Source organism: Leptonema illini DSM 21528 (genome assembly GCF_000243335.1).
Lineage (GTDB): Bacteria > Spirochaetota > Leptospiria > Leptospirales > Leptonemataceae > Leptonema > Leptonema illini.
In genome coordinates, this window is sequence record NZ_JH597773.1 from 3,023,210 (window position 1) to 3,138,552 (window position 115,343).

108 protein-coding genes and 1 tRNA gene (2 of these 109 running past the window's edge) are annotated in these 115,343 nt (G+C 54.4%); 61 read left to right on the forward strand and 48 right to left on the reverse strand.

The features are described 5' to 3' along the window. Positions 1 to 540, reverse strand: partial view of an MBL fold metallo-hydrolase gene (locus LEPIL_RS13770; protein ID WP_002773270.1) — the 5' portion only. The gene continues 99 nt to the left of window position 1, outside the view; 540 of the gene's 639 nt are visible here — the first part of the coding sequence; the start codon lies at positions 538 to 540; its stop codon lies off the left edge, out of view. A 29-nt stretch (positions 541 to 569) separates the two neighbouring features. Next, on the reverse strand, positions 570 to 1,106 hold the full coding sequence (locus LEPIL_RS13775; RefSeq protein ID WP_002773273.1) for an NUDIX hydrolase: 537 nt from the start codon (positions 1,104 to 1,106) through the stop codon (positions 570 to 572). A 107-nt stretch (positions 1,107 to 1,213) separates the two neighbouring features. On the opposite strand from LEPIL_RS13775, the gene LEPIL_RS13780 reads away from it, so the two are divergent. Beyond that, entirely contained in the window at positions 1,214 to 2,635 is a 1,422-nt protein-coding gene (locus tag LEPIL_RS13780) for an MATE family efflux transporter (protein ID WP_002773274.1), read from the forward strand. Positions 2,636 to 2,684: 49 nt separating this feature from the next. Then, complete coding sequence (locus LEPIL_RS13785; RefSeq protein ID WP_143464696.1) at positions 2,685 to 3,164, forward strand: hypothetical protein; 480 nt, start codon at positions 2,685 to 2,687, stop codon at positions 3,162 to 3,164. A gap of 130 nt (positions 3,165 to 3,294) precedes the next feature. On the opposite strand, the gene LEPIL_RS13790 is transcribed toward LEPIL_RS13785, so the two are convergent. Next, positions 3,295 to 5,655 (reverse strand): TIM-barrel domain-containing protein, encoded by a 2,361-nt coding sequence (locus LEPIL_RS13790; protein ID WP_157135082.1) that lies wholly within the window; start codon positions 5,653 to 5,655, stop codon positions 3,295 to 3,297. A gap of 97 nt (positions 5,656 to 5,752) precedes the next feature. Between LEPIL_RS13790 and LEPIL_RS13795 the strand changes: the two genes are divergently transcribed. The 10 genes from LEPIL_RS13795 (at position 5,753) to LEPIL_RS13840 (ending at position 17,986) form a co-directional block, all read left to right on the forward strand. Then, entirely contained in the window at positions 5,753 to 6,772 is a 1,020-nt protein-coding gene (locus LEPIL_RS13795; RefSeq protein WP_002773277.1) for an alpha/beta hydrolase, read from the forward strand. Between the two features lie 67 nt (positions 6,773 to 6,839). After that, positions 6,840 to 7,193: a response regulator transcription factor gene (locus LEPIL_RS13800; protein WP_002773278.1), complete on the forward strand. Its 354-nt coding sequence runs from the start codon at positions 6,840 to 6,842 to the stop codon at positions 7,191 to 7,193. Positions 7,194 to 7,396: 203 nt separating this feature from the next. After that, entirely contained in the window at positions 7,397 to 7,744 is a 348-nt protein-coding gene (locus LEPIL_RS13805) for a hypothetical protein (RefSeq protein ID WP_143464693.1), read from the forward strand. A gap of 36 nt (positions 7,745 to 7,780) precedes the next feature. Continuing rightward, positions 7,781 to 9,142, forward strand: coding sequence for a TolC family protein (locus LEPIL_RS13810; protein ID WP_002773282.1), 1,362 nt, complete (start codon positions 7,781 to 7,783; stop codon positions 9,140 to 9,142). Beyond that, positions 9,139 to 10,212 (forward strand): heavy metal-binding domain-containing protein, encoded by a 1,074-nt coding sequence (locus LEPIL_RS13815; protein ID WP_002773283.1) that lies wholly within the window; start codon positions 9,139 to 9,141, stop codon positions 10,210 to 10,212. The genes LEPIL_RS13810 and LEPIL_RS13815 overlap by 4 nt, the downstream gene beginning before the upstream one ends. A gap of 2 nt (positions 10,213 to 10,214) precedes the next feature. Beyond that, entirely contained in the window at positions 10,215 to 13,646 is a 3,432-nt protein-coding gene (locus tag LEPIL_RS13820; protein WP_002773286.1) for an efflux RND transporter permease subunit, read from the forward strand. A 17-nt stretch (positions 13,647 to 13,663) separates the two neighbouring features. Continuing rightward, positions 13,664 to 13,927, forward strand: a complete 264-nt coding sequence (locus LEPIL_RS13825) for a hypothetical protein (RefSeq protein ID WP_002773288.1) — start codon at positions 13,664 to 13,666, stop codon at positions 13,925 to 13,927. 123 nt (positions 13,928 to 14,050) lie between these two features. Beyond that, positions 14,051 to 16,057, forward strand: coding sequence for a heavy metal translocating P-type ATPase (locus tag LEPIL_RS13830; RefSeq protein WP_002773290.1), 2,007 nt, complete (start codon positions 14,051 to 14,053; stop codon positions 16,055 to 16,057). A gap of 140 nt (positions 16,058 to 16,197) precedes the next feature. Beyond that, positions 16,198 to 16,887: a hypothetical protein gene (locus LEPIL_RS13835; RefSeq protein WP_002773292.1), complete on the forward strand. Its 690-nt coding sequence runs from the start codon at positions 16,198 to 16,200 to the stop codon at positions 16,885 to 16,887. After that, positions 16,877 to 17,986 carry a hypothetical protein gene (locus LEPIL_RS13840; RefSeq protein ID WP_002773294.1) on the forward strand — a complete coding sequence of 370 codons (1,110 nt, stop codon included), beginning with the start codon at positions 16,877 to 16,879 and terminating at the stop codon, positions 17,984 to 17,986. The genes LEPIL_RS13835 and LEPIL_RS13840 overlap by 11 nt, the downstream gene beginning before the upstream one ends. A 152-nt stretch (positions 17,987 to 18,138) precedes the next feature. Here LEPIL_RS13840 and LEPIL_RS13845 read toward each other — a convergent pair whose 3' ends face one another. The 8 genes from LEPIL_RS13845 to LEPIL_RS13880 all read right to left on the reverse strand — a co-directional run bounded on the left by LEPIL_RS13845 (position 18,139) and on the right by LEPIL_RS13880 (position 22,283). Continuing rightward, positions 18,139 to 18,360, reverse strand: coding sequence for a hypothetical protein (locus LEPIL_RS13845; protein WP_002773295.1), 222 nt, complete (start codon positions 18,358 to 18,360; stop codon positions 18,139 to 18,141). Positions 18,361 to 18,408: 48 nt separating this feature from the next. Continuing rightward, positions 18,409 to 18,696 (reverse strand): hypothetical protein, encoded by a 288-nt coding sequence (locus tag LEPIL_RS13850; RefSeq protein ID WP_002773304.1) that lies wholly within the window; start codon positions 18,694 to 18,696, stop codon positions 18,409 to 18,411. Positions 18,697 to 18,756: 60 nt separating this feature from the next. Next, positions 18,757 to 19,131 (reverse strand): type II toxin-antitoxin system VapC family toxin, encoded by a 375-nt coding sequence (locus LEPIL_RS13855; protein WP_002773306.1) that lies wholly within the window; start codon positions 19,129 to 19,131, stop codon positions 18,757 to 18,759. Then, complete coding sequence (locus tag LEPIL_RS13860; protein WP_002773309.1) at positions 19,128 to 19,334, reverse strand: AbrB/MazE/SpoVT family DNA-binding domain-containing protein; 207 nt, start codon at positions 19,332 to 19,334, stop codon at positions 19,128 to 19,130. Before LEPIL_RS13860 ends, LEPIL_RS13855 begins: the two co-directional genes overlap by 4 nt. Before the next feature lie 105 nt (positions 19,335 to 19,439). Beyond that, positions 19,440 to 19,844, reverse strand: a complete 405-nt coding sequence (locus tag LEPIL_RS13865) for an Hsp20/alpha crystallin family protein (RefSeq protein ID WP_002773311.1) — start codon at positions 19,842 to 19,844, stop codon at positions 19,440 to 19,442. Between the two features lie 168 nt (positions 19,845 to 20,012). Then, on the reverse strand, positions 20,013 to 20,795 hold the full coding sequence (cobA, locus tag LEPIL_RS13870) for a uroporphyrinogen-III C-methyltransferase (protein ID WP_002773312.1): 783 nt from the start codon (positions 20,793 to 20,795) through the stop codon (positions 20,013 to 20,015). Next, positions 20,773 to 21,576 (reverse strand): precorrin-2 dehydrogenase/sirohydrochlorin ferrochelatase family protein, encoded by an 804-nt coding sequence (locus LEPIL_RS13875; protein ID WP_002773313.1) that lies wholly within the window; start codon positions 21,574 to 21,576, stop codon positions 20,773 to 20,775. The genes cobA and LEPIL_RS13875 overlap by 23 nt, the downstream gene beginning before the upstream one ends. Next, positions 21,573 to 22,283: a phosphoadenylyl-sulfate reductase gene (locus LEPIL_RS13880; RefSeq protein WP_143464692.1), complete on the reverse strand. Its 711-nt coding sequence runs from the start codon at positions 22,281 to 22,283 to the stop codon at positions 21,573 to 21,575. The genes LEPIL_RS13875 and LEPIL_RS13880 overlap by 4 nt, the downstream gene beginning before the upstream one ends. Positions 22,284 to 22,461: 178 nt before the next feature. Between LEPIL_RS13880 and LEPIL_RS13885 the strand changes: the two genes are divergently transcribed. The 4 genes from LEPIL_RS13885 to cysN all read left to right on the forward strand — a co-directional run bounded on the left by LEPIL_RS13885 (position 22,462) and on the right by cysN (position 26,815). Then, positions 22,462 to 22,743, forward strand: coding sequence for a 4Fe-4S dicluster domain-containing protein (locus tag LEPIL_RS13885; protein ID WP_002773315.1), 282 nt, complete (start codon positions 22,462 to 22,464; stop codon positions 22,741 to 22,743). 112 nt (positions 22,744 to 22,855) lie between these two features. After that, the gene (locus LEPIL_RS13890; protein WP_002773316.1) at positions 22,856 to 24,592 is read left to right on the forward strand and encodes an NADPH-dependent assimilatory sulfite reductase hemoprotein subunit; all 1,737 of its coding nucleotides are present in this window, start codon (positions 22,856 to 22,858) and stop codon (positions 24,590 to 24,592) included. Beyond that, positions 24,589 to 25,548, forward strand: a complete 960-nt coding sequence (gene cysD, locus LEPIL_RS13895) for a sulfate adenylyltransferase subunit CysD (RefSeq protein ID WP_078123377.1) — start codon at positions 24,589 to 24,591, stop codon at positions 25,546 to 25,548. The genes LEPIL_RS13890 and cysD overlap by 4 nt, the downstream gene beginning before the upstream one ends. A gap of 1 nt (position 25,549) precedes the next feature. Beyond that, positions 25,550 to 26,815, forward strand: coding sequence for a sulfate adenylyltransferase subunit CysN (cysN, locus tag LEPIL_RS13900; RefSeq protein WP_002773320.1), 1,266 nt, complete (start codon positions 25,550 to 25,552; stop codon positions 26,813 to 26,815). 104 nt (positions 26,816 to 26,919) lie between these two features. On the opposite strand, the gene LEPIL_RS13905 is transcribed toward cysN, so the two are convergent. Beyond that, positions 26,920 to 27,957: a tetratricopeptide repeat protein gene (locus LEPIL_RS13905; protein WP_143464691.1), complete on the reverse strand. Its 1,038-nt coding sequence runs from the start codon at positions 27,955 to 27,957 to the stop codon at positions 26,920 to 26,922. Between the two features lie 46 nt (positions 27,958 to 28,003). On the opposite strand from LEPIL_RS13905, the gene LEPIL_RS22250 reads away from it, so the two are divergent. From LEPIL_RS22250 to LEPIL_RS13940, 7 genes are all read left to right on the forward strand, one after another. Next, a complete protein-coding gene (locus tag LEPIL_RS22250) occupies positions 28,004 to 29,404 on the forward strand; it encodes an adenylate/guanylate cyclase domain-containing protein (protein WP_002773323.1) in 1,401 nt (466 codons plus the stop codon). A gap of 52 nt (positions 29,405 to 29,456) precedes the next feature. Then, positions 29,457 to 29,843, forward strand: coding sequence for a hypothetical protein (locus LEPIL_RS13915; protein WP_002773325.1), 387 nt, complete (start codon positions 29,457 to 29,459; stop codon positions 29,841 to 29,843). Positions 29,844 to 29,912: 69 nt separating this feature from the next. Beyond that, entirely contained in the window at positions 29,913 to 30,851 is a 939-nt protein-coding gene (locus LEPIL_RS13920; protein ID WP_002773328.1) for a sensor histidine kinase, read from the forward strand. A gap of 2 nt (positions 30,852 to 30,853) precedes the next feature. Further along, on the forward strand, positions 30,854 to 33,325 hold the full coding sequence (locus tag LEPIL_RS22255; protein WP_169314821.1) for a two-component system response regulator: 2,472 nt from the start codon (positions 30,854 to 30,856) through the stop codon (positions 33,323 to 33,325). A 103-nt stretch (positions 33,326 to 33,428) separates the two neighbouring features. Beyond that, positions 33,429 to 33,902, forward strand: coding sequence for a Spy/CpxP family protein refolding chaperone (locus LEPIL_RS13930; protein WP_002773332.1), 474 nt, complete (start codon positions 33,429 to 33,431; stop codon positions 33,900 to 33,902). Positions 33,903 to 33,923: 21 nt separating this feature from the next. Then, the gene (locus LEPIL_RS13935) at positions 33,924 to 34,442 is read left to right on the forward strand and encodes an RNA polymerase sigma factor (RefSeq protein WP_002773334.1); all 519 of its coding nucleotides are present in this window, start codon (positions 33,924 to 33,926) and stop codon (positions 34,440 to 34,442) included. Beyond that, the gene (locus LEPIL_RS13940) at positions 34,439 to 34,789 is read left to right on the forward strand and encodes a hypothetical protein (RefSeq protein ID WP_002773335.1); all 351 of its coding nucleotides are present in this window, start codon (positions 34,439 to 34,441) and stop codon (positions 34,787 to 34,789) included. The genes LEPIL_RS13935 and LEPIL_RS13940 overlap by 4 nt, the downstream gene beginning before the upstream one ends. Here the strand turns inward: LEPIL_RS13940 and LEPIL_RS13945 are convergent. From LEPIL_RS13945 to LEPIL_RS13955, 3 genes are all read right to left on the reverse strand, one after another. Then, positions 34,780 to 35,490 (reverse strand): HhH-GPD family protein, encoded by a 711-nt coding sequence (locus LEPIL_RS13945; RefSeq protein WP_002773337.1) that lies wholly within the window; start codon positions 35,488 to 35,490, stop codon positions 34,780 to 34,782. The genes LEPIL_RS13940 and LEPIL_RS13945 overlap by 10 nt on opposite strands. Continuing rightward, positions 35,487 to 36,539 (reverse strand): DNA (cytosine-5-)-methyltransferase, encoded by a 1,053-nt coding sequence (dcm, locus tag LEPIL_RS13950; RefSeq protein ID WP_245826846.1) that lies wholly within the window; start codon positions 36,537 to 36,539, stop codon positions 35,487 to 35,489. Before dcm ends, LEPIL_RS13945 begins: the two co-directional genes overlap by 4 nt. 121 nt (positions 36,540 to 36,660) lie before the next feature. Continuing rightward, complete coding sequence (locus LEPIL_RS13955; RefSeq protein ID WP_169314822.1) at positions 36,661 to 38,046, reverse strand: aminotransferase-like domain-containing protein; 1,386 nt, start codon at positions 38,044 to 38,046, stop codon at positions 36,661 to 36,663. Between the two features lie 120 nt (positions 38,047 to 38,166). Between LEPIL_RS13955 and LEPIL_RS13960 the strand changes: the two genes are divergently transcribed. The 4 genes from LEPIL_RS13960 (at position 38,167) to LEPIL_RS13975 (ending at position 41,303) form a co-directional block, all read left to right on the forward strand. Beyond that, a complete protein-coding gene (locus LEPIL_RS13960) occupies positions 38,167 to 38,967 on the forward strand; it encodes a PhzF family phenazine biosynthesis protein (RefSeq protein ID WP_002773342.1) in 801 nt (266 codons plus the stop codon). Continuing rightward, positions 38,960 to 40,216 carry an aminotransferase-like domain-containing protein gene (locus LEPIL_RS13965; RefSeq protein WP_002773343.1) on the forward strand — a complete coding sequence of 419 codons (1,257 nt, stop codon included), beginning with the start codon at positions 38,960 to 38,962 and terminating at the stop codon, positions 40,214 to 40,216. Before LEPIL_RS13960 ends, LEPIL_RS13965 begins: the two co-directional genes overlap by 8 nt. Beyond that, a complete protein-coding gene (locus tag LEPIL_RS22260; protein WP_002773344.1) occupies positions 40,213 to 40,740 on the forward strand; it encodes a DinB family protein in 528 nt (175 codons plus the stop codon). The genes LEPIL_RS13965 and LEPIL_RS22260 overlap by 4 nt, the downstream gene beginning before the upstream one ends. A 62-nt stretch (positions 40,741 to 40,802) precedes the next feature. Continuing rightward, on the forward strand, positions 40,803 to 41,303 hold the full coding sequence (locus tag LEPIL_RS13975; protein WP_002773345.1) for a DinB family protein: 501 nt from the start codon (positions 40,803 to 40,805) through the stop codon (positions 41,301 to 41,303). Between the two features lie 21 nt (positions 41,304 to 41,324). On the opposite strand, the gene LEPIL_RS13980 is transcribed toward LEPIL_RS13975, so the two are convergent. Continuing rightward, complete coding sequence (locus LEPIL_RS13980) at positions 41,325 to 42,425, reverse strand: acyl-CoA desaturase (protein WP_002773346.1); 1,101 nt, start codon at positions 42,423 to 42,425, stop codon at positions 41,325 to 41,327. Positions 42,426 to 42,713: 288 nt separating this feature from the next. On the opposite strand from LEPIL_RS13980, the gene LEPIL_RS13985 reads away from it, so the two are divergent. After that, entirely contained in the window at positions 42,714 to 43,283 is a 570-nt protein-coding gene (locus LEPIL_RS13985; RefSeq protein WP_002773347.1) for a fasciclin domain-containing protein, read from the forward strand. A gap of 71 nt (positions 43,284 to 43,354) precedes the next feature. Here LEPIL_RS13985 and recR read toward each other — a convergent pair whose 3' ends face one another. Both recR and LEPIL_RS13995 read right to left on the reverse strand, forming a co-directional pair. Then, positions 43,355 to 43,951: a recombination mediator RecR gene (recR, locus tag LEPIL_RS13990; RefSeq protein ID WP_002773348.1), complete on the reverse strand. Its 597-nt coding sequence runs from the start codon at positions 43,949 to 43,951 to the stop codon at positions 43,355 to 43,357. Positions 43,952 to 43,953: 2 nt separating this feature from the next. Next, positions 43,954 to 44,259 (reverse strand): YbaB/EbfC family nucleoid-associated protein, encoded by a 306-nt coding sequence (locus LEPIL_RS13995; protein WP_002773349.1) that lies wholly within the window; start codon positions 44,257 to 44,259, stop codon positions 43,954 to 43,956. A 256-nt stretch (positions 44,260 to 44,515) separates the two neighbouring features. On the opposite strand from LEPIL_RS13995, the gene LEPIL_RS14000 reads away from it, so the two are divergent. The 6 genes from LEPIL_RS14000 to LEPIL_RS14025 all read left to right on the forward strand — a co-directional run bounded on the left by LEPIL_RS14000 (position 44,516) and on the right by LEPIL_RS14025 (position 54,863). Then, on the forward strand, positions 44,516 to 45,202 hold the full coding sequence (locus LEPIL_RS14000) for a hypothetical protein (protein WP_002773350.1): 687 nt from the start codon (positions 44,516 to 44,518) through the stop codon (positions 45,200 to 45,202). A gap of 92 nt (positions 45,203 to 45,294) precedes the next feature. Next, positions 45,295 to 45,876 carry a dihydrofolate reductase family protein gene (locus LEPIL_RS14005; protein WP_002773351.1) on the forward strand — a complete coding sequence of 194 codons (582 nt, stop codon included), beginning with the start codon at positions 45,295 to 45,297 and terminating at the stop codon, positions 45,874 to 45,876. Between the two features lie 56 nt (positions 45,877 to 45,932). Beyond that, a complete protein-coding gene (locus LEPIL_RS14010; protein WP_002773352.1) occupies positions 45,933 to 47,567 on the forward strand; it encodes an acyl-CoA carboxylase subunit beta in 1,635 nt (544 codons plus the stop codon). Positions 47,568 to 47,812: 245 nt separating this feature from the next. Then, positions 47,813 to 49,948: a 7TM diverse intracellular signaling domain-containing protein gene (locus tag LEPIL_RS14015; protein WP_002773354.1), complete on the forward strand. Its 2,136-nt coding sequence runs from the start codon at positions 47,813 to 47,815 to the stop codon at positions 49,946 to 49,948. A gap of 198 nt (positions 49,949 to 50,146) precedes the next feature. Continuing rightward, positions 50,147 to 52,900: a TonB-dependent receptor gene (locus tag LEPIL_RS14020; RefSeq protein WP_157135084.1), complete on the forward strand. Its 2,754-nt coding sequence runs from the start codon at positions 50,147 to 50,149 to the stop codon at positions 52,898 to 52,900. A gap of 88 nt (positions 52,901 to 52,988) precedes the next feature. Further along, a complete protein-coding gene (locus LEPIL_RS14025; RefSeq protein WP_002773359.1) occupies positions 52,989 to 54,863 on the forward strand; it encodes an LTA synthase family protein in 1,875 nt (624 codons plus the stop codon). A gap of 108 nt (positions 54,864 to 54,971) precedes the next feature. Here the strand turns inward: LEPIL_RS14025 and LEPIL_RS14030 are convergent, their stop codons facing one another. Both LEPIL_RS14030 and LEPIL_RS14035 read right to left on the reverse strand, forming a co-directional pair. Further along, positions 54,972 to 56,363, reverse strand: a complete 1,392-nt coding sequence (locus tag LEPIL_RS14030; protein WP_002773361.1) for an LA_0442/LA_0875 N-terminal domain-containing protein — start codon at positions 56,361 to 56,363, stop codon at positions 54,972 to 54,974. Positions 56,364 to 56,414: 51 nt separating this feature from the next. Further along, positions 56,415 to 57,806: a cell envelope integrity TolA family protein gene (locus tag LEPIL_RS14035; RefSeq protein WP_002773363.1), complete on the reverse strand. Its 1,392-nt coding sequence runs from the start codon at positions 57,804 to 57,806 to the stop codon at positions 56,415 to 56,417. 200 nt (positions 57,807 to 58,006) lie between these two features. Here LEPIL_RS14035 and LEPIL_RS14040 point away from each other — a divergent pair, with 200 nt between their 5' ends. The 3 genes from LEPIL_RS14040 to LEPIL_RS23515 all read left to right on the forward strand — a co-directional run bounded on the left by LEPIL_RS14040 (position 58,007) and on the right by LEPIL_RS23515 (position 59,656). Next, positions 58,007 to 58,924, forward strand: coding sequence for a TIGR01777 family oxidoreductase (locus LEPIL_RS14040; protein WP_002773365.1), 918 nt, complete (start codon positions 58,007 to 58,009; stop codon positions 58,922 to 58,924). A 72-nt stretch (positions 58,925 to 58,996) separates the two neighbouring features. After that, positions 58,997 to 59,353, forward strand: a complete 357-nt coding sequence (locus LEPIL_RS14045; protein WP_002773366.1) for a (2Fe-2S) ferredoxin domain-containing protein — start codon at positions 58,997 to 58,999, stop codon at positions 59,351 to 59,353. A 105-nt stretch (positions 59,354 to 59,458) separates the two neighbouring features. Further along, complete coding sequence (locus LEPIL_RS23515) at positions 59,459 to 59,656, forward strand: hypothetical protein (RefSeq protein WP_143464690.1); 198 nt, start codon at positions 59,459 to 59,461, stop codon at positions 59,654 to 59,656. Positions 59,657 to 59,659: 3 nt separating this feature from the next. On the opposite strand, the gene LEPIL_RS14050 is transcribed toward LEPIL_RS23515, so the two are convergent. The 5 genes from LEPIL_RS14050 to mnmH form a co-directional block, all read right to left on the reverse strand. After that, positions 59,660 to 60,649: a hypothetical protein gene (locus LEPIL_RS14050; protein ID WP_002773367.1), complete on the reverse strand. Its 990-nt coding sequence runs from the start codon at positions 60,647 to 60,649 to the stop codon at positions 59,660 to 59,662. Then, complete coding sequence (locus LEPIL_RS14055) at positions 60,639 to 61,409, reverse strand: hypothetical protein (protein ID WP_002773368.1); 771 nt, start codon at positions 61,407 to 61,409, stop codon at positions 60,639 to 60,641. Before LEPIL_RS14055 ends, LEPIL_RS14050 begins: the two co-directional genes overlap by 11 nt. Beyond that, the gene (locus tag LEPIL_RS14060; protein ID WP_002773369.1) at positions 61,406 to 62,773 is read right to left on the reverse strand and encodes an MbnH family di-heme enzyme; all 1,368 of its coding nucleotides are present in this window, start codon (positions 62,771 to 62,773) and stop codon (positions 61,406 to 61,408) included. Before LEPIL_RS14060 ends, LEPIL_RS14055 begins: the two co-directional genes overlap by 4 nt. 4 nt (positions 62,774 to 62,777) lie before the next feature. Next, a complete protein-coding gene (locus tag LEPIL_RS22265; protein ID WP_002773370.1) occupies positions 62,778 to 63,680 on the reverse strand; it encodes an MbnP family copper-binding protein in 903 nt (300 codons plus the stop codon). A 587-nt stretch (positions 63,681 to 64,267) separates the two neighbouring features. Continuing rightward, positions 64,268 to 65,410 carry a tRNA 2-selenouridine(34) synthase MnmH gene (mnmH, locus tag LEPIL_RS14075; protein WP_002773371.1) on the reverse strand — a complete coding sequence of 381 codons (1,143 nt, stop codon included), beginning with the start codon at positions 65,408 to 65,410 and terminating at the stop codon, positions 64,268 to 64,270. 24 nt (positions 65,411 to 65,434) lie between these two features. Between mnmH and selD the strand changes: the two genes are divergently transcribed. Together selD and LEPIL_RS14085 are read left to right on the forward strand one after the other, a co-directional pair. Continuing rightward, positions 65,435 to 66,505 (forward strand): selenide, water dikinase SelD, encoded by a 1,071-nt coding sequence (gene selD, locus LEPIL_RS14080; protein WP_002773372.1) that lies wholly within the window; start codon positions 65,435 to 65,437, stop codon positions 66,503 to 66,505. Positions 66,506 to 66,618: 113 nt separating this feature from the next. After that, positions 66,619 to 67,179: a DinB family protein gene (locus LEPIL_RS14085; RefSeq protein ID WP_002773373.1), complete on the forward strand. Its 561-nt coding sequence runs from the start codon at positions 66,619 to 66,621 to the stop codon at positions 67,177 to 67,179. Here the strand turns inward: LEPIL_RS14085 and LEPIL_RS14090 are convergent. The 8 genes from LEPIL_RS14090 to LEPIL_RS14125 all read right to left on the reverse strand — a co-directional run bounded on the left by LEPIL_RS14090 (position 67,143) and on the right by LEPIL_RS14125 (position 75,255). Further along, positions 67,143 to 68,378: an acyltransferase family protein gene (locus LEPIL_RS14090; RefSeq protein ID WP_002773376.1), complete on the reverse strand. Its 1,236-nt coding sequence runs from the start codon at positions 68,376 to 68,378 to the stop codon at positions 67,143 to 67,145. The two genes, LEPIL_RS14085 and LEPIL_RS14090, sit on opposite strands and share 37 nt — an antisense overlap. Before the next feature lie 20 nt (positions 68,379 to 68,398). Continuing rightward, positions 68,399 to 69,874 (reverse strand): LruC domain-containing protein, encoded by a 1,476-nt coding sequence (locus LEPIL_RS14095; RefSeq protein WP_002773378.1) that lies wholly within the window; start codon positions 69,872 to 69,874, stop codon positions 68,399 to 68,401. A 127-nt stretch (positions 69,875 to 70,001) separates the two neighbouring features. After that, positions 70,002 to 70,490, reverse strand: coding sequence for a phosphoribosyltransferase (locus LEPIL_RS14100; protein ID WP_002773380.1), 489 nt, complete (start codon positions 70,488 to 70,490; stop codon positions 70,002 to 70,004). After that, positions 70,487 to 71,548, reverse strand: a complete 1,062-nt coding sequence (gene pyrC, locus LEPIL_RS14105; protein ID WP_002773382.1) for a dihydroorotase — start codon at positions 71,546 to 71,548, stop codon at positions 70,487 to 70,489. The genes LEPIL_RS14100 and pyrC overlap by 4 nt, the downstream gene beginning before the upstream one ends. An 87-nt stretch (positions 71,549 to 71,635) precedes the next feature. Continuing rightward, positions 71,636 to 72,811 (reverse strand): ATP-binding protein, encoded by a 1,176-nt coding sequence (locus LEPIL_RS14110; protein WP_040920377.1) that lies wholly within the window; start codon positions 72,809 to 72,811, stop codon positions 71,636 to 71,638. Between the two features lie 172 nt (positions 72,812 to 72,983). Beyond that, on the reverse strand, positions 72,984 to 73,646 hold the full coding sequence (locus tag LEPIL_RS14115; RefSeq protein WP_002773387.1) for a ferredoxin--NADP reductase: 663 nt from the start codon (positions 73,644 to 73,646) through the stop codon (positions 72,984 to 72,986). A gap of 12 nt (positions 73,647 to 73,658) precedes the next feature. Continuing rightward, positions 73,659 to 74,558: a class I SAM-dependent methyltransferase gene (locus LEPIL_RS22270; RefSeq protein ID WP_002773388.1), complete on the reverse strand. Its 900-nt coding sequence runs from the start codon at positions 74,556 to 74,558 to the stop codon at positions 73,659 to 73,661. Continuing rightward, on the reverse strand, positions 74,539 to 75,255 hold the full coding sequence (locus tag LEPIL_RS14125) for an endonuclease III domain-containing protein (RefSeq protein WP_002773389.1): 717 nt from the start codon (positions 75,253 to 75,255) through the stop codon (positions 74,539 to 74,541). Before LEPIL_RS14125 ends, LEPIL_RS22270 begins: the two co-directional genes overlap by 20 nt. Positions 75,256 to 75,335: 80 nt before the next feature. Between LEPIL_RS14125 and LEPIL_RS14130 the strand changes: the two genes are divergently transcribed. The 4 genes from LEPIL_RS14130 to LEPIL_RS14145 all read left to right on the forward strand — a co-directional run bounded on the left by LEPIL_RS14130 (position 75,336) and on the right by LEPIL_RS14145 (position 77,333). Next, positions 75,336 to 75,518: a hypothetical protein gene (locus tag LEPIL_RS14130; protein ID WP_143464689.1), complete on the forward strand. Its 183-nt coding sequence runs from the start codon at positions 75,336 to 75,338 to the stop codon at positions 75,516 to 75,518. Then, the gene (locus LEPIL_RS14135; protein ID WP_002773391.1) at positions 75,502 to 75,867 is read left to right on the forward strand and encodes an STAS domain-containing protein; all 366 of its coding nucleotides are present in this window, start codon (positions 75,502 to 75,504) and stop codon (positions 75,865 to 75,867) included. Before LEPIL_RS14130 ends, LEPIL_RS14135 begins: the two co-directional genes overlap by 17 nt. 76 nt (positions 75,868 to 75,943) lie before the next feature. Further along, on the forward strand, positions 75,944 to 76,507 hold the full coding sequence (locus tag LEPIL_RS14140; protein WP_002773392.1) for a J domain-containing protein: 564 nt from the start codon (positions 75,944 to 75,946) through the stop codon (positions 76,505 to 76,507). Positions 76,508 to 76,511: 4 nt separating this feature from the next. Continuing rightward, positions 76,512 to 77,333, forward strand: coding sequence for a class I SAM-dependent methyltransferase (locus tag LEPIL_RS14145; RefSeq protein WP_002773393.1), 822 nt, complete (start codon positions 76,512 to 76,514; stop codon positions 77,331 to 77,333). 34 nt (positions 77,334 to 77,367) lie between these two features. Here LEPIL_RS14145 and hisD read toward each other — a convergent pair whose 3' ends face one another. From hisD to rpsT, 3 genes are all read right to left on the reverse strand, one after another. Continuing rightward, the gene (hisD, locus tag LEPIL_RS14150; protein WP_002773394.1) at positions 77,368 to 78,693 is read right to left on the reverse strand and encodes a histidinol dehydrogenase; all 1,326 of its coding nucleotides are present in this window, start codon (positions 78,691 to 78,693) and stop codon (positions 77,368 to 77,370) included. Positions 78,694 to 78,738: 45 nt separating this feature from the next. Then, positions 78,739 to 78,811: transfer RNA gene (locus LEPIL_RS14155), tRNA-Val, on the reverse strand. A 15-nt stretch (positions 78,812 to 78,826) separates the two neighbouring features. Continuing rightward, a complete protein-coding gene (gene rpsT / locus LEPIL_RS14160; protein ID WP_002773395.1) occupies positions 78,827 to 79,105 on the reverse strand; it encodes a 30S ribosomal protein S20 in 279 nt (92 codons plus the stop codon). 236 nt (positions 79,106 to 79,341) lie between these two features. On the opposite strand from rpsT, the gene LEPIL_RS14165 reads away from it, so the two are divergent. From LEPIL_RS14165 to rfaD, 7 genes are all read left to right on the forward strand, one after another. Beyond that, positions 79,342 to 80,772 carry a TolC family protein gene (locus LEPIL_RS14165; protein ID WP_002773396.1) on the forward strand — a complete coding sequence of 477 codons (1,431 nt, stop codon included), beginning with the start codon at positions 79,342 to 79,344 and terminating at the stop codon, positions 80,770 to 80,772. Between the two features lie 3 nt (positions 80,773 to 80,775). Then, positions 80,776 to 84,033: an efflux RND transporter permease subunit gene (locus LEPIL_RS14170; RefSeq protein ID WP_002773397.1), complete on the forward strand. Its 3,258-nt coding sequence runs from the start codon at positions 80,776 to 80,778 to the stop codon at positions 84,031 to 84,033. Positions 84,034 to 84,233: 200 nt separating this feature from the next. Next, positions 84,234 to 85,058, forward strand: a complete 825-nt coding sequence (locus tag LEPIL_RS14175) for an HET-C-related protein (RefSeq protein WP_002773398.1) — start codon at positions 84,234 to 84,236, stop codon at positions 85,056 to 85,058. A 63-nt stretch (positions 85,059 to 85,121) separates the two neighbouring features. Beyond that, entirely contained in the window at positions 85,122 to 86,333 is a 1,212-nt protein-coding gene (locus tag LEPIL_RS14180) for an amidohydrolase family protein (protein ID WP_002773399.1), read from the forward strand. Positions 86,334 to 86,339: 6 nt separating this feature from the next. Next, entirely contained in the window at positions 86,340 to 87,428 is a 1,089-nt protein-coding gene (locus tag LEPIL_RS14185; protein WP_002773400.1) for a cyclic nucleotide-binding domain-containing protein, read from the forward strand. Continuing rightward, positions 87,425 to 88,072 carry a Crp/Fnr family transcriptional regulator gene (locus LEPIL_RS14190; RefSeq protein WP_002773401.1) on the forward strand — a complete coding sequence of 216 codons (648 nt, stop codon included), beginning with the start codon at positions 87,425 to 87,427 and terminating at the stop codon, positions 88,070 to 88,072. Before LEPIL_RS14185 ends, LEPIL_RS14190 begins: the two co-directional genes overlap by 4 nt. 40 nt (positions 88,073 to 88,112) lie before the next feature. After that, positions 88,113 to 89,090 carry an ADP-glyceromanno-heptose 6-epimerase gene (rfaD, locus tag LEPIL_RS14195; RefSeq protein ID WP_002773404.1) on the forward strand — a complete coding sequence of 326 codons (978 nt, stop codon included), beginning with the start codon at positions 88,113 to 88,115 and terminating at the stop codon, positions 89,088 to 89,090. 15 nt (positions 89,091 to 89,105) lie between these two features. Here the strand turns inward: rfaD and LEPIL_RS14200 are convergent, their stop codons facing one another. The 4 genes from LEPIL_RS14200 to LEPIL_RS14215 form a co-directional block, all read right to left on the reverse strand. Continuing rightward, a complete protein-coding gene (locus LEPIL_RS14200) occupies positions 89,106 to 90,140 on the reverse strand; it encodes an alpha/beta fold hydrolase (protein ID WP_002773406.1) in 1,035 nt (344 codons plus the stop codon). A gap of 4 nt (positions 90,141 to 90,144) precedes the next feature. Beyond that, on the reverse strand, positions 90,145 to 90,399 hold the full coding sequence (locus LEPIL_RS14205; protein WP_002773413.1) for a hypothetical protein: 255 nt from the start codon (positions 90,397 to 90,399) through the stop codon (positions 90,145 to 90,147). Positions 90,400 to 90,419: 20 nt separating this feature from the next. Beyond that, on the reverse strand, positions 90,420 to 93,191 hold the full coding sequence (locus LEPIL_RS14210) for an ATP-binding protein (RefSeq protein ID WP_002773414.1): 2,772 nt from the start codon (positions 93,189 to 93,191) through the stop codon (positions 90,420 to 90,422). 113 nt (positions 93,192 to 93,304) lie between these two features. Next, on the reverse strand, positions 93,305 to 94,771 hold the full coding sequence (locus LEPIL_RS14215; protein ID WP_002773415.1) for a putative glycoside hydrolase: 1,467 nt from the start codon (positions 94,769 to 94,771) through the stop codon (positions 93,305 to 93,307). 110 nt (positions 94,772 to 94,881) lie between these two features. Between LEPIL_RS14215 and LEPIL_RS14220 the strand changes: the two genes are divergently transcribed. After that, a complete protein-coding gene (locus tag LEPIL_RS14220) occupies positions 94,882 to 95,466 on the forward strand; it encodes an NADPH-dependent FMN reductase (RefSeq protein ID WP_002773416.1) in 585 nt (194 codons plus the stop codon). A 77-nt stretch (positions 95,467 to 95,543) separates the two neighbouring features. Here the strand turns inward: LEPIL_RS14220 and LEPIL_RS14225 are convergent, their stop codons facing one another. From LEPIL_RS14225 to LEPIL_RS14245, 5 genes are all read right to left on the reverse strand, one after another. Beyond that, positions 95,544 to 95,882 carry a high-potential iron-sulfur protein gene (locus LEPIL_RS14225; protein ID WP_002773417.1) on the reverse strand — a complete coding sequence of 113 codons (339 nt, stop codon included), beginning with the start codon at positions 95,880 to 95,882 and terminating at the stop codon, positions 95,544 to 95,546. A gap of 154 nt (positions 95,883 to 96,036) precedes the next feature. Further along, the gene (locus LEPIL_RS14230; RefSeq protein WP_002773418.1) at positions 96,037 to 97,809 is read right to left on the reverse strand and encodes a glycoside hydrolase family 3 protein; all 1,773 of its coding nucleotides are present in this window, start codon (positions 97,807 to 97,809) and stop codon (positions 96,037 to 96,039) included. A 5-nt stretch (positions 97,810 to 97,814) separates the two neighbouring features. Beyond that, positions 97,815 to 98,531 carry a hypothetical protein gene (locus LEPIL_RS14235; RefSeq protein WP_002773419.1) on the reverse strand — a complete coding sequence of 239 codons (717 nt, stop codon included), beginning with the start codon at positions 98,529 to 98,531 and terminating at the stop codon, positions 97,815 to 97,817. 28 nt (positions 98,532 to 98,559) lie between these two features. Continuing rightward, positions 98,560 to 99,969, reverse strand: a complete 1,410-nt coding sequence (locus LEPIL_RS14240; RefSeq protein ID WP_002773421.1) for an N-acetylmuramoyl-L-alanine amidase CwlD — start codon at positions 99,967 to 99,969, stop codon at positions 98,560 to 98,562. A gap of 37 nt (positions 99,970 to 100,006) precedes the next feature. Continuing rightward, on the reverse strand, positions 100,007 to 100,447 hold the full coding sequence (locus LEPIL_RS14245) for an acyl-CoA thioesterase (protein ID WP_002773422.1): 441 nt from the start codon (positions 100,445 to 100,447) through the stop codon (positions 100,007 to 100,009). A gap of 28 nt (positions 100,448 to 100,475) precedes the next feature. Here LEPIL_RS14245 and LEPIL_RS22275 point away from each other — a divergent pair, with 28 nt between their 5' ends. The 9 genes from LEPIL_RS22275 to LEPIL_RS14290 all read left to right on the forward strand — a co-directional run bounded on the left by LEPIL_RS22275 (position 100,476) and on the right by LEPIL_RS14290 (position 110,100). Next, entirely contained in the window at positions 100,476 to 101,873 is a 1,398-nt protein-coding gene (locus LEPIL_RS22275; protein WP_002773424.1) for an HD domain-containing protein, read from the forward strand. Between the two features lie 36 nt (positions 101,874 to 101,909). Further along, a complete protein-coding gene (locus LEPIL_RS14255) occupies positions 101,910 to 103,439 on the forward strand; it encodes an MBOAT family O-acyltransferase (RefSeq protein WP_002773426.1) in 1,530 nt (509 codons plus the stop codon). Between the two features lie 8 nt (positions 103,440 to 103,447). Next, positions 103,448 to 104,554, forward strand: a complete 1,107-nt coding sequence (locus tag LEPIL_RS14260; protein ID WP_002773427.1) for a hypothetical protein — start codon at positions 103,448 to 103,450, stop codon at positions 104,552 to 104,554. Next, positions 104,551 to 105,054: a hypothetical protein gene (locus LEPIL_RS14265; RefSeq protein WP_002773428.1), complete on the forward strand. Its 504-nt coding sequence runs from the start codon at positions 104,551 to 104,553 to the stop codon at positions 105,052 to 105,054. The genes LEPIL_RS14260 and LEPIL_RS14265 overlap by 4 nt, the downstream gene beginning before the upstream one ends. Next, a complete protein-coding gene (locus LEPIL_RS14270) occupies positions 105,054 to 105,695 on the forward strand; it encodes a YqiA/YcfP family alpha/beta fold hydrolase (protein ID WP_002773429.1) in 642 nt (213 codons plus the stop codon). Before LEPIL_RS14265 ends, LEPIL_RS14270 begins: the two co-directional genes overlap by 1 nt. Positions 105,696 to 105,789: 94 nt before the next feature. Next, positions 105,790 to 106,920 (forward strand): cytochrome-c peroxidase, encoded by a 1,131-nt coding sequence (locus LEPIL_RS14275; protein WP_002773430.1) that lies wholly within the window; start codon positions 105,790 to 105,792, stop codon positions 106,918 to 106,920. 41 nt (positions 106,921 to 106,961) lie between these two features. Continuing rightward, positions 106,962 to 107,552, forward strand: a complete 591-nt coding sequence (locus LEPIL_RS14280; RefSeq protein ID WP_040918887.1) for a hypothetical protein — start codon at positions 106,962 to 106,964, stop codon at positions 107,550 to 107,552. Continuing rightward, positions 107,506 to 108,957 carry an IS4 family transposase gene (locus tag LEPIL_RS14285; protein WP_002773431.1) on the forward strand — a complete coding sequence of 484 codons (1,452 nt, stop codon included), beginning with the start codon at positions 107,506 to 107,508 and terminating at the stop codon, positions 108,955 to 108,957. Before LEPIL_RS14280 ends, LEPIL_RS14285 begins: the two co-directional genes overlap by 47 nt. Positions 108,958 to 108,975: 18 nt before the next feature. Continuing rightward, complete coding sequence (locus LEPIL_RS14290; RefSeq protein ID WP_040918889.1) at positions 108,976 to 110,100, forward strand: hypothetical protein; 1,125 nt, start codon at positions 108,976 to 108,978, stop codon at positions 110,098 to 110,100. A gap of 36 nt (positions 110,101 to 110,136) precedes the next feature. Here LEPIL_RS14290 and LEPIL_RS22280 read toward each other — a convergent pair whose 3' ends face one another. Both LEPIL_RS22280 and LEPIL_RS14300 read right to left on the reverse strand, forming a co-directional pair. Beyond that, on the reverse strand, positions 110,137 to 112,989 hold the full coding sequence (locus LEPIL_RS22280) for a sensor domain-containing protein (protein WP_002773432.1): 2,853 nt from the start codon (positions 112,987 to 112,989) through the stop codon (positions 110,137 to 110,139). Beyond that, positions 112,986 to 113,573: a hypothetical protein gene (locus LEPIL_RS14300; protein ID WP_002773433.1), complete on the reverse strand. Its 588-nt coding sequence runs from the start codon at positions 113,571 to 113,573 to the stop codon at positions 112,986 to 112,988. Before LEPIL_RS14300 ends, LEPIL_RS22280 begins: the two co-directional genes overlap by 4 nt. Before the next feature lie 53 nt (positions 113,574 to 113,626). Here LEPIL_RS14300 and truD point away from each other — a divergent pair, with 53 nt between their 5' ends. Continuing rightward, entirely contained in the window at positions 113,627 to 114,856 is a 1,230-nt protein-coding gene (truD, locus tag LEPIL_RS14305; protein WP_002773434.1) for a tRNA pseudouridine(13) synthase TruD, read from the forward strand. 56 nt (positions 114,857 to 114,912) lie between these two features. Here the strand turns inward: truD and LEPIL_RS14310 are convergent, their stop codons facing one another. After that, on the reverse strand, positions 114,913 to 115,343 hold the 3' portion of the coding sequence (locus tag LEPIL_RS14310) for an LA_3696 family protein (RefSeq protein ID WP_002773435.1). 268 nt of this gene lie beyond the right edge of the window; 431 of the gene's 699 nt are visible here — the last part of the coding sequence; its start codon lies off the right edge, out of view; it ends in the stop codon at positions 114,913 to 114,915.

Consider the following 115,343-nt stretch of genomic DNA (forward strand, 5'->3'; position numbering starts at 1 on the left):
AAACAAACGCCCGCGAATCGATTCGATGAGCGCTTCGTAGCTGCCTCCTGGAAAATCCGTTCGCCCGATCGAGCCCGAGAAGAGAACGTCGCCGACCTGAGCCCAGCGCGCTTTTTCATCATAAAAAACGACATGGCCGGGCGTATGCCCCGGACAATGGATAACGTGCAGGGTCTCTTCACCGAGCGTGACCGTTTCGCCATGAGACAGCCAGCGATCGGGTTGAAAATCGCCCGATTGTGGAAAGCCAAACATACGCGCCTGACCTGAAAGATTCTCCACCCAGTAACGATCCGCTTCATGCGGCCCTTCGATGATCGCCTTCGTTTTCTTCTGTAGCTCGGCCACTCCGCCTACATGATCAAGATGTCCGTGCGTCACCCATATCTTCGTTATCTTTAATCCATCGGCCTGAGCCGCTTCGAGAATGCGATCGACCTCGCCGCCTGGATCGATGACGGCAGCCTCTTTCGTCTTCTCACACCAGAAGAGGGTACAGTTCTGTGCAAACGCAGTAACAGGAAGAACACGGAAGGCCATGATTCAGTAAACAAAAAAGCGGCCCACAATCAAGCGGAAAGCGATCCGACCATCAGCTTTTCATGAAGCTTTTGTAGAGATGGAAAGGCCAGATCTTCGGAACGGATTTCGGCGATATGGAGCAGATGCAACGAGAGCACTTCGGATCGATCGATCTTTAACCGCAACAGATCGTCGTTATCAATCGGACGATCCAGCTCAGCAAAGAAGAAGGCATCGGCCGTCGTGTATTCGACTCCGGCATAGAGGTAGGTATTCGAGAGCGAACAGAAATATGTCAGATGTACGGGCTCTTCACCGATCTCTTCAAGGCATTCGCGCCTCAATGCCTCTTCGAGCGTTTCTCCCGGATCGACGAATCCGCCGGGAACATCGAGCAAACCGTATCCGGGTTCGCGCGCACGTCTGAGAAAGAGAATGCGTTCGCCGCTGCGAATCAGCGCTCCGACGGCGGCGGCCGTATTCTGGAAGAATTCAAATCCGCATTGCTCGCAATGCAGGCGCTTTCCGTGTGTGAAGGTCGGCGATGGCGTACGGCAGGACGGACAATGCGCAAAGGGAGACACACAGAAAGTATTCTCTGCGCGGCGAACAGGTCAATCAGAACACAGACAGCCTGATCGTTCAGTGGTTTCTGAATTTACTAATTCCGTGGTATTCCAGAATCGGTCCAATGAATACCGTGCTGTCAGCTCTCAGGCAGATCGTCAGAAGAGGCCACTGGAAAGGAGAAGGCGGCTACCGCGAGGTGCTTGCCATCTCGGTTCCGCTTATTCTCAGTACGTCGGCATGGTCGCTACAGATGTTCGTCGACCGCACATTTCTCAGCTGGTATTCGCCTGAAGCCCTTGCCGCCTCGCTGCCGGCCGGCATTCTCAATATTACGACGACAAGCATCTTCGCCGGCACAGCCGGATACGTCAGCGTTTTCGTCTCTCAGTATTACGGAGCAGGCCGTTTTTCACGTATGGGATCGGCGATGTGGCAGGGCATCTATATTGCTCTGATCGGCGGCTTTATTCATCTGCTTCTGATTCCCTTTGCTCCGCAGATCTTCGCCCTGTTCGGCCATGAACCTGCCGTGCAGCGATTCGAGTCCGAGTATTTTCAGATGCTCTGTCTGGGTGCCGCTCCGCATATCGCATCCGCTGCTTTCTCGGGTTACTTCACCGGCATCGGTCGCACCTGGCCCGTTATGTGGATCAACTTCGTAGCGACGGGCTTCAACCTAACGCTTGATTACGTTTTGATCTTCGGCAAATTCGGATTCCCCGAGATGGGCATGAAAGGCGCCGGCATCGCCACCTCGGCAGCAGCCGTCGTCTATTGCATTCTCTATGTCGGCCTGTTTTATATTCCGGGCTTCGCCGAAAACGACAACGCTCTCAGGCAGTGGCGCCTCGATCTCGAACTGTTCAAGCGTCTGATTCGCTTCGGACTTCCAAGCGGAATGCAGTTCTTCATCGATCTGGCGGGCTTCACGGGTTTCATTCTCATCGTCGGCCATCTCGGAACCGAAGACCTGGCCGCGACAAACGTCGCCTTCAACGTGAACACGATCGCCTTCATGCCGATGATGGGGCTTGGCTTCGCCATCTCGATCCTTGTCGGCAAGTACCTCGGCGCCGAGAAGCCGCCGCTGGCCGAGTCGAGCTCTATTGCGGGCTTTCATCTTTCGTTCGCCTACATGAGCTTCATGGGGCTGTGCTATATCGCCCTGCCCTCGCTTTTTCTACTGCCGTTCGAGTTAGGCGCAGACCCTGAACGATTCGCCCCGGTCGCCGAGAAAGCGAAGATCCTTCTTCGCTTTCTCGCTCTGTTCGCCCTCTTTGACGGAATGAACATCATCTTTTCGTCGGCGTTAAAGGGCGCCGGCGATACGCGTTTCGTTATGTTCATGTTAACGACGATGGCCATCTTCGGTCTGGTTCTACCCGTCGGCCTGGCCGTGTATTACTTTCAGGCGAATATCTACACGGTCTGGACGATCGCGACGGTGTACGGCCTGGTCCTTGCCCTTGGCTTCTTCGTGCGCTTCTCTCTCGGCCACTGGAAAGAGATGCGCGTCATCGAAGAGGCACCGCCTCTCGACTAAACGCAGGCGGCAACATAGCGAAAAGGAGGCGGATAGGCAGATGAGGAACATGACGATACTGCTTTTCATTTCATTGATATTGTGTCACACCCAGGGAATTATTGCCAGGCAAGAAACACTCCCTCAGAATCGTGCACAGGACTGTATTGAATTCAACGAAAGCATTCTAACTCTGTTTTCTGGAGCTGAAGGAATGATGTTTCTCTGGGAGGCATCTTATAGCGAAAGAACTGCTTCTGGCGACTGGCCAGATTACGGCCCGGGCCTGGTTTGCATTACGTTCATAAACGCAGGCGGGGAACAGATCCCTGGCGAATTCATTCATTACAAAGGAAACGTGCTTTATCGGTTAGTCGTGTATGAGAAGCCAGAATATGCGGTACAGGCTGCGGCTACGGCGTTCAAACGAGAAAGGACGATGGTTCGTGGGAACAGGCTGTTTACATATGCCGTTGATCAGGGGAACAGAAAAAATGTCTCTCCGATGATCCTGAAGGCTGCCGAAGATTTCTTGAATCGTCAGGATTGACTTCTTTCCCGCCACCGACCCGATTCCAGCACAGAAGAAACAGGCGATCGGTTAACAAATATCTGTCTCTTCCTCCGTGTCCTCGGAGCCCTCTGTGGTCAACTGGCTTCTTCCTGGCAGAATAGGATAGTCAAATCTCTCCCTGAAAGATATTGCGATACACAAACGTCGCCGTCCAGTCCTGCGTAAGAGGCAGCTCGTATTCCATAACCTGAACGGAGCGATCTTCGCTGCCGAGCGTCCTCACAGAGCCCTGTATCTTCTTATTCTTCTGGTTCATCTGTCGGTAAGGAAGAGGCAGGCGCAGCGTTAGCTTAGACTGCGTCGGCTGATATTCTCGAGTCGTCACCGTCCATTCCAGAGAGACATCGCCGTTGCGGTCTCGTTTGCCTTTCAGTCGGGCCTCAAAGGTTTTGCCGTGCGCATAATCGAGGCTCAGGCCGTCGTCAAGAATCAGCGTACCCTGGACCTCCTGATCGGGATACACCTGTATAAAGATATCGTTAGCCAGAGTCTCCTCTGCATTGCGTCCGGGGCGGGCGAACGGAATCATCGAACCCGAACGAATAAAAAGAGGATAATAACCCGGCGAAACAGGAATCTGAACGCGGCCTCCTCTATAAAGATCGCCCGTTTCGAACTCGTACCAATCGCCGGGAGGAAGCTCGACGACGCGCTCCCTGAGCGAGGGCTGCATGACGGGTGCGGCAAGAAGTGCCGGACCGAGCATAAACTGCGATGACGTTCTCGCATACTCCACCGAAGGGAATTCAAGAAAAAGAGGCCGGACGATAGGCATGCCCGTGCGATGGGCCTCCCAGAAGAGCGAATAGATGTACGGCAGAAGGCTGTAGCGCCGATTGATATGCTTGCGTGCGTTCTGTAATACTTCGGGCCCGTAGCTCCACGGATCCTGACTGTACGAATAGAGCGTCGTGTGGATGCGAAAAAACGGCATCAACGATCCAAGCTCCACCCAGCGCTGAAAAAGCTCGGGCTGCCGGCGCAGCTTCAAAGCGCCGAGTTTGCCCGATCTCGAACCGAAACCGCCGACATCCGCTCCGCTGAACGGCACGCCGCACAATCCAAGGTTAACGATCTGATAGAGGTTATCGCGAAGATGCGCCCAGCTTGAATGATTATCGCCGGTCCAGAGCGCGGCATACTTCTGGATGCCCGAGAAGGCCGAGCGCGTCAGCACAAACGGACGCTGGCCGGGCTTCCATACGTTGAAGGCCTCGTTGGTGGCCTTCGCTTCGAGGTTGCCATAAAGATTGCGATAGCGCAGATGCGAGCCGTCGACGTGTGTGATATCTTCGTCAAGCGGCTCCGTCGTCTTGCCCATCTTCAAAGCGGGCTCGTTCATATCGTTCCAGATGCCGCTCACGCCGGCATTAAAGATAGGCTTATGCTGACGGGCCCACCAGTAGCGCGTATCCTCCCGCACGAAATCCGGGAAGGCGCACAGACCGGGCCAGACCTTGCCGATGTAAAGCGAGCCGTCGCTTTTGCGGCAGAAATGATCGCCTTCCAATCCGCCTCTGTAGACATCATAGTCGTCTTTCGCAGCGACGCCGGGATCGATGATAGCGACGGTACGCACGCCCTGCTCGGCAAGCTCCGCATGCAATCGTTCGGGCTCGGCGAATTTTTCGGGATTCCAGGTGAACACCCTGTAGCGATCCATATAGTGAATGTCAAGATGGATTACGTCAAGAGGAAGCCGGTGCTGTCTTGCCGTCTTCGCTATCTCAAGCACCTTCTTCTGACTGCGATACGACCATCGGGACTGATGATAGCCGAGCGCCCAGACAGGCGGCAAAAACGGCTGCCCTGTTAACTGTGCATAGGAACGCAGGATGTCGGCTGGCGAGCCGGTGAATAATACAAGATCGATCGGAGCCGGCTCTTTTTCAACGGAGGTAGGAAGATGGCGGCTGACGTGAATCTCGAGGCCTTCTTCAATCCTCGTATCTCTTTGAATATCGAACTGCTGCGGGTACGAGCTGTTCAGCAACAATCCAAACGACTGGCCTTCGGACCGGAAAAACAGAAAGGGAAAGGCGGAGTAAGACTGGTCCTTCACTTCATAAAATAGAGTATCGATCGTGCGCAGCAAATAACGGCCTTCGTTTCGATCTCTCTTGCCCTCGAAGGCGCCGAGCCCGTAGACCTCCATGGTCGACATCAGACGCAGCAGAAGGAATCTCTGCTCGTCCATCTGCATGCGCCCTTTCAGCAGGGTCTGCCCCTCAAGGTCGATACGAAAGCTTCCGGTCGGAGGATCGAGCACAAAGCGAAAGCTCTTGCGCCGGGCGATGATCTTGCTTTCGCTATCCTTAACGATCTGAAGGGATTCCTTGCGTCCGGATAGCGGGATGCCTGGCAGGTCGTCCACCGAATCGGCGGGATCGATCAATCTGCAAATGCGGAATACCTGGGCCGAATACGCAAAGACCCGGAAGCTGCCTTCTTTCTGATGTTTCTGCATGGGTTTGTATAAAAAGACCTTTGTTTCTGATTCAATATCGGCCTGCCTCTCTTTTTTTTCCTGTCCTTTTCCGGGCCGCTTCCGGTTTCTGATCATCATGAGTCGTGAACTGCGAAATAGAATCCTGCTTCTCTCCCTTGTCGTCGGCGCTGGCGCCCTGGCGCTCGCCGTACTTCTGCCTCCGGGGTATCGTTCCAAAAAGCGAACGCTACCGGCCACCTTCGATGAATACCTGAAAGAAAAACTGCGCATCTCGCACGAAAAGGGCGCACGCCCTGGAAACGAAGAGCGCCTGATCCGCTACGCCGATAAGACCGAGTTTGCCATTCTCTATATTCACGGATACGGTGCCTCCCGCGCCGAGGGGGAGCTTGTCGTCGACCAGCTTGCCGAGAAATTCAAGGCCAACACCTACTACGTGCGCCTTCCGGGCCACGGCACGAATCCAGAGGATCATGCTCAGGCCACCTTCTCGGATTATATCAACGAGGTCGAAGATGCCTATCAGATGACGCGTCTGCTCGGCGATCGCGTCATCATCGTCGGCACAAGTATGGGAGGCCTTCTGGCAACGTATCTGGGTTCCAGACACCCTGAAATCGACGGCCTGATCCTCACCTCGCCGTTTTATGATTTCGAGGACTGGCTGGGACGTCTTGCCAACGAACCCGGCGCCATGTATCTGCTCGAAACCGTCAACGGCAGCGCCTTTCGCAAAACCGAGAAGCGTCCGGATGATCCGAACGACAAACGAATTGAGGGATACCAGGATTTCTGGTACACAAAACAATATCTGAAGGCCATAAAATCCCTTGAGAATCTGCGGGAATACGCAGCCAACAGCGGTACCTACGAACGCCTGACCATGCCCGTGCTTCTACTCTACTATTATAAAGATGAGCAGCATAAGGATCAGACGGCATCGGTTCCTGCCATGCTCGACGCCTTTCACCAGTTCGGAATGCTCGACAAACCCAATCCGCTCAACCGCGCCGTCGCCATCGAACGGGGCAATCATGTGCTGCTCAGCCGCTGGGTGGATGCCGATTATGACCGGTCGCTTCAGGAGATGGTACTCTTCGTCAACGCCGTAAAATCCCGGAATGTAAAAAAATAATACACAGACGGGTTTCAATCTCTATCTTGGCAGGGTGCAGAAGCTGCACCCTTTCAGGAACAGATTCATGCCAGGCCATTGCGTATCACCGACCGTGCTCGTTCTCACCGATGATCCCGCATTGCGAGATATTCTGAGCACCTCTCTGCTGGAGCGCGGTCTTCGCTATCAGGCCTCTGACAGCTACGACGACGTCGACATCAACTTCTGCCTGATCATCGCCGGCCCCGATAAAAGCGCCACCGAGATCGGTTTTCGACTGCGCGAGATTGGCGGAATTCCGCCCTGCATCCTGCTTCTGCGAAACGAAACGACCGATGCCAATCCCATCCGTTGCTGCCGCTGCAAAACGCTTTTTCTGCCGATGGACATCTTCCATCTTCCCCAGGCTCTCGACCAGCTGCTGGCCTTCCACGACTGACCCTTACCCTGAAGGCCTGCTCGAACCTCAGAGCCGCTTCATTTTTACTGAAATTCTGCCTTTCTGATCCACAAATCCGAAAAAAAGAGCTATACATGTAACCCGAAACATGCCAGAGTCGAACCGGTACAGGCATGGACGGGCTGCACTCTAAAAAAGCCGGCACATCGCAACGCAGGATCTTCACTGCGGCGGCTATTTTTATGGCCCTTTCCTTTACCGGTAACCTCTACTGTGCCGCCTCCTGTGAAGTTGGGGCCGCGCCCGTTACGCCGGCAGCTGATTGCCCCATGCATTCCGGGCAGCCGGTGAACGATCCCTATAACGACCGGGGCGATCATGGCAATAGCTGTCCGGGCTGCTCCGATAGTAAGGTTGCTCCTGAAAAGGCCTCGCAGCTTCAGCCGACTGAGGTTGCCCTGCCTTTCTACGAGGCCTCTCTGCCGCTTATTAAAGAGCCTGCAGCTCCCGATATCTTCCGTCATTCACTCGATCCTGCCACGTCTCCTCCTCTTCGCCTTTTCTTGAGGTTAAGAGTTCTTCGCATATAGCCTCCAGAGATTCTCTTCTGAGTCTCTGGAGGTTTTATGTTTCATGGAATAACGCGCCCTGCATTCGTACGGGAATACCGTCGATTCATCCTGCTCTTTTTCATAGGAGCTCTGTCGCATCCTGTTGTTGCGGCACCGGCTGATCTGCCGGAACAGTCGTTCAAAGAACGCCTGCTATTATTAACGAGAAATCATCCGCGCACAAAGGCAGCGGCCGAACGACTGGCCGCCGCTCTGGCAAAGGCGCGCTACAGCGGATGGTATTATCCTGATCCGATGATCGGCTTCACCTACATGGAAGCCCCGTATAAGAAAGATCCGGCCGATCTTTCGCCGAAGGCCTTTATGGAAACGGAGCTGATGATCAGTCAGGCCATTCCCACACCGGGACGGCTGTCTCTGGAATCCGATATCGTCGATCTCGAAGCACAGAAGGCGCGCCTGCGCCTGATGGCGACGTCTAACGAGCTGACGGCCTCGTTTCTACGAGACGTAACGGCTGCATGGCGTATCCATCATCATCTGGATCTGACGAGACAGTATCTGAGCCGATTCCAGCCGATCCTTTCCATTTCGGGGGCGCAGTATGCTCTGGGCAAGGGAGGATTAGCCGACATCTCGATGGCGCGGCTCTCATCGCGCAACCTCGAAGAGAAGCTGCAACGATACGAAAAGCAGCATGAAGCGGCCGAGGCGACATTGTCATATTATGCTCCGGACATAAAGACGATGCATAACTTCGATGCCGTCGCCGGCTACGCCGAAGAACTCCTTGTGGCGATCAAGAAAGAATCGCGCAAAGTGGCCGAGCTTTCCCCCGAGCTTGCGATGGCCTCTCTTGATTCGCAGATCGAAGAGAAACGCACGACGATCGATAAGCTGGACTATGCCCCCGATTTTACGATCTTTGCGAAGTATCTGCGAAGTCGACCGGGCAATATGGAACCGCCCGAAACGTTACCCGACAATCGCATCTCGCTCGGATTCACCATGCGCGTTCCGCTGTGGTCGGCGCTGAATAACCATAACAACGTTGAAGAGTCCAGCCGACTTACCGACGCCGCACGGTTTCAATACGACGATCTCAATCTCGCCGCCGAGGCAGGCCGTCGCGCCCTGCTCTCTGACATCGAAAGCGCCACCGAACGCATCAAACTTTACAGAGGCCGCATGATTCCCGAGGCAAACCGAGCCGTGCTTGCCGCTCGCGAAGGATACCAGGCCGGCAGCACGGATTTCAACTCGCTTCTGCGCGTCTGGGAGACTCTTTACAGCCTGGAAATGGAGGCTGTAGAACTGGAAGCGGAACGCTTTGAGAAGATCTTCGAACTTGCTCGCATCCTGAATTTGATTCAGCCTGATCCCCGGGCAGACAGCGAAAAAAAGGAGGATTTATGAACGTATTAAGCGCAATTATCTCAACTCTACAGACACGAAGCCGACGGGTTACGATTGCGATCATCGCTCTGCTTATCGCCGTTATAGCGACCACATCGTTCTGGCTTGTGCTGCATGACGAAAGCGATCATGCTTCAGATGTCTCGTACTGGACATGCCCCATGCATCCTCAGATCAAAGAGGACGGCCCGGGGCAATGCCCGATCTGTCATATGGATCTTGTTCCTGTGAAGAAGAAGCCAATCGCAGAGAACAAGACGGAGTCGACTGAGAACAACGGGGTTAACACAGAGCATGATCATTCGAAGATGGAAACGGAATCGGGCGGCAACGTTGAGGTCAGCATCGAACGACAGCAGCTCATAGGATTGAAGACGGCCACCGTTGAAGAGAAAGAGCTGCATACCAGCATCCGCACGACGGGGCGTGTGGCCTTCGATCCCGAGCTTGCCGTAGCGATTCGCGAGTATCTGACGATTGCAGCCGGCGATCCGGGCCTCAGGCAATATGCCATCACACGTCTGAAGATGCTCGGCATGGGCGAAGAAGAAATTCGCACGTTACCGGCCCGACGCAAAGAATACGAATCGCTGTATCTACAGGGAGGCGGCAATACGACGTGGGTTTATGCGGCGCTCTATCAGAACGATCTGCCATCGGTTAAACCCGGAATGAAGGCCCGCATCCGACTGCCGGGAAGCGGCAGCGAAGGCTGGGAGGGGACGGTGCGATCGGTCAGCCCGACCGTCGATCCTGAAACGCGTAACCTTCAGGCTCGTATCGAAGTAAAGAATGCGGCCGATCTCAAACCCGATATGTATGTGAACGTCTCGATCCTGTCGAAAGCGGGTCGCGGTCTTGTGATTCCGCGTGATGCCCTTATTGATACGGGAACGGAGCAGCTTGTTTACGTGGTGCGAAACGGTACGCATTTCTCGCCGCGTCGTGTCCAGGTCGGACGTGAGGCCGACGAAGGCATTGCCATCCTGTCGGGGCTGTCGGCGGGCGAGGTCGTCGTCGCCTCGGCCACGTTCCTGATCGATTCCGAATCCAGGCTGCGCGGAGAATAACGATGCAGACACAGGAACAGAAAGAAAGCTGGATTCAAAGAGTCATCGATTTCAGCGCGCATAACAGCCTGCTTGTCGTCATCCTGGCCGCTGTCATCAGCGCCGGCGCCTACGTGGCGATGAAGAACATTCCAATGGACGCTCTGCCTGACCTGAGCGATACACAGGTGATCCTCTATTCAAAGTGGGATCGCAGCCCCGATATCATCGAGGATCAGGTAACGTATCCGATCATACGTTCGCTGCTCGGCGCTCCGGGCGTGAAATCCATTCGCGGATTTTCGGACTTCGGCTATTCCTACGTCTATGTCATCTTCGAAGATGGAACGGACATCTACTGGGCGCGAAGCCGCGTGCTCGAATATCTGTCGAAGATTCTGCCGACCCTGCCACAGGGCGTGCAGACCGAGATCGGCCCCGATGCGACGGCCGTCGGCTGGATCTATCAATATGCGATTACCGACGAGTCGGGTAACCATGACCTTGCCGAGCTGCGCTCCTATCAGGACTGGAATCTGCGTTATCAGTTGCAGAGCCTTCAGGGAGTCGCCGAGGTCGCGTCCATCGGCGGCTTTGTAAAGCAGTATCAGGTACATATCAACCCTGCTTCGCTTCTGGCCTACGATTTGAAGCTGCCCGAAGTCGCCGAGGCGATACGGCGTTCTAACGACGAATCCGGAGGCCGGCTGCTTGAGATGTCGGGGCGCGAATATATGATTCGCGGAAGAGGATATATCAAGAACCTCGAAGATATCGAGAATATCGCCGTAGGCTCCGACCCGAAAACAGGGACGGCCATTCTGCTGAAACAGCTCGGTCGTATCGAAATCGGCCCCGATATGCGCAGAGGAGCGGCCGATCTTGACGGAATCGGCGATGCGCCGGGCGGTATCGTCGTCATGCGACAGGGCGAGAACGCGCTCAACGTCATCGAACGCGTCAAGCAGCGCATCGCAGAGATCGAGCCCTATCTGCCCGAGGGCATGAAAATCGTAACGACCTACGACCGATCGGAACTGATCAAGAAATCCATCGACACGTTACGACACACTCTTCTTGAAGAGATTCTGATCGTCAGCCTGGTGATCCTGTTATTCCTATGGCACTGGCCTTCGGCAAGCGTCGCCATCATCACCATCCCCGTCAGCGTATTCCTTGCCTTTCTGCCCATGTATTTCATGGGCATCACGTCGAACCTGATGTCGCTTGCCGGCATCGCCATATCGATCGGCGTTCTTGTCGACGGAGCCATCGTCGAGGTCGAGAACGCCTATAAAAAGATCGAGCACTGGCTCGACGATCAGGGCATTCGCGACGGCGTCGTCGATCATGCAACGGCGTCGCGGCCGGGATTTCGCGAAAGCTTCTTTGCCGTCCGTCTCAGCGCCATGAAAGAAGTCGGGCCATCGGTCTTCTTTTCGCTGCTTGTGATCGCCGTTTCGTTTCTGCCGATCTTCACGCTTGTCGATCAGGAAGGACGACTGTTCAAGCCTCTTGCCTACTCGAAAAACCTGGCCATGGCCATCGCGTCCATACTGGCAATCACGCTTGATCCGGCGATTCGCATGCTCTATGCGCGTATAACGCCATTTGAGTTCAAGCCGGCCTGGCTGGCTCGCATCTGCACGGTACTTTTTGTCGGTCGCTATTACCGCGAAGAAGAGCATCCCGTAAGTAAGGTGCTCTTTCGCCTCTATGAACCGGCCTGTCGCTACGTTCTTGAACGTCCGAAAAAGGCTCTCGCCGCGGCCGGCATTCTCATGGCCACTACGGTGCCGGTATATATATCGCTCGGCTCGGAGTTCATGCCTCCGCTTAACGAAGGCACGATCCTCTATATGCCAACAACACTTCCAGGCATCTCGGTCGAAGAGGCGAAGAAGGTGCTGCAGCTGCAGGATAAGATACTGAAAAGCTTTCCCGAGGTTGAGCGCGTGTACGGCAAGGCGGGTCGCGCCGACACCTCTCTTGACCCGGCGCCGTTCAGCATGGTCGAGACGGTCGTCGTTTTGAAGCCGAAAGAAGAATGGAGCAAGAAAGAACGCTGGTTCAGCTTCCTGCCCGACTTCACACATTTTCTGTTTCGCTGGATCTGGAACGATCGCATCACCTATGACGAACTCATCTCCCGAATGAACGAAAAGATGCAGATTCCGGGATGGACGAACGCATTCACCATGCCCATTCGCGGACGCATCGATATGCTCTCGACGGGCATCCGCACGCCGATCGGTATCAAGGTGCAGGGAGCCGACTTAAAAGAGATCGAACAGATCGGTCGACAGATTGAAAAATCTCTCGAAAACGTACCGGGAACACGTTCGGTTTTTGCCGAGCGCGTAACGGGAGGTTATTATCTCGATTTCGATCTGCGTCGCGAAGATCTCGCCCGTTACGGCTTAACGGTCGATGACGCCCAGCAGATCCTTCAACTGGCGCTGGGCGGCGAAACGCTCACCGTTACCGTCGAAGGCAGAGAACGTTATCCGGTGCATCTGCGTTATCAGCCCGCCTTCCGTCAGGACCTGGCCGCCTTGCGGCGCATCCTTGTGCCCACGCCCTCAGGAGCGCATATACCGATGTCGCAGATCGCCGACATCCACGTCGTGCAGGGCCCATCGATGATCAGAGATGAGAACGGCCTGTTAACGGGGTATGTCTACGTCGACATCGAAGGCCGGGACATCGGCGGATACGTAAAAGAAGCGAAGCAGATCGTTCGAGATCATGTAAACGTTCCGAATCGTTATACACTCTCGTGGAGCGGTCAGTACGAGAACATGCAGAGAGTCGAGCAGCGCCTGAAAATCGTTCTGCCGCTCACGCTCTTTCTTGTCGTACTCTTGATTCACTTCAACACAAAGTCATGGCCGAAAACGGGGATCGTCTTGCTTGCCGTACCCTTCTCGCTTGTCGGCGCCATCTGGTTCCTGTGGCTGCTTGATTACAACGTCTCTATCGCCGTATGGGTGGGCATGATCGCTCTGATGGGGCTCGATGCAGAGACGGGTACCTTCATGCTGCTTTTTCTCGATCTCTCGTACAACGATGCAAAGAAGAAAGGAATGCTGCGCAACGAGGCCGATCTGCGCGAAGCGATTCTTCACGGCGCCGTAAAACGCGTACGTCCGAAGATCATGACCGTCGCTTCGGCCTTTCTGGGGCTGATTCCCATCCTCTGGTCCGATGGTACGGGTTCCGATCTAATGAAGCGCATCGCCGCTCCGATGGTCGGAGGCCTGATCACATCTTTTGTGCTGGAGCTTCTGATCTATCCCGTGCTCTATGAGATGTGGCGCCTGCGCGAGCTGAAAGGTGAGCATAACGCTCTTCGATCCGCGGCTACCGGTCTCGATATGACGCCCACGATTTCAGAGTCGCTTTACGAAAATAGAGCAAAGGCCAGAAAAAAGAAACCCCGGGACAAACAATAATTCAGGAGGAAATGAAAATGAAAAGACGATTGTTAACAAACTCAAGCTTATTGACAGCGATTGGTTTAGCGGCGCTGTTCGCCGTCGTCCAACTTGAAGGCACACCCGAAGAAAAGAACCAGGCTGACCACGCGAAACAAATGCAGGAGTGCATGAAAAGCGGAAAAACACACGAGCAGTGCATGGCCGAGCATAAGAAGATGCAGGAGTGCATGGAAGCTGGCAAATCTCACGAGCAGTGCATGCCTAACATGCCCCACGAGCATAACCACGCACATTGATACTCTCTCAGCGGAGATCCAGAGGATCTCCGCCTTTTTCCCTGCTACCGCCGAATCATATAACAATTCGGCTCCCTTCAGATACACGAAGTAGGACACGCCCGACGACAAGGAGTTACCAAAATGGACCATACGCATCATGCTGAACATCAGTCGCATTCCGGCTCGACGGAAACGAGCGAGCCACATAAGCATCACGACCATTCGTCTATGATCGACGATTTCAGGCGTCGCTTCTTCTTCTCTCTGACGCTGACCATTCCCATTCTTATCTTATCAGATATGATCCAGCACTGGATCGGTTATACAATCGATTTTGCAGGAAGACATTATCTACTCTTCGCAATGGGTAGCGCCATTTTTATCTATGGGGGGATGCCTTTTTTAAAAGGCATCGTAGCCGAGAGCCGATCATTGAAGCCCGGCATGATGACGTTGATCGCTGTTGCGATAACCACTGCCTTTCTCTACAGTGTGGCGATCACATTCGGATTGGACGGAAACGATTTCTACTGGGAACTTGCCACTCTGATTTCCATTATGCTGCTCGGTCACTGGATCGAGATGCGTTCCGTTCAGTCAACATCAAGATCACTGGAGCTCCTGGCCAGATTATTGCCGGCCGAGGCCCATATGGTGCACGGCGACCATATTATGGATGTTGCCATCGACAGGTTAAAGCCCGGCGATTTGATTCTGATCAAGGCAAATGAAAAGGTGCCCGCCGATTCGATCATCATTGAAGGGGAGAGTTATATCGACGAAAGCATGCTCACCGGAGAAAGCCGACCTGTAAAACGAAAGCAAGACGATCGATTGATCGGCGGCTCGATCAACGGAGCACAGTCGCTGAAAGCTCGCGTTACCAGTACTGGAAAAGAGAGCTATCTCAATAAAGTCATCAACCTTGTCCAGGAAGCGCAGGCCACCAAATCCAAAACCCAGCATCTGGCCGACAGAGCCGCCCGCTACCTGACTTTCATCTCCATCGGGATGGGCACTGTGACGTTCGCTATCGCCATGGGAACGGGGGCAACCCTGGAGTATTCCATCGAACGAATGGTGACCATTATGGTAATCGCCTGCCCCCATGCTCTCGGCCTGGCCATCCCTCTCGTTGTTGCCATATCAACAGGCGCAGCAGCTCAAAAGGGCCTTCTCATAAGAAACCGAACGGCCTTTGAGAATTCAAGACTCATCAATGCCATCGTATTTGATAAAACCGGCACTCTGACCGAAGGCGCTTTTCGTGTTCAACGCATCGAGAGTCTGTCGCAGGGCTTTGCCGAGGCCGAAATACTTCGTTTATCCGCCTCACTGGAAATGCATTCCGAGCATCCCATAGCGAGAGGAATCGTAGCGGCCGCTCGGGAGCAAGGCCTTCCTTTAATCGACGTAACCGATTTTAAATCGTTAACGGCAAGAGGCATCGAAGGCAAACTTGACGGTGATGTATTCCGAATGGTGAGTCCCGGCTATTTACAGGCTGAGAGTATTTCCGTACCGGCCGTGGAAACCGACGGATCAGAAACCATCGTTTATCTTCTCAGAGAAAAACATCTGGTCGGACGTCTAACTCTCGCTGATGCTATCCGACCGGAAAGCAAAGATGCAGTACAGTTCCTGCAAGCATCCGGCGTAAAGGTCTTTATGGCAACGGGTGACAACAGGAAAACGGCCGACGCCGTCAGCAACCGACTTGGCCTTGACGGTGTTTACAGCGAACTTTTACCGCATCAAAAAGTAGAGATCATTACCGATCTTCAAAAAACCGGCCATTACGTTGCCATGACCGGAGACGGAGTAAACGACGCCCCGGCGCTGGCTCAAGCCGACGTAGGTATCGCCGTCGGAGCGGGCACTGATGTCGCTGCGGAAACAGCCGACATCGTTCTCGTTAACAGCAACCCCTCAGATATTGCCGCTCTCATCGCCTACGGGCGTGCAACATACCGAAAGATGATACAGAACCTTATCTGGGCGACCGGCTACAACGTCATAGCGCTTCCTCTGGCCACGGGGTTTATACCGGGCATCGCAATCAGTCCGGCTATCGGCGCCGTCTTTATGAGCCTGAGTACGGTCGTCGTCGCCCTGAACGCTCAATTGCTGCGCAGACGTCTGCGCTGATGAAAAGCAATGCTCTCTACTTTTCCAGCGAAGAGACGGCGCGAAAGTTCGCAGAAAAGTACGGACTGATGTAATAAGGGAACGAGCACATCCCCGGGAATTTTGCTTGCCTTTCTTATCCATGCCGTATGCAATGCGGCATGGAACAGCGGCATAAGGAATACATCGAATACTACAGGGCCCGTCTGAAAAAATATGAGGGCAATCCGATGTATCCTCATTCCGAGGCTGCCGAGCGGGCGATGCTCGAAGCGATCGAAACAGCCGCCGATCTGAACGAATTCAGGGATCGGCTCTTTGCCGGCAATCTGCATGTAAAGGTGGCGGTCGCTCTTGTAAAAGATCAGGAAGCAGCCCGCCTGAGACATTTTCGCTCAATCGAAGAAACGGTGCGAGCAAGAGGCCCTGAGAACATTCTAAAAACGGTTTCACAGATGGAGTCGACGATCAGCGATGTCATGGACCTCACATCCGAGGTTAACCGCATCCTCGATGCAAACCGCATCGAGATCGCCGTCGATTTGCTTGTCGATCACTTCTGGTCGGATTTCACGGCCCTTGAGAATATTGAGGTGTCGGAACGTGCCGATGTACCCGATCGCTGGAAGGCCGAACATCGATCCGCCGCTGAGGCCGATCGCGCGAAGGGCAGACAGCTGTGGCAGGAGATCGATCTACCCGCCGCAAAAGAGTGGGATCCGAACTGGAAGATGAACTACGCTCTTTTATCAGAGACGAGACATCGGCGCAAGCTACCCTTTCCCGACTCCACGCTCGCTCGCCGTATTGAAGATCATAAAAAATACAGAGGCACCGACAATGGCCGTTGATCCTGGAATGGTAGATATGATTCTCGGCACCTTTCGCAACATGGTCGCCGAGATCGAGGGAAAGAAAATCACCGGTAACGCCGTCGATAACATGAAGGCCGTTCTCGCGCAGATGGAAGGCCTTGCGAAAGAGATGGACGACCTTGCCTCTTACAGTACGAAGCTCGCCAACGATGGACTTTTCACTAAATTCAGCGAATGGTACGGACGAGCGTTAGCCTCTCAGTCGTCCGGCTCCAGTTCAGACGAAGATCTCATGGCCCGCTCTCTCAAGGCCTACGAAGACTCTCTCAACTATTTAAAGCAACAGCCCGAGCATGCGCACATCGTTCCCGTCGTGCAGCGCGTCGTCGATCTGGGCAGATCGGGAGTCAGTTATCCGGTATTCTTGCGCATGGCCGAAGAAGAGGGAGCCTTTATGGGACTGAACAGCCCGCATGCCGGGCCGGTCATCGCCTATGACATCTATTGCGCCGAGCGCATGCGCACGGTCGAACGTCTGCCCATGCTTCTTTCTATCCAGGCGAAATGGAAAGAGCTTGTGGCCCGTTCGCCTTTCGGGTACGCCGACCCGCTTGAATATGAGCTTGCCCGACAGCAGATCGAATGGCAGCATGAACCGGCGTTGATCCGCTGGAAGGCCATTGAAGATCGCTGGGATCGATTGGTCGAGCTTGTGATCGACTGGGTGGACTCGTTCTGTTCGTTCGCTCCTTATGACGCTCGCTGGGTCGATCCAGACGGCAATCGCGCGAAAACGCAGTTGAATATCGAACGAACACAAGAATGTAACCCCGGCCGGCTAAAGGTACGCGAAGATATCTTCTATGAGTATTTCGGTCTTCGCTGGAATGACATCTTCACACATGAAACGTTTGTTTCGAAACTTAAAAATAAGATGATCTGGTACTCCGATGAATCGCTTGCACTGGCCCGTGACGCCCATGAGCGCTGTGTGCCCGGCGGCAAACCCGAAGGCGATCACATTAGACGAGCCGAAGACATCCATGCATCAAAACGTTTCAAGCGACCCGACATGCCGACGGCCGAGGAACTGACGCCGGTGCCCTTTGCGGAATTTTTGAAGAGCTATCAATAGAAGATCGTTAAGCGAGCGAGGGCCTTGTGCTGTCTCAAGAAGAGGTTAACCACGGAGGGCGCGGAGGGCATTGAGCAAGGCAGGAGTAAAAATCGGAGTGAATGAGGGAGATTGCTTCGCCGCCGCCGAGGTATCAAGATAGAGCGGGCGGATCATCGGCGTTCTTCACGCTCAGCCATGATAGCCTCCGAAAAACCCGACACAGGAAGCCGCGCCATGATTTCTCGAATCCTAGCCAGCTCTTCATCGGACCACGGAGTCGGTATCAACCCGGAAGCATCCCTTTCCTGCTGTTGCCAGAGGACATACGTTTCGTAAGGAATGATAGCCTCAACGGGCTGGTGATTCTCATCGTAGACAATCTTCGCTTTCATCATAATCCAATTAGAAACCAACGAATAGAGAAGTCAAGAATTCCCGAATCAAATGAAAATCTCCGGGCGGTCTTCCCTCATCCAGTTAGTTAGTTTGCTATCGCGAGATTTTCCAAGACCTATGAACACAAAGGATTCTTCTCCGTCCAACTTCCCGTCGATTCTCCACATCCCGTCGTAGTCGCCGCCAGTGCATAAGTATATAGTATCACCAATCTGCGCGTTGGTCCTATCGGCCGACAGTTTATCTTCCTGCAGGATACTGAGAATCGCCGCCAGCAAGTCTTCATCTACTTGAGTATGCTCTTTCGCTGAACCCTTTCCATTTTTCTTCATTTGATATTAGAAACCGATCATTCCAGCTACCGTTTAAAGATTTCGCTCTCCGGAAAATCATTATTTCGAGAAATACTTTACATTGCCTTTGATATTCTTGAAGTCCTCGTCCTGGGTCCACAGGGTTGCTCCGTGCCGAAGAGTGGTCGCCCAGATAATACTGTCAGCCATTGGAATCTTCTCTTCGACGCTGATACGGGCTGCGGTCATTGCCAGGTCCTGATCAAGATCAATGACCTTTCCTATCTGCATATGAGCTATGGCAGTCAAAGCGGTATCTTCGTTGAACTCAATCAGGAGTTTCTTGAAGACTTCATAGACTGAAATGGAAGGAACGATCAAATGCTCTGTGTCTTCAATCGGCTTTGCGAACAGATCCGCTCGGTCGGAATCGGCAAAATACTCCAGCCATCCTGATGAGTCTACGACGTTCACACCCTGTCGCCTTCTCTAAGGACTGCAGTGTCGATATCACGAGCGATACCGCGCATTTTCTTCATGCTCTGAAGCGGGATGATCTCAATGCGGCCATCGTAATAGAAGACCTGGACTTCCTGACCCGGCTTGATAAGATGCTTGTCCCTGACATCTCTGGGAATCACCACCTGATATTTTGACGATATTGTCACTCTGCCCATGCAGTAACCATAAGGAAAGACCGGGGCAATGCAAACAAAAAAAGCATCGATCAAGAAAATGTTTACCGCCAATGGCGGCCCCGGCCCGAAGGCCGGGGAATCGCCTCACGATACGGCGATCTTTTTCGGCTTCTCGACCTCGGCCTTCGGCAGCTCGACGGTGAGTACGCCCAGCCGGCATTCGGCCTGAACGCGATCGGCATCGACGCGGAACGGCAGCTGGAACGAACGGGTGAACTTGCCCTGACGGCGTTCATGACGCAGGGCCTTCGTTTTCTCTTCGCCTTCTACCTCTGACTTCTTCTCGATGGTGAGCGTGAGAACGTCCTCTTTTACCTGCACGTCGATATTCTCGGGATGCACGCCCGGAACTTCGGCTCGCATGGTCAGGCCTTCTTCTTTTTCATGAAAGCGAACGCCTGGATAACTATGACGGATCAGATCCGCCCTCGATGAATAGAAGTCCGTAAGACCGTCAAGTAAGGTGTCACGAAAGAGTGTATTCCACATAGTAGCCTCCTGAGAATGGCTGCACCCGGCAGCATAGTCTGTGGCCTTCCCGGTATTATAAGGCTGCTTCCACAGCCCACACAGAGAATGCCCTACAGAGGAGGTATAGCAAAGGCTGTGCCAGGCCAGGCAACGGCCGACGGAGGATTCAGGCCCGCCTGCACTGCGTCAGGCTGTCACTCTGTCAGCGAGATGTCCGTCTGTCAGCCCGGGATGAAGCACGCTTCGCAGGGCGACAACCTCGCCAACGACAAGCATGGCCGGCGATGGCAGCGATGCAGCGTCGCCGTGAATCTCAGCAAGCGTGCTGACGACGATTCGCTCTTCGGCCGTGGAGCCCTTTGAAATCACGGCTGCCGGCGTTGACGGAGCGCGCCCGTGTGAAATCAGGCGATCTGCGATGCGGGCCAGATTCTCTTTACACATGAGAAAAACGGCCGTCTGCATTGAGGCGGCACAGCTCCAGGAGAAGCCGCTTGAACGCTCCGCCTCATGCCCCGTGAAAACGCCGAACGAAGCCGACACCCCTCTGTAGGTTAACGGTATCCACGACAGCTCGGGCACGGAATAAAAAGAGCTGACACCGGGAAGTATCTCATATCGAATGCCGGCCTCTTTTAAAGCGAGCGCCTCTTCTCCGCCGCGACCGAAAACGAAGGGATCGCCGCCTTTGAGTCGCAGCACCCTGAAGCCTGCCTGTGCATAGCGAACAAGCAGGCGATGGATACGATCCTGGCGCAGCTCCTGATTCTGTCCGCGCTTCTTGCCGACGGGGATCAGCGTCGCCGATGAGGCGATTTTCAGTATATCGGGATGAACAAGTCGATCAAAGAGTACGACTTCGGCGCTCTCCAGAGCGCGCAACGTGCGGACGGTTAACAGATCGGGGTCGCCCGGACCGGCGCCGGCAATCTGAACGAATCCCTCTTTACCTGACGGCCTCTTCTTCATAGCCCTTCTCCTTTCTGTACTCGGCCACTCTTCTGATGAGTTCGGATAACGCCTCTTCTTCGTTCGTGTCACGAAGAAAGGCGATGAATCCCGTATCGATCAGACTCTGATAGAACTCCCTTCGCTTTCCATAATCGGGAATCAGCGAACGAATACGCTTGCGATACTGCCCCAGGAAACGGGCAAAGGATGCATGCGTATCGGTGAGGATTTCTGAACGAATCCGATCTCTCAGAAACTGGCCAAGCACGGGAGAGCTTCCGCCTGTTGATATGGCGACGACAAGCGGAGCGTTCCGGGCTACCGAAGGATTCGTGAAATGACAGAGCTCTCTATGATCGAGTGCGTTATACAATCGACCATGACGATCGGCCATCTCACGCAGCTCTTCAAGATGTCGGTAGTGCACGGGCTGCTCGCCCTCCACCGGCTCGTCAGACGCGAAAACGAGATAACTCTCGCTCACATCCTTCTCGCAGGGAAGACGTTTCGACCACCGAAAACCGGGATGCGACTCGATATCTTCGATGCAGCGGGCCGCCGCCGGAGCGACGAGATGCACGCGCGCCTTGCAATCGAGCAGATCTCTGATTTTTTGAAGAGCCATCGGCCCTCCGCCGACAACGAGGCAGAGTCTGTCTCGAACATCGAGAAAGATGGGGAGGAATCCCTCCGCGCGCCCTGCTTCCGTTTGCTTCGGGGAAGACATAGGCCAGTTTTTTGCCTCCCCGTTTTCCGCTCCAGCGGAATCTCCCTGTCGATTTGTGGCAAGAGCGTTCATTGATGTAATCCACACTCCTTATGTTCGGGCAGCTCCCACCACCAGCGTCCGGCACGGATGTCTTCGCCAGGCTGAACGGCACGCGTGCAAGGAGCGCAGCCGATGCTCGGGAATCCGGCATCGTGCAGGCTGTTGTAGGGGATGCCATTTTCACGAATAAACGACCAGAGCTCGTCATCGGACCAGGCGTGCAGCGGATTGATCTTCAGTCGATCGCCGTGCGCCGTATCCAGCTCAAAGGGAGCCAGGCGAAGGCGCGTATTCGACTGTGCCGATCGCAGCCCGGTCGCCCACCCCCTGCAAGAGGAAAGGGCGCGCTGCAAGGGCACGACCTTTCGGATGCGGCAACACTCTTTGCGATTTTCAATGCTTTCATAGAAAGAATAAAGACCCTTCTCTCGAAGCAGGGACTCGAGCTCAGCTCGATCGGGCGTATGCACCTCAAGGCGAATCGGATACTTTTTACGAGCTTCTTCCATTATACGGTAGGTCTCTTCATGAAGCCTCCCTGTATCGAGCGTGAAGACCCGGGGGCGTTCGACGATGGAGCAGGCAATGTGGATGAGCGCCATGTCCTCGACGCTGAAGCTACTTGCAAGGACCAGCTCATCCCCGAGTAAATCATAGGCTCGGGCGAGCACGGCACGGGCATCGCTTGCTTGCTCCGTCGCCTCTCTGTTTAAGAGAATCACATTATTCAGGTCCATGGCAGATTCCATATCATTCCGGTATGAATAAAAAAGATACGGCGGATAGGAGGGCAAGGAAAAAAGAATGACAGGAGAACAATTCTTAGTAATTTGATCAGAAATCAATTTTGCTCGGATTTGATTTCCGCTGGAAATTGAGAACGGCCGGAAAAGGTTGGCCCATCAGGAGGATTCCATGCCTTTTATTATAACTAAAGCCTGTGAAGGCGTATGCGACACGGCCTGTGTCGATGTTTGCCCCGTCGATTGTATTCACCCTACTAAAGAAGAGTGGCCGTCGAAGGGATACGACCCTGCGAACCTTGCTGGCAAGCAGCTTTACATCAACCCAGAGGAATGCATCGATTGCGGGGCCTGCGAGCCTGCCTGTCCGGTGCAGGCCATCTTTCCGGAGGACGAGGTTCCTTCCGACATGGTTTCTTATATCGAAAAAAATAAGGCCTATTACGGGCTCTGATCTCCTTATCGGAATCCGGCTTCGGCCGGGTTTTTTCGGACCTTAAATCATACTAAAACGATCTGAAAAATCAAACTGCATAACAACTCCCGTGAATTGAGAAGAGGCATCTATGAACAATCCTGTACTTCCCCATAGCCTGTCACATCCCGATGTGAAGATCGACGACCTCTCCAAGGTCGAGCAACTGAAACGTGACTCAAGAGGACTGCGCGGAAGCCTCTCGGCAGAGCTTGCCGAGCCGACATCGGCGTTCAGCGAACCGATGACGCAGCTTCTGAAGTTTCACGGAATGTACCAGCAGGATAACCGCGACGACCGCAAGCGCGGCGCCGACGGCAAGATGCAGAAGAGCCACAGCCTGATGATCCGCGGCCGTATTCCTGGCGGACGTCTGACGGCTGAGCAATACTTGAAGCTCGACGAGTTAGCAGGATTGTATGGCCAGGGTTCGCTTCGCCTGACGACGCGACAGAGCATCCAGTACCATGGCGTGCTTAAAAGCGACTCGAAAGAGCTGCTCAAGGGAATCCGTGACGTGGTGCTTTCGACGATCGCCGCATGTGGAGACGTCGTGCGGAACGTTACCCAGGCGTTGAATCCGACGAAAGATCCCGAGCTGGCGCTGATCGATGCGATCGCCGACCGTATCTCGTCGCATTTCGAGCCGCAATCGGGCGCCTATGCCGAGGTATGGCTGGACGGGGAGCCTGTTGAATTCGAAGAGAAGCTGGAACCGATCTACGGGGCGCAGTATCTTCCGCGCAAATTCAAGATCGGAGTTACCATCGCCGGAAATAATACGCTTGATCTGTTCACAAACGACATGGGCATAGCGGCGACTCTTAAAAACGGAACGATCGACGGTTATTACTTTTACGCCGGCGGCGGACTGGGTAAGACGCACCGCAACGCCGATACGTATCCGCGTCTTGCAAGCCCGCTCGGCTGGGTTCCCGAGAAGGCGCTTATCGCCGTCTCTGAGGCCATCATTACGACGCAGCGAGATTTCGGAGATCGCAAAGATCGCAAGCATGCCCGCCTGAAATACCTCATCGAAGAGCAGGGCGTGGATTGGTTTCGCTCGGAGGTCGAACGACGTTCGGGTTATACATTCGAGCTCCGCGAAGAGCCGGTATGGAAGAACCCCGAATACCTTGGCTGGCAGGAGGCTCTCGACGGCACCCTCTCTCTCGGCTTGCACATCCTTGCCGGTCGCATCAAAGACTTCGATGGAAAACCCATTCGCAGTGCCATACGCGAGGTTGTTGCGCAGTACCGTCCCGACATTCAGATAACGGCCGATCAGGATCTGATTCTAACAGGCATTTCAAAAGAACATCAAGAGGCCATCGAAGCTCATTTCGAAGGCCAGGGCATCTCGCTTTCGCCGAAAGGATCGCTGTATCACAGAGCGCTTGCATGTCCGGCGCTGCCGACTTGCGGTCTGGCCATTACCGAGGCCGAGCGCTTTCTTCCGTCGGTACTCGACACATTGCAAAAACCGTTAGACGAACTGGGGCTTCCAGCTCCGTCGATTCGCATGACAGGGTGCCCCAACGGATGCGCAAGGCCTTATAGCGCCGAGATCGGTCTCGTCGGTCGCTCCCTCGGTATGTATGCCCTCTATCTGGGTGGCAGTATCGAAGGCACGCGCCTTGCTTCAGAGATCACCGATTCTCTGAAGGCCGAACATCTTGAAGAGGCCGGTCGCATGCTCTTCTCAGCATGGAAGCAGGAGCGCATTCATGCCGATGAGGCCTTCGGCGACTTCGCACATCGCAAAGGCACGCAGGCGCTGCAGGAGCTGCTTTCTCCGCTGCTCAAAGCTCCGGTCAGGGCGGAATGAATTCGTCACATCAAGAAACCATCGCTACAGAATCAGGAGCAAGCATCATGTTAGAAGCAACCGTTACCCGATCGCATCTCGACGAGCTCGAAGACGAGGCGATTTATATTCTGCGAGAAACGGCGGCTCAATTCGAGCGCCCGGCTCTGCTGTTTTCAGGAGGAAAGGATTCAATCACGCTTGTGAGGCTGGCCGAGAAGGCCTTTCGCCCGGCGAAATTCCCCTTCCCTCTCGTTCATGTCGACACCGAACATAACTTCCCCGAAACGATCGAGTTTCGCGACAGCCTTGTGCGCCGCCTTGGCGAGAAGCTGATCGTGCGCTCCGTGCAGGACTCCATCAACAAGGGTCGCGCAAAAGAAGAGAAGGGTAAATGGGCGAGCCGTAACTCTTTACAGACGGTGACGCTGCTCGATACCATCGAAGAGTTTCGATTCGATGCCTGCATCGGCGGCGCAAGACGTGACGAAGAAAAAGCCCGGGCTAAAGAGCGAGTATTCTCTGTTCGCAACGACTTCGGCGAGTGGGACCCTCGATTACAGCGTCCGGAGCTGTGGAATCTGTATAACGGTCGGATTCAACCCGGCGAGAATGTTCGCGTCTTCCCGATCAGCAACTGGACGGAGCTTGACGTATGGAATTACATCCGTCGGGAAAATCTCGATCTGCCGTCGATCTACTTCACGCATCGCCGTCAGTGCGTTCGCAGGCTGGGGCTGCTCTTTCCCGTCTCTCCTTTTGTAGAGCTTGATGACGAGGTCGTCGAAGAGGTGCAGGTCCGCTTTCGCACCGTCGGCGATATGACGTGCACGGCAGCCGTAGAATCCGACGCCATCACCATCGATCAGATCATCGACGAGATCAAGTCGGCTAACCTGACGGAACGCGGAGCCCGACTCGACGACCGACGATCCGAAACGGCCATGGAAGACCGCAAAAAAGGAGGCTATTTTTAACATGGAAATTCTAAGATTCATCACAGCAGGCAGCGTCGACGACGGAAAAAGCACCCTCATCGGTAGACTGCTTTACGATTCAAAGGCGCTTGCCCGCGACCTCATCGAGGCCATCGAAACCTCCAGCCGCAAAACCGGATCAGAGAGGGTGAACCTGGCCCTGTTAACCGACGGCCTTCGCGCAGAACGCGAGCAGGGTATTACCATCGACGTCGCCTATCGTTACTTTACGACTGATCGGCGCAAGTTCATCATCGCCGACGCTCCGGGGCATATTCAGTATACAAGAAACATGGTTACAGGAGCGTCCAACGCCGATCTCGCCATTATTCTTGTCGATGCGCGCACCGGCGTCGTCGAACAGACGAGACGGCATACGTATATAGCGAACCTTCTCGGCATTCACCACATCATCCTCGCCGTCAATAAGATGGATCTGATCGATTTCTCAGAAGAACGTTTTCACGAAATCGAACAGGAATACCGCCGCTTCACCGACAACATGAACTTTCGTGAGATTATCTGCATACCGCTGGCGGCTGTCGATGGCGATAACGTCGTCGAAAGATCGGAGCGAACCCCCTGGTACTCAGGGTTTACGCTGATGCAGGTACTCGAAAACGTCGATGTGCGCGGAGACCGCAACTACACGCTGCCTCGCTTTCCCGTTCAGTGGGTGATCCGCCCGCAGTCCGAAGAACATCACGACTTTCGCGGTTACGCAGGCACCGTCGCCTCGGGCTTCTTTACAAAAGGAGACGAAATCGTAGCGCTGCCTTCGAATCGCCGCAGTCGCATCGCCCGCATTCTCAAGCATGACCGCGAAGTGCAGCAGGCTCCGGCAGGTCATGCGGTCACAATCCTGCTTGAAGACGATATCGACATCAGCCGCGGCGACATGCTTGTGCATCCGGACTCGGCCCCCACACAGGGAAAGGAAATCGAAGCCGACATCTGCTGGATGAGCACGGATACTCTTTTACCGGGACAGAAGCTAACTCTAAGGCATACATCGAGAGAGGTACGGGCCATCGTTCAATCAATCGAGTATCGCGTCAACATCCAGACCCTGAACCGTGAGAAGACGGACCAATTCGAGCTGAACGATATCGGTCGGGTAAAGATCCGCCTCTCAGAACCGATCTTCACAGACCCCTATGCGATTAATCGAAAGACGGGCAGCTTTATACTTGTGGCGCAGGATAACGCCACGGTAGCTGCCGGCATGATTACCGCCGACGAGACCGAAACGGCATTCACGATCTGAGACGCATCACGGCGGGATGCCGTATCGAATAGTGCGCCCCTTAACAAAGAGGGCGCACATCGGTCATTGTGCGGGAATGACAGAGGCAGATCGTCGGACTGTGATCACTCTTCGATCTGACGCAGAGTTTCGATCTTCTTTTCTACAAGCTCTACGTATTTTGCCGCCTCTTCGTGGTCGGGTCGCACGACCAGGATCCAGCGAAAAAGAGCGCGACTCTCTTCAAGCTTCTGTTGTTGATAGAGCGAAACGGCCTGCTGAAAATATCGATCCACATTGCTTTTAAGATCTTCCGTGCAGCGATTCTTCAGCGCACCGGCCTGAGGATGATAGCCGCTGATCCGCGAAACATAAGAAAGACATCCAGGCGGGTTACCTGAATTTGCCGCCGCGAGAGCGAGCTGATAGTTCTGGTCGTTGCGTGCAAGAGCGCGGGCACGATCAAGAGCGTCGGATGCTTCTGTATAGTCCGGAAAAATAGTGATCGCTTGCTGGTATTTCTGAACGGCTGCAGCATAGTTACCCGCCTGAAACAGCCTCTGCCCTTCTTCATAACGCGGACGGGCGCTGGCAAGCAAATGATCGTCGACATCCGAAAGCCCCGATTTGGCCTCGCTGAGCCCCGGATCGATAAGCAGAGCGGCCTCATACTGGCCCCTCGCCTGTTGATAGTTACCTGCTTTGCGATAGGCGGCGGCCCGGTCGAGATAGCCTTTTAATGCCGCTTTAACCTGAGGATGGTCGAGCAGCTCGCTGATCTTGCTTTTCGCGTCCCTATGCGCGCCGTTCGGACTGAGATTCACGCACCGTCTGTAGGACATGAGAGCGTTCAGCGCCTGGCCGGCTCGCTGCTGATTGAGGGCCGTATTGTAGTAGCTTTCGCGCATATAGTTCAGGCGATGTTTCAGGTCTTCCACACGAGCGCCGGCTCCGCCGTAATCGGGGTCAACATCGGCCACCGCTTCATAGTATTCGAGAGATTCCAGGAGACGATTCTTGCGATACAGCTCAGATGCCATTCTGTAATCTTTTTGCAATTTATCGCGATAGCTGCGATAAATCATAGCGCAGCTCACGGGCTGGAAAAGAGCAAGCAAAAGTGCTGCGACGGATAAACTGAGTAGGAATTGCCTTGTTTTCACAATTTTTAAATTGACGGGGGCAGGCAGGCTTTCAACTTAAAAAACGATGAAAGTCTCATCTTTTTTTCAAGAGCTTCTGAGAAAGGGCGGCATCAGATTGAGACTGATGCTGATCATTGCGGGCCTTGTTGCCGGCACCGCCCTTGTGCTTAGCGCCGTCGTATTCCCACTACAGGAAGCCTCCATTCGACAGAAGGCCTTCGATGTCTGCGAGGTTTCGGCCCTGAGCATCTCGTCAGCGGCCGGCGAGGCCCTTCTCACCGACCAGTCGCTGCTTCTCGAAGACATCATCCGTACCATCAAAAACGAAAACGTAGAAGGCTTGAAAGAGATCTCCGTTATTTTCAAGGGTCGCTACTTTGTTCATTCGCAGAACGATCGTCGGGGAAAATCAGTCGAGAGCGACGTCATCGGCCGCGCACAATCGGTTCAGAGCGGCGTTAAGCGCGAGAGTCTTGAAACCGAGGACGGCGACGCTTATGAGTTCATGACGCCCATTCGATTTCAAGAGAGAGTCATAGGCTATACTCGCATCGTGTATGACGAAGAGGCCATCAGCGGGCCGATCCGTCGTGCTCGCCTTATTGCCTTCCTGGTCGCTCTGATAACGCTCGCCGTGAGCTTTGCCGCCGTTTATTTCATCTCGGGCTCAGTCGCCCGTCCGATTCTTCAGGTAGCCGACGCCTCTCGTCGAGTCGGAGAAGGAGATCTGAACGTCAGGCTTGATATACGTTCGCATGACGAGCTGGGAATCCTGGCCGATCAGTTTAACCATATGGTTGACGAGCTGAAAGAAAAGCTGCATATGTCGAAGTTCGTTTCAGGCTCGACCGTAAAGATGATCAAGGCCAGTCGTGGAGAAAGCGAGATGAAGCTGGGCGGATCACGGCAGGATTCGGCGTTCTTTTTCTCTGATGTGCGCGGCTTCACTGCATGGTCTGAAAAAACGACTCCGGAAAACGTCGTGACCGTACTCAATGAATACCTGGACCTTCAAACGCAGATCATCAAACGCTTCGGCGGCGACATCGATAAATACGTCGGCGATGAAATCATGGCCGTATTCACTGGCGACGATAAAGAAGATCGATGCCTTCAGGCAGCGGTCGCCGTCATCGACGAGTTAAAGAGATATAACGATGAGCGTGTGGCGCGCAAAGAAACGGCGCTTAACGTGGGCATCGGCTGCCACTGCGGCGAAGTCGTCGTGGGCAACATGGGATCACACGACCGTATGGACTTCACGGCCATCGGCGACGTGGTCAATCTCTCGGCCCGCCTCTGCTCGGCCGCCGAAGCGCTCCAGATCGTCACAACGAAACACATGCTCGGGCTTACGAAAACGCCCTTTCGCCTTCGCGAACTTGAGCCGATCAAGGTCAAAGGCAAGGAGAAGCCTATCGAGATCGTGGGCATTGTCGGGCTGGAAGAGAAGGCCCCGAAATAATTCAGGAGTATCCAACGCCGATCATTCTTATTCAGCGAGACGGAAGAAAACTATGGAAAAGACGGAAAGACTGGAACAGGCCATTCAGAGGCGAAACGTCCCTGAGATCACTGCAGAACGTTTGACAGCGGCGACGGTAACCACCCCCCACTTTGCCTTCCGAACCTTTCGTATCGGCAACAGCATCGGCGACATATTCGATATCGCAATGCAGTATCTGTTAGCAGAATCTATTGCAGAAAAAACAAAAGTCGATCTTTATACGATCGAACACTGCGAGTTTCACTCTCGCGGAGACTCCGATGAGGCGCTTGAGGCTCTCATTGATGCGGCCCTGTTTTTTGACCGCATGGTTATCGATGAAGAGTATCGCACGTTGTTGAAAGAACTGCAGACTGCCGATCTCGAGCGCATCAAGACTCTTGTAGCGAAGAAATAGGCCCTGAAAGGTCGTTTTTTGATAAAAAGGCTTGCCCGGATTCAGTTTTTCTGAACAAATAGACGGGCCATGCGCGCTCCCTCTCGAATCGTCGGATTGTACGCTATTTTCGGTGCTCTATGGATTCTACTGTCAGACCGTGCCCTCCAGCTGCTCACAGAAAACGCAGAGATCCTGATCAAACTGCAAACGGTGAAAGGATGGCTCTTTATCGCCATCACCGCGCTGCTGCTCTACTTTCTCGTAAAACAGCAGATGGCCGAGCTTCAGAAGTTAAACACCGATCTCGAGAAACGCGTTGCTGAACGCACCCGTCGACTCGAACAGGTAAATCAGGAACTCGAGTCCTTCTCTTATACGGTATCACACGATTTGAAGGCTCCGCTGCGCGGCATTGACGGCTTTGGATTTTTATTGCAAAGTCAGTACGGCGACTCCCTGCCCGAAGGGGCGCGGCATTTCGTAACACGCATGCGCGAGGCGGCAGCGCAGATGAACCGCCTTATCGAAGATCTGCTTTCTTACTCTCGCATCGAACGACGTGAACTCAACCTTCGCCCGATTGATCTGCGCCGCACGATCGACCAGCTGCTCGAAGAAAAGCAAGAACAGATCGAGCAATCTAACGTGCGCATCGACGTTGACTTAAAGTGCGAGCAGGTTTATGCCGATCCCGACGGATTGCTCCTCGTTCTGCGAAACCTGTTCGAAAATTCTTTAAAATTCACAAAAGATCGAATCCCGGGATTCGCCATCCGTTCGCATACAGAAGGGGATCGCTGTATTATACAGTTCTCTGACAACGGCATCGGCTTCGATCCCAAATTCAACGAACAGATATTCCAGATCTTCCAGCGTCTGCATTCAGAGTCGGAATTTCCTGGAACGGGCATCGGCCTGGCCATCGTTCGAAAGGCGATGACCCGAATGGAAGGGACGGTCTCTGCTGAGGGCAAGCCCGGTGAAGGAGCGACCTTCACGCTCCGTCTTCATACAAAGGCGACATGAACATGAGTGAGGCAAAGAAGCCATTAAAAGTATTATTCGTCGAAGACGACCCCTTCGACGCAGAGCTGATTCAGAACAGCCTCGTCGGTTTTGAAACCGTATACGCTTCGTCCCTGCTTGAAGCGCGCGAACAACTCAGTTCGCTACCCGACATCATCCTCTGCGACCTTCACCTGCCCGATGGAGTGGGGCTTGATCTGCTTGTAGACATCCGGCAGAGGGGTCTGCCCCTGCCGTTTATTCTCATGACGGGCGCCGGAGATCAGAGGGCGGCCATATCGGCGATCCGTTCCGGAGCTGACGACTATCTCATTAAGAACGCCGAATCTCTCGCCCTTCTACCGCAATCGATGTCGAACGCTCTAAAACGCTTCAGGAGAAGCAAGGACCGTATCAATCGCCCCCTTCATGTTCTCTACGCCGAGCCTAACCTTTACGATATCGATCTGACGAGAGAACATCTGAAACAGCATGCCCCTTATATTACGATCGACGTCGTTCGCGAAGGCAGGGATGTACTGAAGGCGCTTGATTCCTCTAACTCCTATGATGTTCTGCTTTTCGATTTTATGCTGCCCGATGAAAACGCTCTGATTCTGACCCAGGAACTGCAGAGACGGCCGGGCTTCGACCTTCCCATCGTATTCGTCACCGGTCACGGCAACGAAGAGATTGTCGCCGAAGCAATGCGGCTGGGTATCGCCGATTACGTCGTCAAGCATCCTGGTTATCTTTTTGAATTACCGCCAACGCTCGAAAACGTCACCGGCCTCCATCGACTGCAACGAGAACGATCTGCCCTCGCCGCCAGCGAGAAAAGGTTCCGCCTGCTTGCCGAAAACGCGCGAGATATCGTTTATCGGATTGAATTGCTACCAAGTCGCGCCTTCACCTACGTTTCGCCTTCTTCCACTCGATTGACCGGCTATACCCCCGAAGAGCACTACGCAGACCCGGACCTCGGCTATAAAATTATACACCCGGAAGATCGGGTCAAGATCGTGCTCGACGAGGTCTTCTTCAGCAAACCGGTCGTGATGCGATGGATCAGAAAAGACGGAAGCACGCTGTGGACGGAGCAGGAGAACGTTCCCGTCTACGATGAATCAGGAAATCTCATCGCCCTCGAAGGTATCGCTCGCGATATCACAGAACGAAAAGAAAGCGAAGAACGTCTCGACTTTCTGGCCCATTATGATCCGCTTACCGGGCTTCCCAATCGGTGGTCTCTTATCGAGCAGATTGAGAAACGAATGAAGAGCGTACGCGAACGCGGACGACAGCTAACTCTTCTTCTGCTGGATCTTGACCGCTTCAAGATGATCAACGAAAGTCTGGGGCATCGGAGCGGTGATCTTCTGCTTCAGAGCGCCGCCGAACGCCTTCAACAATCCATAGCAGCCGACGAAGTTCTGGCAAGGCCGGGCGGCGACGAATTCGGTATTCTCATCGAATCGGATAACGATCCGATGACGGCCGAACACAGAGCCTTTTCGATTATCGATCTCATGCAGACTCCTTTCGCCTTCGACCAGGGCCTGCTTTATATCGGCGTGAGCATCGGCATTTGCTCTTATCCGGATGCGGCGGCCAACGCCGACGAGTTAATGCGAAACGCCGAAGCCGCTCTTTACCGTGCAAAAGATCAGGGACGTAACACCTATCGCCTTTACACCGAAGATATGACTCGCAAGGCGCTTGATCGTCTTGAAATCGAGACGCTATTGCGAGAGGCTCTTGCAAACGGAGAGCTCTACCTTGAGTATCAGCCGCTTGTATCCGTTCATTCGAACGCCATCTTCGGGGCCGAGGCCCTCATGCGCTGGAAGAACCCTCTGCGCGGCGTCATACGTCCCGATGAATTCATCCCGGTAGCCGAAGAAAGCGGAATGATCACGCGCATCGGAGACTTTGCCCTGCTTGAAGCCTGTCGCTCTATGAAGCGCCTGCTTGACGAGGGTCTTCCCTTGCGCACTATAGCCGTGAATATTTCACCGCGACAGTTCTTGCTTCAAGATGTCGTAGCATCAGTCAAAAAATCGCTCGCAGAGACCGGGCTGCGCCCCGAATACCTCGAACTGGAAATCACAGAGTCTGCTCTGATGCACGATCCCGACCAATCGCTACAGACCCTGCTTGCTCTGCGTGATCTTGGAATTCGCCTTGCCATCGACGACTTCGGAACCGGCTATTCCTCTCTCGCGCATCTCAAGCGCTTCCCTCTTCACAAGCTCAAGATCGACCGGTCCTTTATCAGAGACATTCCGCACGACCTTGACTCCGAGAAGATTGCAACAACCATCGTCGCCATGGCCAGAGGCCTTGAACTCAAAGTACTGGCCGAAGGTGTCGAAACGGAAGATCAACGGAAATTCCTCGAAGAGCATAACTGCGATTTCTTTCAGGGCTACCTGTGCAGCCCTGCCGTTTCGGCCGAAACCCTGGCAGAGCTCGTCAAAAAGCAGAGGCGCTAATTTTTTCATCGCGTGAACCTTTCTCCGCTTCACCGGGTATCCAGAATACAAGCACTTCGACGCAGGCGCTTTAGAGTCTGTAATCGAGGACAAGGAGACTACAATGCTGAAAAAAACGATGCTCGCCGCGCTGCTTTTTGCGCTTGCCCTTCCGGCTCTTCATGCCCAACCTCCCGAAGACATGGACGGCCCGCGTCCCGAAATGGCGGAGCGCATGCTCAAAAAGATGCAGAAGGATCTCGATCTGACCGAAGAACAGTCGACAAAGATCAAGACCATCCACGAAAAATATCGGGCAAAGCAGCAGACGCTGCGTGAAAAAATCGATCCTCTACACAAGCAGCTCATGCAGACGATGATGTCGGATTCTCCGAATCGGGCTCAGTTTGAATCGCTGCTTCGCAAGCTTTCAGATCTGCGTATCGAAGCCCGTCTCGTAGAGTTCGATCAACGCCAGGAAACGATGGCAGTGCTTACGGCAGAGCAGAGAACGAAATGGAAGCAGATCATGGAAAAGCATCGCAAGAAGTTCAAAGAGGCTCGCGAAGATCGACGGGAGAGGCCTGATCGAGATTGATCGAAATAAGGATCAATTCTGATGAGAGCCGAACCGGACTTTCAGGCCATCGTCTCGGGCACCAAACGTGCGGTGCTCGGGGCGATTCGCCATCATCTATCGCCGCAATTGCATGAATGGATCGACGACGTGGCTCAGGAAACCTACCTGCGACTGTTTCGTCATCTTGACAGGCAGCAAGGCGAGCATACGCCCGAATCGCTGCAATCGCTCGCCTACGTCATCGCACGAAACGAATCCTTCCGCATGAACGGCAAGATGGGAAGAGAAAACGTCGGGTCAGATCAACTGGATTCTCTTGCCGACGATAGATCGCAGAGAGAACGCGACACTAAAGAAACGCTTTCGGCGGCGCTATCATTGCTTGATGAAGAGCTTGCTCCCGTCGTCGCCATGACGGCCGGAGGATATTCAACGGCAGAGATCGCCGAGCGTATGCAGATCCCGGCCGGAACCGTAAAATCGAGGTTATACAGAGCCCGCAAAAAACTCAGAGAGAACGTCTCGGGATGGTTCGGATCAGACAGGAGGAGCAGATGAACGATAGACAGAGGTTTGAAGAAGAGATTGAACGCAGATTGAACGACTCGCTCTGGGAAAAGCGCATGCATCGGTCGGTCACGAATCGCCTGCAATCTGAAAAGCGCCGTCGACTCGGAATCGCAGCAGCGGTTCTTTTCTCGGTTTCGGTCGCCATCGGCGGCTATTCAATGACCGACCGAGGCCAGGCATCGATTGCTTCGCTGAATCACCTGCTCACGGGCGCTGCGACGCCAGAAGAAGAGATCAGTTCGCAACAGTATCTACAGTGGAACGGATTCGGGAAGTTTCCTCTGCAAGAGGATGAAGAGCTCAGTATCGTTCTTGGTAACGTCTACTACGAATAACGACACGGGCGTCTTACCGGACAGTGCTCGCAATCCGGACTACGTGCGGTGCAGACAAGGGCGCCAAAATCGATCAGCGACAGGTTCACCTGCGCCGGATGCTCCGTATCAACAAGATAGGCCGCCCGCTCCTTTATCAATGGACTGCGGCGCATCTCTCCTTTTTCGGGCAAGCCATCGAAACGGCACAGAATGCGCACGACGTTCGTATCAATCGCCGCAACTCTATCGGCAAAAAGGATGCTTCGTAGCATTCCGTTCGAGTATTCGCCCACTCCAGGGATAGCGATCATATCTGCTTCGGGAGGCAACCGCCTGACCGCCATATTGTCTCGAAGATAAGCAAGCGTATCAAAGATAGCCTCGTTCCTCCAGCCAAGGCCCAGCGGACGCAGCATCTCGCGAACCGTTGCGCCATCGGCAAGGGCATCGGCGGCGGTTCGGTAGCGGTCGGTGAATTCTTTATAGACGGGCAGAACCTGATCGGCGCGCGTACGCCGCAGCATCATCTCGGCCATGAGCAGATGGAACCAGTTCTTTGTTCGGCGCCACGGATAACTACGATGATGCTCTTCGAAAAATTGCAGAAGGGCCCTGCGAAGAATGGCAAGCCTGTGTTTATCGGCGGCCGACAGAATCGGACTGCTGTGCCGCCCCCGACTGCCGCCCTCGTTCTCGCCTGAATGCAACGAGCGCCTCATCCCGTTCGTCTGTTCGGCCTCGATGCCAGCAGAGCCCGGCCGATGCGCGCCGCAATGGCCGTCACAACGGGCACGGCGACGGAATTCCCGAACTGTCGATAGGCCTGCGTATCTGAAACGGTGATCTTGAAATCGTCGGGGAATCCCATCAGGCGAGCGCATTCCCGCGGAGTGAGCCGGCGCGGATTCGCATGCGGATTGCCCTTCGATTTGCGCTGCGGTATCAGGATCTCAGATCCGTCTTTATAATAGCGAGCGGACAGCGTGCGAGCCTGCTCGTCGGGCCCTGTTAATCCGAATCCGAAGCCGTTGCCTTTCGCCGCATGCTTCTCTTTATACCGTTGCAGATAATCCCACAGGCGATCGGTTAACGTATATTTTTCTTCGACTTTATCGTCGAGAATCCAGCCGATACCCGGATAGAGAGGAAGAACAGGTCTTGATCCGAGATCGCGCGCCCGCTCTTTCAGCCGTGCAGGCAGAGGAAGCTCGTTAGGCTCGGGAAAGCTGAACTGGGCGGCCGCCGATGCGTTACGGAATCCGACAAGGTAGATGCGCTCGCGCTTCTGTGGAAGAACGGGGGCGGCGCTGATCACCCTGTATTCAAGATGATACCCGAGCTCTTCAAGCGTGCGAACGATGACGGCAAGCGTGCGCCCGCCATCATGCGAACGCAGGTTCTTCACGTTTTCGAGCAAGAAGGCCGACGGCTTGCGATCTCTTAAGATACGAGCGATCTCAAAGAACAGAGTACCCTGCGTTTCATCTTCGAAGCCGTGTTTACGCCCGAGGGCGTTTTTCTTCGAGACGCCGGCGATGCTGAACGGCTGACAGGGAAAACCGGCGCAGAGGATGTCAAAATCGGGAATCTCATCTGAAGCGATCTTATGAATATCACCGGCCGGACGCTCGCCAAAATTCGCCTCATAGGTGCGCTGCGAATGCACATCCCACTCCGACGAAAAGACGCAGCGCATGCCCTGCTTCTCAAAGCCAAGTCGGATGCCGCCAATACCCGCGAAAAGATCGATGAACCGCAATTCGTTCATAGCACGTCTACCTCTGCCCTTTTTAGGCGATGTCGATTTGCGGCTCACGGTTTTCAGTTTCGGCAGAATTCCGGGCCGCTTCGAGAACATTACCACGGCGGCCGGACATTTTCCTCATAAATCAGGGGTCCATTTCTCTGTAAAGTCGTCCAAGCGTTTCCACTGCCGTTCGTGTGCGCGGCGTCCATTCAAGGCCGCAGTTCATCCGGAAGCATCGCCGGTGCTCGCCCGACGCGTCAAAAAGAAAACCCGGGGCGATGCTGATCGAATGCTCCCGCGACAGGGCCGAGAGCTGTTGCGTATCGCTCTCCGTCTTCACCCAGATCGCATAACCGCCGCCAGGGCGTGAGATCTCTGCATGCGGGAAGGCCTTCACAAGCTCCTGTCTGTAACGGGCCGAAAGTCCGGCAAGCGTGGTGCGTAGCCTCTTTAAGTGGATCTCATAGCTGCGACGCCGCATAAAGTCGAGCGTGGCCGCCTGGGCAAGACGATTGGTGCTCAGGTTCAGGATGCGTTTTGTCGCTCCGATACGGCCTCCGAATTCCTTCGAGATCGCCCAGCCGATGCGCAGACCCGGCGAGATGATCTTTGATACGGAGCCGCAGAGCACACCCGAGGCATCTCCGCCGGCAAGCAGAGCCGGCGGACGCTCATCTCCCTCATAGAAGATGTCGCCGTAGATATCGTCTTCAATGATGGCAACGCCCTCGGCGCGAGCGATGGCGGCAATATCACGCTTCGCGTTAGCAGGCATAAGCGCTCCCGTCGGATTGCTGAAGTTCGGAATCAGGATAGCCGCCCTTGGCCGATGCATCTGCACGGCACGGGCAAAGTCCTCGGGCGAAACGCCGGTCGAAGGCGACGAATGGATCTCGATGGCGCGCAGGCCAAACAGCTCGATGATCTGATAGATGCCAAAGTAGGCCGGGCTCTCCACAAGCACCGTGTCGGAGTTCCTCTGCGCAAGCGTCATCAGCGATACAAAGAGCGCCTCGCTGCATCCGTTTGTGATGACGACGTCGTCTTCGTCGTAGACGCGCTTGCGACTTGAGTGCAGCACGGCCAGGAAGCGCCGCAGAGCGGGATTGCCCCGCGGATCTTCGTACCGGTGAGAATCCTCCGCCCGATTCTGCCGTGCAAGAGAACGCGAGATCTGCGCAAGAGGCAGAAAGCTGTCGGAGGGTACGGCCGCTCCGAAGCTGATCATGCGCGGATCGCCAAGATCCTTCAGTATCTGAGAGATGCGTCCGTCGATCGACACCTCGCTCACAAGCCGCACCGTCGGACTGGACCTTGCCAGAACAAAATGTCCCGACTGCGGTCGCGCCTCGATCCAGCCGTCCTGTTCGAGAAGGTGATAGGCCTCAAGCACCGTGCTCAGGCTGCACTGCTCTCTATGCTGCAGCGAGCGCAGAGAGGGCATGCGATCTCCGGGGCGTAAAACGCCCTGATCGATCTGCAGCTTGAGCCGGTCGGCGATGCTGCGGTAGAGAAGCTCCGATCTCATCGTGTCGTTTTCTCGCAAGTCCATGAAAAAGCAACTGTTACGGTATATTCTGAACTGTACCGGTATCAATCTGCAAAACTGTATCTACCGCCCTCCGGCCATCCATGTTAGTTTTTGCGCATGTCACCGAGCAAGCTGCCTATCTATCAGATCGATGCCTTCGCCGCAAAGCGTTTTGCCGGCAATCCGGCCGCCGTCGTGCCTTTAGACGTATGGCCGGCCGACGATGTGATGCAGCGCATTGCCGCCGAGAATAACCTCGCAGAAACGGCCTTTTTTGTGCGTGAAGGCGACGGGTATCGCATCCGCTGGTTCACGCCCACCGTCGAGGTCGATCTCTGCGGTCATGCAACGCTTGCCTCGGCATACGTACTCTGGGATCTGCTCGGCTCAACCGAACAGGAGCTGCTCTTTCAATCAAAGGGCGGCCCCCTTCCCGTAATTAGAAAGGACGATCTGCTTGTGCTCGATTTTCCGGCCCGGCCGGCCAGGCCCGTTACAGACGATAACGAAATCGAGCAGCTTGCGACCGCTCTCGGCCAGAGACCGGTCGAGCTGCTTAAAGCCAACAACTACATGGCCGTCTATAATAGCGGCGACGAGCTGCGCCGATTGCAGCCCGACTTCGCTCATTTAAAAAAGTTAGACGCCTTCGGCATCATCGCCACAGCGCCCGGCGATCAGCAAAACGATTATCTTTGTCGTTACTTCGCTCCCGGGGCAGGCGTGGACGAAGATCCGGCGACGGGATCGGCGCAGTGTACTCTGATTCCCTACTGGAGCAGGCGGCTCGGTCGCCGATCCATGAAGGCATCACAGATCTCAGATCGAGTCGGCAGCTTTACCGTCGAAGAAGCCGGCGATCGCGTCATGATAGGAGGGCGGTGTCATCTTTTTCTTGAGGGTTCTATCCATGTCTGACTTCACGCACGATTCGTTTCAGCATCTATTTTCACAGCGCATTCTGAACACGCCGCGATCTTTCATACGAGAGATGCTCACGGTCACGCAGAACAGCGACATCATCTCCTTTGCCGGAGGGTTACCCGAACCGTCTCTCTTTCCCGTCGAAGAGATCGCTCAGGCCGCACAGACGGCTCTGAGCGAGGAAGGCAGTCGGGCCCTTCAATATTCGACGACGGAAGGCTATACTGCATTGCGACAGTGGATCGTCGACGACTACGAAAGACGCGGCATGCATACCCGTGTCGATGAGATCATCATCACAGCGGGCTCGCAACAGGCCCTTGATCTGATCGCCAAGGCCTTCATCGACCCGGGAACGCCCGTACTTTTTGAGCGTCCGGCCTATCTGGGGGCGCTTCAGGCCTTTGCTCTGTCAGCACCTGAGATTCGCGAAACGACGCTTCAGCCCGACGGGCCGGAGCTCACGTCTCTGGAGAGAGGTGTGAAAGGGGCACGACTCTTTTACTGCGTGCCCGAATTCCAGAACCCATCGGGAGTCTATTACTCCATGCCAAAACGAAGGGCAATAGTTGAGATTCTTCGTCGCGAGCAAACGCTTCTTGTAGAAGATGAACCGTATCGGGAGTTATACTACAACGATAGAGAGGCGCTGCCCGCTCTGGCCGCTCTTTACGACGGTCCTTCGATCAGCCTCGGCTCGTTCTCTAAAATTGTCGCTCCCGGTATGCGCCTCGGCTGGATTCGCGCCGACAGACGTCTCATCGATAAGCTACTTGTCGCCAAACAGGCCACCGATCTTCACACAAGCTCCTTCAATCAGATCGTCTTGTATAACTATCTATCCAGCCGATCTTTGAACAATCGACTGGCCGAGCTGCGCCGGTGTTACAGGGAAAGACGCGATGCTATGAGCGACGCACTGCGCACATTCCTGCCGCAGGCCGAGTTCACAGATCCGCAGGGTGGCATGTTCCACTGGGTCAGACTGCCCGGCATCGACACGGCCGGAATCTTTCGCGATGTGCTTGAAGCCGGTGTGGCCTATGTTCCGGGAACAAGCTTCTACGCACATAACCCCGATACAGAGACGATGCGGCTGAACTTCACAAACAGCGCGCCCGACGTCATCGTCGATGGGGTACGCCGCCTTTCGACCGCTGTATCGGGCATGCTGCCCACATCACCGCGAAAGAAAAGCGAAGTGCTTGCCAGTTCCACGCAGGCCGGTAGAGCATCACTATGAGCGCGCAGCAAATCATCGAGCTCCATCAATTCGGGCGCTGGGCTCGCAATCGTCTGCTTGAGGCGATTCCGGCGGTCGACAGGGATGATCCTTTCACAAGGCCGGTCGCTGATCTGGGAACCATCCGGGCAAAGTTCGTGCATATCATGAGCGCCGAGCTGGTATGGATCGACCGCATCGGATTCGACGCCCCGTCACGTTCAGCGACCGGCATGCTCTCTGAAGAAGACGTGCCGGATCGCTCTGCCCTGAAGGCACGATGGGTTGAGATCGATGGGCGGTATGACCGACTCTTCGCAGCTGTAAGCGAAGGAGGGGAGAGAGGCTCTAACGCGCCAGCGCTTGATAGGCTTATAGACTATAAATCTCTCGGCGGCGCCCCCTTTCAAAGCACGCTACGCGAGATGCTCATGCATGTCGCTCTGCATGGAATGTATCATCGCGGACAGATCGCAACCATACTCAGCCGGCTGGGCGGTCCGACCGTCAGCACCGATCTTATCGCTTATTATAGAAAAACATAAGAGCCGGGGCCGATGCGTAGAAAGGTGCACGCCGGCGTTAACCTGTTCAGGAAGGGATTCACATGGAGATTCGAGACGGTAAAAAATTCACCGGATATATGAAAGGCGTTCGCAAACGCACACTTGAAGTACTGGCGCAGATTCCGGCCGATAAAGAGCAGTGGCGGCTTGGCGAAGGCATGAGTCCCATCGACATCATGATACACATAGCACAGACGGAGCAGGCGCTCTGGGGATCGGCCCTGAAAACGGGAAAGGCAGGCCCCCTTCCGCAGCCGACGCCCGAACAGCAATCTACGCTTGTAGCGGCTCTTGAATTTGCAGCGCAGATCCGCAAGCAAAACGAAGATTACTGGAGCGGACTCGGTGAGGTGGAGTTATCCGCCGAGATTGTAGGCCCGACAGGCGACCGCATCATGCTTTCGCGCTGGCTCATGCTCGCCCCCGAGCATGAGATCCATCATCGCAGCTTCCTGCATGCTTACCGGAAGATCTGGGGAATGGCGCCGCATCCTATCTATGGACTGACGCTGGAAGGGCTGAAAGAGATGCTGAAGCAGTAACGCTTCAGCGTCTCTCGATCGTTAGACGATCGCCGTCTTGCTGACCGATTTATGATACCGGTAGGCGTCGAGCAGCTCTTCACGGGTTTGCTCGATCTGTTCCTGGATCGTGCTGCCTTCTTCTTCTTGCTTTTTGCGAGCGGCCTCATAAGAGGCGCGCAGCACCTTCATCCGCGTAACGACCGATTGAAAGTTCGCACGCGCTGCGATCAGCGCCTGCTCCGACAGATTCGTTCCCTTCTCTGCAAGTCGCTTCTCGGTCATGCGCACCTTCGCTTCGAGGATCTTTTCATCGGGCACGCGCTTCAATTCGCCGGCCTGGCCGAGTTTTGCAAGGCTCCAGATCAGCCATTTTGTCGGATCAAAATGAAAGGCGCGGATGCCGTTACGGTAATCCCCCGGAAACTCATGATGAAAATTGTGATATCCTTCTCCAAAAGTCAGCAGAGCGGATAACCAATGATCCCGCGACGTATGGGCGTCGGAATACGGCTGCTTGCCGATCGTATGGCAGACGGAGTTGATGCAGAACGTTCCCTGCAATACAAGCACGTTGCGGATCAGACCGGCGACAAGAACGCCTCCCCAGAAATCGCTCCAGAGCAGCGCCACAAGACCGGGGAATACGAAGCTTACAAAAAGAGCGAAAGGCATATAGTATTTATGTTGAAAGCGAATGAACGGATCGGCCCAGAGATCTTTCACACCGTTCAGGTCGACGAGCTCACGATCGCCCGTACCGCGCTTTCTGAAAAGCCATCCCATATGAGCGAAGAAGAATCCGCGACGGATGTTATACGGATCACGATCCTTATCTTCGTAGCAATGATGATTGCGATGATCATAGGCCCATTCGATGACGCTCATCTCAAGGGCGGCCGCTCCGAAGAACGTAAAGAACCACTTCACGGCCTTTGAAGCCTCATAGCTACGATGAGAGAACAGGCGATGATAGCCTGCCGTGATGCTGAGGCCGGTCGCCCACCACATAAAGAATGCCAGAAGCAGCGTCTGATAGGTAAAACCCGACGTCATATACAGATACACAAACGCAGCTATGGCGGCAAAGGGGCTGATTACAATATAGAGAGCCGTGCTCCAGTTCACTTCACGAAGAGACATATCGCTCCTCCTTATCACTTTTTGAGGCCTTTCTGGCCCGGTAACATTTGAGAAGAACCGACCCTGACGGCCGAGTTGCAAAAAATCGAAGTCAGCGAATCGAAAAAGAATCGACAGGAACGGAAAAGAGTGTATTGAATATTCGAAAGTACTAAATAGCAATCTTGCTCGCAGGTGGGATTGCGCAGACCGGGATGCAGGTCATCTTGAGTCTCAGAAGCCACAGGAGGGTTTTGAGATCGGGTCTGAAAAAGAAAACATTGCTCTGACAACGGAGCAGGAGGGATTATGAACAGGCAGTTTGACAGAATCGGAAAGATCACAGGACGGGCGGCTCTGCTGGCCGTAATCACGACCGGGTTGCTCGGCGGTACGGTAGCGTGCAGCGACTCATCGTCTGACGCAACGGCACCGAGCGGCGGCATGGCGTCGGTTCAGGATAAGAATTCACAACCGAACGTTTTGCAGATCGCAGTCGGTTCAAAAGACCACACAACTCTCGTTACGGCCGTGAAGGCGGCAGGCCTTGCCGACTCGCTCGCCAATCCTGGACCGTTCACGGTCTTTGCTCCGACGGATGCAGCTTTCGAGAAACTTCCTCCAGGAACGGTCGAAGGTCTCTTGAAGAAGAAGGCCGAGCTGAAAGACATCCTTGAGTATCATGTGTATGTCGGCGGTGTGCAGGCCGATTATTTCACCGATGGCATGGTACTGAACCAGGCAAACGGCAAGGACGTGACCATTCGTCTGAAAGACGGAAAGGCGACGGTTAACGGAGCGAACATCGTGGCGTCGGTGAAGGCCTCGAATGGCGTGATCCACATCATTGACGGAGTGCTGCTTCCGCCTTCAAAATAACTCGATACAAAAAGCCACCGATCCTGAAACTCAGGATGCATTTGAGTCTGAAAACGAAAAGACCCCGGGCGTCAGCTCAGGGTCTTCCTTTCTCTGATGCTGCGAGCCAGCGTCGATTTATCGGCGAACTCAATGCCCGTGCCCGTCGGTATACCATGCGAGATGCGGGTAAAACGAATCGTATCGCGCTTGAATCTATCTGATAGATAGGAGGCCGTGGCATCGCCTTCCAGCGTCGGATTTGTGGCCACGAACCACTCAGAGAAGCGCTCGGTATCGAGTCGGTGCGCCAGCTCTTTGATGCGCAGCTCTTCGGGGCCGATGCCGTCAAGCGGCGATAGAGCGCCCATCAAGACATGGTAGAGTCCTTTATACTCCCCCGTTCCTTCGATGGCAAAGATATCGGACGGCTCTTCGACAATGCAGAGCTGCGAGCGATCGCGTGTCGGATCAGAACAGATCGTGCACAGGTCGCCCGTTGAAAGGCCTCCGCATAACGAGCAGAACCGCACACGACGACGCAGATCAAGCATCGTCTCGGCCAGATCTTCGGTTTCGCGCAGGTCACTCTTTAAGAGGTAGAATGCGATGCGCCGGGCGCTTCGTGAACCGATGCCCGGCAGCGAACTGAGTACACGAACGAAATGTTCGAGTTCGGGAAAAGACATACTCAGCGAAAAAGCTTATCCATGCCGGGAATGCCCATCAGACTTTTCATCTCTTTCTCGGCCTGTTTGCGAGCCTTATCGGCGGCCTTATTGATGGCCGTAACGATCAGATCCTCGGCCATCTCGCGATCCTTTTCATTCATCAGCTTCGGATCAAGCTTCAGCGAGATCAGGCGACCTTCGCCATTCGCCACGGCCTTCACCATGCCGCCGCCGGCATCGGCCTCAGCCGTAATCTTCTCGACGGTCTCTTTCAGCTGGCCCATCTGCTGCTTCAGATTGCCGAGGTTTTTCATCATATCTGACATGCCCATGGCTCTGTATTTACCCGGCCGCCATAAAGAAAAGCAGAAAAGCGGAGGGCTGGCACCGGCGATCTGTCGGAAAAAGAATGCTGCTGATGGCGAGCAGAGAATCAGAGCCGTCGCAAGAAATCAATACAGATGCTTTTGCTGAGATAGCATGTTGAGCTTTTCCCCTACGTACACAGATTTCAGATTGACACATTCGCTCCGGTAGCATCGTCTTTCAATTTCTGCAATGTAATACGGAGGTCAAGATAGAATGCGAGCCTTTATTCATCACACCATACGAGCCAGTATTCTATCGTTGCTTCTTGTCGCAACGACCGGTTGTATCAGCAACTCTTTGCTGAAAAGCATGATCCGCCAGAATCTATCACAGAACGGTACATTCCCGAACTGGATCGGCATTCACAAAAATCCGAAAGTAGGCGATTTTGCTGAACATCAGGCCCTTGACGGCTCCGTTATCCGCTATGAGATTCTTTCACAGAAGGGCCCTTACTATGAGATTTCGCAACGTCACGTGAATGCATCGCGGAGCGCGAGCGTCCTTCTTGAACTATCTTTTAACCTCATTGTTGATAAGGATGGCAATGTTCAGGAGGGTTACGTTGTCGATCTTACTTCTGGTGAACGAGACAGGATTCGTATCGCCGGGCCGGGTGAAAACGGCTACGTTAGCAACGTTGAGGTAGTCACCAATCGACGCCTCCTCCCTGAGTCCGTCGTTACTCCGGCAGGCGAATTTGCAATTTCGGAGTTTCGCGTTTACGAGTATTATCTCTACCAGAAGGGAGTTCTCGTAAAAGGAACGCAGACTCAGCTCATTCACCCGGACGTTAAGTTTCAGATCGTCCGCCTGCGGGCCGGAATTCCCGGCTGTCACAGTCGTAAGAACGATAGCAAGTTTTGCTCCGGGAGACCCGGTGCAAAAACGAGTGATTGATTTCTTGCTCGGAAAACTTGAGAAGCAAGAGTACACAAACGGTTCTGACCTGATCCGACAGAATTGAAAGCGCCCCTCACACGGAGTCTCATATGCGAAAGATCATTGTAGCGGAATTCATCACACTGGACGGAGTGATCCAGGCGCCCGGCGGCGAAGACGAGGATACGGACGGCGGCTTTACTCACGGTAGCTGGACCCTGCCCTACTGGCATGACGATATCGGCGCCCATTTTTTTGAAACCTTCTCCACCGCCGATGCGCTGCTGCTCGGACGCAAAACCTGGCTGATCCATGGCACGGCCTTGGAGCCGATGAAGGATGATCCTTTCGCCGATGCTCTGAACGGCATTAAGAAGTATGTCGTCTCGACGACGCTGAAATCCGCCGATGCCTGGCGCAACTCCGAACGGATCGGCGCCAATGTCATCGACGAGGTGCGCAAGCTTAAAGCACAACCCGGAAAGAACATACTCTCTGATGGAAGCAGCGTGTTGATTCAGAGCCTTATCAAGCACGATCTTGTCGATGAATTTCATCTGCATCTTTACCCGCTTGTGCTCGGCAGCGGTAAAACGATCTTCCCGCCAGGCAAGCGATTGAATCTGAAGCTAACGCATTCAAAGGTCTTGCCGACGGGAGTGATCTATCAGAGGCTTGTTAGGGAACCCTGAATCTCTTCAATTTCTGGCTTTACAGCGACGCCCGCCTTCGAAATCCTTTCGTCACCATGACATTATCACTGAAAAACCCCTTCCGTCCTGAAGAACCGCACGCTCCTCCGGCAACGCCGTATGACCGCACGCTCGATATGGGCAAAGACCTGATCGAGAAGCCTCTGCGCGGCGGCGGTCCTTCGCGCATTCAGGTGCAGCACTCCAAGAATCGGATGACGGTCTTCGAGCGCATCCAGGTGCTTACAAAAGAGAGGCCGCACTATCTGTTTCAGAACTGGGGCCCGCATCTGGACGGCGCCGGCCTTGTGACGGCCATCCTGAACATCGACGGCCGCGATGTGGCGCTTTACGGTCACGACTTCACCAACCGTGCGGGCTCGATGGATGCGACAAACGGAGGCAAGCTCGCCCGTTTGATCTATATGGCCGGTGAAAAGGGTATTCCGCTCATCGGCATGAACGACTCGGCCGGCGCCTATGTACCCGCCGGCGTCGGCGGCCTTGACGGCTACTCCGAGGCCTTCTGTGCTCTGCGCAAAATCTCGGGCGTCGTACCCAGCATCATGATGATGTTCGGATTCAACGCCGGCGGCGGTTCGTATCTTCCGCGTCAGGGATCGTTTATGATCCAGCCTCAGGAGACCTTCTTCGGACTGACCGGCCCCCAGGTCGTGAAAGACGTGCTTGGCGAAGAGGTCACGCCCGACGAGCTCGGCGGTCCGTCCGTGCACAGTCAAAGCGGCGTCGTCGACATCATCGCTAACGACGAGTTATCCGCCCTGCGCCGTGCTCTGCGTCTGCTCAACTACATTCCCGACAACAACCACAGCCTGGCGCCCTTCCATTCGACGAGCGACTCCATCGATCGTTATATGTATGAAGAAGAGATCCTCTTCCGTAAAACGTTCAATTCGCCGACGGGCTTCAACACTCCTTTTGATATGACGCTTCTGATCCAGAACATCGTCGACCACGGCGAGTTCTTTGAATTGCAGAAGACGCGTGCGCGCAACCTGATCACGGCCTTCGGTCGTATCGGTGGACATGTGGTCGGTATCATGGCGAATAACTCCGCCGTCGCCTCAGGGCAGATCGATATCAACGCCGCCCTGAAAGGCGCTCGTTTCACCAGGTTCTGCAACCTGTATAACATTCCGATGATCTTCTTCGAAGATACGACGGGCTTCCTTCCCGGCCGGGAGCAGGAATCGGGTGGTATCGTCCAGGCCGGACGCGCTCTGCTCGACTCCATCATCGACCTGCGCACGCCGCGTTTTCTCGTCATCGTGCGTAACGCCTTTGGCGGCGCCTATGCAACCTTCAACTCCTATCATGTCGGCGCCGATATGGTCTTCACGTTCCCGACGGCACGAGTGGCCGTTATGGGCCCGGCAGGTAAGGAATTCGTCTACAAAGACGAGCTTCGCGCCGCCCGAGCCGAGGCGAAGAAACTGCAGGCCGCCGGTAAAAACGATGAAGCGAAGAAGCTTGTCGATCAGATCTCGAAGCAGCTCTCTGATAAGTATGAAGAGGATCTGATGAACCCGAAAGAGGCGCTTGCGCTGGGTTCTATCTCGCAGGTTATCCTTCCCGGCGAAAGCCGCCGCGTGATCGGGAACTACCTGAACTTCTACATGAAGCGTTACAAGCCCACTCCGCTTTCTGAACCGCAGCGCGAATTCCATTAAGAATCCGAACAGCCTCCCTGCCCTTTGTTAAAGGGGAGCGATGCGCTTTCAGGCCGCCTTTCGAGGCGGCTTTTTTATTTCACGCTTTCCAAACTATCCCTGCGCCAGACCCGATGGAATCGATGTTAAAGTTCTTACCTGCCTCTTCATGACAGTCAGAACCAATCTCCAGTGATTTTCAAAATCTTTGCTTGCCTGGCGGAAAACGACAAAAGACATTGCCACATTCCTTGCAGGCCTTTTGTATGAATGTCTCCATTTACTCCAGCAACGCCCCAGAGATCTTTTTCCTGAGACCGGCTCTCAAACTGATGGCGTTGCTGCTTCCCATAGCAATGCTGTCGCCGGATCTGAACGCCACCCCTTTCTTACTCAGTCGCGATATGGACGGTCTTTTTCTTGCTCCTCGGGCTCAACTGCTTGAAGATACGAACGGCACGTTCACCGTCGAAGAGATCGATGCCGGACTCCATGATAAAGCCTTTATCTCGACCGATATCAATGCACCGGGATTCGGTTTTACGGATTCGGTCTGGTGGATTCGATTCGAGGTTAACAACGAAGAAGATCGAGCGATGGACTGGAAGCTTGAACTCGCCTATCCGATGCTCGACGAGATCACCCTGTTCAAGAAACACGACGGCGGTTTCGAAAAGATCGTCCTTGGCGATCACCGTCCCTTTTATAATCGACTGATTCCCTATCGCAATTTCCTGTTCCCTCTGCACGAACGGCCCCGATCCACACAGATCTATTACCTGCGCGTCGCCACTTCCAGCTCCATGAATCTTCCCGTGCAGGCCTGGTCTGACGGCCTTCTCGTGCAAAAAATTGATACGGAGAAGACGCTGCTCGGGGCCTATGCGGGCGTCATGATCGCCATGGCTCTGTATAACCTTTTCATCTTCGCAAGCATTCGAGATCGTAGCTATCTCTACTATATTCTCTTCGTGGCCGGATTCTTGCTTTTCATGTTCACGCTGAACGGTCTGGCCTTTCAATACCTGTGGCCGAACTGGATCTGGTGGGGTAACAACTCGCTTCCGTTTTTTATCGGATTCTCGAGTATATGGGGATTGATGTTCGGAAGAAAATACCTGCGAATTTCGAGCTCCATGCCGATCTTCTATCGCATATTCAACGCTCTGATCATCATCGCCATTGCCGCATCGCTGTTCAGCCTGCTTGTCGACTATGCCCTTGCCATCCGTATAACGACGCTTCTTTCGATAATCGGCTCCGCCGTCGCCATCGCCGCCGGCGTAGTGCAGACCGCCCGGCGCTTCCGTCCCGCATATTATTATATCCTTGCCTGGTTCACGCTTCTCGTCGGTATGATTCTTTTCGCGCTCAAAACATTCGGAATTCTACCGGCTAACTTTCTCACAAACTGGTCCATGCAGATAGGCTCTGCTCTCGAGGTCGTTCTGCTTTCCTTCGGTCTTGCAGACCGGATCAACATTCTACAGAACGAAAAGCAGCAGGCGCAGATCGAGATTCTCGAATCGAGACAGCGAATGCTTGAATCGTTTGCACGCTTTGTACCGGGAGAATTTCTGCAACATCTGGAGAGATCCGACATTCTCGACGTCAATCTTGGCGACGCAACAAAGAAGCGACTCGTCGTTCTTTTCAGCGACATCCGTAACTTCACCGGACTATCAGAACAGATGGACCCCGAAGAGACCTTTCGCTTCTTGAATACCTACCTTGATAGAGTGAGTCAGGCCATCGACCGCCATGGCGGATTCATCGATAAATACATCGGCGACGCCGTTATGGCGCTTTACGCCGGTGATCCCGATCTTGCCGTGAAATCGGCGATTGAGATGCGGCGTCTTCTTCGGGAATACAACAGGGATCGTGCAGCGGAAAGCCTGCGCCCGATCGAGATGGGAATCGGTTTGCATACGGGCGAGACGATGCTCGGAACGGTAGGATCACGCAAACGACTCGACACAACGGTCATCGGCGACACGGTTAACGTCGCCTCCAGGCTGGAATCGCTGACAAAAGTATTCCGCATCCCCGTTCTCGTTACGGGCGATGTCTGCTCTCATCTAAAGAATCCGGAACAATTCTCTTTTCGCGAAGTCGATCTTGTTCGCCTTAAGGGGCGCCGATCGGCCATCCAGATATTCGAGGTCTTTGACTGCGACGTAGATGATTGCAGAAATCGCAAACTGGAATTGCTTCCTGTTTACAAACAGGGGCTTGAACTGTATCGAACGGGCAACTTTCTCGAAGCGCGTGCAATTTTTGAGCGATTGCATGATGACGACGCAGAGGACTCCCTTTACGAAACCTATCTGCGCCGCTGCAATAAACTGCTACGTGAGCCGCCAGGGCCCGGCTGGCAGGGAATCAGTCGCATGCGCTGAAACCCCTCTGGAACCGGCTCTCAGTCGACAGAAAAATGCAGGACAGGAACAGAGCCTGCGCGACGAAAGAGCATGCGCCTGAGCGCCTTTCTTCTCTTAGAGCACGTCGAAAAACCCGTGGAGAGGTTTTTCGACGGAACGGGAAATGGCAGCAAAGCTCCCATTTCCCTCACGCCTTTGCTCAATTTTCTGGCGAAAATGTCGCGGCGCAAGGTCTTCCTGACCTTAAAGAGCCGGTTTTGGAACCGGCTCTTACATATCAGTGCTGTTGCCTTACTCATTCCGGGGGCACTTCTGGCCGAGGTCGCCGTCTCAGGCGCCATCACGGTGAATGGCCGTCCGCTTGTCGACGCTCGCATCGTCGTCGAAGAGAGTCGATCGTCGGCAACGACCGACTCTGGAGGTCGATTCGCCATCGCTGTTCCCGCTTCGGGATTCTATACGTTGCGCGTCTACACGCCGGGCGGCATGCAGAGCATTCGCCGGGAGATCAGACCCGGAGCCTTCTTACAGATTACCCTGCGCGAAGAGGTCGCTTCAGAGGATGGCTTCTTTGTTCTCGGCAACAGAGATCGCACGCGTCTATCGCGCTACTCCCTTGATAAAGAAGAGCTGCGTCGCTTTCCAGGAGTTTACGGCGACTCCTTAAAAGCGGTTCAGTCGCTTCCCGGGGTCAGCCCGGCGACGCCTGTCGGAGTATCGCCGACGGCTAACCTTACGTCTCAGCTGAAGGCCGCCGGCATATCGATCGGTCCGCCTTATTCGAACTCAACGAACGGTTCGGTCGTTCTTCGCGGGTCCAGCGCAAGAGGAAGCCGCTTCTTTCTCGACGGCTTTCTACTACCGTATCCCTTTCATCTGGGCGATCAGGCAAGCGTCGTGAATAACGACTTCATTCAGGGCATCGACGTTTATACGGGAGCCTTTCCGGCTCGCTACGGCCTGGCAACAGGCGGTATTGTCGCCATTCGCGCACCAGACGCCGAAACGATTACGAAGCCTTCGGGGCATTTCAACCTGGCCTTTTTTCTTTCGGATGCACACTATGAGGCTCCTCTTTATGATAGCGAAGGAGTGAAAATCTACTTCGCCGGAGCGGCTCGAAAGTCATACCCGAATTACGTACTGTTACAGACGGCTCCGCAGACGATTCCCCCGAATGCAAAGTTCGCAGACTACGCCGACGGTCAGTTCAAGATCGGCATGAAAACGACCGCACATGAAATCAGCCTGCTCTATGCAGGCGCCCGTGATCGTCTGCGTTATACACAGGCGGTGGCGCAGGCCGATAAAGAGCGCGATGCGGCCCTGCTTTCCCTGCTCAATCCGGGCTCCGGTCTGAATAACTACAACTCAAACACCGATACGCGGCCGCCGGTGGGCGTGGACCGTCAGTTTCATACAGGCGGATTGCGCTGGCAGCTCGACACGGGCCGCCTCTCTCAAACGGTTCAGGGACAGATCAATCGCTTTCGTGAGCAATTCGAGCTCGATTTCCGCTCTCCATTTACGGGAGAGAGGATCTTTAATTTCGAAATCCTCGATAATCGCCTTGAGAAGCAGGCCTTTTATGAACTGGAGGCGGAGGTGGTCAAAAAGCATCTTTTTCTTCGCGCAGGATCGGAATATCGCCAGTATGATTGGGAGCTTTCGATGCAGAATCTGACCGAGAGTTCGTCTGCGAATCCGAATACTCCGTCTTTCATCGATACGATCAATCGCCTGATAAGCGAAAACCGTACCTTTCGCGCTCTTTATGACGGCGATCGAACATTTTATTTCACAAGCTCCGCTTTTGCCGAGGCTGAAATCCTCTATGGCGGATTCCGGATAACCCCAGGTATCCGCTCCGATTATTATTCGCTGTCGCGTGATCATGGAAGTGGGCCGCGACTGGGCGTCGAATACCTCTTTGAGCAGACAAAAACACGGTTACTTGCATCGGCCTCACGTCACTTCGCTCCTCCAGGAGGTCTGGAGCAGATATCGTTTGAATCGGGCAACCCCTATCTACTTATGGAAGAATCCGATCATGCTGCCGGCGGCATCGAGCAGCAGATCGGCCGATCCTTGATGATACGAATCGAAGGGTACCATAATACCTATCGTAATCTGGTCGTTGAAGACGAATGGAATCATCGCCCTTTTTCACCGCGAACGAATAAGAGAGATTTTGTCGAACGCCTTGATTCGATTATCGAAACTCCGCTGGAGGCCCGGCCGCTTTTCTATTCAAACGAAGGCAGTGGAGGTAGTCACGGCATCGAACTCTTCCTCATCAAGAAGGCCGAAAGGAGTAGCCGGGGATTTTCAGGCTGGCTCAGCTTTACGGCTTCATGGACGAAGCGCAACAACCACCAGCCCCGACTCACAGAGGACGAGAGAACGGAGTTTAACCGCCGCACCTTCGGAAAAACGCTCTTCTTCTATCACCGCTTCGGTCCTTTACAGTATCTGCAATATGATGACGGGCACGAAGAGTGGCTCTACGATAACGACCGCGAAGAACTCTATGACCTTGACCGCACCTATCAGGCGAGCATCGTCATGCGCTACGGCTTCAATGCAAACTGGCGCCTTGGCGGCCACTGGAAATACGCCGATAACGTTCCCTTTACACCGATCGTAGATGCCGAGAGAATCGGCGGCGACAGCGGCCTTTCGACTTATATTCCGGAATATTCCGAGGCTTTTAACAGCGCCCGGCTGAAGCCGGTGCATCAGCTCAGCGTGCGCCTGGACCATTTCGATAACTACGAGTGGGGATACGCGAACTGGTTCATCGAGCTGATCAACGTCTACGGACATCAGAATCCCGAAAAAGAGAATTTCAACTTTCTTTATCCCTATGTGCGGGGGTTCAATCCCGAGGTTCAATACGAGTCGAACTATTTAAGCAGCGGCTCCCGGCGCCTGCCCCTGTTGAACGCCGGTCTCGAAATGCGCTTTTGATCAGGAAAAAAACTTATGGTTGTCGTCAATCATACCGATTTTTTTTCGGTCATAGGCTTTACACAAACGTTACGGTCACGAAACCAATATGTCATACTCCAGAATAAAGGCCCTGCTGCATCTGCTCACCCGCACGGTGAAGCGGATTCCCGTTCCCGTACAATTCATCATTTCTTCGGTTTTCCTCTTTATATATGTTCAGACGAATTTTGAATACTATAGCTATAATCCGTTCTTCACACATCTGCTTGATCTCGATCTGGACCGTCTCTTTCGTATCGTCGATCCGCTTGACTTCGCTCTGCGTCTGCTCCTCAATCTGCTGATTCTTTTCGCCCTGCATGCGCTCTTTTACGCCCTGGCGGCTCGCAGCCAGACGGCCGTCCTTCTGACCATCGTCGTCGTCCTTATCCTGCATCAGGCGAACCACACGAAGTTCATCCATTTGCGAGACGCCATTTCCGTTCAGAATCTGCTGTACCTGCATCAGATCCCAGAAGTGCTCAAACACGGCTACATGCCCGAGATGAGCTTTATTGTCGGGGCCGTCATCGCTATCCTCGCTATGCCCGCCTGGATTTACTTGCAGAAGCGTTTCGAGAAGCTTCCTCGCAGACGTCGCTGGAATTGGGCCGGCGTCGCTGCCGGTATTCTGGGAATCTTCTTTATTCCGGGTATCAACGTCGCCGCGGGAAAAATCTTCCGTCTTGAGAAGCATTACTATTCCGCCGCTCTTTCGATGAAAGACAACGGCTTCTTTGCGGCACTGGCCTCTGACGTTACGAGAACGGTGAATAAAGAGAAGGCGCGAAGACCGGCCGGCTATTCCGAAGAGGAGATCGCGCGGATTCTTGCCCCTTACAGTCGAGAAGCCGCAAAAGGAACGAAGGAGCCCGTTCGCATCATCATCTACCTCATGGAGAGCTTCTGGGATCCCACTCGCTTTCCGGAGCTTGGGTTACAGAGCGATCCGATTCGCGAATTCCATCAGCTACAGCGAGAGTCCGCCTATTCCGGTGAAATGCATTCGCCCACGTTCGGCGGATTTACCGTCCAGGCCGAGTTCGAGCTTCTCACGGGCATGAGCGCCCATCTTGCCGACGATACGGCCTACCGCACGATCGACGCCCCGGCCTTTTCACTGGCCGCCTATGTGAAAGACGTCCGACCGACCACCAACCTCTTTGTTACATCGCATAACGCATGGTTCTGGGATCGCAGCCGTATTCTCCCCCGTTTCGGGTTTGACGTTTTAAAAGAACAGACCGACTTCGAATGCAAGGATTTCAAAGGAGCATGGAATTGCCCTTCTGAGTCCTGTCTGATTCAAGAGGCTCTTGGCTTTATGAAACGTGAGATACACCCGGGGCAGAGTTCCGTTATTCTGATCAACGGCGTCCAGAACCACGGACCGTACGAAAAGGAATACGAGGGACGCGACTTCAAAATCACCGGAGACGTATCCGCTCAGGATAAAATCCGTCTGCAAAACAACCTGAACCATCTTGCCGACCTTTCTGCCGCCCTGAAGCAGTTAACGAAAGCTCTGAAGAACAGCAAAGAGCGCGTTGTCGTGCTTGCTTTCGGAGACCACCTGCCCGGCGGTTACGACTTCTATGCCACACAGACGAACGAAAAGCTGCGCCGTACGCCGTTCCTGATCTGGACGAATCGCCCGGCATCAAGGAAAAGAGTAGACCTGATAGGAGCCAACTATCTTCCCGGAATGGCGCTTGAGGCATCGGGCCTGGAGACGTTACCCGTCCATCGCTATACGAAGGTGCTTTCACGTCGCATCCCCGTCATCACACCGGAGCTGGCCGCTCGTGCAAAAGAGGAACTGCTTCGCGAAGAGACGGGTGCTCCGCCGTCCACTGACGAAGAAGCGCTATTGCTGCGTGACTTCGCGTTGATCCAGTACGATCTTCTGCACGGCGAAGGCTACGCTCGCACAAAACGCTGACCGGGACTCAAGCCGCCTCTAAAAAAGCCGGTACGCATTCCAGATTGATAGAAATCAAACGCCTCGTCGAGAACGCGCAAATATCCTATTACTGAGACCTTCCGTAATTCAGCGGAACTCGAAACGGTGACTGGCTCCGAAACTTACCGTCTGGATAACCTCGGCATTTTCCTGTTTCTTCTCAAACGCAGGCAGCAGAATTAGAGAAGCTACGGTCACCTCGGGCGGCTCGCCCATGTAGATCCCGAACTGATCGGCGGCTAATAAGAAGCGAATATCAGTGCTTTTTAAAATTGAGTCAGATCTCAAGGCATAGATTTCAAGGAAAAGTTGTGTCCCGCCGGACAGCCTGTAATCGCCTCGCAAGGATAACGCGTAACCGCTGTGACGATATGAGTTTTCGAATATCGCATTGTTTAGAGAAAGGCCGCCTGCAGATGCTGAGCCACCGATCGCAAGTTCTTCCAGCTTTGCCGTGAGATTCATCTGGAATGCGGTGACACGCCCTTTAAAAGAGAAAGGAGAAGAACGGAAGCGTCTCTCGTATTCAAGCGCGAGCTCAGGCCCGGATCCTTTCATGGACAGAGCCGATCCCGGACCAAAGAAGGCTAAAGTAGTCGGTACTCCTGCCGAAATATATTCTGCACCGCCGATGAAGGAATAGCTTGTTGTGGCCTGATAAGATCTGTTGCCGAGATAAACGGCCAGAGCGCTACTATCGGATTGCCAGAATTGCCAGCCGGCCCGAAGGGAGGAATGCGCCTCTTCAAGCTTTTCCATAGTCACGGCATTCGCCCCGGAGATTGTAGAGAATCCAGGAACTTCGCCGGCGAGCGTATCGACAAAACTCACTTTTGCCGAATAGCTTCGAACGTCGATCTCGCCAATGAAACGGCTGAAGCCGCCGCGCAGGGCAAGCTGAGCGATTCCCTTGCTTGTATAATTCCAGTCCGTCTCGACATGAGTTTCAGCATTGCCCGTTTGTCCGCCGAGATACCCCAGGGTTGTTCCCTGATAGTTATCCCAGTAGAAGGTGGACAATCCGGAATTAAAGCGACCGCTTCCGATGGAAAAAAGCGGTTCGATCCACCACCGTGGAGAACTCTGCGATGGCTTCTCTTTTTCGACAGACTCACGCCGCTCTTTATCAAGGCGTTCCTTTTCGCGGCGTTCTTTTTCACGAGCAACTTTCTCGCGCTCCGCCTCAGCCTCTTTTTCGGCCTCCAGACGCTTTTTTTCCTGCTCTGCAAGTTCTTTACGCCTTTTCTCTTCGGCCTGCTTCTGCGCCTCTTTTTGCGGATCGAAAAGATGGTCGATTCGGGTGATGTTTTCTTTCTGGATTATGATCACTTTTCCATCGGCGGTCCGTAGCTGCACCGCTGTACGGCTTTGCTGGATAATGGTTCCATCGACCGATGTTCCGTTTTTCAGGAAGACTCGCTCTGCAAGAAGAGCGGAGCTGAAAAGAAGCAATATAACGACAAGAAGTGCTCTGGACATTCTCCTCGGTTATCCCTGACCCGGTTTCCGTCAAGATTTAAAGTTGCAGTGTTAGAACCAGAATCGGCGGCTGATGCCTGCGTGAATGGTTTGATCGCTTCCACCTGAAAAGTATCTGTCCACATTTGCAGACAGATCTTTCGAGATCAAGGCGCGATCCAGGGGAAATGTACTCCATTCATCAAAGGCCTCGCTATAGAAGAGAGAAAAGATTTCCCGAACCTTTTTCAATTCCCCGCGGCTGCGTGACATGCTATACGATAAAAATAATTCAATGTCAAAAACTGATTTATACGAAAGCCGCAGAGAAAAGTCAAAACCATTCAAAGTAAATTGATCTTTTCTTCCAGTTGCAAGAAATGTGTTACTAACACTGTCATTTCTTATAAACGCCTCCAGAATACTTGATCGAACATCATGTGAAAAAATAGATACTCTCACCGAAATCGTTATCCTCCCGAGCACCCTCGTCGCTTCGAAAGTCGCTTCAGGCCCCTCTCCGTAGAGGCTTATTGTGGAAGGAACCGGGAGGTACGTATCAAAGGCCTCGGAACCATCCGGATACAGGCTGCGACTCTGACCTGCATAGTGAAAGGTCGCATCACCCGCCAGAGTCCGCACCCCGAGATATGCCGTTAGATTCAGACCTTTTCCCTTATAAAAAAGATACCCTGCGCGCGCAGTAGAGCTCAACTCCTGAATTCCATCGACACGCGCGAAAAATAGATCATCAAAAACGGTATCGCTGCCCGCAATATGCGGCTGCGTTGATAGGTATTGAACGAAATCGGCTGAGGCACGATGCCGCTTCGACTCCAGTTCAATGATCCAATCCTGCCAGCCGGCCCGAAGAGAAATGTTTCTGTGTGATCCGTCAGCGTAGTTCCATCGCGCCTCTGGCGAATAAGTGCCGTAAACATCGTCACGATACAGGATCTGCAATCCCGTTTGATAGCGTCTGTAAACCGTTTCCAGATGAGACCTGTACTCGCCTCGGCCGGTGGAAAACGTCGGTTCAATCCACCAGAGCCTGCTCTCTTCGGGACGGACAGGTTGCGTTTTTTTCGCTTCTTCCAGTTTCTGTCGCTGTTCTTGTTCCTCTGCCCGTTTCTCTTCAGCCTTCGCCTCGGTCTCACGCTTCAGCTCTTCCTGACGTTCCCGTTCTTTCGCTCGCTCCGCCTCCTTCTGTTTCTCAGCTTCTTTAATCCTTTCGGCCTCTTTGCGTTGCTGTTCGGCCTTAGCCTCCTTCCCGTAGTCAATCCTTCTGATATCGTCTTTTGATATGGTTTTCACTCCGTCGACGGTGCGAATCTGAATGCTCGTTCTGCTCTGCTGCAGAATGGTCCCTTCAAGGACCGATCCCTCTTTCAGGTGAATTTGCTCGGCTACCAGCAGGCCGGGTAGCAGCACAACAAAGAGGACTAACTTTCGACGGTTAAGCATGCAATGAAGGAAGCAAAGAACTGCCGACGGTCCCATACTATTTATTTTTAAATATTTTTTTATTTGACTAATCGGAGATCCTGTGCCCATTCAGGCAGATGTCCGGAGAAGGGGGGCATGGGCAGAAAAAGGTAAAAGCAATAAGCGGATCCGTCTTTTTCTCGCTGGCCCGCTCAAATAGATTCTGATAACTTGCATGTATGGCAAGTATCATCCTGACCGGCGGTGGCGGACTCGTAGGCGCACGACTGTCTGAACAACTACTTTCAGACGGCCACCAGTTAACCCATCTCGCCTCTTCAACCCGCGAAGGTCGGGTTCCCACACTTACGTATGATCCGATGGCAGAGACCATGCCCGAGCTGGCACGAAAAGCGCTGCTTGACAGCGACATCGTTATCCATCTGGCCGGTGAACCGATCGCGGCCCGGCGATGGTCGAAACCGCAGAAAGAGCGCATTGTACAGAGCCGGGTTCAATCGACGGCGCTGCTTCGCAATACCATTATCGATGCTAAGAAAAAAGGCGAACGTCATCCGGCACGGTACATTCAGGCGTCGGCGGTCGGCTATTACGGAAATCGCGGCGATGAATGGCTTGACGAATCGGCTAAACCAGGGCATGACTTTCTCGCCGATACGGTAGTGGCCTGGGAACAGGCTGCCGCTCCCCTGAACGACGCTCTTTCAACGGCATTCGTTCGCATCGGCATCGTCCTTGACCGAGATGCAGGAGCTCTTCCGAAAATGGCGATGCCGGTGAAACTCTTCCTCGGCGCCATCCCCGGTTCTGGGAAGCAGTGGATGAGCTGGATCCATATCGCCGATCTGATAGCGCTGATCCGATGGCTGGTGCTGCACCCTGATCTGAAAGGCCCCTTCAATGCGGTCTCTCCGGAACCGATTCAGGCCGCCGATTTTATGAAAGAGCTTGCCCGGACTCTTGGCCGACCGACTCTGATGCCGTATGTGCCCGAGGCTGCCTTGAAGCTTGGCATGGGTGAGATGGCAGAGATGATAACGACCGGCTCACGTGTTTCGTGCAAGAAGATCGAGCAGACGGGCTTTTCGTTTCAGTTCAAGAACCTGCCGACGGCCCTCTCTGATCTCTTTGAATAGAACAGAGAGATGCATCTGATATCGCCAAAAAGATGGACGGCCTTTTGCGCCTGCTTTTATTGATACATAGTTATGGAGATCAAACCAGGCACTGAAGCAGGCGATATTCTACGTTCTCTCGGGCATACGAACCTACAAAGACACATCTTTCTATGCTGCGATCAGACAAAAGACAAATGCTGCTCGCGACAGAAAAGCAACGAGGCCTGGGAGTACTTAAAGAGAAGGCTGAACGAAACGGGCCTTGCAAAAGACGGACGAGTCTTTCGCACAAAGGCCAATTGCCTTCGCGTCTGTACCGATGGTCCGATTGCCGTCGTCTATCCTGATAACGTCTGGTATCGATCCTGTGATGAAGCAGTTCTCGAAAAGATAATCCAGGAACACCTGATAAAAGGTATACCCGTAAAAGAATACCGGATCGATTAGAAACCAATGGCCTGTACAGTCTATGGCCTCAGCACTCGTCGGTTTTTAAAATAACATGAACGAAAAAAGCTCGACACTTCCTTCTGTTACTGCGTCTGAAGAAGCATGAGAATATTCACGACAACGTTACTACTGCTCGGTCTTGCCTCCTGCGCTCAAAAAACCGTACAGGACTGCCACCGCGAGGCGGGCATCTGTCTGCAGCAATGCACTGCTCCGGGTATGAAAACCAACGAAGCCGCTCTCTGCGCCTCGGAATGCGATAAGCGTGCAAAGCGATGCGCAGATAACTCCGTCTTTTGATCGCTAAAAAGCGATCGCTACCGCCAGATCCCATGACTCTCGATACAGTAAGAATCTATCGGGATCTGGCGGAAGCCGCTTTAAGACGGCGACGTGATAGTACTGATCCAGCGGCCCCGCTGTCGGCGGTTTATACAGAGGTCGAGCCCAGCCAAGGCTGATCGTAAATCGATCATAGCGATGGATCAAGCCGAGCCCGGCTTCTCTAAAGACGGAACGCACTTCGTTTTTCGTCTCTTTGAGAACAAGCGATTCTTCATAGGGAGTACGGTACAAGAAGCTCGCGAAAAAGACTGTCGACTCCATACTCCAGCCCAGTCGAAGGTAACCCCGCCCCGCTTTCTTCAGTTCGTGGGACGCCGTCGTCGGCATCTCTACATACGAGTCACAACCGGGAATCTGCACACAGAGATAACCGTTCCAGGTGGTTTTTTCCAGATCGGGCAATAATCCTGCCTGATACAGGGCGGGCGATATCTCAGGATCGGGTAGCTTCGATGAAGGAAAGATACCCTCGATCTCAATCATACCGTAAAGCCCTTTCCCTCTCGTCGAGAGGGTCAACGCAGGTCGCAGTTCGGACCAGTTCTCGCGCACGTATATGTCGGAATCATTCCCCATTGGAAAAAGACCGCGCAGGTGGGCGTCAACGGACAATGCTTCGCTTCTCCACAGGGTTCCTCGAATGCCGAGTCCGGCCCGCCCATACCGTGCCGCGTCCTCACGATCCTTTTGAATGTGATAAACGTATGGAACTGAAAGCGTGAACCCAAGACGATCTTCAAAGATCGATATACCGGCAAAACCGCTTAACGCAAGCGTATTACGATTCTCAGGCTCCGCCTTGCGATACGTGGAAAAAAATCCGTACGCCGACCCCGTATAAAAGCCCGACGTACCTGCGGGCAGAGGGGCGCTGACTCCATGATGCGCGAAGATCGTATTTCCCGTGACAAGCAGTGAGGCGATGAACAGAAGCCGCTTAAAACTCATAGCATTCATGCTCTCTGATAAAGGCTGCCTCTTTCCATCGCGCATCTATCGTCGCGCCGGGATCCGCTTGTTGAACGCCCGAAAACAACGTAGAAAGATCTATGATCACCGCCGGCTCGATCCTTTCTCCGTCACGACCGGAGCTATGGCATTCCGGTACGACTGCTGGATCGGAATATGCACTCGTCTCGAAGGAAAAGGGTGAACCGTTTACGCTCCCTGTCAGGCTCAGATGCTTCAAATGAAAACGAAGCTGCTTCACCGATCCAGGCGGAAGGCTAAGAAAAATATTCGACTGATAGTAAGGACGCCCCCCTGAGTCGATGCCCGCCGTCGTCGATGCCGGAGTCACTGCCAGAAGACGGCGCACGACATAGCGGTACATGGAACCGTCGGCAGCCGGCTCCCCACCATGCGCATGCAGAGGCGAACCAAAAGATGCTGCGATGTCGGATGATAGAGAATCCCAGAAACGCCCGCCGAGAATACCTCCGAACGGAAGCGGATCGACAGTCAGTTCCACCTCTTCGACCTCCAGCGAAATGTCGTTAACCTGCACAACGGCTCCGCTTACCGGAGCCGTCAGGCTGAGAGGATCGGCATTCGCCTCAGCGTCATAGAGACGCAATTGAAGATCGGCGGAAAGGCTTTGCTGTGCGACAAGCCAATCAACAAGTGAAGCCTCTACCTTTCTCCGGTCGGCCTCAGTTCCGACAGTGCAGGCCGTCAGCAGTACGCCGCAAAGTAGAAGCCATCTCATGGCCCGAACCTCGAATCAGCCGGTAGAGGATTGGAATGCGCCGGATCGGTCAGAAACGAATCATCGGTTAACGACATCAGGAACTCCACAAGGTCCTGCGCATCCTGCTGCGTGATAACCCCTGCCCGCGGAAAATTGGCCGTGTCAACCTGTGAATGAACCGTACGAGAGGTTCCCGTAGCATTCCCATCGGCGGTGCGGTCCGGATAGTGTTGCGCTCCAGAACGATAGTGCTCGACGATCATCATCAGCATGAAGCGCGCTCTGGCGTCGTCATCAGCTCCGCAAGACGTGACATCAACCGCCGCATTGAACTCACTCCAGACCTCTGAAGCATTACGAGGCGGCGTACAATCAACGCTGCCGTCATGCAAATACGGAAAGGTAACGCCGACATTGCGCAGCGACGGCGCTCGAAATCGCCCCTCATCCGTCGATTCACCCGTAAGATCCAGTAATCCGCGCTCTCCCGGCTGGTTCAGCGAGTTAGCAAAATCATTCTCGCTGTAAAAGCCGTTGTTATGAAAGGCCGACTCCACCTGCGTCGATCCGGAATGAAAGGTCGTGTCGGTAAAGTTGAAGCCGCCATGACAGTGGAAGCATTCTCCCTTTTCGTTGTTGAAGACCTCAAGCCCGCGCTTTTGCGCCGCCGTCAGAGCAGCGCTGTCTCCGCGCGTGAATCTATCATACGGAGAATCAAACGACATGAGCGTCCTCTGAAAGGCGGCGAGCGCCATTCGAATATTCTGCTCCGTATAGGGGTCGGGCTCGCCCGGGAAGGCCGCTTGAAATCTTTCGTTGTACAGGCTATGCGAGGCAAACCTGTCGTGGATCTCGCTCTGAGGGAATCCCAGCTCGACGATCGTTCCATGATCGGGGGCAAACTCAAGAAACAACGGTGCCGCCGCCTGAAGCTCAAGGTTATCCACAGCGCTGTTTGCCCAGTTCAAGAATGTCAGGTACGCCACATTAGATAGATGCTGGGCGTTTCGTTTATGGAGCTGTCCGGTGCTACCCACAGCTCGACTTTTACGATCAGTGAAGGCGAATTCCTGCCTGTGGCAGCTGGCACAGGATTGTGTTCCGTTGCCCGAAAGCTGTTTATCGTAAAAAAGCATCCGGCCCAGCGCCACCTTTTCCGCTGTCTGGCAGTTCGACGCCGGTACGGCAGGTGTGGGAATACCGGCCGGCAAAGACCAGCTATAGGCAGCGCAGGACGATGCAGACGAGGTCGGCGATACCAACGCAAGGGTCGAAAGATCATCGCTTCCCGACTTCGCACATGACAGGAAGAACGCCATCGATACGGAGAGCCCTGCCCGGAGTAAAAACTCCGGGCAGACTTGTTTGCGATTTACGTTCATACGATCACCGCAGCTCGAAGACCGAAGTGGCCTCGCCCGTATCAATGCCGGCGCCGATGGCGGCCGCCGCAGTCGTAATCTTCAGATTATTCAGCATCGGCTGACAATCGGCGTCCGCAGCCGCAGGCATGCACGATTTATTGACGGCAAGAGCCGTATTGAACCCCGCAAGAAGCTCATCGAGCCTGAGAACGACACGGGCGCCCGTCGGTGTAAAGCCGCTTTTCGTTAACCGGATCGTCTTGCGAAACGGCTGCGCGCAGCTGACGGGGTTTGATACGCCCATACAACTCTGCGATCCGAGATGAAAGAGGGTGTTATTCGTATTGTTCTCATGTCTATATTCGAAGCGCGCGAACTTATAGCCCGACGTCCAGGACCAGTACATACCGCCGACGTTAAAAGGCGACTCGGCCGTATTCTGAATACGATTCAGATCATCCGTTAACCCCAGCACGAACTGGATGCCTGTATAACTCCCGGGAGTGTATTGAAATTGAATCGACGTATTCGTATCGGTCGTCGTCGTACCGCCCGTGCAGGTGCCGCTTTTGTCTTCAAAATCAAGAAGCGCCGCTCCCCGGCTCTGCCACTTTCCATCTGCGGTCATGATCACCGGAACGGTCGTGCCATCGTCCTTGACGAGACGAACATCTGAGATATAAAACCGCAGATCGAGCGGTTGAAGCGAAACCGTTGACGATACGGCGAATGTGCCACTGCAGCTGAAGACTGTATCGTTAAAATCACGAGCTTCAAACGAAACAACAGCTGAATTTAAAGAAGACGACGGTGCCGAAAGAGTGGCAAGAGCAGCCATGGCCGCCGCATCGTCGCTTTCTTCCTGTTGAAAAGGACAGCCGACGGTGACGGCCATCGCAAGCAATGCAATAGTACGAAAATTCATAGGGGTATTCCTGTTTCCTTTTTATGTGTTCTGGCGGCCGCATTACGCAGTGACGCCATGTAACGACGACTGTGCCGCAGAAGCGCACAGGCCGGAACCTCAAGAAGCGGGAACTCAGAAACGGTTCACATCCCGAGCTCAGGCTCGGGAAACAGGAGGGGCTCGACTCGCATATGCCCTGAGAGTCGCAGTTGTGCAGGCAAGAAGATGAACTATATCAAAACGATCGACGGTCTCATTCAGAGGCCATTTTGCGATCTCCAGCGGAGCGAAGAAAATATCATCTCGCTTAAATGCAATCGATGACGAATGCTTCTGTGTCGATTGCTGAAGAGCGGATGAATTCCCCCATGCAGAAGTGCCGGAACAGATGGCCGATTCACGGTCATAGTCGGCGTAAGAGCCAGATAGAGCCGATGCAGTCTGCGCAAAAGTAGCAGCCAGCAATAACGTTGCCGTAACTCGAAGCCATTTTACCTTCACGCGAGGCATAGAAACAACCGATCTAAAGAAGTAAAACCTGTCAAATGGAAAATATCACTCCACTACGGAAATAAGAATCGAAAGGCTGTATTTTGAACGGATCTTCAGTGACGGCTTCTTTCCCTTGCAAAACGAAGCATCCGGTCCTGCAGAAGATCAAAGGAGGCCTCTTTAATAACGGCCGTATAACCTCCGACCTTCTCGGGAGCGGCCTTACGATAGTAGCGATCATAGTGTTCGTTCAGCAGCAGAAGAGCGGCGTGAGTACGATCCTGTCGCTCAACGGACGATAGAATCTCCTGAAATACGGCGCCTGATAACATCGACTTCATACGGGTGAGTCGCTCGATGAGAACGGAATCGGATTCAGCGTATTCAGCGGCAAGACGGACGGCCCTTTCCTGAACAGGCAACTCCGCCCATATCTTTTCTCCGTTGCACATTTTCTCGTAAAGAAGGCCTGGCAACGCCAGACGGCCGATCTTTCGACTTTCCCCTTCGACAAAGACGACGCCCGGTCTGCCGCTCTGCAATAGCCCCTGTTTATAAAGATCGTTCCAGAGCAGGCTTTCAAAGCCCTTCTGAGACGGCTGAGACTGAAAATCACCGCCGAGCAACGACCCCTTGTGGTTCGCATAACGCTCCAGATCAAGGACACTGAACCCATGCTCACGCAATACATGCAGCAACTCCGATTTGCCGCTTCCGGAAGGGCCGTGTATGGTTATGAACGTCAGATGCTCAAGCGAATCACGGGAATTCTCAGAAGCCGGACTATCGGGGTCCGTTCCATAAAGCGTTCCATTCACGAGTCGCCTGTAAGATCGGTATCCGCCTTCGATCAAAAAGCATCTGTAGCCGATCAGATCCATGACGACGAAAAGCGAGGAGGAGCGCATGCCTCCGCGCCAGCAGTACAGGATGAATTCGCGCTGCGGCTTGTGATAGAGCCTCTCACCGGACTGCGCCATATCCTCTCTTACGATCTCTTCGATACGGGGCAATATGCCGGCAATATTCGCTGAAACGAGGGCCGCTCCGTGATGTCGCGCCTCGAAGGAATTGGCGCGATACATCGTCCCGACCATCGCACGCTGCTCGTCGCTTAAAACGGGAAGGTTCACGGCGCCTGGAATATGATCCTCGGCGAACTCTGAGGGCGAGCGGACGTCGATCAACGTCTGCCGCTCGGGCTGGAATTCGTTCAGAACGTCATCGATCTTTTTTATCTTGTAAGAGGGCTGCATCTGCTTTTTCTGTTTTCCTGAAGTATGGAAGGAACTCAAGCAAAACCCGTCAGGCTGATGGATCTCTCTCATGGGTCGGGCTGCGGTTGTAAGATCGGCCCCGACGACCTGCACGGCATCCTCGGCCGAATCGGACATACGATCAGCGATGAGCGTGTGCTCGTGGGTAACGATACGGGCGACGATGCCGCCGTCGTACGCGTGCGAGACGATCTTGCCATCGTTCAGACTACGGATTTCTTTACGCCGATCATGAATGATCCGTATCGCTTCGGCCAGGTGGCCGCCGCCAATGCGCTCTCTGACGTTTATGCAATGGCCGGCACGCCGCTTTCCGCCCTTTCTCTTGTCGCCTTTCCCGTCGATACGCTCGACCGTTCCATTCTGGCCGACATCCTGCGCGGCGGTATCGACAAGGCAAAAGAGGCCGGTATCGAAATCGTCGGAGGCCATTCCATAGACGATGCCGAGCCGAAGTTCGGGCTGGCCGTTACGGGAACCATTCATCCCGATCATATTGTGCGCAACCGAGGCGCCCGCTCAGGCGACGTTCTTATACTCACAAAGCCGCTCGGCGTCGGCATGCTGACAACGGGAATCAAACGTTCCTTGATCAGCCATGACCTTGAAGACATCGCCTTCCAGACGATGGCAAAGCTGAACGACGGAGCGGCGCGAGCGATGCAGAGGCATCAGGGCTTCGTACATGCGGCAACCGATATTACGGGCTTTGGTCTGTGCGGGCATCTTTATGGCATGTTGAAAGAAAGCGATCTGAACGCAGAGATCCGATTCTCGGCCCTTCCTCTTCTTCCTGGCCTTGACGATCTCATTGCAAAGAAATGCTGGCCCGGCGGTACAGGTCGCAACTTTCGCTATGTGGAATCTATTCTTAAAATATCCGTTCCCGACGAACTCACCGAGAAGGCCCGGCTCATCTGCTGTGATCCACAGACCTCGGGCGGCGTGCTCATGGCCGTCGATCCAGCTAAGGCGGATGCCGTTATCGCAACTCTTAACGAAGAGAAGACGCTCTGCGCCGCCAGCATCGGTCGTATCAGTGAAGGCGGTCCGGCCATCCGCATTATAGAGTAGCGCCGGCGTCTCTATGCGGAGTCGGGCGCGAATCGCAACTGGAGCGAATCGTATCATTGCCCGACAACCCCGAAAACGGATGACAGATTCTGACACCGATGTCAGCCTGCCGCATGCAACGCGACGAACTCATTGCGGCGACCAGAGCCTATCAAACAAAACTTGGCTCCATCTTTGAAAAGATGCCGCTCCAGGTCTATGCTGCGAAACCCATAAAAGGATGGAGCCCCGCCCAGAACCTGAACCATATCCTGAAAGTAAACCGGCTCATCTCAATGCTTTTCGGTCCGTTGCGCTTCGGATCAGCGCTTGCCGCATTTCGACACATTCCAGAGCGATCGATCGAAGGCCTGAAAGAACAGTATCTCGAAAGCCTGCGTCGCGGATTCACGGCCGGCGCCTTCTCGCCCTCCCGTCTGCAAAAGGTCTCAGAAGAAGACAGACGCGAAGCTCTTGCCCGGCTTGCCGAAACGACCGCTCTCTTCTGCGAGCGAATCAGTCGCTGGAGCGAAGAAGATCTCGATCGGGTAAAGTTTCCACATCCGGCCGTCGGACCGGTGACGGCAAGAGAGATGGCGCATTTCACCCTCTTTCATGCGCAGCATCACATGGGCGTCGTCGCCTCACGACATCCCGATCAGGTTCCGTTAGCCGAACTGGCACGTCTCATCTGAAAAGGACGCTCTATCGCAAGATAGAGCATCGTAGATCCGGCCGCTGCAACGACAAGAGCGTACAGCCAGCCCAGGAAGACGTGCGTGATTTCGCTATCGGGGTTAACTCCGATCTGCCGCAGGCCCACCGTCAGGAAGATCGGATGCCACAGATACAGCGTATAGCTGATGCGCGCGATAAAACGCAGAGCGGTCGAAGACAGAAGTCGACCGAACAGCGACGACTTCGATGACCTAACTGCGAGAAAAAGAAGCATCGCAAACCCCGCGGCAAAGAACGCGTATCGAAACGTACGATAGAAGAATCCGTCGATTTCACAGAGATGACCGATAAGCAAGAGAGCCGCTGCAACAATAGAAAGGCCGCCCTTTAAAAGCCGCGACGAATCTACCTGAATCAGCTCAGCGACGATCATGCCGGCAAAGATCCCATCCAGACGGGTATGCGTATAAAAGTAGATCATGCCATCGTCGTGCCAGTAGAGGCGCAAAAGCGTCGGAATCATAAACAGGACGACGAGCAACGCCAGACGTGCTCTGCTCTGCAAGCGTTGAAAAGCGAGCACAAGCAACGGCAGAAGTAGATAGAAGTGCACCTCTACGGAAAGTGACCAGCCCGGCTCAAGAAGGCGATCGGCGGAGTAATTCGAAACAAAAAGCAGATCGGTCCACGCAGAAGAAAGAGACGTCGTTAGCCGGTAGGCCATCTCATGCTGGCCGGCCCTCTCCAGCGAACCGATCAGGTTATACACATAAATGGCCGCCCCGATTAGGGCGAAAATGTAGGCAGGCAATATACGGCGGGCTCTCTTACGTGCGTAGGCCAGTAAAGCATGCCGATTCATCGGTTTCGCCACAAGGTGGCTGTAGACCAGAAAGCCGCTTAAAACAAAGAAGAGATCGACGCCCGAGGTCAGGTTGCGCGCAAATCGATCCAGAGACGCGAACGGAACGCCAAGATACGGGCCGGCAGGCACATACAGATGCAGCAAAAGGACGGCCAGGATGGCAAGAGCGCGCAGACCATTCAGCGCCTCGATCTCGCCATCGTTACGGGCAAAAAGATCAACGACGACAGACCTCAGGGCAGATCGCGCTTTCAGAAAGATGTTCGGAATCGATTCGACAGAATCAGAAGATGCAGATCGGGAAATATTACAAGAAAAAAAATCCCGGGCCTCGCGGCCCGGTAAACGCAACCCTAAACAGTGGAGTCAATTTACGCCTCGAATTCAGACCGTCCTTTGAGGAAGAGCAGGACGATCAGGCCGGTCAGCATCACCGAAACAAAGGCCCACAGCAGGGACTGATGTGACAGTCCGTACTGTAGAACATAGGCGGCGATGGGGCTCCGGCTGAAATAACGATAAAGATTGTCAGATGATTCCGGTGTCGTTTGCAGATACCAGTCGCGGTTCGTAGCTCCGCGCGATTCATACCAGGATTTAAACTGCGGATAACCGGACTCGATATGCTTCTTCTCAAGCGGCCAGTTCCACTCCGCCGGCATTTTCAGAGCCCAGGGGAATCCGTTCGCGTCGATATAAGGATCGGTCGCTCCGGCGACCATTCCGGGAAAGTGGATCTGCTTCTGCGTATTGAGAACATAGATAAAAAGATCGTAGGGAGCGGCCGAAAGCGTAGGAGCCGGCTCTTCAAAGATAACCTCAACCTCGGCAGTATATCCCTTCACATACTGCGAGCCTTCGGACACGTTACACATGCCCGGGCACAAGACGCTTGAATCGAACAGAGCTGCACTGCCCATAGCAGGATTCGCAAAGTAATCGATGCTTTTCGGGAAAACAGGCAATGCCTCGAAAGACGAAAGGCTGCGCGTCAGATCTGCCACGACCTGCCCGGCGCCGTCGCGCACGACGATATGGGCGACTCCATGCCCCGGCAGATTCAAGAAAAGATTATGCTTATAACCGGCGCCGCGTGCAAGCACGCGATACTCGCCGCGAAGACGTACGACCTGTCCTTTTGCATCTCTGTCCTCTTCGTTCTTCACCTGAACGACGAAGTCGTTGAAGTCGGCGTCTCCTGCCGTCGGGTACAGATCCTCAAAGGCGACGACAGAAACGCCGCCGGCCGGATAAATCAATCTCGACGAACGCGTCGCATCTTGCGGATAGTAGTCAAGTCCATCGGGAACTCCGTCTGCGTCGGCATCGGCGATCTGTGTAGCGTCGGTGGGCTGAGTGAATTCAATGTCGCGGTCGATGCCGATCAGATTGTCGGTAGAGATGGGCTGCGTTGCCACCGTTTCGCCGACCTGCACGACCAGTTCCAGCTCGTCTGACGTGGTCGGAATCGTAAGCTGCCCGCTTACATTTCCGTTCTCATCGGTAACGCCCTGAAAAACCGAGATACCTCCCTGATCGGGATCGGTAATGTTTACGATCGCTCCGTCAACCGGACCGTTCGGATCGGTAATCGTCACGTCAACGGTGATCTCCTGCGTCGTTTGAAAATTGAAGTCGGTTTCGCCCGTCTGATCGGCGATTTCGGCATTGGCGCTCTGATCTTCAGACGCAGGCGTAGAGCCGTCGCCGATGGGCAGGCTCGTTCCCGAACCGCCTTCGGCCAGAGGCAGAAAGAGAAACGGCTTCTTCTTTTTGGAGCACGATGCAAGAAGTATGATGGCGGCTAAGAGTGCAATGGCAACGGGCCATTTTCGATCGAATCTCATTCCCTATGTCCTCGTTTCAGAGGACGGCAGCCACGACGAAAATCCGACTTTTTTCTCGTTCCGGCGACGTTTCCGGTAACGAAAAAGCGTGAAAGTGCTCTCTGACTGACCCGGAAAACAAGAGCCCTCAAAAATCCGTCGACTCATCCTCCCAGGGGAAGCGCACCCAGACCGATTCATCGACCTCACGGGCAAAGAGCGTCTGCTCGAAAGGCAGGGATCGCTGGATGTGACGATACAGAAAAGCCCCGTCAAAGCTCGATTCCGAGTACAGCTCCTGGATCTTTGCCATCGTTCGCCCCGTGGCGAGAATATCGTCGCAGATCAGGTAGCGCGCTCCGGACTTCAGGGCGGGCTTGAAATAGACGACGAATTCGCTCGATTCAAAGCCCTGATACGATGTGAGATGAATATACTCGACGGGCAGGCCCAATCTACGGGAGAGAAAATCCGACAGATAAAAGCCGCCGCGCAGAGGGCAGAGGATGGCCTCATATCGCGCCTTCAGCGGTTCAAGCCTGTGATACAGACCGATCGCCATATCGCGAAACGCCGCATGAGAAAGCGTGAGTTCCCGCGTTATCGGAGCGCTTTGCAATGCGATCATTTCGGTCATCGGTCTTCCTCCAGGCGGAAAGAAACGGAACGCCCTGCACGAAACGGAATTAACTCATCTCCGCCCATGTCATAGCTATCGGGCACCGTCCACGGCGTGCGAACAAGGCGAACCTTTTCCTGCCCTAACTCAAGCCCGTAAAACCGAGCGCCGTATTCGCTTAAAAAGGCCTCAAGACGATCCAGCATGCCTTCTTCGTCGAAGATCTCTGCATAGAGTTCGACGGCTGCATGCGCCGTATAGATGCCCGCCGACCCACACGCCGATTCCTTTTTATGGCGGGCATGCGGCGCGCTATCCGTGCCGGCAAAAAAACATGGCTTGCCCGAGAAGGCGGCGGCACGCACGGCCTGACGATCCTCTTCGGTTTTCACGACGGGCAGACAGAAGTGATGCGGCTGCAGGCCGCCCTGAAAGATATCGTTTCGCGTAAGCAACATGTGATGCACGGTGATGGTCGCCGCCGTATGTCGCTCATGGATCTCGACAAAGCGCACGCCTTCTTTCGAAGAGACATGTTCGAGCACCATCGGCAGCTCGGGAAAGCGCTCACGAAGCGGATGAAGCTGTCGTTCGACAAAAACACGCTCGCGATCGAAGACGTCGACCTGCATATCGGTCACCTCTCCGTGAATCAAGAGAGGCATGCGATGCTTCTGCATCGCCTCGAACACATCATAAAAAGGGGCAAGGTCGGCGACTCCAGATTCGGAATTCGTCGTCGCTCCGGCCGGATAAAGCTTCACGGCCTTAATATAATCGGTCTTCACGGCCTCTTCGATCACCGAAGGCGTTATCCGATCGGTTAAATAAAGCGGCGTGATCGGATGAAAACGATTGCGATACTCCGATGGAAGGGCATCGAGAATGCGAGTTCTATAATCGCGGGCGGCCTCGATCGAATCTACGGGCGGACGTAGATTGGGCATGGCGATGACTCTGCCGAACTGCCGTGCCGCCTGCGGTACCGTCAGCTTCAACGCCGCTCCGTCGCGCAGATGAATATGCCAGTCGTCGGGTTTACGGATCAGAAGATCGGCCATGCGCCAGACGAACATGCCCGGCTTCAGAGGAAAGTGGAAATTGGAGGGCTCGGTGTGGAACAATGGCTTACGCTGATCGCAGGCCGACAGGTATGATTTAATTCACGAAAAAGCGGCCTCACGCATTTCAAGTAGCATCCGGGATAGCTCGGTAAGGGAAATGGCTTCTATCTCTCTTGAAAGCGGATAGCGCTCATCCCCTGAATAAACGACGAACTGCCGGTCCGGCTTCAGATCGTCACAGGCGGAGTAGAACCCCTTTTCGGGTCGGGGTTTCAGACCGTGTTTGATTTCGATGGCCCAGAGTTTTCCATCGGGCAATACAAGCAAAAGGTCAATTTCCGCGCCTCCGGCTGTGCGATAGAAGAAAGGTTGCACGTCGGCAGGGGCATGAGCGAGCAGATTCTCGATCACAAAGCCCTCCCAGCTCGCCCCGAGAACGGGATGGGAGAGCAGCGTATCGTGATCGGGAATGGCAAGCAGGCTATGTAGCACGCCGCTATCACGAATATAGATGCGAGGTGAGCGTACCAATCTCTTCCCTGCATTCGTATGATATGCGGGAAGACGCCGTACAAGGAAGAGGTCAACAAGCAGGTCCAGATACGAGGCGACGGTCTTTCCGTCTACGCCCAGATTGCGGGCCAGATGGGCGGCATTATGCAGTTCTCCCTGAAGATGGGCAAGCATCGTCCAGAAACGGCGCAACATGGTACCAGAGATCCGGGATCCGAACTGAGGAATTTCGCGTTCCAGATAAGTCCGAATAAAATCCCGGCGCCACATGTCGCTCAGGGCGTCCGTTCTTGAGAGAAAGCTCTCCGGGAATCCACCCCGTACCCAGAGACTCATGCGCTCTTCAGAGCGAATTTCAAGGATGGTAAACGGAGTCAGCTCGAGGTAGCTTACGCGACCGGCCAGGGACTCGCCGGATTGTCTCAGTAGATCCAGGGAGGCTGATCCGAGTAAAAGGTACAGGTTGGTACGCTTCCCCTCACGACGCGCTTGATCGATGAGGCCGCGCAAAACGGGGAACAGTCCGGGCTGGCGATGGACCTCATCCAGAATAACAGGCCGCTGAAGGCGGGTTGATAGATAAAGCTCGGCCTCCTCGAGCCGGGACCGGTCCTGCTCTGATTCGAGATCCAGATACAGGGCGTCACCGGAAAGCTGCAATGCCAGCGTTGTTTTACCCACCTGTCTCGGTCCGAGCAGAACAACGGCCGGCAGGTTGGCCAGCCGATATTCCAGCTCTTTCTTTAGCAATCGCCCAATCATCCTTGCAATTATGGAGGCAAGATCCATAATTGCAAGGATATTTCCCTTTAACGGCTCATCCTCGGCTGCCTGCATCTATTCTTCCAACGTGCCGGAAGGTGCTCAGCGATTGGGGGTGCGCAGCAGGTGGGTTACTTTATTGTCCCTGCCGCTTTCTTCAGCAATCGCCCAATCATCCGAAATTCGATCGAAAGCGCTCCGGCCTGAGCCCCAGGGCAAGCGTCGTCTTCTGCAGAGACTCGCCGAAGTCGCGCGAGCCCACCCAGAATACCGTCGCGTCTGACAGGTCGGGAGCGGCCTGCTGCAATCGCTGCACGGCATTCTGCATCAGGCCCTCACGATCATAGCATCCGACAAAGCGGAGGCCCTGCTTCTGCCAGGCCTCAATCTCGTCGCGATAAGGCAGATCTGCCTCGGTGAAGGCTCCGTGCCAGAGTTCGAGTTCGAGGTCGGGGTTCTGGTCGGGCGAAGACAATACCGAGCGAATCAGCGAACGAAACGGGCCAAGCCCTGATCCCATAGAAAAAAGCAGCATCGGTCCCGTAACGTCGCCCGTTTGAAACCCCGCCCCCTCAACAGAAAGCAGCTCAACGGTATAACCCGGCTGCGCATGGCAGAGAGCAGAAGCTGCGCCGTCGTCTTTCAAAAGAAAGCTGACCGGCTCGCCCGGAAGGGACGAGAAGGCATAATAGGCTTTCTTCTCTTTATCGGTCACGCTATCGACCACAATCGCATATTGACCGGGATGCTTGAATTCGGGAACGATCTCGGCCATCTGAACGTGATAGAGATGCTCGGTTTGCCGGGATACGGATCTTACGGTCAATGATCTCACAGATGCCTCACTTCAGCGATTGCGCGTTTTCTTAGCGGTTTTTTTCGCGGATTTCTTTGCGGACGCAGTCGCAGGCGACACAACGCCTTTTCGCGCTGCCGTCACCGTTCCGCGCGCCCCTGTTTTCTCCTTTAAAGGAATATGCGCAGGACGCTGTGGCCCTCCATAAAACGGGGTCTCGAGAAAATTCTCTTCACCTTCAAGGCAGGCTAAGAACGATCCTTGCTGATCGGAACGCCGGAACTGCGCGAAAAGCCCCCAGGCCATCGAAGGGAAAAGACGCGCAAGCGGACGGCTGATGGCAGGCGGAAAAGGATAAAAGTTCGAGCCGCGGCGAGCGACGAACGAAAAGAATCCGCCCGCTTCGGTAAACCGCTTCAGGTCGGATAACGTGAAAGAGCGAACATGCGCGCTGAGGCTCTGCTGCGCCGTCGGATGCAATCCCACAAGAAGCAGCAGACGGTTATGCAGGCTGGCAAGGTTAGGCACACCGATGATCAGACATCCGCCTGGTTTCAGGATGCGAGCGTACTCGGACATAATCCAGAAGATCTCTTTCGTATGTTCGAGCACCTGATTGGTGACGATGACATCGACGGAGGCGTCGGCGAAAGGAAGGCTGTCGCGCTCGATATCAAGATCGAAGGTTTCAATGCCAAGAGCCCGACACTCTTTAACAAAAGGCTCGTAGCCTTCGACGCCCGTCAGCCGCAGAGCGGACGCCTCTCCGCCCAGCTCTTCAAAGCGCCGTCGGATGCCGACAAGATCGTCGCCGTGTCCGCAGCCCGTATCAAAAACGACGCCGCCGCCGTTTTCGAGAAGATAGCGCGCCCCCCAGTCGGCGATGATTTCACGACCGTAGTTCAGGAACTCCGTTCCCTCTTTCATTTTCTTAAACAGAGCGCGTATCATACCTGCACGATCGAAAGCGAAGTCCCGACGTCAATCCCTTCGCCGGTTTTGCCCGCCCGAGGACGCATTCAGCGCATTGGGGGTCTCTTTTTCGACAGAGCGTGTTCCCGTGCCGCACGATCAGCGCGTGGAATTCGTTCAGATGGGCGGTCAGATCGGCCTCCGTGAAACGACGTCGGAACTCCGACTCGACGGCAAGGCGAAAGGGCTCGTATTTCAGGGGAATACCGAGCTGCAATCGCTCGGCCAGACGAAAACTGTAGGCATCGACGACAAAAAAGGGCAGATTCAGGGCATAGCAGAGGATTGAATCGGCCGTCTCAGGACCGATGCCTTTCTGCTCCAGAAGCTGTCGACGCAGTTCCTCCGAAGAAGCAGAGGCACGCAGCGTATCGACCGAGAAATCAAAGCGCTCAAACCAGCGCAGAAAGCCCTGCAGCCGCGCCGCTTTCTGGTTGAAATATCCGGAGGAGCGGATGAGCTGAGCCAGATCCTCCTGAGAGAGTCTCAGGATCTGCTCCGCCTGTAATTCGGTGGCCGCTCTCAGGGATGTCAGGGCCTTTTCGACGTTCTTCCAGCTTGTGTTCTGGGTCAGAATGGCTCCGACGATGACCTCGAAGGGGCTCTCGGCCGGCCACCAGCGCGAAGGCCCGAGCTGGTGCAGCAGACGTTCGTAGACGGGCAGAAAAACGGGCACGACCCGTTCTTTTCGCTGCGCTCTTTTTTGAAAGGATTTCGCAGGCCTGCCTGCCGATAATAGGGAATGCTATGGACCGGATGAGCGAGAAATGGCACCGATTGCTTGAAGCCCGTGAGCATCTGATTCAGGTCTGCGACGAGATCGATCAGAATCTTAACAAAAATAGACTTGTTCGCAGGCACTGGAACGAAAAAACGTCGGAGTGGATGGAGCGCTTCAAGAAGACTCCGCCACAGGAAAACTATGAGCGCGCCCCGTGAACATCGAACTGATCGCGTGCATATTCTGCTCGAGGGCGGACTGTGGCGTATTCAGCCGTTAACGCGACTGGACCTCACGTTTTCTGATGAGTTCCTGAAAGACGCTTCGCGTATGCTTTCTCAGGAGCCGACCGACGCCATCTGCGATCTTTCGCTTGTGCCGTATATGTCCTCTTCGGGCGTAAAGGCTCTGCTCAACATCCAGCAATTCCTCAAGGCGCACCGATTCCAGCTCGTACTCTGTAACCTGACGCCTGAAGTGCAGAAGCTGGTCGAGCTGTCTGAACTCGTCAACGTTTTCACAATCGTGAAAGATCGCGACGCCGCCCTGAAACGACTGGGCATCTGACACTGCCGACTTCCCGGCGCGGGCGTCCTGAAAAAGAGTTAAGCAACATCACTTTCTGCCGATTTCATGTATACGCATGGATCGCCAGGCTCTGCGCACCTTCGGATTTGATTCGCTGCCCGATGCAGATCGTCTGCAGCGACGTTACCGTGAGCTTCTGTTCGCGCATCATCCCGATCATAGCGCTTCAACCGAGGCGGGCCGACAGACGGCCGAGATCGTCAGGGCCTACCGACTGCTCCGCAAACAGCTTCGAGATCGCACTGGCGCAGTGCTGCCCGATGAGCAGATCTATCAGCTGATTGAATCCGATCAGCATCGTATCGCCCTTCCCTTGAATAGCGTTATCGGCTTTGTTCGCACCGACGAAACCGAGATTCAAAGCCTCTTTCTGTCTGCCATCGCCCGCTACAGAGAAGAATCTTACATCATCTACACGCTTCGCGGAGGCAACGTATCGGCGGCGCGATGCAGCGGCTGGCTGCTGCTTCTGAACGGGCAGCGACGGAGCGGCCTGCTCTTCTCACAGAAACCAGAACGCATTCAGTTTTCGTCTCTTGGCGAGGGCATGCTTATGGGCGGCCACGACGGATCGACCTTCGTTCTCGCTGGACAGCAGTACCGGATTCCCCGACTGTGAGATAATGGGCCTCTATTGCTCGCATACGGGAAAGCCTCTGAAGAAACGCCGGCGCACCGGTGAGGCCTTTGCGTGGTCCGACGAGGGTCTGCTCTATTCTCTGAATGCCTATCCCCTCTCGTATGAAGAGGATTATTTTCTCGCAGACTATGAACGCACCTATGGACGCAGCTACGAAGAAGACGAAGCCAACCTGCGCCTGCTTGCCCGGCGAAGACTGCATCATTTAAAACCGCTGACGAACGAACGACCCGGTAGCCTGCTCGAAATCGGATGCGCTGCGGGTTTCTTTCTTGATGAGGCCCGAACATCGGGCTTTGACGTTACCGGTATTGAAATCTCAGCATGGGGATGCAACCTTGCGCGAAAGAAAGGGCTTCGCGTCCTGCATTCCTCGTTCATCGAACCGACGCTCGAAGGCGAAGCTCTTTTGCAGAAAGAACGCTTCGACGTTGTCGCCGCCTTCTATGTGATCGAACATTTTGCAGATCAGAGAAGGGTCTTTGAAACGATCTCTTCTCTCTTAAAACCGGGGGGCTTTTTCCTCTGCGCCCTGCCCTCCATTCACGGTCCACTTTTCGACTATGACTTCAAGAAATGGGAGCAGACGCATCCGGCCGATCACTACGTCGATTACAGCCCCGTTTCCATAAAACAGATACTTCCTCTGTATAACCTGCGGGCGTTACGATTCTTTCCGGCCTCGTATCATCCGGAACGCAGCGGCGGATTTCTCAGGCGATTGCCGACATCGGTGTACAGAATGTACGCCGATAGAGCGGCCTACGGTGATACGCTGGAATTTGTAGCACAGAAGTTTGCATGAGGCTCCGACCAGAGCTCGAACTGGAACGCAGGCATCAGCCCTGAGAAGGGCTTCTATCTTTTTCGCCTTCGAAACGCACCTCAACCGAATGCCCGTGCTCCTGATCAAGGCCTTCGACCTTGCTCATGATGCGGATCGGCTCAAGGGCCTTGCGCAGACTCTCACGCGTCGGATACTGATATGTGATCCGCTTCATGAAGGTATCGACGCCGACACCCGAGAACATGCGGGCCGCTCCGCCTGTTGGAAGTATGTGGTTTGTGCCGCTGAAGTAATCGCCAAGAGCTACCGGAGCATAGTGGCCGAGAAAAACGCTGCCGGCTGCGGTGATCTTCTCCAGATCGCGCTCGGGCTTTTCGGTAGCGATCTCAAGATGCTCGGGACCATAGTCATTCGAGAAGGCAATGGCCTCGTCAAGCGTCTCGAAGACGACGGCGTAGGAATGCTCGCGAATACTCGTCTCTTTCATCGAACGTCGTTCGGGTCGTTCATCAAGGCCTTTTGCGATCTCTTCAGAGACACGTTCGGCCAGCACCAGGCTGTCGGTTAACAGGATGCACGGACTATCTTCGCCATGTTCAGCCTGTGAGAGCAGGTCAGCGGCGACGAAGGCTGGCCTGGCCGTGTTATCGGCGATGACGATGACCTCGGAAGGACCGGCCGGCTGATCGATGCGTACACGGCCCGTCGATGCAAGTAGGTTCTTCGCAGCCGTCACATAACGATTGCCCGGACCGATAATGAGCTCGGCCGGAGGCGTGAGTAGACCATGATAGGCGGCAGCGACGCCATGGGCTCCGCCGGCCTTGAGAACCGCATTCGCACCGGCAAGGCGGGCGCAATAGAGCACCGCTGGATGGATCTTACCGTCACGACCGGGCGGCGTTAAGAGCGTAATATGAGATACGCCGGCAATGCGAGCCGGCACGACGCCCATGAGAACGGACGATGGATAGAAGGCCTTTCCGCCCGGAACATATACGGCAACTCTCTCGACTGGCCTGTACATATAGCCGAGCGTCGAAGTACAGACCGTAGTCTTCTGATCTTCGAGCATCTTACGCTGAAAGGCGTGAAAGCTCTTGATATTCTGGTAGGCAGTTTGAAATGCCTGCTTGATCTCGCTTGAAAGGGCAAGCTCAGCCTCTTCAAACTCTTCAGGAGTTACAAGGAACGGGTCAGGCGCCACTCCATCAAGACGCTCCGAGATACGTTTCAGAGCGACCAATCCCTCAGCGGCAATCTCGTCGAGAATCGCCTGCACGATGGCAAGGGCTTCACGGTCTTCAGATGAGCTTCGCTGAAGAAGACGCGCACGCAGCTGCGGCGTCAGTTCAGAGCTTGAGTAGATCTTAAGCATTGCATTCTCCGCTGATCGACAGGGAGCAAAGGAAGAAAGGAGATATGGGCGATGACAGGATCGAACTGCCGACATCCTGCTTGTAAGGCAGGCGCTCTCCCAGCTGAGCTAATCGCCCTTTTTATTATTCCAATCAGGCCGATTGGCCGTTTGCAGCTTTGTTCAGGAAAAGGGCCATACGGCTCTTTTTACGGTCTGCCTGACGATGATGGATCAGATTCCGCTTTCCTGCTCGGTCCAGATACGTAGTATAGGAACGAAAGGTCTCGCGTGCCTCTTCCAGTTTATTCTCGGCAACGAGTTTAAGGATTTTCTTCTGCAGAGTACGAAGACGCGTCTTCTGAGGGCGATTCAGCTCCCGACGTCGCTCGATTCTTCGAGAATCCTTCTTTGATGACTTAATATTCGCCACAACAGACTCCTGTGAAGGGTACAGAAATTCAAAGCAACGATTCGTGTCAACGCCGATTCTGTCTGCAAATACAGAATACGGCATTTTTTGCCACGCAGACCGAACCAGAAGCGCCCCACCACTCCGGACCGGATCAGATTTTTGTTTGACGCTACGGGCGCCTCTGCGCTTATTGCAAATACCCCCTACCCCTATACGGTAGTTTCGGGAATCCACAGGGAGTGCATCTACTTGATATGAAACACATCTCTCAAAAACGAGCGGCGGCTTTTGCCCTGATCTCGCTTCTTGCGAGCGCCGTTCTTGCCGAATCGGCATCTGAAGAACTATCCTTTGAAAACGTCTGGGAGCGTGTCGAAAAAAGTTCGGACTCCTTGCAGGCGGCGAGGCTCGACGCCGAGGCGGCGCGCATCGGCAAAAACCGCATGAGCCGTCACTGGCTGCCGCGAGTCTACACCGATCTGCGAGCTTTCCAGACGAACGACCCGCTTACGATCTTTGGCGGGACCCTGCTACAAAGAGAGGCGAGCAGCGCCGATTTCATGACGCGCGAAAAACCCGATAGCCTTGAAGGCCTGCAGGCATTATCGAAAGATCCGGCCGATGTTACGCCCTTCATTCGTCCCGATACGCTGAACAATCCCGGAACGAGAAACTTCGGTATGGGAACTCTCGGAGTCGATCTTCCTTTATACGAAGCGGGCGCACGCAGCGCCGCCGCAGAGATGTACGCGAAGATGTCAGAGGCGCTGAACTATCAGGCTCTACATACACAGCTTGACGAATATACGCTGGCGGCATCGGCCTACGGACAGCTTATGATTCTCGATCGAGAGCATCAGGAGCTGAAAAATTTACAGTTCGCTGTGAACAGCATCCTTGCACGCTATCAGCTGGGCAATGCCGGGAACCCGGTCGGTTACTCCGGGCTGCTCGGACTTCGCGGACTGAATAACCGTCTCGAAGCGCTTGTTTTGCAGAACCGCACACGCCACAAAGCTCTGCTTGACTATCTCGGCGAGATGACCGGAGGATTACCGGAAAACTGGAAAACGAAAAACCAGGAAGCGAAAGACTTTGCGGCCGCCTATCTGCAATATGGAGATCTGAACGCAGGGCCATCGTTTCGCACACGTTTCTATCAGAAGATGGTAGAGGCGCAGGAAGAGAAGGCCGTCATAGACACGGCGCCCTTGCGACCGAAGACAGGTCTTTTTGCCGAGGCGCAGGCCGTCACAGGCGATCGTGGTACGGGCACGAACTATAAGGCCGGCTTCTATTTTCAGATGATGCTGGTTTCGCCGACCGATATCCAGGCCGGATCACAGGCCGAGAAAGAGGTCGAAGCCGCGAAACTGCGAGCTAAGGATGCCGTTGAAAAAGAGAAGCTGATGCTCGACAAGCTGGTGAACGCCGAAAAGGCCCTTGATCGCAGCCTTGATCTTCTGCGTCAGTCGAAGGTCCTTTTACAGCAGCAGACCGTTACGTCGCTCGATCTCTTTCAGAACGGCGCCATCAACGCCCTTCAGTTAACGGAAGTCTTCTCGCGAAGAGCCGATCTGATCCAGGCGTTATCCCAGGCCGAAACGGAATACTTACAGGTAAGAAGCGGCCTTGTGACGATGCGCAATCGCAAAGGCGTTCCGACCGAACAACAACCGGAGTAATATATGGCGAAGAAAAGTCTCATGGCTGATAACCTCGATTATCAGCCCAAATCAAACGAACCCGAGAAGATGGGCATGGCGGGCAAGCTTGCCGCAGCCTTTGCACAATCACGTCTGACTCCGGTCATAGCCGTGGCCTCCATTCTTATGGGTATCATGGCCACTCTGATCACTCCTAAAGAAGAGGAGCCTCAGATTTCCGTTCCTATGATCGACGTGATGATTCCGGCGCCGGGATCAGAGCCCCGCGAAGTAGAACGCAAGATCACCGAGGTGGTCGAGCGCTCCGTATGGGGACTGGAAGGCGTCGAATACGTCTATTCGACAAGCATGCCGCACTTTGCCATGATCACCGTGCGCTTCAAGGTCGGAGACAACATGGAAACGTCTCTCGTCAAGGTGCATCATAAAATCATGGAGATCCGGCATCTCATGCCGAAGAACGCCATGGATCCCGAGGTGAAGGCCTTCTCGATCGACGACGTGCCCTTTCTTGCCTTGAGCTTTCATTCGAATCAACGAAACGACTACGAACTGCGCACACTCATAGCGCCTCTTGCCCGTGAGCTATCAAGCACGCCCGACCTCAGTCGCGTCGAGATGATGGGAGGCCTGCGTAAGGCGATTCGCATTATCGTCGATCCGACGAAAGCGTCGGGACGCGGCGTATCGACGGCCGATGTTGCCCGCGCATTGCAGATGAGTGACGCCTTCGCGCCGGGAGGCAAGAACTGGAGCGAAACGGCCGTCTATGACGTCGAGCTGGGCGGTCGACTGAATACATTAAAGGATATAGAGAACATCGCCGTCGGTCAGCGCGGAGGCACGGTCGTTCGTATTAAAGACATCGCCTATGTTATCGACGGCCCCGAGGAGCGCACACGTATCTCTCATCTTTCGCATAAGAAAGAAGACGGAACGATCGAAAGCTCGCAGGCCGTCACCGTAGCATTCGCTAAACGCAAGGGAACAAACGTCGTCACGCTTGCATCTGATCTGCTGGCCCGCGCCGAAACGTTTACGACAACGCTGCCCCCTGACGTGAAGATGGAGATCATCCGAAACTACGGCGACACGGCTCGCGGCAAGTTCATCGAGCTCATCGAACACCTGCTCATCGCCGTGATTTCAGTCGGCGCTCTGATCGCCCTCATGATGGGGCTTCGCTCGGCAGCCGTCGTTTCGATCGCCATTCCCGTTACGCTTGCGCTCGCCCTTTCCGTTTATTACTTCCTCGGTTACACATTGAACCGTGTTACGCTTTTCGCTCTGATCTTCTCGATCGGTATCCTCGTCGATGACGCCATCGTCGTCGTCGAAAACGTCGAGCGTCATATGCGCATCCATCGCAACAAGAACTTCGTGAGGCTTGTTATCGATGCCGTGGCCGAAGTCGGCAATCCGACCATTCTTGCCACGTTTACGGTGATCGCCGCCGTCATGCCGATGGCATTTGTACGCGGTCTGATGGGCCCGTATATGAAGCCGATTCCGGTCGGCGCAAGCGTTGCGATGATCTTCTCGCTCTTCGTAGCCTTCATCGTCACACCGTGGGCGTCGGTGAAGCTGCTTGCCGGAGCGCAACACCATGATCATGACGAAGATGCCGAGCCGACAGGCATGCTTGCAAAGCCGAAGAAGCTTCTGAATAAGCTGATCTATCGTATTCCGACGCAGATGACGCAGGACATCATCGATAGCCGTAAACGCTTCTTTATGTTCGTTGGAGCGCTTGTAGCAAGCCTTGTCATCTCGATGGGATTCTTTGCGGTGAAGCTTGTTCGCGTGAAAATGCTTCCTTTCGATAATAAGAACGAATTCCAGGTGCTTCTGGATTATCCGACAACGACGCCGCTTGCGACGAATGCCGATCTTTCAAAAGAGCTTGCCGCTCAACTTTTAAAAGATCCCGACGTTCTGACCGTTCAGTCTTACAGCGGAGAGGCGGCTCCTTATTCCTTCCTCGGCATGGTGAAGCATACGTTTATGCGCCGCACGGATTACATGACCGACCTTCAAGTGGTGCTCAAGGATAAAGGCGACCGGAGCCGATCAAGCCATCAGATTATCACTGAACTGCGTCCCGTGATCGCCGAATTCTCGAAGAAGCATAGCGTCATATCAAAGGTGCTTGAGATCCCGCCCGGTCCGCCCGTTATGGCGACGATGGTGGCCGAGATCTACGGCCCCACAGAAGAGGCCCGCGTCAAAGCGGCAGCCGACGTTCGCCGGGTCATCGAGCAATATCCTGACTTCGTCGACATCGACGTCTCGTATCGTCCGGGTCGCGAGCGACTCGTCTATCAGTTTGATCCGGTGCAAGGAGGCGTGCTCGGCGTTCCGTCCGCACATGCCGTCGGAACGGGATACTTCGTCTTTAACGAGGCGTCGCTCTTTACGATCGGTGACGTGAAAAGCCCGGAAGACGTGCCCATCATGCTTTCGGTTTCGCAGAACGTGCGATCGGGAGCGAATCCGCTGAAAGGCCAGAAGGTGATGAGCTTTGAATCGGGCACGGTTGATGTTGATCGACTGTTCAAGAACGCCGAGCTGCGCGCATCACAGCCGCTCTTCCGTAAGAATCTCAAACCGGTCGTCTATGTATTCAGCGAACTGACCGGCGATGAAGAGGCTCCGGTGTACGGCATCCTGAAAGTGCAGGACGAGATTCCGTATCAGATCCAGACAGCCGAAGTGCCCTGGGATACAAGAGAGCCTATCGTCAAATGGGACGGAGAATGGTTCATCACATACGAGGTCTTTCGCGATCTCGGTGCGGCCTTCGCAGCCGTACTTGTGCTGATCTACATCTTCGTTCTCGGATGGTTCCGCAGTTATACGGTACCGCTTCTGATCATGGCTCCGATTCCGATCTCGCTTCTTGGAATCATCCCCGGTCACTGGTTAACGGGAACCTACTTCACAGCGACGTCGATGATCGGCTTCATCGCAGGAGCGGGCATCATCGTGCGTAACTCCATCATCCTCGTCGACTTCATCGAGCAGCGCCTGTCTGAAGGGGCTGACGTGAAGTGGGCCTGCATCGAGGCCGGCGTGGTGCGCTACAGGCCGATGATTCTTACGGCCGCGGCCGTCATCGTCGGAACGGCCGTCATTCTTTTTGATCCGATCTTTTCGGGTCTGGCCGTAAGCCTGATGTTCGGCTCCGCCGTATCGACGATACTCAGCCGGGTTTTTGTACCGGCGATGTATTACTGGTTTATCGGCGATAGCAGGGTCGAAGAGCTTCAGGCCGATTAACAGCTCATTTCGATGCCCGTCGCCGGGCATCGAAATGAGTATCGTTCAAAAGGGAGAAGGATTCTTCTCCCTTTTTTTTGTTCACGGTCCCGACGGAAAAACTAACAGAGCCGCATCACCACCGAGGAAAATGCATCACCTAAAAAGCAAAATCCGAAAAAGACTTTCCTTCCCTGGATGTTTTATTTGTTTAGAACCAAGTGAACTGGTTAATAAAACAACCTTTTCTGATTCTTGCCGCATTCCTGGCTCTGGCCTCATATCAGCCAGATTCACGGTCGATTCATGCCTTTGGTCCAACCGGCCCCTTTGATCATCATCGCATCCTCGTCGATGCGCTTGATCGCTTTTCACGCAAATCAGGCTGGGAGGTGAATCCGATCTGCACCGGTCTTCTCAATAACTTCGCCTATACGAGCGACGGAGAGCTGGCGCATCTTGACTTCTTTCATTGTGATAACAGCAACTTCTACGGTTGCAGCATGATGCTCGACCGACTCAAAGGAAATGCCCGCAATGCAACCAGTCAGGTGGAGGCCATGCGCGATCTGGCCCTCGCTCTTCATATCGTACAGGATTTCTATGCTCATTCAAACTGGGTGGAGCGTTATCGATTCTCCATGATCCGGGCGCCGATTGAAGCGATGAAAGATTACCCGACGCCGCCCTGGCTTCAATCGGGCATCTACCCCGATGTGCATGCGGCGACGGCCACTGGCGACCCACTCATCAACTACTACTGCATGCTCACACCCGAGAAGGCCTGGGGCGAGGCCTTTCCTCATGCCGGCCATGCCTGCCTGAACAAGGACGGAAATAATCCCGGACGCGGCGGATCAACGGTCGATGGTACGTTCATCACGTATCATGAGCTGGCCGGCGAATACGCCATACGACATAGCGTCGAGGTGCTCAACACCTTTCGCGATACGGTGCCGATGTTTCAGAGCTGCCTGCTTCCTAAAAAGGCGACCTTCGGCTGCAGTCAGTTCATCGCGAAGCGTTTCACCCTGCGTCGCCTCTGAGCCGGCCGTTTTCTCGAGTTACCTGTCGATTTCCATGACCCGGAAGTCCGACAATAAAAATGAATGTCTCACCCTCAGTGGCAGATCACAAACGGATGGATTCCCGGGTATGACGAGCGTCCTGTCAGCGTGCAGATCGCCGATCAGCGCATCGGCCGCATCGTAGCCGAACCGGCCGCGGCCGAGATCTCCGTCGATCTGCACGGCCTGGCCATCCTGCCTGCCTTCATAAACGGGCACGACAATCTGCTCGCCACGTATCTGCCGTTCCAGGGGAGGAACTGGCCGCATCCGACATGGCTCTCCTGGGATAACGAGATCAAGGCATCCTCACTCTTCGCCGAACGCATGCTCGTTTCGCCGGAAGACCTCTATCAGCTCGGAGCCTACCGTAATATCCTGTCGGGGTCCGTCTTTGTCGTCGATCACATCCCCGATTTTGTAAGGCGTCCGTTTGAAAAAGAACTGCCCGCTCGCCTGCTGTCGGATTTTGGCATCGCTCATTCCGTCAGCGCTTACGCTCTGAACTGGGGCAAGGGAATTCGCGCAGAATACGAATACGCCGTCGAGCACGGCCTGCCTTTTATTCTACATATCGCCGAAGGTTTTGATCGGGATTCGAAGCAGTCCTTACGTCAACTCGACGAGATGGGGGCGCTTGGAGAAAACACCGTTCTGGTTCATGGCCTTTCTCTCTCTGATCACGACCTCGACCGCATCGCCGCTGCGGGGGCTCATCTCGTCTGGTGCCCTTCAAGCAATCGTTTCATATATAATGCCCGACCGCCCATCGAGAAAGCTTTCAGCCGGGGGATCAACGTCTGCCTCGGCACAGATAGCGCTATGGCAGGCGGTCCGGGCATGCTGCAATCCCTGAAATCAGCAATGGAGGAGCTGCCTTCTCTCGATCCGCTTGATCTGCTTGCGATGGCGACGGTAAACGCCTCGCAGGCCTTCCGACTGAAAGACAGGGGGTCTCTTGGAGCCGGACAATGGGCCGATCTGGTAATTTTCAACCGCAGACCTACCGATAATCTAAAAGAATTCATACAAACACTGGAGCTGGAAGATCTCTTTCTTGTTGTGCGGGAGGGCATCCCCGTTTACGGTGATGCGTCGCTGGAAAAACTATTCCAGGCCCTTTCCGTGCAAACCGATCGGATTTCGGTTCACAGAACGGAAAAACTTGTGCAGAGAGGAATGCTGGATCTGCTAAGGCGGATTCGCATGCAGGCGGGCAAGGAGATCTTCTTCCCCTTCCTGCCGGTCGGATAACGAAACATGCCAGTCATAAAGAATTATAACGGCGGCTCGATTATTTACTTCGAGGGCGACAGAGCGGAAGATATTTACGTTCTACAGAGCGGTCGCGTCGTCCTGATCAGCACCTCCATCGATACGGGCGACGAAATACGTGAAGACGTGCAGATTGGCGAGTTTTTCGGCGTGAAGTCGTCTCTCGGTAGATATCCGCGCGAAGAAACGGCGCAGGTGATCGGAAAAACGAACGTTATCGTTTTCAAACAGCCCGAATTCGAGCAGATGGTGATGAAAAATACGCGACTCATCATCAAGATGCTCAAGGTTTTCTCGAAGCAGCTGCGCGAAATCCATCGCAAAGTGCGTCAGATTTTAAAAGCCGGTTCGACGCGTGACCCGGAATACGAGCTGATGAACGTCGCCGAGTCGTTCTATCGTTCGGGCAATATCGACCATGCCGTCTACGCCTTCGAGCGCTACCTGACCTATCATCCGAACGGCCCCTATTCCAGCCGGGCCCGCGATCTTCTGACGATGGCGCGAAAAGGGCAGACGTATCCGCACGGCTACGTGCCTCTTGAATCCGTGGCCGTCGATCCCGTGCCCTCCAGTTTTAACGATTCGCTCATGAAGGCGGCCTCGATGCCGGCAAGCAGTGCCGACGACCCGTTCGCCTTTCCCGAAGATCCCTTTGTAGACGATTCGGCGATGCCATCAGACCGATCGGCGACGGAGCAGCTGTCTCAGGCACGAGAGCTTTTCGGAGCCGGAGACTTCGATGGCGCACTCACTCATCTCGAAGAGCTGCTTTCGCGCAATGATCTTTCGAAGAAGTCTGAATTCGAAGCAAAGGCCGCGGCGCTTTTTGAAAAGGGCCGCTGCCAGATCAAAATGAAGAAGCTGCCCGAGGCGACAAATACGTTAACCGAATATCTGAAAACGTATCCCTCCGGCAGTTATGTGAAGCAATCCTTCTTTCAGCTCGGATTGATCGCCGAGATCAGCGGAAACCAGGAGCGGGCTCGCACGTTTTACGCGAAAGTGGCTCAATTAAAGCCGGATGACGAAGTGACCGCTCAGGCAAAGACGAGGCTTCAGAAGATATCATGAGCATCATGCTGCCAGAATCTCTGTTTGAAAAATTCGGGAAGGAATTTCATCCCGGACAGATCATCTTCTGCGAATGGGAGCCGGGCAACGATTTCTATTTCGTGCAGAAAGGTCGCGTCAAGATCATCAAGACGTTCGGCAACACACAGAAGACTCTCGATGTGATGGGTGAAGGCGACATCTTCGGCGAGATGGCCATCCTTGAAGAAGAGCCGCGTTCCGCCTCGGCCATCGCCGTCGATAATGTAAAAACGCTGCACTTCAATCGCGAGAACTTCGACACGCTGATGAATACGCAGCCGCAGCTCGCATACAGCCTGCTTCTTATTTATACGAAACGCATCTATGACGCTCGTCGTCGCCTCAAGATCCTTCTTATCGACGACCTGAACGTCAAGGTAGCCGACGTCTTTCTGATGCTGGCCGAGAAAGATCCGCATTACGGTCACACGAATCAGATGATCTTCAACATTACGGTCGACGACGTCGCCAACTGGTGCGGTCAGCCCGTCGACGAGGTGAACAGAGTAATCATGGTTTACGTCAGGCAGGGCAAACTCGAGCTGTACGCCGACCGCATCGTCGTTCCGAACCTGAAAGACCTGCAGCGCGTCGTCAATTCGAAGAAGAAAAGCCTCATGTGATCGTTCTTTACAGAGCGACGCCGTCCGATATCTCTGCACTATGATCCTGGTAACCGGAGCCGCCGGACTCATCGGCAGCGCAGTCGTTCGAGAGCTGAACGAGCGTGGCGAGGCCGACCTGCTTCTCGTCGACCATCTTGGAACGAGCGAGAAATGGAAGAACCTCAGATCGTTGCGCTTCATCGATTATCTTGAAAAAGACGATTTTGAAAGACGCTTTCTCGACCAGGATCATCCGCTCTGGAAAGAGATCAAAGGCATCGTGCATCTGGGCGCATGCAGCTCCACTATAGAGATGGATGCCTCGTACCTGATCGAGAATAACTTTCGCTTCTCGAAGCGATTGGCCGAACGAGCCGAAGCGCAGAAGATACGAATGGTCTATGCCTCAAGTGCTGCCACCTATGGCGACGGAGAGAACGGCTTCGTTGATGACGAGGCATCGATCGAAAAACTGCGGCCGCTCAACCCTTACGGCTATTCAAAGCAGATCTTCGACCTCTATCTGAAACGCCGCGGCTTTTCTGGTTTTGCCGGCATCAAGTATTTCAATATTTTCGGCCCGAACGAATCGCATAAAGGCCCGATGATCTCGATGGTTCTGCGCGGCTACAGACAGATTCGCGAAACGGGCGAGCTTCGCCTTTTCAAGAGCTATCATCCCGATTACGGCGACGGCAAACAGGTGCGCGACTTTCTCTATGTAAAAGACGCCGCCCGAATGACGATCTTCCTGCTTCTTGACGCACCGGGCGTCTCGGGGCTTTTCAACGTCGGCAGCGGCGTCGCCTCTACATGGATCGATCTCGGTCAGGCCATCTTTGCCGCCCTGTCGATGAAGCCGAAGATCGTCTTTATCGACATGCCCGAGTCGCTGCGGCCGAACTATCAGTATTTCACGCAGGCGCCGATCGAAAAAATACGCAAGGCCGGCTATTCGCAGTCGATCACTCCGTTAACCGAAGCGATAACGGACTATGTGCAGAACTATCTCTCTCACGGAGAGATCCACGCCTGAAGGCAGTCTGTCCTTTTATCGCCGCGAGCGGCGCACCGACTGATGGTAGAACTGCTGCAGGTGTGTAACCGCCTCTCTCACAACTGCATCAGGGCTCTCTGAAAGCATATTGTGGCCGACTCCCGGCACGATATGCAATTGCGCCTGTAACGCTTTCGCCATCTGACGCCCCCTTGCGAGCGGAACGATGCGGTCCTCGGCCCCCCAGATGAGCGTCACCGGCAGATGGCACTGCCTCAGCTGCTTCTCCGTTAAGAAGACCTCGTCGGGCCGCTCCATCGTATTCTCGGCCAGATACCGGAATCCAGGCGTCGACCAGCGATACAGCAGGCCCCGTAGAACAAATTCGGGAATCTCATCCGCTCGCTCTGCGAGGCCGTGATGCAGCTCCGCAAGCAATGAGCGCACCTCCGCTGTCGATTGAGGAAAGAAGCGGCGACGCAGATCGTCAAGCTCCGCCTCGGGAAGCAGAAGCGCGCCTGGAGCGATCGCACACAGAGATAGAAAAGGCATCTCGTTCAAACGTCGAGCATACAGATGCATTTGCAACGCCAGTAATCCACCCATGGAATGCGTTAACAGATGAACGGGTTCGTTACAGAGATTGCGTAGGAACCGATACAGCGACCGATAGAGAGCCGGACCGGTCCATGCCTCGCGAAGCGCCGGCAGCGCTGAGCCGCCGTGACCTGGAAGATCGACGACGATGACGCGATAGTCGCGAATAAGCGGGGCGATTACGTGCCTGAAGGCGAATCCACGATCAAGGAATCCATGCAAAAGCACAAGCGTCGGCCGGTCATCAACGCGATCTGCTGAGTAGTAGACGAATCGCTGCCCTTCATACGTTACGGCGTGACGTCGTAACCCCAGATAGGAGAACTTACGCGCATGTCGGAAGTCCCGGTAACGAAGCAGAAATCGGCCCGCCAGAGAACTCCACCAGAAGACCGTTGAATGATGCGTGTTTAACCGAATACCGGTAGCCGGCGAATCTGAGACCCGGGGAGCGGGAGAGCGAACAGTGCCGGTTCGAGCGATCGTTTTCACGGATTCATAACTCCGACCAGAGCAGAGGTTGCTCGCTGATCTCAGCCGCCCGCCTTTTGCGTTCTATATCGAAGGCCCGGGCGAGATCAAGCGCACATCCTGTACAACGACGGCCGGCGCCGGTCGCCCGCTGAAAATCAATGAGCGAAGGCAGCTCTTTTTCAGCCTTTGCCGCACCCGATTTCTCGGCAAGGAATCGCCGCATCTGACGCCGCCCCATGCGGGTACAGTGGCAGATCGGCCCTTCCTGCAGTTCCATCGGGAAAAGATAACAAACGATCAGCTCAAAAGCGAGCTCAGAATCTCATCGGTGTACTTGCGACGCTTCGCCTCTTTCTCGGCGGGCGTCTCGATGATGATCTCTTCGTCGGGCTTCACGCGGAAGATCGGCTGGCCTTTCTTCACAACGACGCCGTCGTCATGTACGAGCTTCTCGACGATCGTGCCGGCGAATTCGGCCGGTATCTTGTTAAACATCTTCATCACCTCGATGATGAAGATGGGCTTACCGGCGTCGAAATGATCCCCCGTATCGACATAGGGCGGATGCGCCGGCGTCTCCCGGAAATAGATCATACCGCCCGTCGGCGCGACGATCGTATCGGCGGCAGCGGCCGGCGGCGGAGCAAGATTGCGAATCATCGCCTTCTGATTCTCGGGCTTCAGGAACTTCTCGGGAAAGACCGGGTTCAGATCGTCGTCCAGTACGATATCAAGGATATTGGATCGCATGCCTGCAAGGATCGGCAACTGAAGCAGTTCAAGCCCGGCCTGCCATCCGGCATGAGCGGCCTGCACGGCAGCGATCAGCGAACCATCGACGCCCGGAAGCTTGCCGCCTCGGATCGCCTCATCAAGCGCCGTAAAATCGGCCGCAAACGAAGAGTCTATACGAGACTGCAGATCGGCATAGAACTGAAGGCCCTGGTCGAGCAGCTGACGATCATACTCCCAGATGCGCTGAAGCGGAGGAGCATCACGCCATTCAAGGTGAAGGTACTGATAGAGCTCTTCAAGCAGCTGAAGCGGATTGCGCAGCCAGCGCACCTTTCCGTTCACGATCTCATAGGTACGCTTGCGATGATAACCGAGCCATCCGGCAAGAAGATGCGGGCTGTGCAGAAGATGCTCGATCGGGCGGCTGATGAGCGTCATCTTCGCGCCGACCACGGAACTGGCATCGGCTCCGTAGGCCTTAACGGCCCACTTCGCATAACTACTCCAGGCATACTCCACGTCGATCAGGTTCGATTCGGCGGCCAGGTTACCGGCCGCGGCGAGATACGGCACGGCGAACTTCGTATCGGGACGGGCCATTCCATCAAGGCCGAGCAAAAAGTAGATGAGACCCATGTGGAACTCGCGGTTCGTCGCAAGATCGGTGCCGCGCAGCTCCATGCTGCGCAGGATGTTCCCGAGCCGCTCCAGGTTCTCGTTGCGATCTTTGCCATACGTAACGATAAGGGCGATATTCGAATCATAGGCGCCGGCCAGATGATAATGGATGAAGGCGCCCGTATCGGGGTTGCGAATCGAAATGCCCTGGTCGTCGCGAATCTCATGCTCGATCGGATTCGACCAGAATTCAATAACGCCGCCTGCATGCGGCTGCAGGGCGTCGTTCATAGCATTCAGACGCACCTCGCCGCCGGCCGGGCTGCGCAGATAGCGTTCCGGTCGCGGAAGCTTCTCGCCATGTGCGGCGCAGAGCACCATAGCCTCAACAAGCGATTCGACGTCGAAGTACTCGGCCGGATTCTCGGGATTACGGAAGCGCAGTCCATACACCATCTCGGTGACGCGATGCTCCACCTGAATACGGGTATTCACTTCCATGAAATAAAAGCTGTGGCCCGATACGATACATTCAAAGGTCGAAGCGGAATTCAATCCGACGGTTTCTGCAAGACGTTCGGCCTGCATCTCCATCTCACGAAGCATACCGCGATCGGCTTCCATGGACTTCGCCCAGGATTCTTTGCCGGCGTTACGCATGCGCTCGATCTCGGCCGCATAGAGCTCGTCGGTGATCGAGAGCTCGACTAACTTCTGCTCGTACATCTGAACGGAGCAGTCACGTCCACCGAGAGCGATGGCCCACTTTCCGTTCCCGATAAGCTGGATCTCATTGTGACGCGTATTCTCGATATTCATCTCAATGAGAAAGTTCTTGTTATCGGCCGGACCGAGAGCCTTCGATTCGGCTAACACTTCAAGCGCCATGCCGGGGACTTCATCGGCGGAACTCACGATGCGCTGTCCCTTACCGCCGCCTCCGCCGATATACTTCAGTCGAATGCGACGACCGGGGTTTTCTTTAAGAATGCGATCGACCTCTTTGCGAGCCTGTTCCTGCAGCTCTTCGGTGGAGATCAGCCCGACGCCTTTATGATATCCCGCTTCAAGAATAAGCTCCGCCTTTTCTTCAAGCGTTTCGCAGGCGTCGATCACGCTCATATCGGGATTCACGCCCTGCTCTTTCGCAAGCTTCAGCATGCCATCAAGGCTTCCGCCCGCCTTTGCAAGAAAGGCGACCGACGTGATGTTATCAAGACCGGGCGTAACCGAGACGCCGACCTTACGTGCGAGCTTCTTCGCCTGGTCTTTTGCGCCAAGACTGTGGTGTACGCGAGCGGCGGGACCGACAAAGCCCAGACCGGCCTTCTCGATCGACTCGACGAACTCGGCATCTTCGGCCATGAAGCCGTAACCCGCGAAAATATGCGTGTAGGAGTTAACCTTACAGATCTGGATGATGTTGTCGATACGCTGCAGTCGCTCTTCACGATTCGCCCCGGTATAATCGGGAATGCGATGCACCCGATTCTGGTCGGGGATCTGGCGGATCTCGGGTGCGAGCGTCACCGGATAGGTAACCGAATCCTTCTCAGAAAGAAGAATGCCATACCGGACGCCCAGTGAATCGAACACGTCCATCGCCTCTTTGCGGATCGGCCCGCGACAGACGATGAGAATGCTCACATGGGTGCAGGCAAAGCTGCGAATAAAGGGACTGGTTTCTTTCAGATAGCGGATGGTCTTTTCGCTCATTTCGGGCCTTTTCTTTTTGAAGCTATGCTCCCGAACACCGGCATCCGGCATTCAGGATGGTTTATGGAGCTATTGCGCGTTCGGCTGCAGGATCTCTTTCCAGGCATCCGGAGTCAATTTACTTTTTCTGATGATTGCGGGTCGATATGGTCGACAAGCTCGACCGTTCTCTCACCGGCCAGCGCCCTGTAAACGACATCATACTCGTTACCGGCATTCCACATCATCCAGCCTTCTCCGCCGCCGGCATCGCTGCCCTGGATCTGTCGCAGGATGTAGCTTTCGTTGTAGTTGCTCACACGCCATTTGAAGGCCTGCAGCCACGGCCGGATGACGACGTTTGCGCCCATCATCTCGCGCACCTTCTGATTGCCCACTTTGTAGAAATACACAGGTTCATCGGCAGGCTGCTCGAAACCGTCAAAGCCGCGATTGAAATGCGATGGATAGAGCATCGGCGATACGACGTCCACATACGGAGCAAAGGCCTCAAGACGCTGACCGGTGCTGTTGCGGTCGGCCTCTTCGCCCCAGGCCACGACTCCGAAGACGTCCACCGCCAGCTTCACGTCCGTAGTGCGCGTGAGGATCCAGGCAGCGGCCAGAAACTCCTTCAGATGCTGCGTTTTATCCAGCGGATTCTTCACCTGAAAATAGCTCACGCCGCTCAGATCGCCTTCAGCAGGGTAGCGGATATAATCGAGCTGAATCTCATCGACGCCGAGCTGCACGAGCTCGTGAATGATTTTCAGATTGTAAAGCTGGACCTCAGGATGCCCGGGATCTACCCAGAGTGGTCGCCCTTTAAAAAGCAATCGACCGGTCGGAGAATTGCGATCGGGGATGGCGAGATCCGGCCGCACTGTAGACAGGTTCTCGTCTTGAAACATCGCCGTGCGAGCGATCACATAGATGCCGTTGCGATGAAGATAGTCGATCATCTTGGGCAGATCGGGAATGGGCGCCGGATGACGGCGGTATTTCTCCACCTCGGCAACGGATGACTTATAGTTCACGACGCCTAAAATGTCCTTCACGTCGAAGACGACGCTGTTAGCGTTGACCCGCTTCATGCGACGGACTTCGGCCGAGAGTCGACCCGGAACGGCATTCTCGCCGCGCAGATAAATCGCTCGAATCGGCCCGGTCATCTGAAGCGGCCTGTTCTTCAATGGCTCGATGACGGGCTCGGGAATGCTGACCAGGTCGCCATTTTTACAGCCATGCCGGGATGAAAGAGCTGAGTTCTCGCGCACCAGCGCTTCTTTCAGATCGTCGCGCACAAAGATGCGCGAATGCGAATAATAAAGCCGCATGAGCTTCTGCGCCGTATCGCCATCCTTGCATTCATGCACGATTCGTCCGTCGACGAGACGCCCGCCTTCGGGAAGCTGCAATGCCGGAGTACTGTCTGCATGAACGGGAGCCGTGGTAGCGGATTCACGTGCATGAAACAAGATGTAGCCGCCCGCCAGAAGAAGCAGAGCGCCCGTGACAAAGAGAAGATGGTTCTTTTTTAAGATGTAGAAGGACCACACGGACTGAAACAGTCGGAGCAGCACAGAGGAGAGTCGGTTCATAGCCTGGGTTCAATCCCCGGCCAAAGCGGAGGGCGTCAACAACGAAACCGCGAAGAGCTATTTTTGCCGTTTCATTGACCGGTTACGTCGTCTTTATTACTTTAAGCAGGATGAACATCGCTATTCTCTCTGCCTCACCGCGAGCAGACTCCGCCTCGCTTCGCGTAGCAAAGGCCGTAAAGCTACAGATCGAGACTTCTTACACCACCGAGCATACCACGACGCTGATCGACTTTCACGATAACGACATCCCCATGGTTGGCCGGGGCGACCTTCGACCCGACTCGCTGACGGCCTTTCAGCAGCGCTGGGTTAATACGTTGAACGCGGCACAGCTTGTTATCTGTATCGTACCTGAGTATAACTGGATCATGCCCGGTGAATGGATCGATGCCTGGCATCAAACGGGAAAGACGGCCTTTGCTCATCTTTTCGACGGCAGGGTCTTCGCGGTAATCGGCGTTTCTTCGGGCAGAGGCGGGCGTCGCCCGGCGCTTGAAACACAGCAGCTTCTGAACAAGCTTATCAGCTTTCTCGGGCAATCGTCCGTCGTTGCGCCGGCGCTTTTTGAAAGCCATGAGACCGAGAAGAACGTCGACGAGCAGGGCAGATTGATCGGCGCCGATATCTACCGAGCCGGATTGGATCGCTTCTTACAGCTTGCGTTGAAAACGGCAGAACGCTGGAATCGTTGATTCGGGGAGCGTTGAGCTGCGCGGCGGCAGGCAAATAAACAAAAAGCGGCCCGAAGGCCGCTTTAATTAAAAGCGGATTAGCTTTTTGCTACCCACGAGGCACAGTAGCCAGCCGGGTTGATCGGTCCCTTGATCAGGTTGCAACCGCCACAGGCAGCGCCTGCAGCCGCGGCGATGTAAAGCGCGCAGTTGTCACAACGCTTCGCCGGATCAGCGGTCTGGTCTACATACTGAAGATTCGTGCGCTGCTGAATATCTTCGGGCGTAAGACCGGTTGTGTCGTTGCACGACGCTGCCGGCGCTTCTGCCTTCTTTTCTTCTTTTTTGCAAGCGGCAAGGATTGCACCGGCGCCGGCTACTGCTGCACCTGTTACAAGTCCTTTTACAAGAAAATCCTTACGGGAGATTTGATCCATCGAGAGGCCTCCATTTTCTATTACTGATATGAGTGCGGACTTCCGCATCAGCTAACAGAATTCGTATGTACTTGCATGTAAAATGGATTTTCCCTGTGGAACCCCATGGGGGTATAAAATTTTTGTCATTATTGGAATGAGTCTCAGTATCGGATTATCCCTTCTGCTCTTTCAGCTTAACCGTCGTAGCAGGCACAGCGCCAAGAGAACGTCGCATCATCGCACGCAGCCCTTCTCGCTGCGGGGCAAACGTACATAAGACAAAGGCATGATCCGTTATTCGAAACGGAAGAAAGGGAGATCCGGGCAGCAGACCGACAACGGTTCTTTTCCCTGCTCTGTAGGAGAGCGAATTCCAGGCAGCGATATCGCCCTCGGTTAGCTCAACGATCCAGTTCCCTCTGTAAGCCGCCTGATCGGCCCGTATCCAGAGCTGGCGGACATTGAAAAGCGGTAGCACCTGCGAGGGCGGAACTCCGACGGCAAGCGCCTCTTCCTTAACGGCCCGGCTGCGATAGAAGACGAAAAGCTTCGACGGAGAGCCGGCGCCCGGAAAGTCTCTGCGCAACGATCGCACGGCCTTGAATAGAATGGCTCGATCCGGGTGCTCGCCAAACTCCGCCTGCATCGCCGCTTCGAGCGCTACGGCCCTCTTTTCGAGCAACTCTTCGTATTCACGCAGCAGTGTCGTCTCGGCCTCGTCGGCCTTTTGCAGCAGACCCTCTCCTGTCCAGAGCGCATCGCCCGTTCCGTTTTTCAGCTTCTCAAAGATCTGTCGCTCGACGGCCGCATCGATCGCAGCCTCATCGATCTCTTTATTTGCAACCGCCAGCATCAGGCGTTCGTGAATCTGGCGAATATGATCGCTCTGCGCTGTGAGCAAGGTGATATCGACGCCTGCCTTTACCGCTTTCACGGCCGCCTCGCCCATAGGATAACGATCGGCCACCGCCTTCATCTCCATGGCGTCGGTGATGACGATGCCTTTGAATCCCAGCTTTTTACGAAGCAGGCCGTCGACGATGGCCGGACTGAGCGTCGACGGATTCTTGCCGTCAAGCTGCTCGAAAAGGATATGAGCGACCATAACGGCAGGCGCTCCGGCATCGATGGCTTTTTTGAAAGGCGGCAGCTCGACTTCGTGAAGCTGGGCTTCCGTACGACGGATCACGGGAAGAGCGTAGTGGCTGTCGGTGTTTGTATCGCCATGCCCGGGAAAGTGTTTTATCGTCGGCAGAGAGCGAGCATCCATGGCGCCGAGCATATAGGCCGTTCCGATATCTGAAACAAGCGCCGGGTCGCTACCGGGCGACCTTGTATTGATAACGGGGTTATCAGGATTGTTGTTCACATCGAGAACGGGAGCAAACAGAAAATTAAAACCGAGAGCGCGCAGCTCACGGGCCGTAACGAAGCCCGTAACATAGGCCAGCCGCGGATCTCCGCTCTGACCGAGAGCCATCATGCCCGGAAAGTCGGTTACGCCCTCGCTGACTCTAATGACGCGGCCGCCTTCCTGATCGATGCTGATCAAGAGCGGAATGCCCGTATGGGCAAGCGACATCTTCTGCAAATCGGCGTTCAGTTTTTTCACCTCGGCGGAGCGACCGATGTTCGCGGCAAAAAGGATAACACCACCGGGATGATAGCGCTTGATGACGTCTTCAATGGAAGAAGAGGCCGTTTTGCCGTACAAACCGACATGGATGATCTGCCCGACCTTCTTTTCGAGCGGTAAAGAGGCCGTGATCTGCGCCGCGCGTTTTCGAAGCGCCTGTTCGTAGGGACCGGCCTGATCTTTCAATCGTTCGACGTCGCCGGCTTCAATCCGCGGAGAGATGGAATACCGCGCGGCGGCGTCGTTCGCGCCTTCGCGTGACGCCCCACAGGCGAAGACGAAAAGAAGGAGGCTGATGATTCGCTTCATGTTCGTTACGACTTTGGAAGATAGCGATTCATGTCATTCAATTCTTTGCGAATCGAACGACTGATCAGATAGTCGAGATGACGTTCGAGGTATCTGTAGCTGTCGAGAAGGCGAAACATAACCTCGATCTTTTTATCGGGATCGCGAAGCTGCGTCAGAGGATACGTATTCGTAACGCCGCTGTCTTTATAGGTGCGCGTCTTTTCGGTGATGACGGGAGCGTTCCAGGGGGTCATGATATAATACACCAGGTTGCCGCGACCGGTAGGCAGGCTTTCCATGCTGATAAAATGAATGTCGGGCTCCCGCACCTCTTTGCCCTCACGCACACTGTCGACCAGAAAAATCGTGACGACCGTACGCAATCCGCGCACCGTCGCCGTGCGTACACGAAAGGAAAACTGCGCCGGCGCTCCGTTCTTCCAGACGATACGCACGCTCTCCTCGCTGAGCGTGGAGTCGCGCTGCTCGAACTGGTTCAGATGACTCGTGCGCATCGAAATCAGGGATTCGCCCGACTCCGAGATATAGCCGAGCAGCTTCAAATCGCCATAAAGTTTTGCGATATTCTCTTCGATACGGCCCATCTCGCGAGTATTCTCGGCCAGCTTCCATGCCTGTTCTTCTGTAGGCCTGTAGCGTTCGAGATCGGGGCCCTGCTCGGGGCTCTGAGCCAGCAGAGATGCACTGAGAAGCATCATCAGGGGGATTGCGCGTTTCATATCCATCTCCTCACAGTATCGGCAGCGATCAGTCTGTGACGATCTTGAAATAGTTACCTTCTTTGTATGACTCGTACTTTCCGAGGTCGAGCGCTTTTCCGGCCGGGCGATATGGACCTTTATAGTCCTTTTTCAGCTCCATGCCCGCAAAAAGCGAATAGATGCCGACCGCCAGCGACCGGGCGATCTCATCCTGTTTTGTCAGAACCATCTGGCGGTCCCGCTTCACGTTCAGATGAGCGATCTCGAGATAAGCAGAGATGGCATTGATATATGTGGGCAGACCGTAGGTGCTCACAAACGGAGGAACGATACCGCCCATGGCCGCCGGTTTGCGCATCTCAGGGCTGAGCTGACGCAGGCCGTACTGCAAGTAACGCAGCAATTCGTCGCTTGCATAGTGGTTGTCGCCGCCCCATTTCGTCTGGGTGCCTCTTACGGCGGCCTCGCGACGCCAGAATTCAGGCTCGGAGCGCTCCCTATCCCAGAATCGTCCCTCAGGTCGGAACTCCGAGTATTTCAGCGCATACGGACCGGGGCCCTTCTTTGCAGCCTCTTTTTCCCAGCCCGGCTCGTCGGCATAGCGCCAGGTGATCATATTATAGCGGAAGCCGCGATTCTTTTCGAGCCAGGGCTCCGTGTTCTTTTTATTGGTCCAGTAGCCGTGAAAGTAGACCCAGGTATCGGCCATGGCTACCTCGTAATCCGACCAGCCCGGCTGATTGCGTAACCAGCAGCAGGACCAGGGCAACTTGCGGTAGGCTGAGGGCTTCGCCTGACCGAGCGTGATCTTGCGCATCTGATCAAACGTGCGATACCCCGGCGCAAGGACGGCAGCCATGCCTCCCGATTGTTTCGGCCCGGCGGGATTCAAGTGAATGCTGACGACGAGCTGCGGCTTGAGACTATTGATATAGGATAGCCGCCCCTGCTCCATGCGCGATGAATTCTTCGGATCTGGAAAATCGTAATGCCGGTAGGGAACGTTTACGTTGGGGTCGTCTTCAGAGAGCCCGCGATCGTCCCAGTTATCTTCGCGCGTCAGATGCGAGCGCAGCACGACTCGCTTGAATTCTTTCTGCGAGGAAAATTCGCGCAATAGCTTTTCGAACTGTTTCCAGCCGTCTTCGGTTTCGGTCAGCTTGAGATAGGTGCGCGTCTTCTTTGAAATATCAAGAACGATCTTATATTCATAATGCTCGCCGTACTGCATACCCATGTTGTAGCCGTTCAGATACTGACGTGTGATCGGATCCCACATATCGTCGTTGCGTCGCACGGGAGCGCCGCCATGTCCCGGATCGACGACGACGTCATAAACGGGAGCTCCAAAAGCAGAGTCGCCACATGAGACGAAGAAAAGAAATAGAGAGAGTAGAATCGGCCTGCTGGCTTTATGACGGGTGACCTTTCTTTTTTCGTTCAGACTTTGCTGCATCCTGATCTCCTGAAAAATAGTATTGCTGCCGGCGGAGTTAGACTCGATACGCCTCGAAGGCTCGAATGACTTCATCGGGAACGCTGATCGGCGTGGCCTTTTCAAAATGGATCCACATAAAGTCCGCCTCAGCCGTATGCACGCATTCTCCCGTCCCGTCAAACATAGCGCAGACAAACGAAAACGTGCGCGTCTTGAGACGGCTGACGCCAAGCGTGATCGAAAGCTCGGCAGGATAGCGCACCTGCTTGCGATACTGCATGGCCAGGTTTACGATAACGGGCCCGTGCTCCGGACCGGGCTCGTTCGACCACACGCCCAAACGACGGAAGAATTCGACGCGAGCATTCTCAAAGTACCGCACGTAAACGACATTATTGAGATGACTGAAAGCATCCATATCGCCCCAGGCCACGTATTGCTTATGCTCGAACGGATACCTACGGAAACGGGTTGCCGGTGACCGGTTTTTTTCCATCGTGGCTCCAGTTTTTGTTTTCTCCCCTATGATGACACCTCTTTTTAGTAAGAGCCAGCTCCAGAAGCCCGGCTCTTTCAAGCTGATTCCCATGATGAAACCGTTCGTCAGCAATCATCCGCTTTTTCATCCAGACAGATCACTGCGCGCATTGCTTGAAAGGCTATGTCCATCGCTCCTGCCCTATCTGAGCGGGCGGTCGTTGAAATACCTGCGCAGTGGATTTGCCGTTTATTCGTTCCAACCCGATGAGCAAACCTATATAGATGTGAAAGAAGCCCTTCCTCGCATCTTTCACGATATCGCCGATCGCAATTTGATGATGGCCGAGCATTCAACCAAAATCGTACTGCCTGCGAAGTATTGCGAAGAGCGAGAAGTGCATCTGCTGATCCATAATCCTTCGGCCCGCCATGATCTGCAGATATCGGTCGACGATCTATTTTATGACTGGGATCAGAGCCGCTGGCAGGGGCCTTCCTATCAGGATTACGAAGGGGGCGTTCTGCGCCTCGTATCGCCGACCGAGCTGACAATGGCCGCGGCGCTCAAGCTCTGTGCCATGACCTCCATGCTCGACTTCACGCCCGACGACGAAACGCTCACGCGCATCCGCGAAGCGAAGCCCGATGAAACCCTTCATAGGTCGTTTCTGCGTACGCAGCTACAGAAGATCGTCACTGGAGCACGTCCCAGCCAGGGCTTTATTACTCTGGAGCGAGCCGGATTGCTTGACGCCTTTCTTCCTGAGCTGGCTGCCAGTCGGGGATTAACGCAGAACCGCTTTCATCGTTATGACATCTTTCATCATTGTATCTACAGCTGCGATTCCGTCGAACGAAACGATCTGCATCTGCGACTGGCCGGGCTTCTGCATGACATCGGCAAGGTGCCGACGCGCCGGCAGACCTCTTCGGGCGAGCCGACCTTTCACAGCCACGAAGTCGTCGGAGCAAAGATTACCGGCAACATCCTGCATCGCTTCGGCTTCAATAAAGAGCTGATTCAGCGCGTGAAATTCCTCGTGCGCAATCATATGTTCCATTACACGGCCGAGTGGACCGATCGCACGGTACGCCGATTCCTGGCCCGCGTTTCGCTTGAAGAGCTGACCGACCTCATTGACCTTCGCATGGCCGATCGCCAGGGAAGCGGCAAGGGCGGTATGCTTCCGCCACAGATTCGCAAACTCCTGCACCATGTCGAAAAGATACGCAGCGAAGAGGCCGAGCTGAAGATCCGCGATCTTCAGGTCAAAGGCGAGGATTTCATGGCGCTTGGCATTCCACCCGGGCCGCTCTATGGAGACATCCTGAAAGAGCTGCTTGAAAAGGTGAAAAAAGGCGAGCTTGAAAACACAAAAGAAGCGCTTTTGCCTGCCATGACCGAGGCCATAAGTCGCGCTACGAAATCAAGCACCGGTTGACAGGACAGACGGTCAGAAAATTTCCAATACAGGCTTATGCTTTTCAACTCCGTTCTGTATCTGCTCTTTTTCGGCCTGCTTTATCTGCTCTACTGGACGATTCCGGCCTCCAGGCGCGTCACCCTGCTGATCATGGGCTCGATGCTCTTCTACGCTGTCTGGGGATTGACGGGAGAAGGCTGGGTCGGTATCCGCTGGACGCTGCACTTTCTTGCCGCGATCGGCTTCAGCCATTTCATGAACAGGGCTATCTATGATGCCACCGAGCAGCAGACGAAGAAGCGTCTGCTTTCATTTACCGTCGTCGTTTTATTAATCAACCTTGCCGTGTTTAAGTATGCGGCGTTCTTTCTCGGCTTCCTGATCGACCTTGGCGTCCCGGCCGAAGCCCTGCCCGACGCAAAAGGCCTCTTTCTGCCTCTTGCCATCAGCTTTTATACGTTTCAGATCATCGCCTTCACCGTCGACGTTTACAGAGGCACGATCAAGGACCGTCCGACGGCGAGCAGCTATTTCCTGTTCATTCTCTTTTTTCCGCAGCTCATCGCCGGGCCGATCATGCGCTCGACGGACTTCCTCGATCAGAAGCCGTTTTTGAACTCTCGACGTATGTACGACGGTGGATGGCTCATTGTCGGAGGCCTGATAAAAAAGGTTCTGCTTGCCGATCCGATGGGCAACTATGTCGCACCTGTTTTCGGGAATCCGACTGCTTACACATCCTGGTCCATTCTTCTCGCCGGCATGAGCTTCTCTTTGCAGGTGTACTGCGACTTCTCGGGTTATACAGATATGGCTCGCGGCTCGGCGCTGCTTCTTGGCTACAGTATTCCCGAAAACTTCAAAGCGCCTTTCTTCTCGCTTTCGGCGCGCGAGCTGTGGCAGCGCTGGCATATTACTCTTACGACCTGGCTTCGCGACTACATCTATATTCCGCTCGGCGGCAACAGAGTCTCGGTCGTGCGCAACTACTTTAACCAGTTCCTGACGTTCGCCCTTGGCGGACTCTGGCATGGCGCCGACTACACCTATATCTTCTGGGGCGGCATGTGGGGCATTCTGCTTGCCGTCGAACGCTTTGTGGAGCAGGTGCTTGGTATCAAGACCGTTCCTGAAAAGAACGTGCCCATGAAATTGTTGAAAGGCCTTTTTATGTTCGTGCTTTTCGCTATCGGCGCCCTGATGTTCCGGTCGCAGCCCGTCATGATGGGCGAAACGTTGATCTCATCGACGAGAATCATGGGTCAGATGCTGGGCGGGCTCTTTATCAACTGGCCCGATCGCCTTATGGACGTCTATGCTTCAACAGGCGCAGACACGTCGGCACTTTCGGCCGTTTTCGGATCGCAGGTGTTTGCGTTATCCGAAATACCGCAACCCGACACCATCGCCGGAATGTTCGTCGCCCTTATCTTCTTTCATTTCGTTCAGTATAAGCCGGGATTTTTCGAGCGCTGGCGACGCTTTGATCCGTATCTGCTTCCGCTGGCAGGGGCCATTACCGGAGGCTTCCTGCTCCCGGCGCTCTCGCAGTCAGGTCATCAGTTTATCTATTTTGTCTTCTGAGGTATGCCATGCAGAGAACGATCCTGTATTCGCTGATTCTGGTCTCGGGTCTTCTGCTCGGCATCGGCCTTTTCAGATATTATCCATACGTCGCAAGCTTCGTTTCTTTTGACGATCGCTTCAAGTCAGTCAGCCTCGAAGCAGGTAAGGCCGGCAAAATAGAACTGAGCCGCACCGAACAGCCCCGCGCCTTATTCCTGTTCGTGCCCGACCGCCGCATGGATCGTCGCTGGAACACAACGCATCTCGAAACGCGAGTCGGCCTCAAGCTGGGCCAGATACTGAACGAACGCTCCGTCGATACGGCCGTTTTCGATCGAAAGGACGCCGGTTTGCCGCCCGATCATTACGTCGATCCGCAGACGATCGCCGAGCAGATTCGTGACGCCTTTGTCGCTCTCCAGGCCTACAGAGACTCGCAGAAGATCTACGAAAAAGAGAAGAGTCCGATCACCATCCTGGCCCACGGCGATGGATGCCTTGCGACGCTGCTTGCCGTCGACGCATACGGTATCGAACCCGAGAAGATCATGCTTTTCGGCTGCGCCTACGACGGAACTCTGCTGGAATCCTACGGCGAGATGATCACAAACGCCATGCATCTGACCGGCGTCGACGAAAAGGTTATGACGACGGTGAAGAAGGAGTGGGCGGACTGGCTCAATCAGAAAGAATACGAAGAGCTGACCGAAGAACAGTGGCTCGAATTACAGAAGGCCATGCTGAAAGAAAAGGTTAACCAGGATCTCGTCGCCTTTCGCCGGACCAGGTCGGTCTTTCAACGTCCGCATAACAGAGAATGGCTTCTGCGGGCGAAGCGGCTGTCATATGTCGACCTTGTCGAATCCGTTCTCAAGAAAAGCCGCGTCGTCATCGAACACTTCGCCTCGCAGTACGACGAAGAGCTTCCGCCCGATCTGATCGAGCGCAATGCGGTGCGGGCGAAGACATTCGGCCCCCGCTATACGTTTGCCGTTCTGTCTCAAACCGACCATTTTCTCTTTGAAAAAGATTCGCCGCCTGCCTCGCCCGTTGAGAATATGATGAGCAGAAGTAATCCGTTCAAAAGCCTCTCCCCGGCCTTTCTGAACGTCATCGAGGAGCGCTTTCCATGAAACAGAGAACGAAATCGGTCAGAATATCTGTAAACAGTCTGTTGTTGGCTCTGGCTCTTGCTTTACCCGGTGTCCTGAGTGCAGAGGTCCTCGGCCCGGGCCACACCCTGAGCGACCTTGAATTCAAAGACCAGCACGATCGCTCGCATCGCCTTTCAGAGAATCTGCGCTTCTTGATCTTCTCTGCCGACATGGACGGGGGCAAGCTCATGCATGCATGGATGAACGAACGCAACGACGACTTCCTCACCGCTCAGAATATCGCCCTTCTTGCCGACGTGCATCGCATGCCGTTTCTGATTTCGAAAACGATCGCCATGCCGCGCATGCGAGGTTATACATATTCGCTTCTCCTGATTCAGGATGAAGGTCGGGGTAACGTCTACCCGCAGCAGCCGAAGGCTGTGACGATTCTCGTTTTAAAAAAGCTGACCGTGCAGAGCGTTCACCATGCCTCGACGGTGGCCGAGCTTCAGGCCATCCTCGACCGGAACAGGTAGTGCAGTATATCTATCTGCACGGCTTTGCCTCCGGTTCCGATTCGACCAAAGCCCGCTTTTTCGCCGAAACCTTTGAGCGGCGGGGCCTGTCTCTCCTGCGCCCCGACCTCAATGACGATTTCTCGCACCTCACCATAACACGCCAGCTTGAGCAGCTGCGCGAGATCACCTCGACTTTTAGCGCAAAGGAGTCGATCACACTCATCGGGTCGAGCATGGGCGGTTTTCTTTCGCTGCTTTATTCGAGGTTGGACAGTCGGGTGCGACGCCTTGTGCTGCTTGCGCCGGCCGTCGGTTTTCACCGCATCCTCAAATCGAAAGCCGGACCGAACTTCAAGCTATGGAAGAAGAATCGCTACATTCCCATTGAACATTATGCGCTCGGACAGGCGCTTCCTCTACACTTCGGGCTCTATACCGATGCCCTGCTTTATCGTAAGGCCACGTTTACCCGTCCCCTGCCGACTCTGATCTTTCATGGTCTGCACGACGATACGGTCCCGTATCAGAATAGCATCATACTCGTAGAGCAGAATGCCCGGGCCGCTCTCATGCTACTCAATTCGGATCATACACTGAACGATTGCCTGGAAACGATCGATTCTCAAGTTCAGGCCTTTTTTGAACGGAACTTAGACTAACAAATTCCCGAGAAACGCCCATAAAAATTATCGACCGCCTGTAAAAATTTTTGAGACTGGTTATCAGAATTAAAACCAATCACAGGTAGGATCTATGCTCCCAGGCTACCAACGAGCATACCTCGTCACGGGTATGCTCATTCTCATGGTGAGCTGTAGTATCGAGAACAGTTCATCTCCCGCTACAGCGTATTCACCTGTTCCCGTTCCCGATCTCACGCCCGAACAGTTGCTCGGACAGGAGATATTTTCTGACGATACTCTCTCAGAACCGGCCGGACAGTCCTGTGCCTCGTGCCATGATGAAGGCGTCGGCTTTGCCTCCCCGCCTGCGATCATGACCGGCGGCGTCTCTGAGGGCGTTGTTCCTGGCCGATTCGGGCTGCGCAACGCACCGACGGCGGCGTATGCGCTTTTCAGCCCTCTGCCTTTCTTTGATCCCGAGCCCGGCACTCTCGTCGGCGGCCAGTTCCTTGACCACCGCGCCGCCGATCTCGAAGAACAGGCACGCGGGCCCTTCTTGAATCCCGACGAGATGGCTAACCCGGATCGCGCCACCGTCGTGAACAAACTGCGCAATCGCCCCTATGCCGATCGGTTTCGCGCTCTGTATGGCGCTGATGTTTTTGCCGACGTCGATCGGGCCTATGTTGCCATGTCGCGGGCGATTGCCGCTTACGAACGTTCGCCGGAATTCAGTCCGTTCTCGTCGAAGTTCGACGCCTACATCAGAGGACGGGCGAATCTATCGCCGGCAGAGTTACGCGGCCTTGCCGTCTTTCGCGATCCGCTCAAAGGGAATTGCGAGGCCTGCCATCTTTCAACGGGAGATGCTCCGCTATTCACCGACTTCACAAACGATAACATCGGCGTGCCGCGCAATCTCACCATTCCCGCATACGCCGGGAACCCAACTCTCGTCGACCGGGGGCTTGGCGCCGTACTGAACGACGCGCAGTATGACGGACGCTTTAAAGTCCAGACGTTACGCAACGTCGCTCTGACCGCTCCCTATATGCATAACGGTGTTTTTACCACGCTGGAGGACGTAGTCCGCTTTTACAACACGGCCTGCGCTCCGGGTAACCCCGATGGATGGGATGCACCGGAAGTGCCCGACACTCGCAACTGTAACGAGCTCGGAAACTTGAAGCTGAGCGATCAGGAGATCGCAGATCTTGTGGCCTTTCTGCACACGCTGACCGACGGCTATCTACCGCGCTGATTCGACGGAATCAACAGAACAAATAAGAATCGAGGATCATTATGTTTTATCATTTTAAAAAGAGGAGCCTGCCTCAATGGCTTCTTGTAACGGCAGTACTGTTTCCCTATGCTCTGTTTGCACAGCAAACGGAGGAAAAGACGCAACGAAAACCCTCGCTTGAAGAGCGTGTCGACATTCTTGAAGAAGAGGTCGAGCATGCGAAGATGAAGAAGGCGGCAAAAGAGTTCAAGAGCGTGATGGGTATGGGCCCTTCTGCCTCGGCCATCTATCACGTTGAGGACGGCTTTTCGTTCGGCGGCTATGCCGAAATTACCGGAGAAAGCTATAAGTCCCGCTATCGCACCGGTGTGGGCGACGTAAAGCGCCTCATCCTCTATACGGGATATCGCTTCACCGATAACATCCTCTTTAATGCCGAGATCGAATACGAGCATGCCGGCTTCGAGCGGCATGATGATGTCGTCAACGAGGTGGATTATGCCGGGCGCGAGACACAGAAGAAAACGGTCCAGGGTGGGGCGGCATATCCTTACCCAGAAGTATTTCTCCTTGTACTGTTTTTGAGCCCGCGCAATATGTCGCATGAAGAAACGACAGCAGAGTGCTCAGGAACCACAGGAGCTGGATAGCGAAGTAGCCAATTGGGGGGCGCAGGAATTCGCCAGTGCAAATATCGGTGATGCGCGTTTGAACGCCAGACTCATTGCTGTCGCTGAGGCTTTCATGCAGAAGCCGGGTGCATCTGTTCCAAAGGCGTCGGCAAGCTGGGCGGGTGCGAAAGGAGTGTATCGGTTCTTTGACAACGCCAAGGTGAACTCACAGAATATTTTAAGTCCGCATACAGAGTCTACGAAGCAAAGGATCGAGGGTCGAGAGCTTGTTCTTGCGATTCAGGATACATCGACGATCGACTATAGCACTCGTGACGCTACCGACGATATTGGACCGGCCGGCAATCGCCTTACAAGAGGACTTATGCTTCATCCCACTCTTGCCGTTACTCCCGAAGGCACACCGCTCGGAATACTGGATCTACAAATCTGGAATAGACCTGACAACACATGGTCTTCTGAACTCACACGTGAGGAAAGAAGAAATACTCCTCTCGAAGACAAAGAGAGCATGAAATGGATAAACAGCTACCGCAAGGTCTGTGAGATTCAGAAGGAGATGAATGATAAAGTTCACTTCGTAAACGTCTGCGATCGCGAAGGAGATATGTATGATCTCTTCCTTGAACATCATAAACTATCTACAGAAAATCCGCCTGATTTGCTTGTTCGAGCTGCAAAAGACCGCAAATTGGCCGGGGATTCGGGCTTTTTGTGGGATTTCATGGAGTCCATAGATGTATTCGGTGAGTATGATATTCAGGTTCAAAGAAAGGTGGGTAAGAAAGCAAGAGAAGCAACGCTGCAAATACGCTTCTCAAAGATAACAATGCGACGGCCTTTTCACCGATATCCTGTGAAAGAGAATCCATCTTTCGATCTCTATGCAGTATATACATGCGAAAAAAATCCACCGCAAAAGGAAGAGGGGATTTCATGGATGCTGCTCACCACAATGCCGGTTCTCACTTTCGAAGAAGCCGTTGAGAAGGTGGAATGGTACACCGATCGCTGGATCATTGAGACTTTCTTCAAGGTCCTCAAATCTGGATGCAAGATTGAAAACCGACAGATGAAGACCGGAGCTCGACTGATGTCATGCATCACAGTCGATAGCATCATCGCATGGAGAATCCTTTTCCTGACATTCATAGGCAGGGAACTTCCAGATCTCTCCGCAGAAATTGTTTTTGAACCACACGAATGGCAGAGCCTGCACTGTCGGATCAACAATACATCCGAACTCCCAAACACGGTTCCTTCTCTCTATACTGTCATGATTCAAATTGCGAAGCTCGGTGGTTTCCTTGCAAGAAAGAGCGATGGATTCCCGGGGCCGATCACCATATTCCAGGGGATGCACGTCCTCTACGATATGGCCGCCGTCTACAAAATCCTCCGCCCAGAGGCTACTTCTGGGTAAGGATATGGTGGGGCGGCGATGGTGGAGTTCGCATACGTCGAATTCCGCATCGCCGACTGGCTGCAGATTCGCCCCGGCCTGAACCTTGTGCCGATCGGCATCACGAACTGGATGCATGAACCGAATACCTTTTACTCGGTTAACAGACCCGCCACAGAACAGCTTATTATTCCGACGACCTGGCGAGAACTCGGCGTCCTTTTCACGGGAGAGATCGGACGTTTTCAATATCGTACCGGCCTTCTAAGCGGTCTTGACGCGTCGCAGTTCACGGCTTCGGAATATATCGGTGAAGACGGAAGCTACAGGGGCTCCGAGGCCAGTCTGCGCGACGGCGCCTTTATTCTGAACGTCGACGCAAACCTCTTCGACGGCTTCACTCTGGGCGGCTCCTATTATGCAGGTCGCGCCGGACAGGGCAACGTCACAGCGGTTCAGGATAACGATCGTCTCATCACTCCAGACGGAACCTCTCTCGGTTTTTCTCCAGAGGACACGGCCGATATGCTTGCCGTTATGGAGGCGCGTCGTCGAAGAGCGCCCGTTCTTGTTCAGATGGCTGAAGGTCACTTTCTCTATCGAACAGGTCCCTGGGATTTTCGCGGCCTGGCCGTCAGATCGTGGATGAGCGAAGAGGATACAAGAGCCGTTAACCGCGCTACGGGAGAGAACGTGGGCATGGTCGCCGAAGGCGGATACCTTGAAGCCGGATTCAACGTACTGAGCTTCTGGAAGACAGATCAGAAGCTGATGTTTTTCGTGCGAAACGAGTTCGTCAATACGCAGCGAAAAACCGTGGAGCGCAAATTCGGCGGTAAAGAGGATGTGCTCGATGCCTTATGCCGGGGTTCATCGACATGCAAGACGACTACGATGTTTGACAACGGAAATCAGGATCTCGGTATCATCGAAGCCGAAGATGCGAATACGGAGGCCTACGGAAAAAAAGGCCTGGCCGATAAAACAAACGATCGCCGTATTCTCACCGTGGGTCTTGCCTATTTCCCGCATCCGAACGTAACGGTAAAAGTGGAATATGCAAAGAACGACTCGAAGTCGGATTGGTATCGCGACCAGGAAGTATTCAATCCTGAGAACAACAAGATTGATACGATCAACGTCGGCATCGGCGTCGTATTCTGATGCTAATCCGGATTCTGAGCGTCGATTGATCGCCGCTCAGAATCCGCTCATCTGCAAGTATGAGCGTACAAAGTCCGCAAACTTATCGGCCGGTATGGCGGGGCTGATCAGGTATCCCTGCGCATAGTCGCAACTTCTTTCCCTGAAAAAGCGCAGCTGCGCCTCAGTCTCTACGCCTTCGGCTACGACTTTCAGCTTCAGACTCTGGGCCATTGCGATGATCGCCTGCGCGATCTGTGCATCGCTCTCATCGCCTGGAATATCCATAACGAAGGATCGGTCGATTTTCAGAGCATCGATCGGAAACCTTTTCAAATATGCGAGTGACGAGTAACCCGTTCCAAAATCGTCGATCGCAAGTCGGATGCCGATCTCTTTCAGCGTTTGCAGCGCCTGACCGGCGCGCTCTCCGTGCTCCATAAGAGCCGACTCCGTAATCTCAAGCTCAATACGATCGGCCGGAACATTATAACGATGCAACAGATCAGCGATGCGCTCGGGAACGTCATAGAGGCGAAACTGTCTCGGCGAAATATTGATCGCAAGCTTTTCAAGATGTATGCCGTCGTCCATCCAGTGGCGCATCTGCTTGATCGACGCTTCAAGCACTCTGTCTCCGATGGCGCCGATCAAACCGCATTCCTCGGCGGCAGGAATGAAATCTCCAGGCGATACGCTTCCCTTCTCGGGATCAATCCAGCGTATGAGGGCCTCTGCACCGATAATCCCGTCCCCGAGAAGAGAAATCTGAGGTTGATAGTAAACGAGAAACTGGTCGAGTTCGAGAGCGCGTCGCATACGGCCTTCAAGTCGAAGCTTTTCGGCCGCTGCGATTGTTAACGATGACGTATAATAGTGAAACATATTACGCCCCTGCCCCTTTGCCTGATACAGCGCAGCGTCAGCGTTCCGAAGCAGCGTCGTGCCGTCTTCGCCGTCTTCTGGGAAGATTGCGATACCGATACTCGCTCCTATGTATAACTCTCGTCCTCCTGATATCGAAAACGGATCAGAAAGCGTATCGATCACCATGCGGGCGAGCATGGCGGCGGCGCCGGTTTCGGGAAGATCCTCCTGCAGAATAACGAATTCGTCCCCACCAAGACGAACGAGAAGATCTTCACGACGCAGGCGCTTACGCAGACGCTCGGCTATAGCGACAAGCAGTTCGTCGCCGGCCGGGTGGCCGTAGCCGTCGTTGACGTCCTTGAATCGGTCGAGGTCGATGAGATGAAGAGCTAAAGAGGTTCCGCGACGTCGCGCCTTTTCGAGCGCATGATCCATCTGCAGATGCAGAAGCGCGCGGTTGGGCAGATCGGTCAGCGGATCGTGATAGGCGAGATGCTCGAGCCTCTGCTCCGCCTCTTTTAACCGGCTTATGTCGGTAAACACCGCCACATAGTAGGCAATGACGCCGTTTTCGTCATGTATGGCGCTGAGCGAGCTGAGCTGAGGATACACCTCTCCATTCTTGCGACGATTCCAGATCTCTCCCTGCCAGTGCCCTATCTCTTCAAGGGAATGCCACATCTGCTGATAAAAAGTCTTCGGATGCCGTCCGGATTGCAGAATACGCGGATTCTGTCCGACCGCCTCTTCCTCTGAGAAACCCGTGATCTCAGAAAAGGCATGGTTAACGGTAACGATCAATCCGTCTCGATCGGTAATGATGACTCCGTCACGAGTGCTGGCGATTACGGCAGCAGAAAGGCGCAGGCGGTCCTCGGCAGCCTTGCGTCCGGTTACGTCTTCTACGCTAAACAGTAGAAGATCACGGCCGCTGTGCGAGAGGCGCATAAGATGCACTTCGGCATCCCACTCCGTTCCGTCCAGGTGCCGATGGCGCCACGGGAAGATATGCGAGCCATTCCTAACGGCTATCTCAATATGCCGTATTGCCGCCTCATGCGACGGGGTTCCGTCATATTGCACCTCCGGCGATACGCCTTCGGGCGTTTTGCCTATCAGCTCAGCTCGGTTCGCCACACGATACAGCTTCATTGCAGCGTCATTGCAATCAACAAACAGGGCCGTCGTCGGCTCCATCACACCGAGAGCGATGCGCGAATCGTTAAAGAGCGCTTTATTGTATGCCTCGCTGTCTTTCAAAAGCTGCTCTTCTCGACGCCTTTCGGTCACGTCACGACCGACGACGATAAGACCGCGCCGCCGACCATCGTCGAAAAACATCGGAATCTTAATGATATCAAATACTCGAAGCCCGAGATCGGGATGAGGTATTACCTCATCTGCGCGACTGGGAGCGCCGGCCTTCCATGCGATTTCGTCAGAGGCCTCGCAGCTCATAAAGGCGTCGTAATGAGTCGGACTGAAAGGCGCGAGCTCGGAATCCTTTTTGCCGCGATAATCCACATGCTCTATACCGAACAGGCGAAGATCGCTCTGATTGGCGACAAGCCAGCGCCCCTCGCCGTCTTTGAAACAGATGATATCCTGCATGCTGTCGATGAGCATGCGCAATCGCTCTTCGCTTTCGCGAAGACTCTGCGACCGCGCCTCGGTCTCGGCAATTAACAGATTGATCGTATCGGCAAGCATTCCGATCTCGTCTTCTTCATGCCCCGGTGGAACGGTAAGTCGCTGAGTCTGAGCGCTTCGCTCCTCCATCTGCATGATGCCGCGAGCAAGCGATTGAATAGGTTTCACCGATAGTCTGCGATCGACAAACCATAAGATGGCGGCAAGCAGGCCGTTCTGAATGATGGCACCCGTCAGCTTTACCCAGAAGGGAAGATGAAGATTTTCGATGCTTTCGAGAAAGATAATGAAAGAACCGGTGCTCACCGAGAAAGCAACGGTGGCCAGAGAGAAAAGCAGGACCTGCTTACGTCCGTGGCTGGTGCGCAGCGTTCGAAACGATCGGCTCACGTCGACTTCTCACTCTCGAGCTTAACGATCTCGCGCAGATTTCGCATATGCTCGAGCACGCGACTGCATGTCTTCTGAAATTCCGAAGGCACATGCTTCGCCTCAAGCGCTGAATCGGCCACGAACTGTAAAATAGAAAGAAACAGATCTTTGGACGCAAAGATCGGAGGCGTGCCCGCATACCCATAGATATAACAGTCTTCACGTACCTGCAAACCGAACGTCTGCAACTCCATCTCGTGATCGGTTCCCTGCTCGGATTCGAGAAGCAGCTCGGCGACGCGATCGAGCTCCTGACTCCAGTCGAGCATCAGCGAACGGCAGATGGCCTGGAAGCGATTTTTTTCAGAGTAGAAAAGCAAAGGCGTCGTCACCAGTTCATCGGGAAACGTCGACATCAGAGAACGGAATTGCGTCTCATTCACATAAGATAGAAAATGTGTGCCTCTGATCACCCGTGCCTTGAGAACGGGGAATCCACGAAACGGGCTTTCTTCTTCGGCGGGCAGAGAGTACTTTGCCTCAAGCCTTTTCAACATCTCCTGCTCGTAGTCTGATAAAGACGATTCCCGTTCCAGTGCCATGTGAGATCACGAAAACCTGTTTTCCCGCTCAGACAATCGAAAAAAAGGGTCGCATGAGCTTCGACGCAACCTCTCGCAAGCTGGTCGGCTTTCTCGCCTGTAAAACCAAGATGAAAACCGAGGATTTTATCGTCGAAGAGATCACCGATCTGAAGATATTGAACGCTACGAATTCGGGCCCCTATTACGTCTATCGAATGCAAAAAGAGGGCTGGAACACAGTCGATGCTCTCATCCGCCTTGCAAAAGAAAACCGCATCTCTCTACGCGATATACAGTACGGCGGCAAAAAGGATCGTCATGGCATCACCGAACAGTTCATTACGTCGCGCAGTCGATTACGTCTTCCCGCTTCGCTTGAAGGCGCCGTTCAATTAATGGAACTCGGTCGCAGTCAGGAGCCGATGGCGCCAGGACGTATCGTCGGGAATCGTTTCAAGCTCTGGCTGCGTTCGCTACAGGCATCTGAGATATCGCATCTTCAGCGCAACTTCGAGGCGATCAAAGAATACGGTTATATCAACTATTTCGATTCGCAGAGATTCAGCACCTTTGATCGAGAAGAAGGCCTGCCCGCCTTCGCTCTCTATGCGGGTAACTATGAGCAGGCGCTGAAGATGCTGCTTCTCGGAACGTTTCGCCGCGAAAAATCGCATGCAAAAGACCGCAAGGCCGAGCTCTTAAAGTCCTGGGGGCGGTGGGATGCATGCTTACAAAAGGCCGATACGGCCGTTGAGAGGCGGGTCTTTGCCTTCTTGAAGGAATCTCAGCGCCGGGCCCCCGCCGATTTCGCCGGCGCGCTTGATCTTTTGCCCTTTGAAGAGCTGCTTATGATGCTCTCTGCCTTTCAGGCCTTTCTCTGGAATCATCTCGTATCGAATCATATAGAGAGGCATGCGAACGGAAGAGCTGCACTCTTTAAAACACGCACAGGCATACTGGCATTCCCGGCGCCCGGCGATCAGAGCATTGCGCTCGATCAGGAGCTCTGCCTTCCCGGAAAAGACGAACGATTCTCGCCCGAGTTTCAAGCCGATCTTCAATCACTTCTTGCACAGCTTGGCCTGCCCGATAACTGTACGCAGATTTCGTTTCTGCGCTCTGCGGCCATGAACGCTTATATGCGACGCATGGGTATTCTACCCGGTGATCTACAGCTGGGGTTACCCGAAGACGACGAGATGGAGGCAAAGCGTAAAAAGGTTGAGCTAACATTCACGCTGCCGGCCGGAGCCTACGGAACGATGCTTGTCAAGCGCCTGACGCTGCGGGCTCGATTCTGAGGGCAGTGTGCGCCCCACTTTTCGAACAGCTCAAATGGCAGCGCTCTTTTGTTTATTCACCTGACCGTAGCAGCGAACAACTGAGCGCTGAAAGATACGATCTGCGATACGACGGGAAAAAGCACAGAAGCGGCAAGCATGGCCGCAAGAATCCAGCGCGTCTGCACGGTGATGGCGCCATGCAGCCCCGAGATCTCTCTATGAAGCAGCTGGATGTCGCTTTTCATCTCGGCACGCAGCTCTGCTATGCGGGCCACAAGCCGGGATTCAATGGAGGACTGCTCGGCCCGCAGCTCGGCCATTTCGCCGCGTAGCCCGGTAAACTCGCCGCGTAGCCCGGTAAACTCGCCGCGTAGCTCAGCAAACTCACCCCGTAAGCCGGCAAAGTCTCCCCGTAGCTCTGCAAATTCCACTCGTACTTCACGGAAATCATTCTTGAGATCGTCCATGCCGTCCTCAAGCTTCCCAATCCTGACCCTGAGTTCCT

Coding starts and splice junctions, on each gene's coding strand:
- LEPIL_RS22275 (WP_002773424.1), top strand. CDS start 100,476: ATGATGACACCTCTTTTTAGTAAGAGCCAGCTCCAGAAGCCCGGCTCT.
- cysD (WP_078123377.1), top strand. CDS start 24,589: ATGAATTCGTCACATCAAGAAACCATCGCTACAGAATCAGGAGCAAGC.
- LEPIL_RS14095 (WP_002773378.1), bottom strand. CDS start 69,874: ATGAGATTCGATCGAAAATGGCCCGTTGCCATTGCACTCTTAGCCGCC.
- LEPIL_RS14205 (WP_002773413.1), bottom strand. CDS start 90,399: ATGGAACTGCAGGAAGGGCCGATCTGCCACTGTACCCGCATGGGGCGG.
- LEPIL_RS13985 (WP_002773347.1), top strand. CDS start 42,714: ATGAACAGGCAGTTTGACAGAATCGGAAAGATCACAGGACGGGCGGCT.
- LEPIL_RS14055 (WP_002773368.1), bottom strand. CDS start 61,409: ATGAGATGGCTTCTACTTTGCGGCGTACTGCTGACGGCCTGCACTGTC.
- selD (WP_002773372.1), top strand. CDS start 65,435: ATGGAAGGAACTCAAGCAAAACCCGTCAGGCTGATGGATCTCTCTCAT.
- LEPIL_RS14005 (WP_002773351.1), top strand. CDS start 45,295: ATGCGAAAGATCATTGTAGCGGAATTCATCACACTGGACGGAGTGATC.
- LEPIL_RS14185 (WP_002773400.1), top strand. CDS start 86,340: ATGCCAGTCATAAAGAATTATAACGGCGGCTCGATTATTTACTTCGAG.
- LEPIL_RS13945 (WP_002773337.1), bottom strand. CDS start 35,490: ATGAGGCGCTCGTTGCATTCAGGCGAGAACGAGGGCGGCAGTCGGGGG.
- LEPIL_RS14145 (WP_002773393.1), top strand. CDS start 76,512: ATGGGCCTCTATTGCTCGCATACGGGAAAGCCTCTGAAGAAACGCCGG.
- LEPIL_RS14060 (WP_002773369.1), bottom strand. CDS start 62,773: ATGAACGTAAATCGCAAACAAGTCTGCCCGGAGTTTTTACTCCGGGCA.
- LEPIL_RS13885 (WP_002773315.1), top strand. CDS start 22,462: ATGCCTTTTATTATAACTAAAGCCTGTGAAGGCGTATGCGACACGGCC.
- LEPIL_RS14165 (WP_002773396.1), top strand. CDS start 79,342: ATGAAACACATCTCTCAAAAACGAGCGGCGGCTTTTGCCCTGATCTCG.
- LEPIL_RS14235 (WP_002773419.1), bottom strand. CDS start 98,531: ATGAAACGCGCAATCCCCCTGATGATGCTTCTCAGTGCATCTCTGCTG.
- LEPIL_RS14170 (WP_002773397.1), top strand. CDS start 80,776: ATGGCGAAGAAAAGTCTCATGGCTGATAACCTCGATTATCAGCCCAAA.
- LEPIL_RS14240 (WP_002773421.1), bottom strand. CDS start 99,969: ATGCAGCAAAGTCTGAACGAAAAAAGAAAGGTCACCCGTCATAAAGCC.
- LEPIL_RS13955 (WP_169314822.1), bottom strand. CDS start 38,046: ATGAGATCGGAGCTTCTCTACCGCAGCATCGCCGACCGGCTCAAGCTG.
- LEPIL_RS14020 (WP_157135084.1), top strand. CDS start 50,147: ATGTCGCGGCGCAAGGTCTTCCTGACCTTAAAGAGCCGGTTTTGGAAC.
- LEPIL_RS14050 (WP_002773367.1), bottom strand. CDS start 60,649: ATGAGTTTTAAGCGGCTTCTGTTCATCGCCTCACTGCTTGTCACGGGA.
- LEPIL_RS14030 (WP_002773361.1), bottom strand. CDS start 56,363: ATGTCCAGAGCACTTCTTGTCGTTATATTGCTTCTTTTCAGCTCCGCT.
- LEPIL_RS23515 (WP_143464690.1), top strand. CDS start 59,459: ATGAGAATATTCACGACAACGTTACTACTGCTCGGTCTTGCCTCCTGC.
- truD (WP_002773434.1), top strand. CDS start 113,627: ATGAGCTTCGACGCAACCTCTCGCAAGCTGGTCGGCTTTCTCGCCTGT.
- hisD (WP_002773394.1), bottom strand. CDS start 78,693: ATGCTTAAGATCTACTCAAGCTCTGAACTGACGCCGCAGCTGCGTGCG.
- LEPIL_RS13795 (WP_002773277.1), top strand. CDS start 5,753: ATGAGTCGTGAACTGCGAAATAGAATCCTGCTTCTCTCCCTTGTCGTC.
- LEPIL_RS14265 (WP_002773428.1), top strand. CDS start 104,551: ATGAAACAGAGAACGAAATCGGTCAGAATATCTGTAAACAGTCTGTTG.
- LEPIL_RS14230 (WP_002773418.1), bottom strand. CDS start 97,809: ATGAAGCGAATCATCAGCCTCCTTCTTTTCGTCTTCGCCTGTGGGGCG.
- LEPIL_RS14220 (WP_002773416.1), top strand. CDS start 94,882: ATGAACATCGCTATTCTCTCTGCCTCACCGCGAGCAGACTCCGCCTCG.
- LEPIL_RS14285 (WP_002773431.1), top strand. CDS start 107,506: ATGAAGAAACGACAGCAGAGTGCTCAGGAACCACAGGAGCTGGATAGC.
- LEPIL_RS14210 (WP_002773414.1), bottom strand. CDS start 93,191: ATGAGCGAAAAGACCATCCGCTATCTGAAAGAAACCAGTCCCTTTATT.
- LEPIL_RS13935 (WP_002773334.1), top strand. CDS start 33,924: ATGAGAGCCGAACCGGACTTTCAGGCCATCGTCTCGGGCACCAAACGT.
- LEPIL_RS13965 (WP_002773343.1), top strand. CDS start 38,960: ATGTCTGACTTCACGCACGATTCGTTTCAGCATCTATTTTCACAGCGC.
- LEPIL_RS14225 (WP_002773417.1), bottom strand. CDS start 95,882: ATGGATCAAATCTCCCGTAAGGATTTTCTTGTAAAAGGACTTGTAACA.
- LEPIL_RS13940 (WP_002773335.1), top strand. CDS start 34,439: ATGAACGATAGACAGAGGTTTGAAGAAGAGATTGAACGCAGATTGAAC.
- LEPIL_RS13995 (WP_002773349.1), bottom strand. CDS start 44,259: ATGTCAGATATGATGAAAAACCTCGGCAATCTGAAGCAGCAGATGGGC.
- LEPIL_RS22270 (WP_002773388.1), bottom strand. CDS start 74,558: ATGATACGCGCTCTGTTTAAGAAAATGAAAGAGGGAACGGAGTTCCTG.
- LEPIL_RS14000 (WP_002773350.1), top strand. CDS start 44,516: ATGCGAGCCTTTATTCATCACACCATACGAGCCAGTATTCTATCGTTG.
- LEPIL_RS22260 (WP_002773344.1), top strand. CDS start 40,213: ATGAGCGCGCAGCAAATCATCGAGCTCCATCAATTCGGGCGCTGGGCT.
- LEPIL_RS13890 (WP_002773316.1), top strand. CDS start 22,856: ATGAACAATCCTGTACTTCCCCATAGCCTGTCACATCCCGATGTGAAG.
- LEPIL_RS14040 (WP_002773365.1), top strand. CDS start 58,007: ATGGCAAGTATCATCCTGACCGGCGGTGGCGGACTCGTAGGCGCACGA.
- LEPIL_RS14135 (WP_002773391.1), top strand. CDS start 75,502: ATGAGCGCGCCCCGTGAACATCGAACTGATCGCGTGCATATTCTGCTC.
- LEPIL_RS13825 (WP_002773288.1), top strand. CDS start 13,664: ATGAAAAGACGATTGTTAACAAACTCAAGCTTATTGACAGCGATTGGT.
- LEPIL_RS14255 (WP_002773426.1), top strand. CDS start 101,910: ATGCTTTTCAACTCCGTTCTGTATCTGCTCTTTTTCGGCCTGCTTTAT.
- LEPIL_RS14300 (WP_002773433.1), bottom strand. CDS start 113,573: ATGGCACTGGAACGGGAATCGTCTTTATCAGACTACGAGCAGGAGATG.
- LEPIL_RS13835 (WP_002773292.1), top strand. CDS start 16,198: ATGGAACAGCGGCATAAGGAATACATCGAATACTACAGGGCCCGTCTG.
- rfaD (WP_002773404.1), top strand. CDS start 88,113: ATGATCCTGGTAACCGGAGCCGCCGGACTCATCGGCAGCGCAGTCGTT.
- LEPIL_RS14015 (WP_002773354.1), top strand. CDS start 47,813: ATGAATGTCTCCATTTACTCCAGCAACGCCCCAGAGATCTTTTTCCTG.
- LEPIL_RS14275 (WP_002773430.1), top strand. CDS start 105,790: ATGCTCCCAGGCTACCAACGAGCATACCTCGTCACGGGTATGCTCATT.
- LEPIL_RS22255 (WP_169314821.1), top strand. CDS start 30,854: ATGAGTGAGGCAAAGAAGCCATTAAAAGTATTATTCGTCGAAGACGAC.
- LEPIL_RS13840 (WP_002773294.1), top strand. CDS start 16,877: ATGGCCGTTGATCCTGGAATGGTAGATATGATTCTCGGCACCTTTCGC.
- mnmH (WP_002773371.1), bottom strand. CDS start 65,410: ATGCAGCCCTCTTACAAGATAAAAAAGATCGATGACGTTCTGAACGAA.
- dcm (WP_245826846.1), bottom strand. CDS start 36,539: ATGAACGAATTGCGGTTCATCGATCTTTTCGCGGGTATTGGCGGCATC.
- LEPIL_RS13860 (WP_002773309.1), bottom strand. CDS start 19,334: ATGGGCAGAGTGACAATATCGTCAAAATATCAGGTGGTGATTCCCAGA.
- LEPIL_RS14290 (WP_040918889.1), top strand. CDS start 108,976: ATGGTGGAGTTCGCATACGTCGAATTCCGCATCGCCGACTGGCTGCAG.
- cobA (WP_002773312.1), bottom strand. CDS start 20,795: ATGAAGAAGAGGCCGTCAGGTAAAGAGGGATTCGTTCAGATTGCCGGC.
- LEPIL_RS13780 (WP_002773274.1), top strand. CDS start 1,214: ATGAATACCGTGCTGTCAGCTCTCAGGCAGATCGTCAGAAGAGGCCAC.
- LEPIL_RS13830 (WP_002773290.1), top strand. CDS start 14,051: ATGGACCATACGCATCATGCTGAACATCAGTCGCATTCCGGCTCGACG.
- LEPIL_RS13815 (WP_002773283.1), top strand. CDS start 9,139: ATGAACGTATTAAGCGCAATTATCTCAACTCTACAGACACGAAGCCGA.
- LEPIL_RS13920 (WP_002773328.1), top strand. CDS start 29,913: ATGCGCGCTCCCTCTCGAATCGTCGGATTGTACGCTATTTTCGGTGCT.
- LEPIL_RS13960 (WP_002773342.1), top strand. CDS start 38,167: ATGTCACCGAGCAAGCTGCCTATCTATCAGATCGATGCCTTCGCCGCA.
- LEPIL_RS14180 (WP_002773399.1), top strand. CDS start 85,122: ATGTCTCACCCTCAGTGGCAGATCACAAACGGATGGATTCCCGGGTAT.
- LEPIL_RS13800 (WP_002773278.1), top strand. CDS start 6,840: ATGCCAGGCCATTGCGTATCACCGACCGTGCTCGTTCTCACCGATGAT.
- LEPIL_RS13875 (WP_002773313.1), bottom strand. CDS start 21,576: ATGAACGCTCTTGCCACAAATCGACAGGGAGATTCCGCTGGAGCGGAA.
- LEPIL_RS13785 (WP_143464696.1), top strand. CDS start 2,685: ATGACGATACTGCTTTTCATTTCATTGATATTGTGTCACACCCAGGGA.
- LEPIL_RS13790 (WP_157135082.1), bottom strand. CDS start 5,655: ATGCAGAAACATCAGAAAGAAGGCAGCTTCCGGGTCTTTGCGTATTCG.
- LEPIL_RS13915 (WP_002773325.1), top strand. CDS start 29,457: ATGGAAAAGACGGAAAGACTGGAACAGGCCATTCAGAGGCGAAACGTC.
- LEPIL_RS13805 (WP_143464693.1), top strand. CDS start 7,397: ATGGCCCTTTCCTTTACCGGTAACCTCTACTGTGCCGCCTCCTGTGAA.
- LEPIL_RS14010 (WP_002773352.1), top strand. CDS start 45,933: ATGACATTATCACTGAAAAACCCCTTCCGTCCTGAAGAACCGCACGCT.
- LEPIL_RS13975 (WP_002773345.1), top strand. CDS start 40,803: ATGGAGATTCGAGACGGTAAAAAATTCACCGGATATATGAAAGGCGTT.
- LEPIL_RS14280 (WP_040918887.1), top strand. CDS start 106,962: ATGTTTTATCATTTTAAAAAGAGGAGCCTGCCTCAATGGCTTCTTGTA.
- cysN (WP_002773320.1), top strand. CDS start 25,550: ATGGAAATTCTAAGATTCATCACAGCAGGCAGCGTCGACGACGGAAAA.
- LEPIL_RS13865 (WP_002773311.1), bottom strand. CDS start 19,844: ATGTGGAATACACTCTTTCGTGACACCTTACTTGACGGTCTTACGGAC.
- LEPIL_RS14130 (WP_143464689.1), top strand. CDS start 75,336: ATGAGCGAGAAATGGCACCGATTGCTTGAAGCCCGTGAGCATCTGATT.
- LEPIL_RS13820 (WP_002773286.1), top strand. CDS start 10,215: ATGCAGACACAGGAACAGAAAGAAAGCTGGATTCAAAGAGTCATCGAT.
- LEPIL_RS14025 (WP_002773359.1), top strand. CDS start 52,989: ATGTCATACTCCAGAATAAAGGCCCTGCTGCATCTGCTCACCCGCACG.
- LEPIL_RS14260 (WP_002773427.1), top strand. CDS start 103,448: ATGCAGAGAACGATCCTGTATTCGCTGATTCTGGTCTCGGGTCTTCTG.
- LEPIL_RS13980 (WP_002773346.1), bottom strand. CDS start 42,425: ATGTCTCTTCGTGAAGTGAACTGGAGCACGGCTCTCTATATTGTAATC.
- LEPIL_RS14190 (WP_002773401.1), top strand. CDS start 87,425: ATGAGCATCATGCTGCCAGAATCTCTGTTTGAAAAATTCGGGAAGGAA.
- LEPIL_RS14110 (WP_040920377.1), bottom strand. CDS start 72,811: ATGATTGGGCGATTGCTAAAGAAAGAGCTGGAATATCGGCTGGCCAAC.
- LEPIL_RS22265 (WP_002773370.1), bottom strand. CDS start 63,680: ATGAATTTTCGTACTATTGCATTGCTTGCGATGGCCGTCACCGTCGGC.
- LEPIL_RS14045 (WP_002773366.1), top strand. CDS start 58,997: ATGGAGATCAAACCAGGCACTGAAGCAGGCGATATTCTACGTTCTCTC.
- recR (WP_002773348.1), bottom strand. CDS start 43,951: ATGTCTTTTCCCGAACTCGAACATTTCGTTCGTGTACTCAGTTCGCTG.
- pyrC (WP_002773382.1), bottom strand. CDS start 71,548: ATGTTCGTCTGGCGCATGGCCGATCTTCTGATCCGTAAACCCGACGAC.
- LEPIL_RS14140 (WP_002773392.1), top strand. CDS start 75,944: ATGGATCGCCAGGCTCTGCGCACCTTCGGATTTGATTCGCTGCCCGAT.
- LEPIL_RS14100 (WP_002773380.1), bottom strand. CDS start 70,490: ATGACCGAAATGATCGCATTGCAAAGCGCTCCGATAACGCGGGAACTC.
- LEPIL_RS14245 (WP_002773422.1), bottom strand. CDS start 100,447: ATGGAAAAAAACCGGTCACCGGCAACCCGTTTCCGTAGGTATCCGTTC.
- LEPIL_RS13930 (WP_002773332.1), top strand. CDS start 33,429: ATGCTGAAAAAAACGATGCTCGCCGCGCTGCTTTTTGCGCTTGCCCTT.
- LEPIL_RS22250 (WP_002773323.1), top strand. CDS start 28,004: ATGAAAGTCTCATCTTTTTTTCAAGAGCTTCTGAGAAAGGGCGGCATC.
- LEPIL_RS14035 (WP_002773363.1), bottom strand. CDS start 57,806: ATGCTTAACCGTCGAAAGTTAGTCCTCTTTGTTGTGCTGCTACCCGGC.
- LEPIL_RS13810 (WP_002773282.1), top strand. CDS start 7,781: ATGTTTCATGGAATAACGCGCCCTGCATTCGTACGGGAATACCGTCGA.
- LEPIL_RS13850 (WP_002773304.1), bottom strand. CDS start 18,696: ATGAAGAAAAATGGAAAGGGTTCAGCGAAAGAGCATACTCAAGTAGAT.
- LEPIL_RS14085 (WP_002773373.1), top strand. CDS start 66,619: ATGCAACGCGACGAACTCATTGCGGCGACCAGAGCCTATCAAACAAAA.
- LEPIL_RS14215 (WP_002773415.1), bottom strand. CDS start 94,771: ATGAACCGACTCTCCTCTGTGCTGCTCCGACTGTTTCAGTCCGTGTGG.
- LEPIL_RS13880 (WP_143464692.1), bottom strand. CDS start 22,283: ATGGACCTGAATAATGTGATTCTCTTAAACAGAGAGGCGACGGAGCAA.
- LEPIL_RS13845 (WP_002773295.1), bottom strand. CDS start 18,360: ATGAAAGCGAAGATTGTCTACGATGAGAATCACCAGCCCGTTGAGGCT.